The organism is Pseudomonas sp. SWRI77, from assembly GCF_014269105.1.
In the GTDB taxonomy this organism is placed as follows: domain Bacteria; phylum Pseudomonadota; class Gammaproteobacteria; order Pseudomonadales; family Pseudomonadaceae; genus Aquipseudomonas; species Aquipseudomonas capeferrum.
In genome coordinates this window covers 397,526-512,868 of the sequence record NZ_JABWRV010000001.1, presented here as the reverse complement: position 1 = coordinate 512,868, position 115,343 = coordinate 397,526, and the positions used below count along the sequence as shown (strand labels likewise).

The 115,343-nt window shown below is 63.3% G+C and carries 91 protein-coding genes (1 of these 91 cut by a window edge); 47 read left to right on the top strand and 44 right to left on the bottom strand.

Features of this window, described 5'->3' with window-relative positions; all coding sequences use genetic code 11:
• The 6 genes from aroB to HU766_RS02230 all read left to right on the top strand — a co-directional run.
• Positions 1-802: the 3' portion of a 3-dehydroquinate synthase gene (aroB, locus tag HU766_RS02255; RefSeq protein ID WP_047582202.1), read on the top strand. The gene continues 296 nt to the left of window position 1, outside the view; 802 of the gene's 1,098 nt are visible here — the last part of the coding sequence; its start codon lies off the left edge, out of view; it ends in the stop codon at positions 800-802.
• A gap of 15 nt (positions 803-817) precedes the next feature.
• Positions 818-2,443, top strand: a complete 1,626-nt coding sequence (locus HU766_RS02250; RefSeq protein WP_033702003.1) for an AAA family ATPase — start codon at positions 818-820, stop codon at positions 2,441-2,443.
• Between the two features lie 373 nt (positions 2,444-2,816).
• Positions 2,817-7,262: a glutamate synthase large subunit gene (gene gltB, locus HU766_RS02245; protein ID WP_186652911.1), complete on the top strand. Its 4,446-nt coding sequence runs from the start codon at positions 2,817-2,819 to the stop codon at positions 7,260-7,262.
• Positions 7,263-7,384: 122 nt separating this feature from the next.
• Positions 7,385-8,803, top strand: coding sequence for an FAD-dependent oxidoreductase (locus tag HU766_RS02240; protein WP_033702001.1), 1,419 nt, complete (start codon positions 7,385-7,387; stop codon positions 8,801-8,803).
• Between the two features lie 151 nt (positions 8,804-8,954).
• Positions 8,955-10,019 (top strand): uroporphyrinogen decarboxylase, encoded by a 1,065-nt coding sequence (gene hemE / locus HU766_RS02235; protein ID WP_033701999.1) that lies wholly within the window; start codon positions 8,955-8,957, stop codon positions 10,017-10,019.
• 119 nt (positions 10,020-10,138) lie between these two features.
• A complete protein-coding gene (locus HU766_RS02230; RefSeq protein ID WP_186652910.1) occupies positions 10,139-10,486 on the top strand; it encodes a NirD/YgiW/YdeI family stress tolerance protein in 348 nt (115 codons plus the stop codon).
• Positions 10,487-10,520: 34 nt separating this feature from the next.
• Here HU766_RS02230 and HU766_RS02225 read toward each other — a convergent pair whose 3' ends face one another.
• Positions 10,521-11,708, bottom strand: a complete 1,188-nt coding sequence (locus HU766_RS02225; RefSeq protein ID WP_202883653.1) for an MFS transporter — start codon at positions 11,706-11,708, stop codon at positions 10,521-10,523.
• A gap of 162 nt (positions 11,709-11,870) precedes the next feature.
• On the opposite strand from HU766_RS02225, the gene HU766_RS02220 reads away from it, so the two are divergent.
• The 4 genes from HU766_RS02220 (at position 11,871) to HU766_RS02205 (ending at position 14,356) form a co-directional block, all read left to right on the top strand.
• Positions 11,871-12,761 (top strand): LysR family transcriptional regulator, encoded by an 891-nt coding sequence (locus HU766_RS02220; RefSeq protein ID WP_033701996.1) that lies wholly within the window; start codon positions 11,871-11,873, stop codon positions 12,759-12,761.
• Between the two features lie 96 nt (positions 12,762-12,857).
• Positions 12,858-13,631, top strand: a complete 774-nt coding sequence (locus HU766_RS02215; RefSeq protein WP_047582205.1) for a ParA family protein — start codon at positions 12,858-12,860, stop codon at positions 13,629-13,631.
• Positions 13,632-13,701: 70 nt separating this feature from the next.
• On the top strand, positions 13,702-14,010 hold the full coding sequence (locus HU766_RS02210) for a type II toxin-antitoxin system HigB family toxin (RefSeq protein ID WP_186652903.1): 309 nt from the start codon (positions 13,702-13,704) through the stop codon (positions 14,008-14,010).
• Complete coding sequence (locus tag HU766_RS02205; RefSeq protein ID WP_033701993.1) at positions 14,000-14,356, top strand: transcriptional regulator; 357 nt, start codon at positions 14,000-14,002, stop codon at positions 14,354-14,356. The genes HU766_RS02210 and HU766_RS02205 overlap by 11 nt, the downstream gene beginning before the upstream one ends.
• Position 14,357: 1 nt before the next feature.
• On the opposite strand, the gene trxC is transcribed toward HU766_RS02205, so the two are convergent.
• The 7 genes from trxC to betI all read right to left on the bottom strand — a co-directional run bounded on the left by trxC (position 14,358) and on the right by betI (position 25,631).
• Positions 14,358-14,792, bottom strand: coding sequence for a thioredoxin TrxC (gene trxC / locus HU766_RS02200; RefSeq protein WP_033701991.1), 435 nt, complete (start codon positions 14,790-14,792; stop codon positions 14,358-14,360).
• A gap of 45 nt (positions 14,793-14,837) precedes the next feature.
• The gene (locus HU766_RS02195; RefSeq protein WP_186652902.1) at positions 14,838-16,298 is read right to left on the bottom strand and encodes a protein adenylyltransferase SelO; all 1,461 of its coding nucleotides are present in this window, start codon (positions 16,296-16,298) and stop codon (positions 14,838-14,840) included.
• Positions 16,299-16,343: 45 nt separating this feature from the next.
• Positions 16,344-19,661, bottom strand: a complete 3,318-nt coding sequence (gene mscK, locus HU766_RS02190; RefSeq protein WP_186652901.1) for a mechanosensitive channel MscK — start codon at positions 19,659-19,661, stop codon at positions 16,344-16,346.
• Positions 19,662-19,698: 37 nt separating this feature from the next.
• On the bottom strand, positions 19,699-21,441 hold the full coding sequence (locus HU766_RS02185) for a potassium/proton antiporter (RefSeq protein WP_033701986.1): 1,743 nt from the start codon (positions 21,439-21,441) through the stop codon (positions 19,699-19,701).
• A 248-nt stretch (positions 21,442-21,689) separates the two neighbouring features.
• The gene (gene betA / locus HU766_RS02180; protein WP_033701985.1) at positions 21,690-23,387 is read right to left on the bottom strand and encodes a choline dehydrogenase; all 1,698 of its coding nucleotides are present in this window, start codon (positions 23,385-23,387) and stop codon (positions 21,690-21,692) included.
• A gap of 76 nt (positions 23,388-23,463) precedes the next feature.
• Positions 23,464-24,936: a betaine-aldehyde dehydrogenase gene (gene betB / locus HU766_RS02175; protein WP_033701984.1), complete on the bottom strand. Its 1,473-nt coding sequence runs from the start codon at positions 24,934-24,936 to the stop codon at positions 23,464-23,466.
• 38 nt (positions 24,937-24,974) lie between these two features.
• Positions 24,975-25,631, bottom strand: coding sequence for a transcriptional regulator BetI (gene betI / locus HU766_RS02170; RefSeq protein ID WP_033701981.1), 657 nt, complete (start codon positions 25,629-25,631; stop codon positions 24,975-24,977).
• Positions 25,632-26,109: 478 nt separating this feature from the next.
• Here betI and HU766_RS02165 point away from each other — a divergent pair, with 478 nt between their 5' ends.
• Positions 26,110-28,056 (top strand): BCCT family transporter, encoded by a 1,947-nt coding sequence (locus HU766_RS02165; protein ID WP_346656645.1) that lies wholly within the window; start codon positions 26,110-26,112, stop codon positions 28,054-28,056.
• A 122-nt stretch (positions 28,057-28,178) separates the two neighbouring features.
• Entirely contained in the window at positions 28,179-32,852 is a 4,674-nt protein-coding gene (locus HU766_RS02160; protein ID WP_186652898.1) for a DUF6543 domain-containing protein, read from the top strand.
• A 5-nt stretch (positions 32,853-32,857) separates the two neighbouring features.
• Here HU766_RS02160 and HU766_RS02155 read toward each other — a convergent pair whose 3' ends face one another.
• The 4 genes from HU766_RS02155 to gpmI all read right to left on the bottom strand — a co-directional run bounded on the left by HU766_RS02155 (position 32,858) and on the right by gpmI (position 38,023).
• Positions 32,858-33,625 (bottom strand): divergent polysaccharide deacetylase family protein, encoded by a 768-nt coding sequence (locus tag HU766_RS02155; RefSeq protein WP_156310487.1) that lies wholly within the window; start codon positions 33,623-33,625, stop codon positions 32,858-32,860.
• Positions 33,626-33,633: 8 nt separating this feature from the next.
• The gene (locus HU766_RS02150; protein ID WP_033701976.1) at positions 33,634-34,950 is read right to left on the bottom strand and encodes a S41 family peptidase; all 1,317 of its coding nucleotides are present in this window, start codon (positions 34,948-34,950) and stop codon (positions 33,634-33,636) included.
• 92 nt (positions 34,951-35,042) lie between these two features.
• The gene (locus HU766_RS02145; RefSeq protein WP_033701975.1) at positions 35,043-36,347 is read right to left on the bottom strand and encodes a murein hydrolase activator EnvC; all 1,305 of its coding nucleotides are present in this window, start codon (positions 36,345-36,347) and stop codon (positions 35,043-35,045) included.
• A 140-nt stretch (positions 36,348-36,487) separates the two neighbouring features.
• Complete coding sequence (gene gpmI, locus HU766_RS02140; protein WP_186652897.1) at positions 36,488-38,023, bottom strand: 2,3-bisphosphoglycerate-independent phosphoglycerate mutase; 1,536 nt, start codon at positions 38,021-38,023, stop codon at positions 36,488-36,490.
• Positions 38,024-38,229: 206 nt separating this feature from the next.
• On the opposite strand from gpmI, the gene HU766_RS02135 reads away from it, so the two are divergent.
• Genes HU766_RS02135 through secB form a run of 3 tightly spaced genes read left to right on the top strand, consistent with a single transcriptional unit; the run spans position 38,230 to position 39,424 of the window.
• Positions 38,230-38,643 carry a rhodanese-like domain-containing protein gene (locus HU766_RS02135; RefSeq protein WP_033701972.1) on the top strand — a complete coding sequence of 138 codons (414 nt, stop codon included), beginning with the start codon at positions 38,230-38,232 and terminating at the stop codon, positions 38,641-38,643.
• Position 38,644: 1 nt separating this feature from the next.
• A complete protein-coding gene (gene grxC, locus HU766_RS02130; protein ID WP_033701970.1) occupies positions 38,645-38,899 on the top strand; it encodes a glutaredoxin 3 in 255 nt (84 codons plus the stop codon).
• A 39-nt stretch (positions 38,900-38,938) separates the two neighbouring features.
• Positions 38,939-39,424, top strand: a complete 486-nt coding sequence (secB, locus tag HU766_RS02125) for a protein-export chaperone SecB (RefSeq protein ID WP_033701969.1) — start codon at positions 38,939-38,941, stop codon at positions 39,422-39,424.
• Between the two features lie 88 nt (positions 39,425-39,512).
• Here the strand turns inward: secB and trmL are convergent, their stop codons facing one another.
• On the bottom strand, positions 39,513-39,974 hold the full coding sequence (trmL, locus tag HU766_RS02120; protein ID WP_033701968.1) for a tRNA (uridine(34)/cytosine(34)/5-carboxymethylaminomethyluridine(34)-2'-O)-methyltransferase TrmL: 462 nt from the start codon (positions 39,972-39,974) through the stop codon (positions 39,513-39,515).
• Here trmL and HU766_RS02115 point away from each other — a divergent pair.
• On the top strand, positions 39,973-40,410 hold the full coding sequence (locus HU766_RS02115; protein WP_047582213.1) for a hypothetical protein: 438 nt from the start codon (positions 39,973-39,975) through the stop codon (positions 40,408-40,410). The two genes, trmL and HU766_RS02115, sit on opposite strands and share 2 nt — an antisense overlap.
• A gap of 298 nt (positions 40,411-40,708) precedes the next feature.
• Here HU766_RS02115 and ntrC read toward each other — a convergent pair whose 3' ends face one another.
• From ntrC to glnA, 3 genes are all read right to left on the bottom strand, one after another.
• A complete protein-coding gene (ntrC, locus tag HU766_RS02110) occupies positions 40,709-42,145 on the bottom strand; it encodes a nitrogen regulation protein NR(I) (protein WP_033701965.1) in 1,437 nt (478 codons plus the stop codon).
• On the bottom strand, positions 42,142-43,227 hold the full coding sequence (glnL, locus tag HU766_RS02105) for a nitrogen regulation protein NR(II) (RefSeq protein WP_033701964.1): 1,086 nt from the start codon (positions 43,225-43,227) through the stop codon (positions 42,142-42,144). The genes ntrC and glnL overlap by 4 nt, the downstream gene beginning before the upstream one ends.
• 454 nt (positions 43,228-43,681) lie before the next feature.
• On the bottom strand, positions 43,682-45,088 hold the full coding sequence (gene glnA, locus HU766_RS02100; protein WP_033701962.1) for a type I glutamate--ammonia ligase: 1,407 nt from the start codon (positions 45,086-45,088) through the stop codon (positions 43,682-43,684).
• A 472-nt stretch (positions 45,089-45,560) separates the two neighbouring features.
• On the opposite strand from glnA, the gene thiI reads away from it, so the two are divergent.
• The 3 genes from thiI (at position 45,561) to HU766_RS02085 (ending at position 49,733) form a co-directional block, all read left to right on the top strand.
• Positions 45,561-47,015, top strand: a complete 1,455-nt coding sequence (thiI, locus tag HU766_RS02095; protein WP_186652896.1) for a tRNA uracil 4-sulfurtransferase ThiI — start codon at positions 45,561-45,563, stop codon at positions 47,013-47,015.
• A 128-nt stretch (positions 47,016-47,143) separates the two neighbouring features.
• Complete coding sequence (gene typA, locus HU766_RS02090; RefSeq protein ID WP_033701960.1) at positions 47,144-48,967, top strand: translational GTPase TypA; 1,824 nt, start codon at positions 47,144-47,146, stop codon at positions 48,965-48,967.
• Positions 48,968-49,121: 154 nt separating this feature from the next.
• Positions 49,122-49,733 (top strand): hypothetical protein, encoded by a 612-nt coding sequence (locus HU766_RS02085; protein WP_186652895.1) that lies wholly within the window; start codon positions 49,122-49,124, stop codon positions 49,731-49,733.
• A 172-nt stretch (positions 49,734-49,905) separates the two neighbouring features.
• Here the strand turns inward: HU766_RS02085 and HU766_RS02080 are convergent, their stop codons facing one another.
• Positions 49,906-50,310 carry a YkgJ family cysteine cluster protein gene (locus HU766_RS02080; RefSeq protein ID WP_016712459.1) on the bottom strand — a complete coding sequence of 135 codons (405 nt, stop codon included), beginning with the start codon at positions 50,308-50,310 and terminating at the stop codon, positions 49,906-49,908.
• Between the two features lie 185 nt (positions 50,311-50,495).
• Here HU766_RS02080 and HU766_RS02075 point away from each other — a divergent pair, with 185 nt between their 5' ends.
• From HU766_RS02075 to HU766_RS02055, 5 genes are all read left to right on the top strand, one after another.
• Complete coding sequence (locus HU766_RS02075) at positions 50,496-52,946, top strand: glycogen/starch/alpha-glucan phosphorylase (protein WP_033701959.1); 2,451 nt, start codon at positions 50,496-50,498, stop codon at positions 52,944-52,946.
• 168 nt (positions 52,947-53,114) lie between these two features.
• Complete coding sequence (locus tag HU766_RS02070) at positions 53,115-54,125, top strand: class 1 fructose-bisphosphatase (RefSeq protein WP_033701958.1); 1,011 nt, start codon at positions 53,115-53,117, stop codon at positions 54,123-54,125.
• A gap of 3 nt (positions 54,126-54,128) precedes the next feature.
• Positions 54,129-54,725: a DUF924 family protein gene (locus tag HU766_RS02065; protein ID WP_186652894.1), complete on the top strand. Its 597-nt coding sequence runs from the start codon at positions 54,129-54,131 to the stop codon at positions 54,723-54,725.
• A 199-nt stretch (positions 54,726-54,924) separates the two neighbouring features.
• Positions 54,925-55,179: an outer membrane protein assembly factor BamE gene (gene bamE / locus HU766_RS02060; protein WP_008094623.1), complete on the top strand. Its 255-nt coding sequence runs from the start codon at positions 54,925-54,927 to the stop codon at positions 55,177-55,179.
• Positions 55,176-55,748, top strand: coding sequence for a lipocalin family protein (locus HU766_RS02055; RefSeq protein WP_033701956.1), 573 nt, complete (start codon positions 55,176-55,178; stop codon positions 55,746-55,748). The genes bamE and HU766_RS02055 overlap by 4 nt, the downstream gene beginning before the upstream one ends.
• 163 nt (positions 55,749-55,911) lie before the next feature.
• On the opposite strand, the gene HU766_RS02050 is transcribed toward HU766_RS02055, so the two are convergent.
• On the bottom strand, positions 55,912-57,276 hold the full coding sequence (locus HU766_RS02050) for a formimidoylglutamate deiminase (protein WP_186652892.1): 1,365 nt from the start codon (positions 57,274-57,276) through the stop codon (positions 55,912-55,914).
• A 143-nt stretch (positions 57,277-57,419) separates the two neighbouring features.
• Here HU766_RS02050 and hutC point away from each other — a divergent pair, with 143 nt between their 5' ends.
• The 7 genes from hutC (at position 57,420) to hutG (ending at position 65,715) form a co-directional block, all read left to right on the top strand.
• Complete coding sequence (hutC, locus tag HU766_RS02045) at positions 57,420-58,130, top strand: histidine utilization repressor (RefSeq protein ID WP_177326481.1); 711 nt, start codon at positions 57,420-57,422, stop codon at positions 58,128-58,130.
• On the top strand, positions 58,127-58,699 hold the full coding sequence (locus tag HU766_RS02040) for a HutD family protein (protein WP_186652891.1): 573 nt from the start codon (positions 58,127-58,129) through the stop codon (positions 58,697-58,699). Before hutC ends, HU766_RS02040 begins: the two co-directional genes overlap by 4 nt.
• Positions 58,700-58,854: 155 nt before the next feature.
• A complete protein-coding gene (hutU, locus tag HU766_RS02035; protein WP_033701952.1) occupies positions 58,855-60,528 on the top strand; it encodes a urocanate hydratase in 1,674 nt (557 codons plus the stop codon).
• A 69-nt stretch (positions 60,529-60,597) separates the two neighbouring features.
• Positions 60,598-62,130 (top strand): histidine ammonia-lyase, encoded by a 1,533-nt coding sequence (gene hutH, locus HU766_RS02030; protein WP_033701951.1) that lies wholly within the window; start codon positions 60,598-60,600, stop codon positions 62,128-62,130.
• Between the two features lie 146 nt (positions 62,131-62,276).
• Positions 62,277-63,680, top strand: coding sequence for an amino acid permease (locus HU766_RS02025; RefSeq protein ID WP_186652890.1), 1,404 nt, complete (start codon positions 62,277-62,279; stop codon positions 63,678-63,680).
• 15 nt (positions 63,681-63,695) lie between these two features.
• Entirely contained in the window at positions 63,696-64,901 is a 1,206-nt protein-coding gene (hutI, locus tag HU766_RS02020; protein WP_186652888.1) for an imidazolonepropionase, read from the top strand.
• 10 nt (positions 64,902-64,911) lie between these two features.
• Entirely contained in the window at positions 64,912-65,715 is an 804-nt protein-coding gene (hutG, locus tag HU766_RS02015; protein WP_033701947.1) for an N-formylglutamate deformylase, read from the top strand.
• Between the two features lie 47 nt (positions 65,716-65,762).
• Here the strand turns inward: hutG and HU766_RS02010 are convergent, their stop codons facing one another.
• Positions 65,763-71,336 carry a DUF6543 domain-containing protein gene (locus HU766_RS02010; RefSeq protein ID WP_186652887.1) on the bottom strand — a complete coding sequence of 1,858 codons (5,574 nt, stop codon included), beginning with the start codon at positions 71,334-71,336 and terminating at the stop codon, positions 65,763-65,765.
• Between the two features lie 147 nt (positions 71,337-71,483).
• On the opposite strand from HU766_RS02010, the gene pip reads away from it, so the two are divergent.
• The 7 genes from pip (at position 71,484) to HU766_RS01975 (ending at position 80,298) form a co-directional block, all read left to right on the top strand.
• A complete protein-coding gene (pip, locus tag HU766_RS02005) occupies positions 71,484-72,455 on the top strand; it encodes a prolyl aminopeptidase (protein WP_033701946.1) in 972 nt (323 codons plus the stop codon).
• Positions 72,452-72,889 (top strand): D-aminoacyl-tRNA deacylase, encoded by a 438-nt coding sequence (gene dtd, locus HU766_RS02000; protein WP_186652886.1) that lies wholly within the window; start codon positions 72,452-72,454, stop codon positions 72,887-72,889. The genes pip and dtd overlap by 4 nt, the downstream gene beginning before the upstream one ends.
• A 263-nt stretch (positions 72,890-73,152) precedes the next feature.
• On the top strand, positions 73,153-74,877 hold the full coding sequence (locus tag HU766_RS01995; protein WP_309475604.1) for a glucan biosynthesis protein G: 1,725 nt from the start codon (positions 73,153-73,155) through the stop codon (positions 74,875-74,877).
• Positions 74,870-77,443 (top strand): glucans biosynthesis glucosyltransferase MdoH, encoded by a 2,574-nt coding sequence (gene mdoH, locus HU766_RS01990; protein ID WP_186652884.1) that lies wholly within the window; start codon positions 74,870-74,872, stop codon positions 77,441-77,443. The genes HU766_RS01995 and mdoH overlap by 8 nt, the downstream gene beginning before the upstream one ends.
• 256 nt (positions 77,444-77,699) lie before the next feature.
• Positions 77,700-78,497, top strand: coding sequence for a transporter substrate-binding domain-containing protein (locus HU766_RS01985; RefSeq protein WP_186652955.1), 798 nt, complete (start codon positions 77,700-77,702; stop codon positions 78,495-78,497).
• 111 nt (positions 78,498-78,608) lie between these two features.
• The gene (locus HU766_RS01980) at positions 78,609-79,571 is read left to right on the top strand and encodes an amino acid ABC transporter permease (protein ID WP_186652883.1); all 963 of its coding nucleotides are present in this window, start codon (positions 78,609-78,611) and stop codon (positions 79,569-79,571) included.
• Positions 79,564-80,298 carry an amino acid ABC transporter ATP-binding protein gene (locus HU766_RS01975; protein ID WP_033702582.1) on the top strand — a complete coding sequence of 245 codons (735 nt, stop codon included), beginning with the start codon at positions 79,564-79,566 and terminating at the stop codon, positions 80,296-80,298. The genes HU766_RS01980 and HU766_RS01975 overlap by 8 nt, the downstream gene beginning before the upstream one ends.
• A 32-nt stretch (positions 80,299-80,330) precedes the next feature.
• On the opposite strand, the gene HU766_RS01970 is transcribed toward HU766_RS01975, so the two are convergent.
• The 11 genes from HU766_RS01970 to ubiE form a co-directional block, all read right to left on the bottom strand.
• A complete protein-coding gene (locus tag HU766_RS01970) occupies positions 80,331-82,274 on the bottom strand; it encodes a methyl-accepting chemotaxis protein (protein WP_186652882.1) in 1,944 nt (647 codons plus the stop codon).
• Between the two features lie 296 nt (positions 82,275-82,570).
• On the bottom strand, positions 82,571-84,487 hold the full coding sequence (locus HU766_RS01965) for a methyl-accepting chemotaxis protein (RefSeq protein ID WP_186652880.1): 1,917 nt from the start codon (positions 84,485-84,487) through the stop codon (positions 82,571-82,573).
• A 101-nt stretch (positions 84,488-84,588) separates the two neighbouring features.
• Positions 84,589-85,296, bottom strand: a complete 708-nt coding sequence (locus HU766_RS01960; RefSeq protein ID WP_186652872.1) for a 16S rRNA (uracil(1498)-N(3))-methyltransferase — start codon at positions 85,294-85,296, stop codon at positions 84,589-84,591.
• The gene (tatC, locus tag HU766_RS01955; protein WP_033701938.1) at positions 85,293-86,081 is read right to left on the bottom strand and encodes a twin-arginine translocase subunit TatC; all 789 of its coding nucleotides are present in this window, start codon (positions 86,079-86,081) and stop codon (positions 85,293-85,295) included. The genes HU766_RS01960 and tatC overlap by 4 nt, the downstream gene beginning before the upstream one ends.
• Positions 86,078-86,455: a Sec-independent protein translocase protein TatB gene (gene tatB, locus HU766_RS01950; RefSeq protein WP_186652869.1), complete on the bottom strand. Its 378-nt coding sequence runs from the start codon at positions 86,453-86,455 to the stop codon at positions 86,078-86,080. The genes tatC and tatB overlap by 4 nt, the downstream gene beginning before the upstream one ends.
• 3 nt (positions 86,456-86,458) lie before the next feature.
• A complete protein-coding gene (locus HU766_RS01945) occupies positions 86,459-86,731 on the bottom strand; it encodes a twin-arginine translocase TatA/TatE family subunit (RefSeq protein ID WP_033701936.1) in 273 nt (90 codons plus the stop codon).
• Positions 86,732-86,756: 25 nt separating this feature from the next.
• A complete protein-coding gene (locus HU766_RS01940) occupies positions 86,757-87,092 on the bottom strand; it encodes a phosphoribosyl-ATP diphosphatase (RefSeq protein ID WP_033701935.1) in 336 nt (111 codons plus the stop codon).
• A gap of 1 nt (position 87,093) precedes the next feature.
• The gene (gene hisI, locus HU766_RS01935) at positions 87,094-87,486 is read right to left on the bottom strand and encodes a phosphoribosyl-AMP cyclohydrolase (RefSeq protein ID WP_033701934.1); all 393 of its coding nucleotides are present in this window, start codon (positions 87,484-87,486) and stop codon (positions 87,094-87,096) included.
• Positions 87,487-87,558: 72 nt separating this feature from the next.
• Positions 87,559-89,178, bottom strand: a complete 1,620-nt coding sequence (gene ubiB / locus HU766_RS01930) for a ubiquinone biosynthesis regulatory protein kinase UbiB (protein ID WP_033701933.1) — start codon at positions 89,176-89,178, stop codon at positions 87,559-87,561.
• Complete coding sequence (locus HU766_RS01925) at positions 89,175-89,798, bottom strand: SCP2 sterol-binding domain-containing protein (protein ID WP_033701932.1); 624 nt, start codon at positions 89,796-89,798, stop codon at positions 89,175-89,177. The genes ubiB and HU766_RS01925 overlap by 4 nt, the downstream gene beginning before the upstream one ends.
• Positions 89,798-90,568, bottom strand: a complete 771-nt coding sequence (gene ubiE, locus HU766_RS01920; RefSeq protein ID WP_033701931.1) for a bifunctional demethylmenaquinone methyltransferase/2-methoxy-6-polyprenyl-1,4-benzoquinol methylase UbiE — start codon at positions 90,566-90,568, stop codon at positions 89,798-89,800. Before ubiE ends, HU766_RS01925 begins: the two co-directional genes overlap by 1 nt.
• A gap of 124 nt (positions 90,569-90,692) precedes the next feature.
• On the opposite strand from ubiE, the gene HU766_RS01915 reads away from it, so the two are divergent.
• The 3 genes from HU766_RS01915 (at position 90,693) to HU766_RS01905 (ending at position 92,298) form a co-directional block, all read left to right on the top strand.
• Positions 90,693-90,968 carry a polyhydroxyalkanoic acid system family protein gene (locus tag HU766_RS01915; RefSeq protein WP_033701930.1) on the top strand — a complete coding sequence of 92 codons (276 nt, stop codon included), beginning with the start codon at positions 90,693-90,695 and terminating at the stop codon, positions 90,966-90,968.
• A 105-nt stretch (positions 90,969-91,073) separates the two neighbouring features.
• Positions 91,074-91,493, top strand: coding sequence for a phasin family protein (locus HU766_RS01910; protein WP_033701928.1), 420 nt, complete (start codon positions 91,074-91,076; stop codon positions 91,491-91,493).
• A gap of 10 nt (positions 91,494-91,503) precedes the next feature.
• Positions 91,504-92,298: a phasin family protein gene (locus tag HU766_RS01905; protein ID WP_186652867.1), complete on the top strand. Its 795-nt coding sequence runs from the start codon at positions 91,504-91,506 to the stop codon at positions 92,296-92,298.
• 59 nt (positions 92,299-92,357) lie between these two features.
• Here HU766_RS01905 and HU766_RS01900 read toward each other — a convergent pair whose 3' ends face one another.
• The 14 genes from HU766_RS01900 to gshB all read right to left on the bottom strand — a co-directional run bounded on the left by HU766_RS01900 (position 92,358) and on the right by gshB (position 106,197).
• Positions 92,358-92,972 carry a TetR/AcrR family transcriptional regulator gene (locus HU766_RS01900; protein ID WP_033701926.1) on the bottom strand — a complete coding sequence of 205 codons (615 nt, stop codon included), beginning with the start codon at positions 92,970-92,972 and terminating at the stop codon, positions 92,358-92,360.
• A gap of 13 nt (positions 92,973-92,985) precedes the next feature.
• Entirely contained in the window at positions 92,986-94,668 is a 1,683-nt protein-coding gene (phaC, locus tag HU766_RS01895) for a class II poly(R)-hydroxyalkanoic acid synthase (RefSeq protein ID WP_186652865.1), read from the bottom strand.
• Between the two features lie 58 nt (positions 94,669-94,726).
• Positions 94,727-95,578, bottom strand: coding sequence for a poly(3-hydroxyalkanoate) depolymerase (phaZ, locus tag HU766_RS01890; protein ID WP_186652864.1), 852 nt, complete (start codon positions 95,576-95,578; stop codon positions 94,727-94,729).
• Between the two features lie 62 nt (positions 95,579-95,640).
• Positions 95,641-97,320 (bottom strand): class II poly(R)-hydroxyalkanoic acid synthase, encoded by a 1,680-nt coding sequence (gene phaC / locus HU766_RS01885; protein WP_186652862.1) that lies wholly within the window; start codon positions 97,318-97,320, stop codon positions 95,641-95,643.
• Between the two features lie 353 nt (positions 97,321-97,673).
• Positions 97,674-98,051 carry a DUF971 domain-containing protein gene (locus HU766_RS01880; protein WP_186652861.1) on the bottom strand — a complete coding sequence of 126 codons (378 nt, stop codon included), beginning with the start codon at positions 98,049-98,051 and terminating at the stop codon, positions 97,674-97,676.
• 139 nt (positions 98,052-98,190) lie between these two features.
• Positions 98,191-99,534 carry an ATP-dependent protease ATPase subunit HslU gene (hslU, locus tag HU766_RS01875; protein WP_033701920.1) on the bottom strand — a complete coding sequence of 448 codons (1,344 nt, stop codon included), beginning with the start codon at positions 99,532-99,534 and terminating at the stop codon, positions 98,191-98,193.
• Between the two features lie 73 nt (positions 99,535-99,607).
• Complete coding sequence (gene hslV, locus HU766_RS01870; RefSeq protein ID WP_003249309.1) at positions 99,608-100,138, bottom strand: ATP-dependent protease subunit HslV; 531 nt, start codon at positions 100,136-100,138, stop codon at positions 99,608-99,610.
• 174 nt (positions 100,139-100,312) lie between these two features.
• Positions 100,313-101,584 carry a dihydroorotase gene (locus tag HU766_RS01865; RefSeq protein ID WP_162525079.1) on the bottom strand — a complete coding sequence of 424 codons (1,272 nt, stop codon included), beginning with the start codon at positions 101,582-101,584 and terminating at the stop codon, positions 100,313-100,315.
• The gene (locus HU766_RS01860; RefSeq protein WP_033701918.1) at positions 101,581-102,585 is read right to left on the bottom strand and encodes an aspartate carbamoyltransferase catalytic subunit; all 1,005 of its coding nucleotides are present in this window, start codon (positions 102,583-102,585) and stop codon (positions 101,581-101,583) included. The genes HU766_RS01865 and HU766_RS01860 overlap by 4 nt, the downstream gene beginning before the upstream one ends.
• 12 nt (positions 102,586-102,597) lie before the next feature.
• Entirely contained in the window at positions 102,598-103,116 is a 519-nt protein-coding gene (pyrR, locus tag HU766_RS01855; protein WP_033701917.1) for a bifunctional pyr operon transcriptional regulator/uracil phosphoribosyltransferase PyrR, read from the bottom strand.
• Positions 103,117-103,162: 46 nt separating this feature from the next.
• Positions 103,163-103,588, bottom strand: a complete 426-nt coding sequence (ruvX, locus tag HU766_RS01850; protein ID WP_033701916.1) for a Holliday junction resolvase RuvX — start codon at positions 103,586-103,588, stop codon at positions 103,163-103,165.
• Complete coding sequence (locus tag HU766_RS01845) at positions 103,588-104,157, bottom strand: YqgE/AlgH family protein (protein WP_033701915.1); 570 nt, start codon at positions 104,155-104,157, stop codon at positions 103,588-103,590. The genes ruvX and HU766_RS01845 overlap by 1 nt, the downstream gene beginning before the upstream one ends.
• An 89-nt stretch (positions 104,158-104,246) precedes the next feature.
• Positions 104,247-105,152 (bottom strand): energy transducer TonB, encoded by a 906-nt coding sequence (locus HU766_RS01840; protein ID WP_033701914.1) that lies wholly within the window; start codon positions 105,150-105,152, stop codon positions 104,247-104,249.
• Positions 105,153-105,243: 91 nt separating this feature from the next.
• Positions 105,244-106,197 (bottom strand): glutathione synthase, encoded by a 954-nt coding sequence (gshB, locus tag HU766_RS01835; protein WP_033701913.1) that lies wholly within the window; start codon positions 106,195-106,197, stop codon positions 105,244-105,246.
• A gap of 241 nt (positions 106,198-106,438) precedes the next feature.
• Between gshB and HU766_RS01830 the strand changes: the two genes are divergently transcribed.
• From HU766_RS01830 to HU766_RS01805, 6 genes are read left to right on the top strand one after another with little or no spacing between them, the layout of a single operon-like run.
• Entirely contained in the window at positions 106,439-106,840 is a 402-nt protein-coding gene (locus HU766_RS01830) for a response regulator (RefSeq protein WP_033701912.1), read from the top strand.
• 46 nt (positions 106,841-106,886) lie between these two features.
• Positions 106,887-107,252 carry a twitching motility response regulator PilH gene (pilH, locus tag HU766_RS01825; RefSeq protein WP_186652859.1) on the top strand — a complete coding sequence of 122 codons (366 nt, stop codon included), beginning with the start codon at positions 106,887-106,889 and terminating at the stop codon, positions 107,250-107,252.
• On the top strand, positions 107,249-107,803 hold the full coding sequence (locus tag HU766_RS01820) for a chemotaxis protein CheW (protein ID WP_033701910.1): 555 nt from the start codon (positions 107,249-107,251) through the stop codon (positions 107,801-107,803). Before pilH ends, HU766_RS01820 begins: the two co-directional genes overlap by 4 nt.
• Positions 107,804-107,850: 47 nt before the next feature.
• Positions 107,851-109,875, top strand: coding sequence for a methyl-accepting chemotaxis protein (locus tag HU766_RS01815; RefSeq protein WP_189673100.1), 2,025 nt, complete (start codon positions 107,851-107,853; stop codon positions 109,873-109,875).
• A gap of 9 nt (positions 109,876-109,884) precedes the next feature.
• Positions 109,885-114,828, top strand: a complete 4,944-nt coding sequence (locus tag HU766_RS01810; RefSeq protein WP_186652851.1) for an Hpt domain-containing protein — start codon at positions 109,885-109,887, stop codon at positions 114,826-114,828.
• Positions 114,821-115,294 (top strand): chemotaxis protein CheW, encoded by a 474-nt coding sequence (locus tag HU766_RS01805; RefSeq protein ID WP_033701907.1) that lies wholly within the window; start codon positions 114,821-114,823, stop codon positions 115,292-115,294. Before HU766_RS01810 ends, HU766_RS01805 begins: the two co-directional genes overlap by 8 nt.
• The last annotated feature ends 49 nt before the right edge of the window (positions 115,295-115,343 follow it).

Here is a 115,343-nt window from a genome sequence, read left to right as displayed (position 1 = left end):
CCTCGGTGGCGGCGTGATCGGCGACATGGCCGGCTTTGCCGCAGCCTGTTACCAGCGCGGTGTCGATTTCATCCAGGTGCCGACTACCCTGTTGTCCCAGGTCGATTCCTCGGTCGGTGGCAAGACCGGCATCAACCACCCGTTGGGCAAGAACATGGTCGGTGCCTTCTACCAGCCCAACGCAGTGCTGATCGATACCACCAGCCTCAAGACCCTGCCAGCGCGTGAACTGTCCGCAGGCCTGGCCGAAGTGATCAAGTACGGTCTGATCTGCGACAAGCCTTTCCTCGGTTGGCTCGAGGACAATATGAATGCCCTGCGTGCCCTCGATTCTGCGGCCCTGACCGAAGCCATCAGCCGCTCCTGCGCGGCCAAGGCTGCCGTGGTCGGCGCCGACGAGCGTGAATCGGGCGTGCGGGCGACCCTGAACCTTGGGCATACCTTTGGGCACGCCATCGAAACCCACATGGGCTACGGTGTCTGGCTGCATGGCGAAGCCGTGTCGGCGGGCACGGTGATGGCCCTGGAAATGTCCATGCGCCTTGGCTGGATCGATCAGGCCGAGCGTGATCGCGCAATCCGCCTGTTGCAGGACGCAGGTTTGCCGGTGGTGCCACCACAGGAAATGACCCCGGCGCATTTCATGGAGCATATGGCGGTCGACAAGAAGGTGCTCGACGGTCGTCTGCGTCTGGTGCTGTTGCGCCAGATGGGCGAGGCCGTGATCACCGACGACTATCCGAAAGAGATTCTTCAGGCCACGCTGTCGGCGGATTACCGCGCGATCGTGGCCCAGCTTTGAGGTTGTGACAGCGCAATGACCAGTTTGCATGCCGATGAGGCCTTTCTCGACCATTACCAGTTGAGCCACGATCCGTTCGCGCCCCGCGTGCCCGGTTTCAAGTTCTTCCCTGCCCAGCGCAAGCCGGTGCTGGGCCAGTTGCACCACCTGGCGCGTTACAGCCAGTTGATGCTGGTTGTCACCGGCCCCCTGGGCAGCGGCAAGACCCTGCTGCGCCAGGCCCTGGTGGCCAGCACCAACAAGCAGTCGGTGCAAAGCGTGGTGGTTTCCGCCCGTGGCGCCAGCGATGCGGCCAGTGTGCTTGGCCAGGTCGCGCAGTCGCTGGAAGTCGCCCAGCCTGAGGTCCAGGCTATCTTGTCCAAGGTGGTGCAACTGGCGCTGACCGGGCAGGAAGTGTATTTGCTGGTGGATGATGCGGAACAACTCGACGAGTCGGCACTCCAAGCGTTGCTGGAACTGGCAGCGGGTGTTCCGGAAGGGCGCCCGCACGTGTTCCTGTTCGGCGAATCGTCGCTGATTGCCGGGTTGGATGAGCTCAGCATCGAGGAAGAACGTTTCCACGTCATCGAACTCGCCCCCTACAGCGAAGAAGAGACCCGCGAGTACCTGGAGCAGCGTCTGGATGGCGCCGGCCGGGGCATCGAGGTGTTCACCCGTGAACAGATCGTCGATATCCATGAGCACTCCGACGGTTGGCCTGGCACTATCAACCAGGTTGCCCGTGACACTTTGATCGAAGCCATGATCGCCAGCCGTTCGACGGCCAAGCGACCATCCATGGGGTTGAAAATGCCTAAGAAACACGTGCTCGCGCTGTCCGCTGTGGTCGTGGTCGCCGTTGCTGCTGCGGTTCTCATGCCCAAGAAAGGCGACAAGGCACCTGCCGAGGTGCCGGCCGCCCAGGCTCAGTTGCCCCTCGGTGAAGGCCAGCCAGGTGCTGCCCAGGCCAATAATGGCAACCCGGCCATCGAATTCTCCGGCTCGTCCCAGCCGATGCCACTGCCGTTGGTAGGTCAGTCGCAACCGGTGATGCGCGAGCCACTGGCCCAGGCCGCTGGCATGGGTGATGGCGAAGAAGGCAGCCCGGCGGGCAATACCGCACTGCAGCCTGGCAACCCGCCGACCGTGACCACCATCGCGCCACCGCAAGGTGTGCCGGCTGGCCCGGCCCCGGTACCCGCGCAGCCAATCGCCAGTGCCCCGGTTCAGCCGGTTGCGCCTGCGCCAAAACCCGTCGCAACCCAGCCTGCTAAACCGGTTGCACCCGCCAAGCCTGCCCCGGCGCCGACCCAGGTCGCTAGTGCCAAGCCGGCCGCCAAACCTGCCGAAAAACCAGTCGCCAGTGGCAGCGCCGGTGGGGGTTGGTATGCAGGCCAGAAACCGGGCAATTATGTGGTGCAGATCCTCGGTACCAGCTCTGAAGCCTCGGCCCAGGCGTTCGTCAAGGCCCAGGGTGGCGACTATCGCTACTTCAAGAAAAACCTGCAGGGCAAGCCGCTGTACGTCGTAACTTACGGCAGCTTCGCCAACCGCGACGCAGCGGTTGCGGCAATCAAGAACTTGCCAGCGAAGGTCCAGGCTGGTAAACCTTGGCCACGTACCGTCGCCAGCGTCCAACAAGAGCTGGCCTCGGCCCGCTGATACCTGCCGGGCGGCAACACCCCGCCGCCCAGTTGCTGAGCGAACCCTGACTTTTCGTCTAGCCTGCTGCGCCCGAGCGCGGCAGGCTTTTCTGTCCCAGACTGCCGGCCACAAGCCTCTCTTGCAGTCATGGCTGAAACGCTTCAGACTCCAGCCAGGCCGCTATCACGGCGCATGGCGCAAAAACATTCAAAATCGCGACATAAATTTTCAATGGTGAGACATGAAAATTTGTGGGCATCGCTGTCGCTGTGCAACAATGGTTTTCCATGGCCACCGCAAAAAAGCTGGCATTTGATCGGCGTGGATGGTAAGTGGTTGTTAAAAAAGAGATTTACCTCCGTTGAGAGGTGAACCTGGTGAGAAAGTGTCTATGAAAACAGGTCTGTACCATCCCGAAGAATTCAAGGACAACTGTGGTTTTGGCCTGATCGCCCATATGACGGGCGAACCGAGCCACCACCTTCTGCAAACCGCCATGCAGGCGCTGACGTGCATGACCCACCGCGGCGGTATCAACGCCGACGGCAAGACCGGTGACGGTTGTGGTCTGCTCATGCAGAAGCCCGATCAGTTCCTGCGGGCCGTGGCCCAGGAGCATTTTGCCGTCGAACTGCCCAAGCAGTACGCCGTCGGCATGGTGTTCTTCAACCAGGACCCGGTCAAAGCAGAAGCTGCCCGCGCCAACATGGACCGCGAAATCCTCGCCGCCGGCCTCACGCTGGTTGGCTGGCGCAAGGTCCCGATCGACACCAGCGTGCTCGGTCGCCTGGCCCTGGAGCGCCTGCCGCAGATCGAGCAGGTGTTCATCGGCGGTGAAGGCCTGAGCGATCAGGCATTCGCCATCAAGCTGTTCAGTGCCCGTCGTCGCTCGTCCGTGGCCAACGCCCACGACACCGACCACTACATCTGCAGCTTCTCGCACAAGACCATCATCTACAAAGGCCTGATGATGCCGCGCGATCTCGCGGCGTTCTATCCAGACCTGGATGACCCGCGCCTGCAGACCGCGATCTGCGTGTTCCACCAGCGCTTCTCCACCAACACGCTGCCGAAATGGCCGCTGGCGCAGCCGTTCCGCTTCCTCGCCCACAACGGCGAGATCAACACCATCACCGGCAACCGCAACTGGGCCATGGCCCGTCGCACCAAGTTTGCCAATGACCAGATCCCGGACCTCGAAGAACTCGGCCCGCTGGTCAACCGCGTCGGTTCCGACTCGTCGAGCATGGACAACATGCTCGAACTGATGGTCACCGGTGGCATCGACCTGTTCCGCGGCGTGCGCATGCTGGTACCGCCGGCCTGGCAGAACGTCGAGACCATGGACGCCGACCTGCGCGCCTTCTACGAATACAACTCCATGCACATGGAGCCGTGGGATGGCCCGGCCGGTATCGTCATGACCGAAGGCCGCCACGCGGTGTGCCTGCTCGACCGCAACGGCCTACGCCCGGCGCGCTGGGTAACCACCACCAACGGCTATATCACCATCGCCTCGGAAATCGGCGTATGGGGCTACCAGCCCGAAGAGGTGATCGCCAAGGGCCGTGTCGGCCCGGGCCAGATCTTCGCGGTGGACACCGAAACCGGCCAGATCCTCGATACCGACGCCATCGACAACCGGCTGAAGTCGCGCCACCCATACAAGCGCTGGTTGCGTCAGCATGCCACGCGCATCCAGGCGACCCTTACCGACGACCAGGGCGCGGCCAGCTACGACGCTGACCAGCTCAAGCAGTACATGAAGATGTTCCAGGTCACCTTCGAAGAGCGTGACCAGGTACTGCGCCCGCTGGGTGAGCAGGGCCAGGAAGCGGTCGGCTCGATGGGTGACGACACGCCGATGGCCGTGCTGTCGCAGCGCGTGCGTTCGCCGTACGACTTCTTCCGCCAGCAGTTCGCCCAGGTGACCAACCCGCCGATCGACCCGCTGCGCGAAGCGATCGTCATGTCGCTGGAAATCTGCCTGGGCGCCGAGCGCAATATCTTCCAGGAGTCCCCGGAGCACGCTTCGCGGGTGATCCTCAGCTCGCCGGTGATCTCGCCTGCCAAGTGGCGCTCGTTGATGAACCTGGAGCGCGAAGGCTTCGACCGCCAGATGATCGACCTCAACTACGAGCAAGGTGTCGGCCTGGAAGCGGCTATCCGCAACATCGCCGACCAGGCTGAAGAAGCGGTGCGCGGCGGCAAGACCCAACTGGTACTGAGCGACCGCTACATCGCCCCGGGCAAATTGCCGGTGCACGCTTCGCTCGCCGTGGGTGCGGTGCACCACCGCCTGACCGAGCAAGGCCTGCGTTGCGACAGCAACATCCTGGTCGAAACCGCCACTGCCCGTGACCCGCACCACTTTGCCGTGCTGCTGGGCTTCGGTGCCTCGGCCGTTTACCCGTACCTGGCCTATGAAGTGCTGGCTGACCTGATTCGCACCGGCGAAGTGCTGGGCGACCTGGACGAGGTGTTCAAGTACTACCGCAAAGGCATCTCCAAGGGCTTGCTGAAGATCCTGTCGAAGATGGGCATCTCCACCATCGCTTCGTACCGCGGTGCGCAGCTGTTCGAAGCCATCGGCCTGGCCGAAGACGTGGTCGGCCTGAGCTTCAAAGGTGTATCGAGCCGCATCAAGGGTGCGCGTTTCGAAGACTTGGAAAGCGACCAGAAGCTGCTTGCTGCCGAAGCCTGGAGCGCGCGCAAGCCGATCCAGCAAGGTGGCCTGCTCAAGTTCGTCCACGGTGGCGAATACCACGCCTACAACCCGGACGTGGTCAACACCCTGCAGGCCGCTGTGCAGCAGGGCGACTACGCCAAGTTCAAGGAATACACCTCGCTGGTCGACCAGCGCCCGGTGTCGATGATCCGCGACCTGCTCAAGGTCAAAGTGGCTGACCAGCCGCTGGCGATCGAGCAGATCGAGCCGTTGGAGGCCATCCTCAAGCGCTTCGATTCCGCCGGCATCTCGCTGGGCGCCTTGTCACCAGAAGCCCACGAGGCGCTGGCCGAGGCCATGAACCGCCTGGGCGCGCGCTCGAACTCCGGCGAGGGCGGTGAAGACCCGTCGCGCTACGGCACGGTGCGCAGCTCCAAGATCAAGCAAGTGGCCACCGGCCGCTTCGGCGTCACCCCGGAATACCTGGTCAACGCCGAAGTGCTGCAGATCAAGGTGGCCCAGGGCGCCAAGCCGGGCGAAGGCGGCCAGCTGCCGGGCGGCAAGGTCAACGGCCTGATCGCCAAGCTGCGCTACGCGGTACCGGGTGTGACCCTGATCTCGCCACCGCCGCACCACGACATCTACTCGATCGAAGACTTGGCCCAGCTGATCTACGACCTCAAGCAGGTCAACCCGCAGGCGCTGGTTTCGGTCAAGCTGGTGGCCGAGGCAGGCGTTGGCACCATCGCTGCAGGCGTGGCCAAGGCCTATGCCGACCTGATCACCATCTCCGGCTACGACGGCGGTACCGGCGCTTCGCCGTTGACCTCCATCAAGTACGCCGGCGCGCCGTGGGAACTCGGCCTTGCCGAAACCCACCAGACCCTGCGCGGCAACGACCTGCGCGGCAAGGTGCGGGTACAGACCGACGGTGGCCTGAAAACCGGCCTGGACGTGATCAAGGCCGCCATCCTCGGCGCCGAGAGCTTCGGCTTCGGCACCGCACCGATGATTGCCCTGGGCTGCAAGTACCTGCGTATCTGCCACCTGAACAACTGCGCCACCGGCGTAGCCACCCAGAACGACAAGCTGCGCAAGGACCACTACATCGGCACCGTCGACATGGTGATCAACTTCTTCACCTTCGTCGCCGAAGAAACCCGCGAGTGGCTGGCCAAACTGGGCGTGCGCAGCCTGGGCGAGCTGATCGGCCGCACCGACCTGCTCGACATACTGCCAGGCGACACCGAGCGCCAGCAGTACCTGGACCTGTCGCCACTGCTGGGCAGCTCGCACATTCCGGCGGACAAGCCGCAGTTCTGCGAAGTCGACAAGAACCCGCCGTTCGACAAGGGCGAGCTGGCCGAGAAGATGGTCGAGATGGCCATGTCGGCGATCCGCGACCAGTCCGGTGGCGAGTTCAGCCTCGACATCTGCAACTGCGACCGTTCCATCGGCGCGCGTATCTCTGGTGAGATCGCCCGCCTGCACGGCAACCAGGGCATGGCCGCTGCGCCGATCACCTTCCGCTTCAAGGGCACTGCGGGCCAGAGCTTCGGCGTGTGGAACGCCGGTGGCCTGAACCTGCATCTGGAAGGCGACGCCAACGACTACGTCGGCAAGGGCATGACCGGTGGCAAGGTGACCATCGTGCCACCTGCCGGCAGCCCGTTCGAAACCCAGCACAGCGCCATCGTCGGCAACACCTGCCTGTACGGCGCCACTGGCGGCAAGCTGTTTGCCGCCGGTACCGCGGGCGAGCGCTTCGCTGTGCGTAACTCTGGCGCCCACGCTGTTGTCGAGGGCACTGGCGATCACTGCTGTGAATACATGACCGGCGGCTTTGTCTGCGTCCTGGGCAAGACTGGTTACAACTTCGGTTCTGGCATGACGGGCGGCTTCGCCTACGTGCTCGACATGGACAACAGCTTCGTCGACAAGCTCAACCATGAACTGGTGGAAATCCAGCGCATCAGTGGTGAAGCGATGGAGGCCTACCGCAGCCACCTGGCGCGGGTCCTTGCCGAATACGTGGACGAGACCGGCAGCGAGTGGGGGCGTGAGCTCTCGGAAAACCTGGACGACTACGTGCGTCGCTTCTGGTTGGTCAAGCCCAAGGCGGCCACCCTCAAGCAACTGCTGTCCAGCACCCGCGCCAACCCGCAGTAACAACAACTGCAAGTGGCAAGCCTCAAGCTGCAGGTAATGCAGTGCGAGGCTTGCCGGACCCAAGTGATCGACTTGCAGCTTGCAGCTTCTGGCTTGCGACTGCGGTAAAGAGGTTTTGAAAAATGGCTGAACGTCTGAACAACGACTTCCAGTTCATCGAAGTGGGGCGTAAAGACCCGAAGAAAAAGCTGCTGCGCCAGCGCAAGAAAGAGTTCGTCGAAATCTACGAGCCCTTCAAGCCGCAGCAGTCCGTGGAGCAGGCGCACCGCTGCCTGGGCTGCGGTAACCCGTATTGCGAGTGGAAGTGCCCGGTGCACAACTTCATCCCCAACTGGTTGAAGCTGGTTTCCGAAGGCAACATCCTGGCGGCGGCCGAGCTGTCGCACCAGACCAACACCCTGCCTGAGGTGTGCGGCCGGGTATGCCCGCAGGACCGTCTGTGCGAGGGTGCCTGCACCCTGAACGACGGTTTTGGCGCGGTGACCATCGGCTCGGTGGAGAAGTACATCACCGACACCGCCTTCGCCATGGGCTGGCGCCCGGACATGTCCAAGGTCAAGCCGACCGGCAAGCGTGTTGCCATCATCGGTGCCGGCCCAGCGGGTCTGGGCTGCGCTGACGTGCTGGTACGTGCCGGTGTGACCCCGGTTGTGTTCGATCGCAACCCGGAAATCGGCGGCTTGCTGACCTTCGGCATCCCCGAATTCAAGCTGGAAAAGACCGTGCTGAGCAATCGCCGCGAAGTCTTCACCGGCATGGGCATCGAGTTTCGCCTGAACACCGAGGTGGGCAAGGACATCACCCTGGAGCAACTGCTCGCCGAGTACGATGCCGTGTTCATGGGCATGGGCACCTACACCTACATGAAGGGCGGCTTCCCGGGTGAGGACCTGCCGGGGGTGCATGACGCGCTGGATTTCCTGATCGCCAACGTCAACCGCAACCTGGGCTTCGAAAAGTCGCCTGAAGATTTCGTCGACATGCAGGGTAAGAAGGTCGTGGTACTGGGCGGTGGTGACACCGCGATGGACTGCAACCGCACTTCGATTCGCCAGGGCGCCAAGTCGGTGACCTGTGCCTACCGCCGTGACGAGGCCAACATGCCGGGCTCGCGCAAAGAGGTGAAGAACGCCAAGGAAGAAGGCGTGAAGTTCCTCTATAACCGTCAGCCGATCGCCATTGTCGGCGAGGACAAGGTCGAAGGCGTCAAAGTGGTCGAGACCCGTCTCGGCGAGCCGGATGCCCGTGGCCGTCGCAGCCCTGAGCCGATCCCGGGCTCCGAAGAGATCCTGCCGGCTGACGCCGTGGTGATCGCCTTCGGCTTCCGCCCGAGCCCGGCGCCGTGGTTCGAGCAGTTTGGCATCCAGATGGACAGCCAGGGCCGCGTGGTAGCACCGGAGAAAGGTAAGTTCAAGCACCAGACCAGCAACCCTAAAGTGTTTGCCGGTGGCGACATGGTGCGGGGTTCGGACTTGGTGGTAACGGCCATTTTCGAAGGCCGTACAGCGGCTGAAGGTATTCTGGACTACCTCGAAGTCTGACCGATTGCGGGGGCTGCACAGCAGCCCTTGGCATATTTTGTATACAAAATTGCTTGATCCACGGCACCCAATAGACAAAACGCATGGCCTCGGCCGTGCCTTTTGTGCTGGCGTCTGAGAAAATGCCCGCACTTTTTTGCCGGATGCCGACATGACTGCCCTGAAGAACGATCGTTTCCTGCGTGCACTGCTCAAGCAACCCGTAGACGTCACCCCGGTGTGGATGATGCGCCAGGCCGGCCGCTACCTGCCGGAATACCGCGCCAGCCGCGCCAAGGCCGGTGACTTCATGAGCCTGTGCATGAACCCGCAGTTCGCCTGCGAGGTCACCCTGCAGCCGCTGGACCGCTACCCGCTGGACGCGGCGATCCTCTTCTCGGACATCCTCACCATCCCCGACGCCATGGGCCTGGGCCTGTACTTCGAGACCGGCGAAGGCCCGCGTTTCAAGAAGGTGATCAGCACTCCGGCCGACATCGAAGCGTTGCCGATTCCCGACCCGCAAAAAGACCTGGGCTACGTGATGGACGCGGTCAGCACCATCCGCCGCGAGCTCAACGGCCGCGTGCCGCTGATCGGCTTCTCCGGCAGCCCCTGGACCTTGGCCACCTACATGGTCGAAGGCGGCTCGTCCAAGGACTTCCGCAAGACCAAGGCCATGGCCTACGACAACCCAGAGGCCCTGCACCTGCTGCTGGACAAGCTGGCCCAGTCGGTCACCAGCTACCTCAACGGCCAGATCCTGGCTGGCGCACAGGCGGTGCAGATCTTCGACACTTGGGGTGGCAACCTGTCGGCGGCGGCTTACCAGGAGTTCTCCCTGGCCTACATGCGCAAGATCGTCAGCGGCCTGATCCGTGAGCACGATGGGCGCAAGGTGCCGGTCATCATGTTCACCAAAAACGGTGGCCTGTGGCTGGAGAGCATTGCCGAAGCGGGTGCAGATGCGCTGGGCCTGGACTGGACCTGCGACATCGGTGATGCCCGCCGCCGTGTCGGTGACAAGGTTGCGCTGCAAGGCAACATGGACCCGACCGTGCTGTACGCCAAGCCTGAGGCCATCCGCAAGGAAGTGGCGCGCATTCTGGCCAGCTATGGCAAGGGCACTGGCCACGTGTTCAACCTCGGCCATGGCATTACGCCTGAGGTCGACCCGGAGCACGCCGGTGTGTTCATCAACGCCGTGCATGAGCTGTCGGCGCAGTACCACCAGTGATCTGATGCAGCTGCAACAAAGAACCCGGCCTTGATGCCGGGTTTTTTGTTGCATTAAGTTTGAGTTCAGCGATCGTCGTTAATCTGGTCCCATCGAAACCGAAACAGGACCTGATCCTCATGAAAATCCGTTACCTTGCTCTGATCCTCGCTCCCCTGTTCAGCACTGCTGCCCTGGCGGCCAGCTATACCGGCCCGGGTGCCCAGTCGGTGACCACCGTGGCGGCTGCAAACGATGCCGCAGATGACACACCGGTGGTGCTGCAGGGGTATGTGACCAAGAAGGTCAACAACGACGACAAGTACGAGTTCAAGGACACCACCGGCACCATCACCGTCGAAATTGACGATGAAGACCTGCCTCCGACCCCGTTCAATGACAAGACCAAGGTCAAGCTGACCGGCGAGGTGGAGAAGCACCTGATGAGCCGCGAAGTGGATGTGGATATTGTCGAGATCGTCAACTGATCCACGATTTCGGGGCCGCAAGGCGGCCCCTTGTTCAAGGTGTCTTAGGCGCCAGCTTGCTCAGGTGCCATGCCACCAGCAACGCTATCGTCAGCAAGCCACCGATGAACAACCCGATCCCGTTCCAGCCCCACTGGTGCCAGAACACCCCGCCCGCCGTCCCCGCCACACTCGACCCCGCGTAATAGCTGAACAGGTACAGCGACGATGCCTGCCCCTTGGCCTTCAATGCCCGTCGCCCGATCCAGCTGCTGGCCACCGAGTGCGCGCCGAAGAAGCCGAAGGTGAACACCAGCATGCCGAGGATCACCATCAGCAGCGGGCTGGCCAATGTCATCAACAAGCCGCTGGCCATCACCACGATACTGACCCAGAACACCTTGCGCCGCCCAAGCTTGTCGGCCAGCGCGCCCACCTGCGCAGAACTGTAGATACCCGACAGGTACACCACAGACAGCAGGCCGACCAACGCCTGGTTCATGTGGTAAGGCCCTGCCAGCAAGCGGTAGCCGATGTAGTTGAACAGCGTGACGAAGGCCCCCATCAGCAGAAACGCCTCAAGGAACAGCCAAGGCAGCCCGGCGTCCTTGAAGTGCATGACGAAGCCATCCAGCAGGCTACGCGGGTTCGCGGCCTGCGGGCGGAAGTTGCGCGATTCGGGCAATACCTTCCAGAACACCAGCGCCGCGACCAAGGCCAGGCCACCGATGGTCAGCATCGCCGTGTGCCAGCTGACGAAGTCGATCAGCACCCCGGTGATCAGCCGCCCGCTCATGCCACCGATGGCGTTGCCACCAATGTACAAGCCCATGGCCAGGCCGATGTGCTGCGGGTGGATCTCTTCGCTCAGGTAAGTCATCGCCACTGCCGCCAGGCCGCTCAGCGAAAGGCCGACCAGTGCTCGCGTCGCCAGTACGGCTTCCCAGGTCGGCATCACCGCACTGGCCAGGGTCGACAGGGCCGCACAGACCAGCGCAAAGACCATCACCGGCTTGCGGCCGATGCGGTCAGAGATCGGCCCGGTGATCAACAGGCCGAACGCCAGCATTGCGGTCGAAACCGACAGCACCAGGCTGCTCTGGGCCGCGTTGATGGAAAACTCCTGCGACAACAGCGGCATCATCGGCTGCACGCAGTAAAGCAGGGCGAAGGTGGCGAAGCCGCCGCTGAACAGGGCCAGCACAGTCTTCATGAAGGCGGGGGTGCCTTTTTCGATCCACATGTCGTTCAGGGCAGGTTCTGGGTCGGCGGGTAGGGGGGCTACAGCAGTTTTCACGGGCGGGTACCTCTGGCGCAATGAAAAAAGCATATAGCTGGCTAATGATTACATCCAATATATTGTTCGACCTATTTAAGACGTTCTACGACTTGTTTGGAGCCGATTATGGAACTGCGCCATCTGCGTTACTTCATCGCCGTGGCCGAAGAGCTGCACTTTGGCCGTGCGGCCCAGCAGCTGGGCATTTCGCAGCCGCCCTTGAGCCAGCAGATCCAGGCGCTGGAGCAGGAACTGGGGGCTCGCCTGTTCGAGCGTACCAACCGTCGGGTCGAACTGAGTGAAGCGGGGCGGTTGTTTCTGGAAGAAGCCCGCCAAGTGCTGGCGCAAGTCGAAAAGGCGGCCGACGTGGCCCGGCGTGCGCAATTGGGTGAGCTGGGCGAGATGAAGATCGGCTTTACCTCGTCGGCACCGTTCACGTCGAAGATCCCCAAGGCCATCCATGCTTTTCGCCAGCGTTTTCCGGCGGTGCACCTCAACCTCAAGGAAATGAGCAGCCGCGATGTTGCCGAAGCGGTTTTCGACGAGTCGATCGAAGTGGGGCTGATGCGGCCCATGCCATTGCCGGAAGGGCTGGTGGCGACCGAGCTGTTTCGCGAACCGTTGGTGGCGGTGATCAATGCCTCGCATCCATTGGCCGTGGGTACCGAGCAGGGGGTGCACATGGCCTCCCTGGCACCGGAGCCGTTCGTGTTCTTCCCGCGCAGCTATGGCAGCGGGCTGCATGCGCAATTGCTCAGCCTGGCGCGCCACGCGGGGTTCAGCCCGCATTTTGCCCAGGAGGCGGGCGAAGCGATGACCATCATCGGGTTGGTGTCGGCGGGCTTGGGGGTGTCGGTGCTACCGGCGTCGTTCCAGCGCATGCGCATCGAGGGTGTGGTGTATCGCACGCTGCTGGACGAAGGCGCGACGACGGCAGTGTGGCTGGTGCAGCGTGAGCGCGGGGGCTCGGCGATGGCCAAGGCCTTCGCCGAGCTGTTGACCGGGCAAGTGTGGTGAGGTGAATGGCTGGCCATCTTCGCCCGACAATTGCCACTGGCCTTAGCTGCCGAGGCGCCACATACTCGGGCATTCGTTGATACACGGAGGTCTCTCATGCGTCGCGTGGTGTTCAATCAGAAAGGTGGCGTGGGCAAGTCGAGCATCGCTTGTAACCTGGCGGCGGTCAGCGCCAGCGAAGGTTACCGGACCTTGTTGATCGACCTGGATGCCCAGGCAAACTCGACTCAGTACCTCACCGGCCTGACGGGTGAAGATATCCCCATGGGGATCGCCGACTTCTTCAAGCAAAGCCTGTCCAGCGGGCCCTTCAGCAAGAAGAACAAAGTCGATATCTACGAAACACCGTTCGACAACCTGCATGTGGTCACGGCGACTTCCGAGCTGGCCGACCTGCAGCCCAAGCTCGAAGCCAAGCACAAGATCAACAAGCTGCGTAAGTTGCTCGACGAGCTGGATGAGGATTACGAACGGATCTACATCGATACGCCGCCTGCGCTCAATTTCTATGCGGTATCTGCGTTGATCGCGGCGGATCGTGTGCTGATACCCTTCGACTGTGACAGCTTCTCGCGCCAGGCGCTCTACGGCCTGCTGGCCGAAATCGAAGAGCTCAAGGACGACCACAACGAAGACCTGATGGTCGAAGGCATCGTGGTCAACCAGTTCCAGTCCCGCGCCAGCCTGCCGCAGCAGATGCTCGACGAGCTGCTGGCCGAGGGTTTGCCGGTGCTACCGGTGTACCTGAGCAGCTCGGTGAAGATGCGCGAGTCGCACCACGCCAGCTTGCCGTTGATTCACCTGGAGCCACGGCACAAGCTGACCCAGCAGTTTGTCGAGTTGCACGATTTGCTAGAGCGCAGCGAGTAGGCGTCACTCCCAGTCCATGCACGTTCCCTCGTTGCCGAGCATAATCTCCCAAAACGGGAGATTTGCTTGGATGCGTGTCATTGCCACAAGCACCTTGGTGAAATTTTGGGAATTACCTGGGCATGACGATGCCAAGGCCCCCTTGGAAAGCTGGCACGATATGGCGATCAAAGCCATCTGGCGAACACCACAAGATGTAAAGGATCAGATAGGCAATGCCAGCGTATGTGGCAATAACCGCGTGGTCTTTAGCATCGGAGGAAACAAGTACCGACTAGTGGTCGAGATGCAGTATCGAGCCGGTATTGCCTGGGTGAAGTTCGTCGGTACGCACAAGCGCTATGACGAGATTGACGTGGAGACAATCTGTGAATATTAAGCCGATACGCAATGATGACGATCTTCGAGAAGCATTTCAGCGACTCGAAGCTATTTTTCAGGCAGAGGCGGGCACCCCAGAAGCTGATGAAATGGAAGTACTTGTGGCACTGATCGAAGTGTACGAAAACAAGCACTATCCGATTCACCCCGCCAATCCCATCGAGGCCATCAAATTTTGCATGGACCAACAAGGTCTTACGCCACGGGATCTTGAACCCTTCATAGGCTCAAGCGGGCGGGTTTCAGAAATCTTGAATGGAAAGCGCGGGCTCAGTCTATCCATGATTAAGCGCCTGCATGATGGCCTTCGTATTCCCTACGAGTCCCTTCTAGCAAGCGCTTGAATTAAACCCCCTGGCTGCGTAGCCACTCCAGCAACGACTGCAGCGGAAACGCCCCAGCCTGGCGACTGACTTCTCGACCGTTCTTGAACAGGATCAGGCTAGGGATCGAGCGGATGCCCAATTGCCCTGCCAGGTTGCGGTTGGCTTCGCTGTCCAGCTTGGCCAAGCGGCAGCGCCCGCTCAACTGGCGGGCCGCCTGTTCGAAGGTGGGGGCGAACGATTTGCACGGGCCGCACCAGTCGGCCCAGACGTCCACCAGCAGCGGCAGGTCGCCTTTGACCTGGCTGGCGTAGCTGGCTTCGGTCAGTTCGAAGGGCTGGCTCAGCAGCACCTCCTGTTTGCAGCGGCCGCATTTTGGGGCGTCGCTCAGGCGTGTGGCGGGCAGGCGATTGAGGCCGTTGCAGTGGGGGCAGGGGATCAGCAGTGGGTCGGTCATTTGGGTTTCCTTTGAAATTTTGGGGGCCGTGCGCCGGCCCCTGGATCACGAAGAACAGCTGATCTCCAGGTGCTTGCCCCACTCAGGCGGCCGCTGGGCATAGGCCTGCATCCCGGCCTGCTCGTCGAACGGCCGGCTCAGTACCTGATGCAGCCGCCGCACCTCACTGTAGTCGCCTGCTTCAGCCGCTTCGATGGCCTTCTGCGCCAGGTAGTTGCGCAGCACATACAGCGGGTTCACCGCATGCATGCGCTCACGGCGCCCTTGTTCATTGCCTGCCTCGCGCTGACAACGGGCCAGGTAATCCACGCTCCAGGCATCAAAACCCGCCAGGTCGATGAAATCGTCACGCACCACCTGCAGTGCCTCGGCCACTGGCTGATCGCCCAGCTTGCGGAAGAACAGGGTGTAATCCACGCCCCCCTTTTGCATGCACTGCAGCAGGCGCTCGATCAACGCCAGGTCTTCGTCTTCGGCGCTGGTCAGCCCCAGGCGGCGGCGCATGAGGTCCAGGTAATGCGCCTGGTACAGCGGCAGGAACAGCCCCAGCGCTTCCTTCAGCGGTTCCACCTCGATCACCGTGGTCAGGGCCTGGGCCAGCGCACTGAGGTTCCAGTGGGCAATCGGCACCTGGTTGCTGTAGCTGTAACGGCCGCGATCATCGGAATGGTTACAGATGAAGTTGGCGTCGAAGTCGTCGAGGAAGGCATAGGGGCCGAAATCGAAGGTGATGCCCAGGATCGACATGTTGTCGGTGTTCATCACCCCGTGGCAGAACCCATAGGCTTGCCAGCGAGCGATCAGCTCGGCGTTGCGCTCGACGATGGTGCGGAACATGGCCAGGTAGGGCTGTTCGGCCTCGCGGCATTCGGGGTAGTGCTGTTCCAGCACATGGTCGATCAGCACGCGCTGCTGTTCCGGCTGCTTGGTGTAGTAGAAGTATTCGAAATGGCCGAAGCGCACGTGGCTCTGCGCCAGGCGGGTGAGCATGGCGGCGCTCTCTTGGGTTTCGCGCCAGACCGGGGTGCTGGAGCCGATCACGCACAGCGCCCGGCTGGTCGGGATGCCCAAGGCATACAGGGCTTCGGAGGCAAGAAACTCGCGGATCGACGAGCGAAGCACGGCACGGCCGTCGCCCATCCGCGAATACGGCGTCTGGCCGGCGCCCTTGAGGTGCAGGTCCCAGTGCTCGCCCGCCTCGTTGAGCACCTCGGCCAGCAGCAGGCCGCGGCCATCGCCCAGGCGCGGGTTGTAGGAGCCGAACTGGTGGCCGGAGTAGACCATCGCGCGTGGGTCGGCCTCTTCCCAGAGTTTCTGGCCGCTGAACACTTCGGCGAACAAGGGCGACTCGGCCTGGGCTGGGTCCAGGTCGAGCAGGGCCATGGCCGACGCGCTTGCCACCACCAGGCGTGGGTCTGCGATGGGCTCGGGCAGGACCTGGGTAGAGAACGCATCGCCCAGGCGGGCGAAGCGGTTGTCGAAGGTGAGTTGGTCGAGGGCTTTCACGGGCTGCTCCTGGGGTTCAGCACAGAATAAAGCATTCGAGCCCACTCAGGCCTGCGCAGTGCCATCCGATTTCGGCTGTTCCACGGGCACCAGCTGCTGCTTGCCGCCCTTCGTGTCCATCAGGAACACCTCGACCTGGCGCACCGAGATCTTGATGTTGTGCGCCTTGAACTCGCGGTTGATGTAGCGGTTGATCTCGTCCAGGGTCGGGTTGCGGTCCCCCAGGTCACGCACGTGCATGCGCAGTTCGTGGTCCAGCGAGCTTTCGCCGAAGTTCAGGAAGTACACGATCGGCTCTGGGTCCTTGAGCACCCTTGGGTTCTCGTGGGCGCCCTTGAGCAGCAGGTCGCGCACCAGGTCCAGGTCGGAGCCGTAGTCGATGCCCAGTTTCAGCGTCACCCGGGTAACCGTGTCGGTCAGCGACCAGTTGATCAACTGGCCGGTGATGAAGGTCTTGTTGGGGACGATGATGTCCTTGCGGTCGAAGTCGGTGATGGTGGTGGCGCGGATGCGGATCTTGCTCACCGTGCCGGACAGGTTGCCGATGGTGATGGTGTCGCCGATGCGCACCGGGCGCTCGAACAGGATCATGATGCCGGAGATGAAGTTGGCGAAGATCTCCTGCATGCCGAAGCCCAGGCCGACCGACAGCGCCGCCACCAGCCATTGCAGCTTGTCCCAGCTGACCCCCAGGGTCGACAGGGTGCTGACGATGCCGATACCGACAATGGTGTACGACAGCAGCGTGGTGGTGGCGTAGGCACTGCCCTGGGCAAGGTTCAGGCGCGACAGCACCAGCACCTCCAGCAAGCCTGGCAAGTTACCGGCCAGGGCGAAGGTGATGCCGACGATCACCAGCGCGCCAAGCAGGTCGCCGAGGCTGATCGGCACCATGCTGGCGGCCGCGCCGGTGCCGCTGGTGTATTCGTACAAGGTGAAGTTGTTGAGGTAGGCGAACACCGAGATCAGGTCCGACCATACCCAGTACAGGCCGGCGATGAAGCCGCCGAGCAAGGCCAGGCGGATAAGGCGCAGCGACTGCTGGTTGACCTGTTCGATGTCCAGCGTCGGCTCTTCGGTGATGACTTCGCCATCCAGCCCTTCCTTGGCCGCTGCACGTTTGCTCAGGGCGCGCTGGTAGGCCAGGCGCCGCGCGGCCACAGACAGGCCACGGACAAAGGCGGCCTCGATCACCAGCCAGAACATCAGCAGGTAGAGGGTGTAGATCAGCCGGTCGGTGAGCTTGAGGGCGGTGTAGTAGTAACCGAAGCACACCGCTACGAACAAGGCGATGGGCAGGGCCGTGAACGCCACCCCGACCGCCCGGCGGAACAGCGAGGTGTCGCGATGCGCCGGGCTGCTCAGCAGCAGGCGGCTGAGCAGCCAGGCCATCAGTGCGTAGCAGGTCAGCACTACGCCGATGCCGAGCACGTCATCAGCCAGCGCCGAAGGTTGATGTTCGGCCACCGCCACCACGCCGACCAGTGCCAGCACCACGGTGCCAAGCCTGCGCACCCAGCCGCGCAGGAACTCGACCTGGGGCTTGTGCCAGCGGAAGTGGATTTCCGCCACGCCGCCAGGCGCCAGGATGCGGTAGGCGGTGTAGAACACCAGCCAGGCCTGGGCCAGTTGCCAGAGCGCGGCGCCCAGGTTGGCATTCTGCCCGCGGGCGTCGATCTGCAAGGCATAGCTGCACAGCGCCAGGCCCAGGCTCACCGGCATCGCCAGGAGGATATTGATCAGGATCGCCTGGGGCGTGTGCCACTGGCTGTCCCGGCGGAAGTGGCCGATGTCCTGGTGCACCTTGCCGAGCCGTTGATACAGGTACTTGCGCCGCCACAGCAGGCCGCCGATCACCAGCAGCAGCGGCAGGAACAGCAACGGCCGCTGGCTCAGGCCGTCGGCCAGTTCCTTGATGCCCGAGCCCCAGGGCAGGCTGGCGACCTGGTCGGCGAACCGCTCAGGGACGTAGCGCAGCCAGTCCCAGTCCAGCGGCTTGTTGCTGGGGATCCAGAACATCTGCTCGTCGAGGGTGGTGCGCAGGCCTTGGGCGGTGCCCAGCAGTTGCTTCTGGTTGAGCTGCAGGGTGATCGATTCGTTGAGCAGGGCCGAGAGTTCGCGGTTGAGGCGCTCCAGCAGGTCGCTGCGGGTGATCGCCACTTCCAGCAGCGCTTTGCGCAGTGGCGGGGTGACGTCTTCCGGCGGTTGGTTGGCCAGCAGCTTGTCGACATAGGTGACCGGGCTGCTCATCTGCTCGCGCTGCTGGTTGATCTCGAACTGGTACAGGCGGGTGTCGGCGATCTGGTCGGCCAGGTCGCGGTCGACCTTCAGGTGCGGCAGGGTCTGCTTCTGCTTGTAGAGGATCTTGGACAGCAGCAGGCTGCCCTTGAGCACGTTGATCTGCTCGTCCAGCGCCTGGTCGGCCTGGGTCAGGCTGTCGAGCTGCTGCTTGGTGCGCAGGTTCTGCTGGGTCAGTTCGTTGAGGCGATCGGTGCTTTTGAGCAGGTAGTCGGAAAGCTTGAGGTTGATCGTGCTTTCGCTGGCCAGCAGGCTGCTGCCGCCGGCCTTCTGGGCTTCGATCGACTGCTGGGTGACGGCCTCCTGGGACTGGGCCAGGCGCTTGTCGTTGATCAGCGTTTGCAGGTCCTGGATTTCCTGCTCCAGGCGCGCCGCGCGCTCGATCAGCAGGTCGTGTCGGGCATTGCCAAGGTCTTGCAGCAGGCTGTTGCCGGCCAGCTCCTGACGGCGCAGTAGGGTCAACGCGTTGAGCGAGGCCAGCTCGGCGTTGAGCTGGTTGCGTTGGTCGGCGTTGAGCGCCTTGCCGTTGTCCTTGCCCGACTTGAGGTTGTTGTTGATCTGCTGGGTGCGGGCCTGGCTGTTGCTGATCTCGGCCTGGGCGCGCTCTGGGCGGGTCTGGGAATTGATGATCAGGCTGTTGGCTTCGGACAGCGCCTTTTGCAGCTCACCCTGCAGGGTGCTGCGCTCGCTGAGCAGTTGCTCCAACTGCGGCACCGTGAGGGTGGCGTAGCGCTGGGCGACCGGTTGCGGCTTGCTGTCCTTGAGCCTGGCCAGTTCTTTCTGGCTGTCGTTGGTTTCTTTCGGCGCGCCGGCCAACTGTTGCTTGAGCGCGGCCAGCTTCTTCTCGCTGTCTTCCTTGCTGGCAAGCAGGCTCAGGGTTTGCTCCAGCACCTGCTGCAGGGCCTTTTGATCGGCCTCGGGCAGCTTGCGCTCGGCAATCTTGTCGAGGCTGTGCTGGATGCTGGCAGTGGTCGGCGCTTCGGCCGCGGCGTTCGCGGTGGCCGCGAACGAGAAGGACAGGCACAACCCGAGTAGGGCTGTGCGAAGGTACACGCGCAGGGACATAGGCAGACTACATTGTGGATCGGGGCAGAATCGCAGTTTAGAGGAACAATCCTGGTCCGGGTCGCGTTCCTTCGGGGAATCTGACGCCCACTTTCTGCACATTGTTCCCGTCCATGGTCGCCACGGTCCAGATCGTGCCATGCCATTCGACCTGGTCGCCTACTACTGGAGCGCCTCCGACCTTCTGTCGGATGAACTGCGCCAGCGGCATTTTCGCGTCCAGGCCGTCGAGTTTCAGGCCATAAAGCGCCGCCACGGCGCCGAGTTCGGCATCGCCTTCAAGCACGAAGTCGCCGAAGAAGCGCAGGTCCAGGCCACGTTGCGGCGCCTGGCTGAACAGCTTGCCCAGCGCGGGCAAGTTATGTTCGTGGCCGATCACGCAAAGCATGTCGCCGACTTCCAGCACGGTACTGCCCGATGGGTGCAGCAGTTGCTCGCCACGGAACAGCGCGGCTATACGGGTGCCCTCAGGCATCTTCAGCTCGCGCAGGGCAGCGCCGATGCACCATTTTTCCGCCCCCAGGCGGTAGACGAACAGCTCCCACTCGCTGGTGATGTGCACTTCCAGCGCAGAGCGTGAGATGGGCGCAGGGTCTGGCGGTACGGTGACCTTCAGCAGCTTGGCCATCCACGGCAGGCTGGTGCCCTGCACCAGCAGTGACACCAGCACGATGAAGAACGCCAGGTTGAAGAACAGCTGTGCATCCGGCAGCCCGGCCATCAGCGGGAACACCGCCAGAATGATCGGTACCGCACCGCGCAGGCCGACCCAGGAAATGAAGCCCTTTTCGCGACCGTGGAAGGCCTTGAACGGCAGCAGTGCGGCAACCACCGACAGCGGCCGGGCGATCAGGATCATCCACAGGGCCAGGCCCAAGGCGGGCAAGGCGATGGGTAGCAGGTCGTGGGGTGTGACCAGCAGGCCCAGCACCAGGAACATGCCGATCTGCGCCAGCCAGGCCATGCCGTCGAGCATGTGCAGGATGCCATGGCGGCTGCGGATCGGCTTGTTGCCCAGCACCAGGCCGCACAGGTACACGGCAAGGAAGCCGCTGCCATGCAGGGCGTTGGTCAGCGAGAACACCACCAGGCCGCCGGCCACGACCAGAATCGGGTACAAGCCGCCGGCCAGGTTGATGCGGTTGACCAACTGCAGCATCAGCCAGCCGCCGCCCAGGCCCAGCAGGCCGCCGATACCGAACTCGCGCAGCAGGTGGCCCAGCAGGCTCCAGTGCAGGCCGGTCTGGCCGCTGGCAATCATCTCGATCAGGGTGACGGTGAGGAACACCGCCATCGGGTCGTTGCTGCCCGACTCGATCTCCAGCGTGGCCGTGACCCGTTCGTTCAGCCCTTTGCCACCCAGCAGCGAGAACACTGCCGCGGCGTCGGTGGAGCCGACGATGGCGCCGATCAACAGGCCCTGGATCAGGCTCAGGTCGAACAGCCAGGCCGCGACCAGGCCGGTGAGGGCGGTGGTGATCATCACGCCGACGGTGGCCAGCGACAAGGCCGGCCACAACGCCACGCGGAAACTGGCCACACGCGTGCGCAAGCCGCCGTCGAGCAGGATCACCGCCAGGGCCAGGTTGCCCACCAGGTACGCGGTCGGGTAGTTGTTGAAGATGATGCCGCCACCGTCCACGCCTGCGACCATGCCGACGGCGAGGATGATGACCAGAATAGGGATACCCAGGCGTGACGACAGTGAACTGACCAGGATACTTGCACCCACCAGCAAAGCGCCGATCAGAAACAGGCTGTTGATGGTGCTGGCATCCAAAGGCAGTACTCCGGGAAACGCGGGGAAGAAGACTCGATAGCGTTGATGACTAGCAGGTCGCGTGCCAATCGATTCTAACCTGATGAATTGGCAGCATGTAAAGCGTTTCTGCAGATGTAGAAAAGGCACCGCGGTGGGTGCCTTTTCTTGTACTGCCAGGGTGGGCCTCTTCGCGGGGCAAGCCCGCTCCCACAGGGATAGGTGGTTCCTGTGGGAGCGGGCTTGCCCCGCGAAGAGGCGAGTGCAGGTCAGCCCTGCTTCACTTCACGCATCGGCTTGCCTTTGACCGGCGCACCGTTAGCCACGTAGTACTTGGCAGTGCTGCGCGCCAATGGCTTGCGGTTGCGGATCTTGTCCGAGATTTTCTCGGCGATCATGATCGTGGTGGCGTTGAGGTTGCCGGTGATGATGATCGGCATGATCGACGCATCGACCACACGCAGGCCCTGCATGCCGTGCACGCGGCCTTCGCCATCGACCACCGCCATGTCGTCGGTGCCCATCTTGCACGAGCAGGACGGGTGGAAGGCAGTTTCGGCGTGCTCGCGGATGAACGTGTCCAGCTCTTCGTCCGTCTGCACGTGTGCGCCCGGGCTGATCTCGCGACCACGGTATGGGTCCAGCGCCGGCTGGGCCATGATTTCGCGGGTCAGGCGGATGCCGTCACGGAATTCCTGCCAGTCCTGCTCGGTGGCCATGTAGTTGAACAGGATGCTCGGGTGCTGGCGTGGGTCTTTCGACTTGGCCTGGATGCGGCCACGGCTTGGCGAGCGCATCGAACCCATGTGCGCCTGGAAGCCATGTTCCTTGACGCCGTTGGAGCCGTTGTAATTGATCGCTACCGGCAGGAAGTGGTACTGGATGTTCGGCCATTTGAACTCAGGACGGGTACGGATGAAACCACCGGCCTCGAACTGGTTGCTGGCGCCGATGCCGGTGCCGTTGAACAGCCACTCGGCACCAATGGCCGGCTGGTTCCACCACAGCAGCGACGGGTACAGCGACACCGGTTGGGTGCAGGCGTACTGCAGGTACAACTCAAGGTGGTCCTGCAGGTTTTCGCCGACGCCCGGCAGGTCGTGCACCACCGGGATGTCGAGGCTTTCCAGCAGGGCGCGCGGGCCAACACCAGAGCGCTGCAGCAGTTGCGGCGAGGCGATGGCGCCGGAGCTGACGATGACTTCCTTGCGGGCGCGGGCTTCGACGCGCTCTTCGCTGTCGCCGACCAGGTAGGTCACGCCAACGGCGCGCTTGCCGTCGAACAGGATGCGGTCGCTCAGGGCGTGGGTGACGATGGTCAGGTTCGGGCGCTTCTTGGCCTGGTCCAGGTAGCCGCGGGCGGTGCTGGAACGGCGGCCGTTCTTGGTCACCGAACGGTCCATCGGGCCGAAGCCTTCCTGCTGGTAGCCGTTGAGGTCTTCGGTGCGCGGGTAACCGGCCTGCACGCCGGCCTCGACCATGGCGTGGAACAGCGGGTTGTTGCCCGCCTTGGGCGTGGCGACGCTGACCGGGCCTTCGCCGCCGTGGTAGTCGTTAGGGCCGATATCGCGGGTTTCTGCCTTGCGGAAGTACGGCAGGCAGTCCAGGTACGTCCAGTCCTCAAGGCCTGGCAGTTCAGCCCAGCCGTCGAAGTCCATGGCGTTGCCGCGGATGTAGCACATGCCGTTGATCAGCGAGGAGCCACCCAGGCCCTTGCCGCGGCCACATTCCATGCGGCGGCCGTCCATGTGCGGCTCCGGGTCGGTCTCGTAGGCCCAGTTGTAGCGACGGCCCTGCAGCGGGAACGCCAGGGCGGCCGGCATCTGGGTGCGGAAGTCGAAGCGGTAGTCGGGGCCACCGGCTTCGAGCAGCAGCACGGTGACGCTGGCGTCTTCGGTCAGGCGCGTGGCCAGGGTGTTACCGGCCGAACCTGCGCCGACGATGATGTAATCGAATTCTTGGGACATGAAAGTACCCTCGTTTGGCGGTGATCAGGGAGCGGGGACGCCCGTGCACGGCGGCACGGGCGTGGCTAGACAGGGTTTAGAAAACCGAGTTGTAGCCGCCCAGCTCGACCTGGACCGACTTGATGCGAGTGTATTGAGCCAGCGAGCTGACGCCGTTTTCACGGCCAACGCCCGACTGCTTGTAGCCACCGACCGGCATTTCGGCCGGCGATTCACCCCAGGCGTTGATCCAGCAGATGCCGGCTTCGAGCTTGTGGATGATGCGGTGGGCACGGGTGATGTCGTTGGTGCACACGCCAGCGGCCAGGCCGTATTCGGTGTCGTTGGCGCGGCGGATGACTTCTTCTTCGGTCTCGTAGCTGAGGATGCTCATCACTGGGCCGAAGATTTCTTCCTTGACGATGGTCATGTCATCGGTGCAGTCGGTGAACACGGTCGGGGCGACGAAGGCGCCCTTGGCGAAATCACCCTCGGTCAGACGCTCACCGCCACACAGCACGCGGGCACCTTGCTCTTTACCCTTGGCGATGTAGCCGAGCACGCTTTCCATGTGCTGGAAGCTGACCAGCGGGCCGAAGTTGGTGTTTTCGTCTTCCGGGTTACCCACACGGATGCGGGCAACGCGCTCGGCGATCTTGGCTTCGAAGGCGGCTTTCATCGGGGCAGGGATGAACACGCGGGTGCCGTTGGTGCACACCTGACCGGAGCTGTAGAAGTTGGCCATCATGGCGATGTCGGCGGCCTTGTCCAGGTCGGCGTCGGCGCAGATGATCAGTGGCGACTTGCCGCCCAGTTCCATGGTGACTTCCTTGAGCGACGAGCTCGAGGCGCTGGCCATGACTTTCTTGCCGGTGGTGGTGCCGCCGGTGAAGGAAACTTTTTCGATGCGCGGGTGTTCGGTCAGCCAGGTGCCGACTTCGCGGCCGCTACCGGTCAGGACGTTGAACACGCCGTCAGGCAGGCCCGCTGCGGTGTAGATCTCGGCCAGTTTCAGGGTGGTCAGCGAGGTGACTTCCGAAGGCTTGAAGATCATCGCGTTGCCGGCGGCCAGGGCTGGCGCGGACTTCCACAGGGCGATCTGGATCGGGTAGTTCCAGGCGCCGATACCCACGGTCACACCCAGCGGCTCGCGGCGGGTATAGACGAAGGAGCTTTCACGCAGCGGGATCTGCTCGCCTTCGATGGCCGGAACCAGGCCTGCGTAGTACTCCAGCACGTCGGCGCCGGTAACGATGTCGACGTAACGGGTTTCGGAGTACGACTTGCCGGTGTCCAGGGTTTCCAGCTGGGCCAGCTCATCGTTGCGCTCGCGCAGGATGTCGACGGCGCGGCGCAGGATGCGCGAGCGCTGCATGGCGGTCATCGCTGCCCAGACTTTCTGGCCGCGTTCGGCGCTTTCGACGGCTTTTTCGACGTCGGCCTGAGTGGCGCGCTGCACATGGGCGAGGACTTCGCCGGTAGCCGGGTTGATGGCTTCGAAGGTGGCATCGCTGCCAGCGTCGACATAACCGCCATCAATGTAGAGTTTTTGCGTTCCGAAACGGGCCATAGTGTCCTCGCAAGTGCAGTGTGTGGTTGGCTACTGCGTCACGCGCCTGCCTGTTTGGCAATCGCCGTGCGCGGTTGTTCAGAGGCCTGGTCGATTGTGCCCAGGGTCTGCTGTTTAGCCAGTTGTAGATCCATGTATTCGTAAGCGATTCGTATCGCCTGGTCGGTGTCGAAAGCATCTCCCGACAGGGCGCCTCGCAGCCACAAGCCGTCGATCAGGGCCGCCAGCCCGCGGGCTGCCTTGCGCGCATGGTAAAGCGGCAGGACGCGGCGAAACTGACAGCAGAGGTTGGAATACAAGCGGTGATCGTTGATCCGCTGCAACCTGTGCAAGTCGGGCTGGTGCATGCTGGAAGCCCAGAAGGCCAACCAGGTTTTCATTGCCGGGCCGTTCACCTGGCTGGCATCGAAGTTACCTTCGATGATCACTTTCAGGTGGGCACGCGGGCTGTCGTCCGTCAGTGCCTGGCGCCGCGCTGCAACGCCTTCGTTGAGCATGCTCATGATGTAACCCATCGTCGCTGCGATCAGGCCGTTCTTGTCCCGAAAGTAGTGACTGATGATGCCGTTCGACACCCCGGCCAACCGGGCAATCAGCGCAATGCTGGCGTCCCCCAGTCCGACCTGATCGACCGCCAACAAGGTGGCTTCGATCAACTGCTGGCGGCGGATGGGTTGCATACCGACCTTGGGCATCTTGCTATCTCCTCAGGCCTGCGAGCAGACGACGGGCGGCTGACTCGGCGAAGGCCAGTCTATTTTGTTTTGATTGAACGTTCAATCAATAAAGAATAAGCTCTGCGACAATTTGTGCCATTGACACCCTTTGAGGGCAGCCAGGGAGCACGAATCGACACCCCAGGAAAATCGTGTAACCCCCGGAATACAAGGCGTTGACGGGCATGAGCGATGCGAAATGCAGATTCTGCCGAGCGGTCAAAGGCCGCGCGCAGGGCCCTTGGAGCGGGCCTGAGTCTGTTTTTTTTGCAACGATTCGATTCGGGATCACGGTTTCCAGGGTGCTTTTATAACACCTGATGCAGTGGGGGTATTCCACCAATTGCTCGGGAAAACACTGATTAGCCTCCATAGCCGTACTGCCCGGAGCATTCGTGCAATGAGTTCTGCCTCCCTTACCAAACCCCCCGCCGAGAGGGTCCGGGTCAACAGCGTGGTGTTCTACACCTCGGCGCTGCTGATCCTTGCGTTGACTGCCTTGCTTATCGCTGTACCCGAAACCGCAGGCCAAGTGCTGAGCGTGGCCCAGAAATGGCTGACGCGCACCTTCGGCTGGTACTACATGCTGGTGATCTGCGGTTACCTGCTGTTCGTCGTCTACCTGGCGTTCTCCGACTACGGCAAGCTCAAGCTTGGCGGCAAGGATGACCAGCCCGACTTCAGCTACGGCGCCTGGGCCGGCATGCTGTTTTCGTCCGGTATCGGTATTTCGCTGCTGTACTTCGGCGCCTCCGAGCCCCTGGACCACTACTTCAACCCGCCAGAAGGCACCCCTGCCAGCCTCGAGGCCGCGCGCCAGGGCCTGCAGCTGACCTTCCTGCATTGGGGCCTGCACGGCTGGGCGATCTACGCCCTGGTCGGCCTGGCCGTGGGCTACTTCGCCTACCGCCACAACCAGCCGCTGGCACTGCGCTCGGCGCTGTACCCGCTGGTCGGCGAGCGTTGGGTCAAGGGCGCTGCCGGCAATGCCGTGGACATCTTCGGCATGTTCGTCACCTTGCTGGGCCTGGTGACCAACCTGGGTATCGGTTCGATGCAGGTCTCTTCGGGCCTGGAGTACCTGTTCGGCATGGAGCACAGCCAGACCAACCTGCTGATGGTGATCCTGGTAATGGCCGGCGTTGCCACCGTGGCGGCGGTATCGGGCGTGGAGAACGGCATCCGCCGTCTGTCCAACCTGAACATCATGCTGTTCAGCGGCCTGCTGATCTTCGTGCTGCTGGGTGGCGAGACCCTGCACCTGCTCAACGGCTTCGTGCAGAACGTCGGCGACTACCTCAACGGCATCGTGCTGAAAACCTTCGACCTGTACGTCTACGAAGGCGAGGCTGGTAAATCCGAGCGCTGGCTGGGCCTGTGGACCGTGTTCTACTGGGCCTGGTGGATTTCCTGGGGCCCGTTCGTCGGTATGTTCATTGCCCGTATCTCCAAGGGCCGCACTGTGCGCCAGCTGGTCAGCGGCGTGCTGCTGATCCCGTTGGGCTTCACCTTGGCCTGGCTGTCGATTTTCGGCAACACCGCGCTGGACCTGGTGATCAACCAGGGCGCCGTGGAGCTGGGCAAGACAGCCCTTGAACAGCCGTCGATGTCGATCTACCAACTGCTGGAATACTTCCCGGCGGCCAAGATCGTGATCGGCGTGGCGGTATTCGTCGGCTTCGTGCTGTTCCTCACCCCGGCCGACTCCGGTGCGGTGATGATGGCCAACCTGTCGTGCAAAGGCGGCAAGGTCGATGAAGACGCCCCGCACTGGATGGTGGTGTTCTGGTCGGTGATCATCACCCTGGTCACCATCGGCCTGCTGTTCGCCGGCAACTTCGAAGCCATGCAGACCATGGTGGTGCTGGCCGGCCTGCCGTTCTCGGTGGTGTTGGTGCTGTTCATGTTCGGCTTGTACAAGGCCATGAAGCAGGACGTCGCCGTCGAGCAGGAGCGCGCCCAATTGGCCGCCCGTGGCCGCCGCGGCTTCAGCGAGCGGCTGACCCAGCTGGACCTGCAGCCAACCCAGGCGGTGGTACAGCGCTTCATGGACAAGCAGGTCAGCCCGGCCTTGAAAGAAGCGGCCGAGCAGCTGCGCACCTTGGGCTTCGAAGTGGAGTCCCGGGTTGGCCAGTCTCGCAACACCATGGGCCTGCGGGTGATGATGGAAGAGGGCAACCCCTTCGTCTACGAAGTAAGCCTGGACGGCTACATGGCCGCGCCGAGCGAGGCCCCGGTCGAGGGTGAGCCGGAAGTGCGCCAGCGCTTCTACCGTGCCGAGGTCTACCTGCATGATGGCAGCCAGGAGTACGACCTGATGGGCTTTGTCCCGGAACAGATCGTGCGTGATGTGCTGGACCAGTTCGAAAGCCACCGCCAGTTGTTGGGGCGTGTGTACAGCTGACGCGGTTGCAACAGGCCCTGCGCGATAAGCAGGGCCTGTTGCCTTTGTGCATGTAATAAGTAGCACCGCTACCGCAGGCGTTCGCGCAAGGCTTCTGGTCCATCCACCAGGAGGCCCTGAACATGTCCAGTTCCGACACTTCGACATTCGATTTCAAACGCGCCGCTGCCCTGCAGTTCGGCGACCGTCCGACCCTGCGTCAGGTCGTCAGCGAGCAACTGCTCACGCTGTTGCTGAGTGAGCTGCCGTGGCTGGCAGCCGTCGAGCCTACCTTGCCGTCTGCCGACGCGCTGATGTTGGACAGCCCTGACCCTTCCACACCTTACTGGTCCACTGAGCCGCTGGTCGACAGGGTGCTGCAGGCCATGCTCCAGACCAACTCGGTCGACCTGGAGCCTGTCGATGGGCGCCACCATAATCTCGGCTTGGTCGATCCGTACCGGTTCGCCGGTTCCGACAGCGCGTTCGACACCCGGCAGCTCAGTGGCTTGACGGGCCCTATCAATGACCTGATCGAACAACTGCCGCAGCACTTTTGCCAGGCGCAGCTCGACTATTGGCGCAGCCAGGGCAGCAGCGGTGCAAGCCGTGATGAGTGGCTGCAGTTGCTGTTGAAAACAGCTCTGCTGCGCGGCCTGCCGTTGCAAGGCCTGGATGCGCAAGAGCAAGCCTGCGTCCGTGACCTGATACGGGGCGGTCGTGACCAACCGGCGGTGAGCTTCGTGCAAACCCGGCTGACGACGGGCTCCGGGCATTGGGATGAGACGCTGTGCCATCTGCTGATCACCGGCGAATGGGACGAACGGCAGGTCGTGTTGTGGTGCGCCCCTTCTGGCAATGTGCGAGGTTTTCCATCCTTGGCCGCGTTCGCCCTTGCCCTGCGTGACGAGCTTGCACAGCGCTACAGCTTCGATGGCCTGTCACGGCAACGCTACCCGGTCGAGGGCAATGTATTCGCTCAGCAAGTCGGGCTGCTGCTCGAGACGCTGTTCACTCAGGTCGACAGGGTGCGCTATGGGCAGTTGGCCGATGTCGCGGCACTTGAGCGGCTGTTTGCTCAGATGAGCGACCCCGCACAGTGGTTCGACCGTTACCCCGACGATACCCCGGCGGTCGAGCCTCCGCCTGGCTTGTCGCTGAGCGACGGTGATGACAGCCTGGCTTATCACGCGGGCTTGCTGCAGCTCGCGCTCGACCAGCTCGACGCTGAGAGTATCCCAGCCTTGGATGGCATCCAGGGCCTGGCCGACTACACCCGTCAGCGCCTGAGCGAGCAGATGCGCCTGGCCCACGGCGATCACACATCCCCGGACAATCTGATGTTGCAGTTCTTCGTGGCCCGTGGGGTACCGGGTGGCGCCGGAACGGGCACAGGGGGCGGCGAGCCGTTGGTACTCGAAGGCGAGAAGACCCTCACCGAATTCGCCATCGGTAACCTCGGTGCACTCGGGGGGGCCTCGGTGCTGCGTATCCGGTGCGCCAACGGTGCAGACGTACCTGCCTGGCTGGATGCCGACGCAGCCAATCAGTTGGTGAGCCAAGTCGATATCGGTGGCAATTACCCGGCGTACGTTGCCCGTCAACTGGACGACCCGCTGCAGCGTGCACAGCGCGTCAGGCGATTTGGCCGGGAATGGCGCAGCGCCCTGCGGTTCAGCGCGCTGACCAGCAAGCTTGAAGGCAAGCTCACGGATGCCGGCTTGCAGTGTGTGGTTGATTTCTGCGCTGGCCATGTCGACCCGCAAACCCCGCGCATGGTCCTGATGCCGCTGGCATTCAGGCGCCAGCCTCACTCTGGGCAACATGACAACGTGCGTGGCATGTATTTGCTGTTCTGCGTCGAGCCGTCGCGGGTGCTGTTCTATCGCCCTTTGTACAGGCAGGACACGCTGCGGGAATACGCAAGCCTGGCGGCGTTGCTGGAGCACATCCAACAGTCCCCCTTGTTGCAAGTGAGCATTCTGGATTGGCTGGACCCCCAGGTTCGCTCTATCTATGACCATGGTGGGTTCCGCGAACCCCATGTCACGAGTCTGGGGCCGGACCCTTTCAGCCTGCCTGAGAAGCCTGAGCCACCCGTCATCGATCCGCAGCTGTGGGGCAGCGATATCGACGACAAACTCTACAACGCCAACCGCGACCTGCTCGTCGAGTTGGCTGACATGCAATCCACCTCCAATGCAGAGCGCCGTTGGCAAACCCTGTGCCAGGGCGCTTGGCTGCTGTTTGACCTGGCCACCCTGGCGCTGCGCGGCCCGGTGGCCAGCGTGGCGTGGCTGGTACAACTGCTGACGTCGCTGGAAAACGACCTGTTGGCCCTCGAGCAGGGGGGGGAATTCGACCGCTCCGCCGCCATCGCTGACTTGCTGCTGAACCTGGGGATGGTGTTGCTGCATGCGCGGCAACCCAGTCTGCAGCTTGGTGTGGCCGGGCAGCCCCCCGGCGCAGACCAGTTCGAAGGCCCTGCCGCGCAACGCGGGGCATTTGCCGAAGTGTCGGTGGCGCCTGCCACTGAAGCCGAAGCGGCGATTGGCGCGCTGGCAGCGCTGCCTGGGCGTCAGCTTGACTTGAGCTGGCGCGGCAACCACGGGTTCAACTGGCTGCCGCCTGAGCAGCGGCAGGCGCTGCGGGCCATGCGGGTGGACATAGCACTGGATGAATCGAACTTGCAGGCAAGTGGCGATGCTGAAGGTTTGTATCGAGTCCAAGGGAGACTCTACGCGGCCATGGGGGGCGATGCTTACCCCGTTGAAGTGGGCCCGGACGGTGTGCGAGTGATCGACTCTAAAGGCGGGTATGGGCCATGGCTGGCCTGTACGCTGGGTGTTTGGCGAGTGGATACTGCGTTACGCCTGGTTGGCGGAATGAGGCGGGGCGACACGCGGGCGCAACTGGCCCGGCGCTTTGACAAGCTGAGGGAGTTTGCCGACAACCTCAATGGCAAGGTGAACAGTGCGACGGCGCAGTTTGGAACGGTTGGAACTGAAATCACGGCACTGCAACACAAACTCAGCCAGCTCAAGACCTTGCGCGCAAGGGCACAGGCCAGGGTGGACGCCGCTGTCAGTGACGGTGAGCGGGAAGCGTCCCAAGCTCTCATCGGTCAGTACGCTGTGCGTATCGCCGAGTGGGAGGCACAAATCGTCAGTAAGCGCGAAGAGGCGGTCGGGTACCTCGAAGAGGCTGTTCAAAGTGACACAGCCATACAAAGTGTTCTTGAAACCCTGTTCGAACCCAAGTTCGCCAGCGCTCGGAGCGGGTGGGAAGAGGTCATTTCAGAGCAGCGGCGCACTGTTCTGATCAATCAGATCCGTAACAGCGATTTCATCCTCAATGAGTTGTGGAACCTGGCGGATTACCCAGGGCTGGATCGCATGCAAGCCAGGCTAGATGGGCAGCCGCTGCTGCAGGTGCTCGAACCCTATCGAGCATTGCGTCGTAGACTCGAATATGTAGTGGGCCTTCAAGACCGCATACTCGCCGTCTACGAGCGCCTGGACGAGCTGTTGCCGGGTGCGCCTGGCGATCTGGTAATCAGCAGCCCCATTGAAATGCACAGTCGCACCGTTGACTCACTCATTGCGCTGCGCAAATTCAGCACAGTGCAGTTCCGTTTCCATCAGGCGATGAACCTAGCGAATCTGGCGCTGCACCTGGACGTCACCAGCGGCCAGCGCAAAGTAGCCCGGTTCAGGGAGGAGCTTACCGGGGCTGCCTTGCGCAATGCGGCCGGCGCTCATGGCGAGCTCGATTTCGCCAACCTGCCGGTGGAAGACCGGGTTGTCATCCTTCAGGAAGCGTGGGACGAGTATGCCGAGGCGTTGGTCAACAGCGCACGCATTCGCAGTGATGGTGGGGCGCTGGTCGAAGTCTCGATGACCGACCGGTACCGCACCCAGCTGGAAAAACTGAAGCTCGATGCCGGTCGCCGCCTGGTCGAGGCCATCAAAGAACAGGAAGGCGCAAACGTGCCGCCGAAGCGGGCGGCCTACCTTGTTTCGAGCGAGCCGCAACGGGTAGTGCGAAACGCCGAGGGGCAAACACTCATCGGTACCGAGCGCGATGTCGACGGGCAAAAAGTGCTTGAGGTGCGTGACCCTTTCAGCGGCGTCGTACTGGCCATTTTCGACTGGGAGCATGGCCAGTGGCGAGAGCGTGTGGCTGAGCAGGTTCCGCTCGAATCGCAGGCAGAGCCCGTTGATACAGCCATGCGCGTGCAGACCCTGCTGGACGAAAACGACGAGCTGAGCCTCAAGGCGCAAGCGTACATCGACAACGACCTCAAGGGCCCTCGGCTGGCGCGGTTGTTCGAACACCAGATAGACAAGCTCGGCCGCGCGGCGACATCGCTGGGTGAGGAGGGCGCAAACCCCGCCTTGATAAAAAGCCTGGAAGCGGCCTCGGACCGGCTTCGAGCGGAGAAGAACCTCAAGCTGACCACGCTTTACACCAATACACACTACCCCAGCGCTGAAGCATTGCGGTTCTTGCATGAGCAACGCTTGCTCAAGGTGGAATATGTCAGCCCCAGGCAAGTCATGAGCAATGGCAGCACCTTCGATGAGTACAAGATCATGCGTCTGGCGCAACCTGGAGCAACGTCGGGGCGGCCATTGTGGGTGGCGCATTTTCATATGCGCTCAGCTGATGCGCTTGCCCGGGACTTTACCCAGGGCCACCTGAAAACCTGGAGCCAGCGCCGTATGAGTGGACGCGAAGAAGCTGCCGCGAGCGTTCGTGTACACCGCGGCAAGCTGACCCTGGAGCAGGCGAGCGGCATCATCCCGTTCGACTGAGGGGCTCAGCGGTTGCTGTAACGGCCATGCTTGCCGTGGGCAGGCATGGCCTGGTTGCCACGCTCGGCGATCATCTGCGTAAGGCCGATCAGCACGATGCCTTCTGCCTTCAGCCGGGGCAGTTCGCGTTCCAGCACCTGCAGGGTCTGGGGGTAGGGGTGGCCGATCAACACGGCTGAGCCTTGCCGCCGTGCAAGCTCAACCCCCTGGCGCAACTGGCGGTCGATTGCCTCCACGGAGCGCTCGTCATCGAGGAATACGTCACGCGAAACGTGCGCCAGGCCAACGGCCTGCGCCTGGGCCGCTGCCACGGTGGCTGCACTGGTACGGCTATCGACGAAGAACAGATGCCGCCGTTGCAGTTCACCCATCAGCCAGGTCATCGGGTCCCGCTGGGCCGTCATTCGGCTGCCCATGTGGTTGTTGATGCCGGCGGCGTAGGGCACCTTGGCCAGGGCCGCATCCAGGCGGCTGGCCAGTTCGGGCAGCGGCAGGCCGGGGTGCCAGGCGTATGGGCCGGTGGCAGGGTCCATGGGCATGTGCAGGATCACCGTCTTGCCGGCCTTGTGCGCCTGGCGGGCGAAGTCGGTGGCGTGCGGGGTGTCGGGCATGATCGCCATCGTGACCGGGCCGGGCAGGGCAAGCGTGCGGTGGTCGCGCTCGCTGCTTTGGCCCAGGTCGTCGATGATGATGCTCATGTAGGCCTTGTTGGTCGGCGCCGCTTGGGCGACGCCAGCCAACACACAGAACAGCAGACACAGCAGATAGCGCATCGGCTGGATCATTTGCCCGAGGTGATGTTCAGGCCCTTGAGCAGGCTCAGCGCCTGGCTCAGCTGGAAGTCATCATCCTGCGGGCGTTCCTTGCGCTTGCTGCTGCCGGTCGGGCGGTCGGCGCCGCCGTTGCCGTTGCCCAGGTGGCCCTGCAGGTCGGCTTCCTTGAAGTTGTCGGTGTCGACCTCGGCGGTGAGCTTGGCCGGGCGCACCTCGATGTCGGGCACGATGCCCTGGGCCTGGATCGAACGGCCATTAGGGGTGTAATACAGTGCGGTGGTGAGCTTCAGGGCGCGATCGTTGGCCAGCGGCAGCACGGTTTGCACCGAGCCTTTGCCGAAGCTGTCGGTGCCCATCAGCACCGCACGTTTCTGGTCTTGCAGGGCGCCGGCGACGATTTCCGAAGCCGAAGCGCTGCCGCCGTTGATCAGCACCACCAGCGGTACGCCTTCGCTGGCATCGGCCGGGTCGGCAGAGAAGCGCAGTTCGGAGTTGGCGATACGGCCTTTGGTGTAGACGATCAGGCCCTTGGTCAGGAAGTGGTCGGCCACTTCTACCGCCGACTGCAGCACGCCGCCGGGGTTGTTGCGCAGGTCAAGCACCACGCCGCGCAATTTCTTGCCGTTGTCCTTGCGCAGCTTGGCCAGGGCCTTGCCCACTTCGTCACCGGTCTTGACCTGGAACTGGGTGATACGGATATAGCCGTAGTCGTTTTCCAGCAGTTGGCTCTTCACGCTCTTGACCTGGATCACCGCGCGGGCGAGGGTCACGTCGAACGGGTTACCGCCGTCACGGACCAGGGTCAGGGTGATCTTCTCGCCGATCTTGCCGCGCATCTTGTCGACCGCTTCGGTCATGGTCTGGCCCCGAGTCGGTGCGCCGTTGATCTTGACGATCAGGTCACCGGCCTGCACACCGGCCCGCGACGCTGGGGTGTCATCGATGGGCGAGACCACCTTGATGAAGCCGTCTTCCTGGCCAACTTCTATGCCCAGGCCACCGAATTCGCCGCTGGTGCTTTCTTGCAGCTCCTGGAAGTCTTCGGGGCCAAGGTAGGCCGAGTGCGGGTCCAGGTTGCTGAGCATGCCCTTGATGGCGTTTTCCAGCAGGGTCTTGTCGTCCACAGGCTCCACATAGGCGGCCTTGATGCGGTCCATGACCTCGGCGAAGGTGCGCAGCTCCTCCAGCGGCAGCGGCGCCTTGGCCGTCACCTCGGTGGCCGGCACCGCGGCTGGCTTGGCCGGCTCTGCGGCAGTGGCCAGGGGCGCACCGACCGCCAGGGCGATGGACAGGGCCAGCTGGGTGAGACGAGGCGAGTGCAGCATGTCGAACGAACTCCTGATCCTGTAGGCGCTCCTTGAGGAGCATCGGCGCAGCATTCAGGCTACGCCGTAAAAAGGTGAATTGGGTTGCAACCCTAACCTCTGCACCACTGTGAAGGGTCGGTAGGCCGGCCCTGCTGGCGGATGGCGAAGTACAAGCCTGCGCTGTCCTGGCCACCGCTGTCACCCACGGTGGAAATGGCGTCGCCGGCCTTGACGATGTCGCCGGCGCTCTTGAGCAGGCTCTGGTTGTGACCGTACAGGCTCAGGTAACCATTACCATGGTCGAGAATGACCAGAAGTCCAGCACCGCGCAACCAGTCGGCAAACACCACACGGCCGCCGTGTACGGCGCGTACTTGAGTGCCTGGGTTGGCGCTGATCATCACCCCGTCCCATTTGGCGCGGGCGTCACTGCCGCGTGCATCGCCGAAGCGTGCCAGCAATCGACCATTGACGGGCCACGGAAGTTTTCCCCGCGCAGCAGAAAATGCGCCGCCGTAGTTTGCGCCATCGCTGGACACTATCGGGCCAAGGGTGGTGCGGGCTTTTTTCGGTGGCTCTGCGGCTTCGCGGGCATCGTTGCGTGCGGCGGCGGCAGCCAGGGCTTCCTGTTGGCGGCGTTTTTCCGCCTCCTGCTGGGCCAGCAGGGCTTTCTTGCGCGCTTCCTCGGCTTCGCGGGCCTGGCGTGCCAGGGTTTCCTCGATGGTCTTGAGGACTTTGCCAAGGTCGGCCTGGTCCTGCTCGCGGGCCTGCAGCTTCTGGTCGCGGTCTTTCATGTCGCTGTTGAGCTTGGCCAGTACTTGCTGGCGCTTGCTGCGTTCGGTTTCGAGCGCCTGGCGGCGGCTGTCGAGGTCGCCGCGCTGGGCCAGCAACTGCGCTTGCTGGCGGCCGATGTCCTGTTCGACATTGGCCAGTTGGCGCAGGGTCTCGTTGAAGGTGCGCAGTTGTTCCAGGCGCGCCTTGCTCAGGTAATCGTAATAGGTCAGGGTGCGGGCGAATTTCTCGGGGTTCTGCTGGTTGAGCAGCAGCTTGAGGTATTCCTCGCGGCCGTTCTGGTAGGCGGAACGGGCCTGGATGGCGATCAGTCGCTGTTGTTCAACGCGGGCGCTCTGGAGTTTTTTTTTCTCGGTATCAAGGCGCTCCAGCTCGCCCTCGGTCTTTTTTAGTTCTTGTTGCAGTGCCTCCACCTGCTTTTCGAGATCGCCGATGTCGGTCTCGGTGGACTTGAGGTCTTTCTGCACGCCCGACTTCTCTTCCTGGAGCTTGCCCAGCATCTTTTTGAGCTCGGCGATGTCCTGGCGGGTGGCGTCCAGTTGTTGCTGGGTCTGCGCACGCTCATCGGCGAACGCCGGGCTGAGCAGGCAAGACAGGGCGAGTAGGATCAGGGCGCGAAGCATGGGGTTGGGCGTACCAGGGATGGAGACTGGCCTAGTATGCCCGCGCGGGCCTGCAAAAAAAACGCCTCGCGGCAGATGCGGCGAGGCGTTTGTCTGGAATTCATCGGTAAAGGGGCTGCAAAGCGGCCCCGATACACCGATCAGGCATCGACCAGAATCGACGTGCCGGTCATTTCCACAGGCTTTTCCAGCCCCAGCAGTTGCAGCATGGTCGGCGCCACGTCGGCCAGCACGCCGCCTTCGCGAACCTTGAGCTTGCGCTGGCCAACATAGATGAACGGTACCGGCTCGGTGGTGTGGGCGGTGTGCGCCTGGCCGGTGCATTCGTCTTCCATCTGTTCGACGTTGCCGTGGTCGGCGGTGATCAGTGCCTCACCGTCGACCTTTTCCAGCGCCTCGACGATACGCCCGACACAGGTATCCAGCGCTTCGACCGCCTTGACCGCAGCCTCGAACACGCCGGTGTGGCCGACCATGTCGCCGTTGGCGTAGTTGACCACGATCACGTCGTAACGCTGCTGCTCGATGGCTTCGACGATACGGTCGGTGACTACAGGCGCGTTCATCTCCGGCTGCAGGTCATAGGTGGCGACCTTCGGCGATGGAATGAGGATGCGCTCTTCGCCTTCGAACGGCTCTTCGCGGCCACCGGAGAAGAAGAACGTGACGTGCGCGTACTTCTCGGTCTCGGCGATGCGCAGCTGGGTCTTGCCGTTCTTGGCCAGGTACTCGCCCAGTACGTTGTTCAGGCTGGAGGGGGCGAAGGCGGCCGGGGCCGGGATTTTCGCCGAGTACTGGGTCAGGCCGATATAGGCCGCCATCTTCGGCAGGCGCGCCCGGGGGAACTCGTTGAAGTCCGGCTCGACGAAGGCACGCGACAGTTCGCGGGCGCGGTCAGCACGGAAGTTCATGAAGATCACCGCGTCGCCGTCTTCGACCCTGACTGCCTCGCCAATGCGCGTGGCTTTGACGAATTCGTCGTTCTCTTCACGGGCGTAGGCGGCTTCCAGGCCGGCGAGGGCGGTTTCTGCCGTGTAGTCGGCAACGCTGTCGACGATCAGGTTGTAGGCAGCGGCGACGCGGTCCCAGCGGTTGTCGCGGTCCATCGCGAAGTAGCGGCCGATGAGGCTGGCGATGCGGCCCTTGCCGAGCTTGGCGAAGGTCGTGTCGAGCAGTTCGATGGACGACTGCGCGCTGCGTGGCGGCGTATCGCGGCCGTCGAGGAAGGCGTGCAGGTAGATTTTTTCGGCACCACGCTGTGCGGCCAGTTCGGCCATGGCAATCAGGTGGTCCTGGTGGCTGTGCACGCCACCGTCGGACAACAGGCCGAGGATGTGCACGGCCTTGCCAGCACCGGCCGCCTTGTCCACCGCGCCGGTGAGCACCGGGTTGCTGAAGAACTCGCCATCACGAATGGCCTTGGTGACGCGGGTGAAGTCCTGGTAGACGACACGGCCGGCACCGAGGTTCATGTGGCCGACTTCGGAGTTGCCCATCTGCCCGTCCGGCAGGCCCACATCCATGCCTGAACCGGAAATCAGGCCATGCGGCCGTGTGGCGCGCAGGCGGTCATAGACCGGTGTGTTGGCGGCAAAGATGGCGTTGTATTCGGGGCTTTCGCTGTGGCCGAATCCATCCAGGATGATCAGGACCAGGGGTTTGGGCGTACTCGTCATCAATCAAACTCACGGTTGTTCAAAGATGATAAAGACACGCATTTTAGGGCAAATGCGCCATCAGCGGCGAATATTCGTCCTATCCCCCGACCGGCGCGGCCACGCTGACAGGGCCAAGGTGCTTTTCCGGCCGGCCGGTCGGGCTTTGGTGGCACTGGGGGGCTGTGTATACTGGCCGGCATTTTCAATCGCCTGGAACACCGCTGATGGTTGCTCACCTGATTCAATTCGCGACAGATCACTACATCCTGGTTGCGATCTTCGTTGTTCTGCTGGTCCTGTTGCTCATCAATGAAGTCCGCCGTGGCGGCCAGAGCCTGAGCAATGGCCAGCTGACTGCCCTGGTCAACGCCGACAAGGCCTTGGTCATCGACATCCGCACCTCCAAGGAGTATGCCGCGGGCCACATCGTCGGTGCGGTGAACATCCCGCAAGACAAACTGGTCAGCCGCATGGCCGAGCTGGAAAAACACAAAGAGAAGACCCTGATCATCGTCGATGCGATGGGCCAGCAGTCCGGCACGCTCTGCCGCGAACTGCTCAAGGCTGGTTTCACCGCTGCCAAGCTGAGCGGTGGCGTTTCCAGCTGGAAAGCCGATAACCTGCCCCTGGTGAAGTGATATGAAGCCCGTCATCGTTTATTCCAGCGACTATTGCCCCTACTGCATGCGCGCCAAGTACCTGCTCGAGAGCAAGGGCATTGCGTTCGAGGAAATCAAGGTCGATGGCAAGCCGCAGGTTCGTGCCGAAATGAGTCAGAAGGCCGGCCGTACTTCGGTGCCGCAGATCTGGATCGGCAGTACCCATGTCGGTGGATGCGATGACCTCTATGCCCTGGAGCGCGCGGGCAAGCTCGACGCGCTGCTGGCGGCCTGATTTGCACTGCATTCAAAAACATTAGGATAAGGATCTGCCATGACTGACCAACAGACCAACGGCGCAGCTGCCGAAGACAACAGCCCTCAGTTCTCGCTGCAGCGCATCTACGTGCGTGACCTGTCGTTCGAGGCCCCGAAAAGCCCGCAGATCTTCCGCCAGCAGTGGGAGCCGAGCGTTGCGCTGGACCTGAACACCAAGCAGAAAGCCCTGGAAGGCGACTTCCACGAGGTGGTGCTGACCCTGTCGGTTACCGTCAAGAACGGTGACGAAGTGGCCTTCATCGCCGAAGTACAGCAGGCCGGCATCTTCCTGATCGCCAACCTCGACGCGGCTTCGATGAGCCACACCCTCGGCGCGTTCTGCCCGAACATCCTGTTCCCTTACGCCCGTGAGACCCTGGACAGCCTGGTGACCCGTGGTTCGTTCCCGGCACTGATGCTGTCCCCGGTCAACTTCGACGCCCTGTACGCGCAAGAGCTGCAGCGTATGCAGGAAACTGGCGAAACTCCGACCGTTCAGTAACGCTGCCCGGTTGTAAAAAGGCGACCTTCGAGGTCGCCTTTTTTGTGTGAGCGGTTTTATCCGCCAAGAGGCCGGCACAGGCGATGGATCAGCTCCCGGCAAACCCATTCTGGCGCCACGCCTCATACACCGTAACCGCCACGGTGTTGGACAGGTTCAGGCTGCGGCACCCCGGCCGCATTGGCAGGCGCAGGCGCTGCTCGGCGGGCAGGCTGTCCAGCACCTCGGCCGGCAGCCCACGACTTTCGGGGCCAAACAGGAAGGCATCGCCCGGCTGGTAGGTGACTTCATGGAAGGGGTGCGAGCCCTTGGTGGTGAAGGCGAACAGCCGAGGGTTGCCCAGGCTTTCCAGGCATCCAGCCAGGCTCTCGTGGCGCTTGAGCGTGGCATACTCGTGGTAGTCCAGCCCCGCCCTGCGCAGGCGCTTGTCATCCAGCTCGAAGCTGATGGGCTCGATCAGGTGCAGGTCGCAACCGCTGTTGGCGCACAGGCGAATGATGTTGCCGGTATTCGGCGGAATTTCTGGTTGAAAAAGGATGACGTGAAACATGCACGGCTCCAGGCGTGAAGATGACGAGCATTCTACCCCTGAACCGGACCTGCGTTCGAAGGCCTTCCCGCGGGTAATGCTTTCGCTGGCCATTGTCGGCCTGATGGTGGGCCTGATGATCGGCCGCCTGACCACCCCTGATGAGCGGGTGCTGGAGCAGGTCGTGGTGGTGCAGGACGGGCTCGACCTGTGGTTCAACGAAGAACCCAAGTTGCACGGCGAAAACGTTGAAGGGACGGTTGCGGTGCTGTTCGAGGCCCAGGGCAAGGCCCAGCGAGGGCAATTGTACCTGCAGGGCAAACCGGTCGGCTGGCGCGTGCAGAAAAGCGAGGAAGGCTTGTTGCTGACGGTGGTTGCCGCGCGCCCCCTGCACGGTGAGTGGGCCGGTGCAGAGGACGCTGGGCGTTGGCGTGTGCAGGTGAGGCTGCACGAATAAAAGAGGGGATGTCCCGGCCTGCCTGTACCAGGGTCCCCAAAACTTGCGCTGCTGCAAATAAAAGTGGGGTTTTCCCGGCCTGCCTGTACCGAGGACCCCGAAACTGGGAGATACAGTACTTATTGCAGGGGGCGTGCCAGTTTTGCAAAACCCGGAAACATTGGCTTTCAGGGCTTTTTTGCCGAGTTTTGAGGGGTTTTGTGCCTTCGGGCGGTGCAGGGGGCACAGGATCGGTGCATGGGGCTTAAAATGTTGGGGGCTGCAAAGCAGCCCCCGGATGTCATGGCCTACCTATGACTCAATGCTCTTCGCTGTCGTCATCATCCCCGCCGGCGACATTCATCCCCAGCTCCTTGATCTTGCGCGTCAAGGTATTGCGCCCCCAGCCCAGCAGAAGCGCCGCATCCCTGCGCCGCCCGGCGGTATGCTTGAGCGCGGTCTCGATCATGATCCGTTCAAAGCTGGGCACCGCACTGTCGAGCAGATTGGTCTGGCCCCGGGCCAAGGCCTGGTCGGCCCACTGGCGCAACGCCTGCTCCCAATTGGTCACGGGGGCCGCGTCCTGCGGCAGGTTCAGCAGCTCTGGCGGCAGGTCACCAATCAGCACTTCACGGCTGGAGGCCATCACGGTGATCCAGCGGCAGGTGTTTTCCATCTGCCGCACGTTGCCCGGCCACGGCAGGTTGCGGATGAACTCTTCGGTCTCCGGCTTCAGCAGCTTCGGCTCCACGGCCAGCTCCTGGGCCGCGCGGGCGAGGAAGTGGCGGGCGAGGGCGGGGATGTCTTCGCGGCGGTCGGCCAGGCGCGGTATATGAATGCGGATCACGTTGAGGCGGTGGAACAAGTCCTCGCGGAACTTGCCCGCCTGCACCAGCGATTCCAGGTTCTGGTGGGTGGCGGCAATGATGCGCACATCGACCTTGACCGGCACGTGGCCGCCAACCCGGTAAAACTCGCCATCGGCCAGTACCCGCAACAGGCGGGTCTGGGTATCGGCGGGCATGTCGCCGATCTCGTCGAGAAACAGCGTGCCGCCATCGGCCTGCTCGAAGCGGCCGCGGCGCAGGTTGGCGGCACCGGTGAAGGCACCCTTCTCGTGGCCGAACAGCTCGGACTCCATCAGGTCCTTGGGGATGGCTGCCATGTTCAGGGCAATGAACGGTGACGCCGCACGCGGGCTGTGCCGGTGCAGCGCATGGGCCACCAGCTCCTTGCCGGTGCCGGACTCGCCGTTGATCAGTACCGTGATGTTGGAGTGGCTCAGGCGCCCGATCGCGCGGAACACCTCCTGCATCGCCGGCGCTTCACCGATGATCTCCGGCGTGCGGGCCAAGGCCTGCGGTACATCCAGGCCTTGCTGCTCCTGGGCATGCTGATTGGCGCGCTTGACCAGCGACACCGCCTCGTCGACGTCGAACGGTTTGGGCAGGTATTCGAAGGCACCGCCCTGGTAGGAGGCCACGGCGCTGTCGAGGTCGGAATGGGCGGTCATGATGATGACCGGCAGGCGCGGGTGCTGCTCGCGAATCTGGGCCAGCAAGTCGAGGCCACTGGTACCGGGCATGCGGATATCGGAAATGATCACATCCGGTTGCTGGCGTGCCAGGCGGCCCATGACGCCATCGGCGCTGTCGAAGCTCTGGGTGGTCATGCCTTCTTGTTGCAGGGCTTTTTCCAGGACCCAGCGGATGGAGCGATCATCGTCGACGATCCATACGGTTTCACTTCGGCTCATGAGGCGGTGGCTCCTTGTTCCAGAGGCAGGTAGATCGAAAAGGCGGTGTGGCCTGCATGGCTTTCACATTCGATCAAGCCCTGGTGCTGGCTGATGATGTTCTGGGTGATGGCCAGGCCCAACCCGGTACCGTCCGGGCGGCCACTGACCATGGGATAGAAGAGGGTGTCTTGCAGTTCCGACGGGATGCCCGGGCCGTTGTCGATGATCTCGACCCGTGCCACCAGGCGATGCCGCACGTGGCCGATGGTGAACTGGCGCAGGGCACGGCTGCGCAAGGTGATGCGGCCCAGGCGCAGCTCGTTCTGCGAGCTGATCGCTTGCATGGCGTTGCGCACGATGTTGAGCACCGCCTGGATCATCTGCTCGCGGTCGATCAGCACATCCGGCAGGCTCGGGTCGTAGTCGCGCACCAATGTGATGCACCCCTGGCTTTCGGCCTCCACCAGGCTGCAGACCCGCTCCAGTACTTCGTGGATGTTGGTCATGGCCAGCGAGGGCAGCTTGTTCGAGCCGAGCATGCGGTCGACCAGGTTACGCAGCCGGTCGGCCTCTTCGATGATCACGTTGGTGTAGTCGCGCAGGCCGTCTTCGGGCAGCTCACGGGCCAACAGTTGCGCCGCGCCGCGGATGCCGCCGAGTGGGTTCTTGATTTCGTGTGCCAGGCCACGCACCAGCATTTTGGTGGTTTCCTGCTTGCTCAGCTGGGCCTCTTCCTTGGTGATGCGCAGCAGCCGGTCGCGCGGGTGCACCTCCAGCAGCAGCAGGGTCTGGCCCTGGTGCAGAATGGGGGTGACGGCGTAATCGACGGTGATGGTCTGCCCGGTCAGCGAGGTCAGTTGCGCTTCGCGCTTGGTGAACGGGTGCGCCTGCTCGACCGCTTGGCGCAATGAGCTGAGCGCTTCTGTCGATTCGGTGAACAACTCGCTGATGAACTGCCCGTGGCTGCGCTGGCCGCTGACGGCCAACAGCATTTCCGCGGCCGGGTTCATGTACTCCAGGCGCAGCTCGGCATTGAGCAGGAGCGTGGCAGTGGTCAGGTTATCCAGAAGCAGACGGTGCTGTGCATCGCTGATGGTCATAAGGCGTCGTTGACCTCTTTTTGCGCTTGCCTGGCAGAAGTGGCCAGAGCTGGGCGCGCTGTGGATCCGCTGATGCGAGACTCTGTGCTTTCAAGAAATGCAAGAAACAAACCAAGGCTCCGAAAAGAAGCGGATTTACCTGGGAAAGCCCTGGATTTGCGCTTATTCGGACCAGAAAGCGCTGTTCGAGCGCTCATTACGACCCGTTTTGGGCCGCAGGACAGAGCATTCGTAGCTGTTATGCACCAATATAGAGCATTGCTGTGTTCAGCGTTTAGGGCACAGGTGCCCGGTAGCGCGAACCATGGTGTCCTCCTTATTGATGGAGACTTGATTGTGCGCAGTCGGTCAGGTTCTGCTTGTAGGAGGTGTTTGATTTGGCCAGCGATAAACAAAAACGGCCTCCCGAAGGAGGCCGTCTTGGTGATGTCATCGGCGCCAGGCGCCAATCAGATCAGCAGCTGTAGTACAGCTCATATTCCAGCGGGTGTACGAAGGTACGGACCTTGATCTCTTCTTCGCTCTTCAGCTCGATGAAGGCATCGATGAAGTCGTCGGAGAACACGCCGCCCTTGGTCAGGAACGCACGGCCTTTGTCCAGCTCTTCCAGGGCTTCTTTCAGGCTGCCACAAACCTGCGGGATGTCCTTGGCCTCTTCAGGCGGCAGGTCGTACAGGTTCTTGTCGGCAGCATCGCCTGGGTGGATCTTGTTCTGGATGCCGTCCAGGCCAGCCATCAGCAGGGCCGCGAAGGCCAGGTACGGGTTGGCCGATGGGTCCGGGAAGCGCGCTTCGATACGACGGGCCTTCGGGCTGCCGACATAAGGAATGCGGATCGAGGCGGAACGGTTGCGCGCCGAGTAGGCCAGCATGACCGGGGCTTCGAAACCTGGGACCAGACGCTTGTAGGAGTTGGTCGACGGGTTGGTGAAGCCGTTCAGGGCCTTACCGTGCTTGATGATACCGCCGATGAAGTACAGGGCGGTGTCGGACAGGCCGGCATAGCCTTCACCCGAGAAGGTGTTCTTGCCGTCTTTCCAGATCGACATGTGTACGTGCATGCCCGAGCCGTTGTCGCCGTACAGCGGCTTAGGCATGAAGGTGGCGGTACGGCCGTAAGCGTCGGCAACGTTGTGCACGACGTATTTCAGGGCCTGTACTTCGTCAGCTTTCTTCACCAGGGTGTTGAACTTGACGCCGATTTCGTTCTGGCCGGCAGTCGCCACTTCGTGGTGGTGAACTTCAACGGTCTGGCCCATTTCTTCCAGTGCGTTGCACATGGCAGTACGGATTTCGTGGTCGTGGTCGAACGGCGGGACTGGGAAGTAGCCGCCTTTCACGCCTGGACGGTGGCCTTTGTTGCCGCCTTCCACGTCAGCGCCGGTCATCCACGAGCCTTGCTCGGAGAAGATCTTGAACATCGAGCCGGAGATGTCCGAGTGGAACTTCACTTCGTCGAAGATGAAGAACTCAGGCTCCGGGCCTGCGAATACGGTGTCACCGATGCCGGTGCTCTTGAGGTACTCTTCGGCGCGCTTGGCGATGCCGCGCGGGTCGCGATCGTAGCCCTGCATGCTCGACGGGTCGACGATGTCGCAGGTGATGATCAGGGTCGGCTCTTCGGTGAATGGGTCCAGCACGGCGGTGTCGTCGACCGGCATCAGGATCATGTCGGAAGCTTCGATGCCTTTCCAGCCAGCGATGGAGGAACCGTCGAACATCTTGCCGACTTCGAAGAAGTCTTCGTCCAGAGCGTCACGCGCTGGCATGGTCACGTGGTGCTGAATGCCTTTGGTGTCCGTGAAACGCAGATCAATCCACTTGACGTCATGATCTTTGATGAGTTGAACCGACTTCGACATGTTGTCCTCCGGATGGTCTAGAGCGCGGTGGGCCGCTGCCCTGGAAAAAGGGGTGTTGCCGGGCGCGGATAGTCGGCCAAGCTTACCTGCCTCACAAGGGAGCAAATTGCATGCCAGTGCCCGAAAATGGCGAGGGCGGGATAAAAGGGGGCGTTTGCGGGCATTAACTTAGGGTTGATGACTGAAAAACGCACCCATTAGAGGCAAGAAAACATCTTGTTGCACCATGTTGGTGCGCTGGTGGAGGGTGGTGCTTTGTTTGAGGGCCTGTTGACGGGTAAAGCCGCTGCCACAGGCCAAATCCACCCCTGCGGGGGTAGGTGTACCCGCGAAAGGCCCGGGGCAGGCGGCGCAAATACTGACTCTGGCCACATCGGCAAACCTTCTGTACAAAAGTTGGTCAAATCCTGAGCAATTTCCGCTATAATTCGCGCCCCTCATTTTCGGCAGGCCCTGCGCGCGCTGTTAACCAATGAAACTTATCGTCAAAGTCTTCCCAGAAATCACCATCAAGAGCCGGCCGGTGCGCAAGCGCTTCATCCGTCAGCTCGGCAAGAACATCCGCAACGTGCTCAAGGATCTCGATCCTGAGCTCGCGGTCGATGGTGTCTGGGATAATCTCGAAGTGGTCACCCGCGTCGAGGACGAAAAGCTCCAGCGCGAGATGATCGAGCGCCTCACCTGCACCCCGGGTATCACCCACTTCCTGCAGGTAGAGGAATACCCGCTCGGCGACTTCGACGACATCGTCGAGAAGTGCAAGCAGCACTTCGGTCATCTGCTCGCGGGCAAGCACTTTGCCGTGCGCTGCAAGCGCGGCGGCCACCATGACTTCACTTCGATGGACGTCGACCGCTACGTCGGCAGCCAGCTGCGCCAGCAGTGCGGCGCCGCCGGCATCGAGCTGAAAAACCCGGAAGTCCTGGTGCGCATCGAAATCCGCAACCAGCGCCTGTACGTGATCCACAACCAGCACCAGGGCATCGGCGGCTACCCGCTGGGCGCCCTGGAGCAAACCCTGGTACTGATGTCGGGTGGCTTCGATTCCACCGTGGCGGCCTACCAGATGATGCGCCGTGGCCTGATGACCCACTTCTGCTTCTTCAACCTCGGCGGCCGTGCCCACGAGCTGGGCGTGATGGAAGTGGCCCACTACCTGTGGAAGAAGTACGGCAGCAGCCAGCGCGTGCTGTTCATCAGCGTGCCGTTTGAAGAAGTGGTCGGCGAGATTCTCAACAAGGTCGACAACAGCTACATGGGTGTGACCCTCAAGCGCATGATGTTGCGCGGCGCTGCCCATATGGCCGACCGCCTGCAGATCGAAGCGCTGGTCACCGGCGAGGCGATTTCCCAGGTCTCCAGCCAGACCTTGCCGAACCTGTCGATCATCGACTCGGCGACCGACAAGCTGGTACTGCGCCCGCTGCTGGCCAGCCACAAGCAGGACATCATCGACCAGGCCACCGAAATCGGCACCGCCGATTTCGCCAAGCACATGCCTGAATACTGCGGCGTGATCTCGGTAAACCCGACCACCCACGCCAAGCGCCACCGCATGGAGCATGAAGAAAAGCAATTCGACATGGCCGTGCTGGAGCGCGCCCTCGAACGCGCCAAGTTCATCTCGATCGACCACGTGATCGACGAGCTGGGCAAAGACATCGAGGTAGAAGAAGTTCGCGAAGCGCTGCCTGGCCAGATCGTCATCGACATCCGTCACCCCGATGCTCAGGAAGACGAACCCTTGGTGATCGAGGGCGTCGAAGTCCAGGTGATGCCGTTTTATGCAATCAATAGTCGCTTCAAGCAGCTGGATGAAACTCGCCAGTACCTGCTGTATTGCGACAAGGGTGTGATGAGCCGTCTGCACGCACACCACCTGCTCAGTGAGGGACATGCCAATGTGCGTGTTTATCGTCCGGCATAAGACGCCAGGGCTGTATGGCGGCAGCATCCGCCATCGCCCTCCCGACCGCCGGCCCTGCTGAGCCTTATACCTTACATATTGGTCGCCTAGACTAGGCGGCAACCGAATCCTCTGATCGAGATACACTTGTGATCGAAAATCTGCGTAACATCGCCATCATCGCCCACGTTGACCATGGTAAAACCACGTTGGTCGACAAACTCCTGCGTCAGTCCGGCACTCTGGAGCGTAACGAGCTCAACGACGAGCGCGTCATGGACTCCAACGACCAGGAAAAAGAGCGCGGTATTACCATTCTGGCGAAAAACACCGCCATCAACTGGAACGGCTACCACATCAACATCGTCGACACCCCCGGCCACGCCGACTTCGGTGGCGAGGTTGAGCGTGTAATGTCGATGGTCGACTCCGTGCTGCTGCTGGTCGACGCCCAGGACGGCCCTATGCCGCAAACCCGCTTCGTGACCAAGAAGGCCTTCGAAGCCGGCCTGAAGCCGATCGTCGTGATCAACAAGGTCGACCGTCCGGGCGCGCGTCCTGACTGGGTTCTGGACCAGATCTTCGACCTGTTCGACAACCTCGGCGCTACCGACGAGCAGCTGGACTTCAAAGTGGTCTACGCCTCGGCCCTGAACGGCATTGCCGGTCTGGACCACGCCGAAATGGGCGAAGACATGACTGCCCTGTACCAGGCTGTCGTCGACCACGTTCCAGCGCCAGCTGTTGACCGTGACGGCCCGTTCCAGATGCAGATCTCCGCACTGGACTACAACAGCTTCCTGGGTGTGATCGGTGTTGGCCGTATCGCCCGTGGTCGCGTCAAGCCTAACACCCCGGTTGTCGCCATCGACGCCGACGGCAAGAAGCGTAACGGCCGTATCCTCAAGCTGATGGGCCACCACGGTCTGCACCGCGTCGACGTCGAAGAAGCCCAAGCTGGCGACATCGTCTGCATCAGCGGTTTCGACGAGCTGTTCATCTCCGACACCCTGTGCGACCCGACTGCCGTTGAGGCGATGAAGCCGCTGACCGTTGACGAGCCTACCGTTTCGATGACCTTCCAGGTCAACGACTCGCCGTTCTGCGGCAAGGAAGGCAAGTTCGTCACCAGCCGTAACATCAAGGACCGTCTGGACAAAGAGCTGCTGTACAACGTTGCCCTGCGCGTTGAAGAAACCGACTCCCCAGACAAGTTCAAGGTTTCGGGCCGTGGTGAGCTGCACCTCTCGGTACTGATCGAAACCATGCGTCGCGAAGGCTTCGAACTGGCCCTGGGCCGCCCGGAAGTCATCATTCGCGAAGTAGACGGCGTCAAGCAAGAGCCGTTCGAGAACGTCACCATCGACATCCCTGAAGAATCGCAGGGCAAGGTCATGGAAGAAATGGGTCTGCGTAAAGGCGACCTGACCAACATGGTCCCGGATGGCAAAGGCCGTGTACGCCTTGAATACAACATCCCGGCGCGTGGTCTGATCGGTTTCCGTAACCAGTTCCTGACCCTGACCAACGGTGCAGGCATCCTGACTTCGATCTTTGATCGCTACGACACCGTGAAGTCTGGCCACATGTCCGGCCGTCAGAACGGCGTACTGGTTTCGGTCGAAACCGGCAAGGCGCTGACCTACTCGCTGGAAACCCTGCAGGCGCGTGGCAAGCTGTTCGTCGAGCACGGTCAAGAGATCTACAACGGTCAGATCGTCGGCCAGAACAGCCGCGACAACGACCTGGGCGTCAACCCTACCAAGGGCAAGAAGCTCGACAACATGCGTGCTTCGGGTAAAGACGAAGTCATCGCGCTGGTTCCACCTGTTCGCTTCACCCTGGAACAGGCTCTGGAATACATCCAGGAAGACGAGCTGTGCGAAGTAACGCCGAAGTCCATCCGTCTTCGCAAGAAGATCCTGGATGAAAGCGAGCGTACCCGCGCTGCCAAGAAAGCCAAGAACAGCTGAGTTAGCTCTGGCTGAATGAAAACGCCCCCGGTCGAAAGGCCGGGGGCGTTTTTTTTGTGTCTTTTTCACCATGTTTCACTGGAAGTAATTGCTTACTAAGGAGTTTTTGGCAATAGCACACCCCCCCCCAGTACGCTGCCTTTTGAATTATTTCATGGGGCAAATGATGAAGGGCAAGGGATGGAAAGAGCACTTGGCACGCGGCCGGTTTGATGTGGGTGGGGTCACCTGGAGCCTGTTACACCTACGCTCCAGTTCACATCAAATTGTCATTCCAGGGCTTGCCGTTCAGGGCGTTCAAGCAGTAACGCTTGCTATTGAGTACTCAAGCCACTGTGTCAGCTATGGTCCGAAGCAGGGTGTTGAGCTGGATTTTGACGAGATGGGGCACGATCACCTGTTGATTGATCACAGGGGCGTCTGCCGTGCGTTCTGCCCTAGGCGGTACACGCTATCCATCCAACTGCCGAGCATCATGGCTTCGCTGGCTGACCGGCAATGCCTGTTCACGGGGCATAGCAATTGGCTGACATTGGAGGGGTACCAGCTTGGGTATCCGGAAGGTAGCCATTACGAGGTGTATTTCAATCTACGCCGCGAGTCGGCTCGAAGCCTCAGGGTACACGTTGAAAGCGCCTACATACGCGACCCTGACCACCCTTCCAGTCGTCCAATGCGGCTCAAGCGACATGAAAAAATAAAAGGTTGGCTATTGATTGTGAAGAAGCTGAGAGGTGAGCCGATTCGACGACCAGTAAGGCGATAGCTGCCTGTAGAAATACGAAACCCCCAATAAAGGGGGTCGTATCGCGGATGCCCTTAGAGATTTCTCTCATCAACCGGCACGGCCGGAACCAGGTGGCGGCGTCTAGACACTTCCAAAGGAAGCTCCGTGTACATCGAGACGGGTCAAATTCTATTCAGTCTCTCTGGGATCGTCAACGGCCGACCACCTTCGGTTTGTAAGCACAGTACCCAGGCCGTGGCCCGACCTTGGGGTGGTTGCGGCAGGTATCTGGACGCTTGTCATAAATGGTGCACAGCCGGCTCTTGCGGTCCAGATACATGCAGTCATCGTTGCTCATCCGGGTCAGGGTGAAAATGCCCGACTTCTGGTTGAAGCGCTCGATGATGCCTTCCTTCTGCAGGCGTTTGGCCACGTTTTTCGGTGGTTCGTCTTTTTCGAACTCGTCGACCACGCCGATGCGGATCAGATCCTTGATCTTCACTTCCACGGGCAGCGTGCAGCAGGTCGAGTGGCAGCCACCGCACATGTGGCTGGCATAGCGTTGCCAGGTTTCCAGGCGGTCGACTTCGGCCGCGGCAATCAGGGTCGTTTTCATCGTTATGGGGGTGAATCACGGTCTTGGGGCGCGCGATCATACCGGAGTTGTTCAATTTGTGAACAACCTTTTGCCTGATTCCTTCATCAGGCATGAAAACTGCGAACAGGTACTGTCAGTCCCTGTCGAAGGGTCTAGTCTCATCAATCTCCCTCCGTATTCGTCTACTTGCCCGAGGATGCCGCATGTCCCAGGAACCCAAAGCACGTGACGCCGAGGTGGCCGATTTTCGCGCCGCTGTGCTGGATAAGCTGACCTACGCGGTCGGCAAGGACCCCGAGCATGCCTTCGACCATGACTGGTTCGAAGCCATTGCCCTGGCGGCGCGTGATCACATGGTCGATCACTGGATGGACCATACCCGTCAGGCCTACAGGCGCAGTCAGAAACGGGTCTATTACCTTTCCCTGGAATTTCTCATCGGGCGGCTGCTGTATGACAGCCTGAGCAACCTGGGTTTGCTCGACATCGCCCGCGAAGCCCTCGACGGCCTGGACGTCGACCTGGAGCGCATCCGCCTGCTGGAGCCGGATGCCGCACTGGGCAATGGTGGCCTGGGGCGCCTTGCGGCTTGCTTCATGGAAAGCATGTCGACCCTGGGCATTGCCGCCCATGGCTACGGTATCCGTTACGAGCACGGCCTGTTTCGCCAGGCGGTGGTCGATGGTTGGCAGCAGGAGCAGACCGAGAACTGGCTGGACTTCGGCAACCCCTGGGAGTTCGAGCGCGCCGAGGTGATCTACCCGATCAGTTTCGGCGGCAGCGTCGAGACCGTGCAGGACCCCCAAGGCCAGCAACGGCAGGTGTGGTCGCCCGGCGAGACGGTGCGGGCGGTGGCCTATGACACGCCGGTGGTCGGCTGGCGTGGCGCCAGCGTCAATACCTTGCGCCTGTGGCGGGCGCGGGCGCTTGAGGAGCTGCACCTGGAGCGCTTCAACGCCGGTGACCACCTGGGTGCGGTCGCCGAAGTGGCGCGCGCCGAGAGCATTTCGCGCGTGCTGTACCCGGCCGACAGTACCGAAGCCGGGCAGGAGCTGCGCCTGCGCCAGGAGTACTTCTTCGTTTCGGCTTCGCTGCAGGACTTGCTGCGCCGCCACCTGAACATGCATGACAGCCTGCTCAACCTGCCCGATGCCGCGGCCATTCAGCTCAACGATACCCACCCCTCGATCGCCGTGGCCGAGTTGATGCGGCTGCTGGTCGACCAGCACGAAGTGCCCTGGGATACCGCCTGGGAGCTGACTGTCGGCACGCTGGCCTACACCAACCACACCTTGCTGCCGGAGGCACTGGAAACCTGGCCGGTGGCGCTGATGGAGCGCATGCTGCCGCGGCACATGCAGATCATCTACCTGATCAACGCCTACCATATCGACGCCCTGCGCGCGAAAGGGCTGCACGACTTCGACGTGTTGCGGGCCGTGTCGTTGATCGAAGAAGACAACGGCCGCCGGGTGCGCATGGGCAACCTGGCGTTTCTCGGCTCGCACAGTGTCAACGGTGTGTCGGCACTGCACAGCCAGCTGATGAAGAGCACGGTGTTCGCCGAGCTGCACAAGCTGTACCCGCAGCGGATCAACAACAAGACCAACGGCATCACCTTCAGGCGCTGGCTGTTCCAGTCCAACCCGCCACTGACCGAGATGCTGGTCGAAGCGCTTGGGCCCGAGCTCAAGGATGACCCTGAAGGGCTGCTGGCCAACCTCGTGCCCTTTGCTGACAAAAGCAGCTTCCGCAAGCAGTTCGCCGCCCAGCGCCTGCACAGCAAGCGCGCCCTGGCCAGCATCATCCAGGACCGTATCGGCGTTACGGTGAACCCCGAGGCGATGTTCGATGTGCAGGTCAAGCGCATCCACGAGTACAAGCGCCAGTTGCTCAACCTGCTGCACACCGTGGCGCTGTATCAGGCCATTCGCAACGACCCCGGTACCAATTGGGTACCACGGGTGAAGATCTTCGCCGGCAAGGCTGCGGCCAGCTACCACCAGGCCAAGCTGATCATCAAGCTGGCCAACGACATCGCCCGTGTGGTCAACAACGACCCCACCGTGCGTGGCCTGCTGAAAGTGGTATTCCTGCCCAACTACAACGTCAGCCTGGCCGAAAGCATCATCCCGGCGGCAGACTTGTCCGAGCAGATCTCCACGGCAGGTTACGAGGCCTCAGGCACCAGCAACATGAAGTTCGGCCTCAATGGCGCGCTGACCATCGGCACCCTGGACGGCGCCAACGTCGAGATGTGCGAGCAGGTGGGGGCCGACAACATGTTCATCTTCGGCCTCACGGCGCAGCAGGTCGAGGCGCGCCGGCGCGCCGGAGACTTTGGCGCCAGTGCGGCGATTGCGGCGTCCAATCGCTTGAACGATGTGCTCCAGGCCATTCGCAGCGGGGTGTTCTCGCCCGATGACCCTTCGCGTTATACCGGGCTGATCGACGGGTTGGTGGCCTATGACCGTTTCCTGGTGTGCGCCGATTTCGACGCCTACTGGGATGCCCAGCGGCGGGTCGATGAGCTGTGGCACACGCCGCAGGAATGGTGGCGCATGGCGGTGCTGAACACGGCGCGGATGGGGTGGTTCTCGTCGGACCGAACCATTCGCGAGTATGCCACCGACATCTGGAAAGCACTGGACTGACTTACCAGGGCCGCATAGCGGCCCCACTCGACAGCCGGCCTGGCCAAGGCTGAACTACCGACCTATTGTGCCGTCAGACAGCCCAGGCGAGTCTCATTGCTCGCTAGCATCGCACTCTCCCTGTAAACTGCGGGGGTTTTTCTCCCCCTTTCCATTTCGGAGCCATACATGTCCCGCGTTACCCTGAGTCGCTATCTGATTGAGCAGACCCGCAGCAACAATACCCCTGCCGATCTGCGCTTCCTGATCGAAGTGGTGGCGCGCGCGTGCAAAGAGATCAGCCACCACGTGTCCAAAGGCGCCCTGGGCGGCGTACTGGGCAGCATGGGCACCGAGAACGTTCAAGGTGAAGTGCAGAAGAAGCTCGACGTGATCTCCAACGATATCCTGCTGGAGGCCAACGAGTGGGGCGGCCACCTGGCCGGCATGGCTTCCGAAGAAATGGACAACGCCTACCAGATCCCGGGCAAGTACCCTAAAGGCGCCTACCTGCTGGTCTTCGACCCACTGGACGGTTCGTCGAACATCGACGTCAACGTCTCGGTCGGCACCATCTTCTCGGTACTGCGTTGCCCCAACGAGTACCTGAGCCAGAACGAAACCCTCAACGAAAACGCCTTCCTGCAGCCAGGCACCGAGCAGGTCGCCGCCGGTTATGCCATCTACGGCCCGCAGACCATGCTGATCCTGACCCTGGGCAATGGCGTCAAGGGCTTCACCCTGGACCGTGAGCTGGGCAGCTTCGTGCTGACCCACGAGAACATCCAGGTACCGGCAACCACCGCCGAGTTCGCCATCAACATGTCCAACCAGCGTCACTGGGAAGCCCCGGTGCAGCGCTACGTCGATGAGCTGCTGGCCGGTGAGACTGGCCCGCTGAAAAAGAACTACAACATGCGCTGGATCGCCTCGATGGTAGCCGACGTGCACCGCATCCTGACCCGTGGCGGTCTGTTCATGTACCCGCGCGACGCTCGCGACCCGAGCAAGCCGGGCAAGCTGCGCCTGATGTACGAGGCCAACCCGATGTCGTTCATCATCGAACAGGCTGGCGGCGCATCCACCAATGGTTACGATCGTATCCTCGACATTCAGCCACAAAGCCTGCACGAGCGCGTGTCGGTCATTCTGGGCTCGAAGGAAGAGGTCGAGCGCGTCACCGCGTATCACAAGGAGTAAGTCATGCTCGCACCTTGGCAGCCGTTGTTGGAGTGGTGGTTCGGTTGGGGCACCAGCCCCCAGGCCGTGGCTGACGAGAAGAGCACGCTGTGGTTCGGCAAGCATCACGATGCCGAAGCTCAGGCGCTGTTTGGCGACCTGGTCGAGCATGCCCTGGCGGGTGGGCTCGACGAGTGGCAGCAAAGCCCGCAAGGCTGGCTCGGCCTGCTGATCCTGCTGGACCAGCTGCCGCGCATGATCCACCGCGACACGTCGCGCGCCTTCGAGGGCGACCGGCGTGCCCAGGTGGTGGCCATGCAGGGCCTGCAGAAAGGCTGGGATTACCAGCTGCTGCCGATCCAGCGGGTGTTCGTGCTGCTGGTGCTGGAGCATGCCGAGGTGCTGGACTGGCAGAACCTGTGCGTCGAGCGTTACCAGGTACTGCTGGACGAGCAGCCCGAGGCTCATCGGCGCTTGTTCGAGGGGTTCCTCGACTATGCCGAGCAGCACCAGCGGGTGATTGCTCGGTTCGGGCGCTTCCCGCACCGCAACCTGATGCTGGAACGGCCGAGTACCAGTGAAGAGATGGACTTTTTGCTGGAGCCTGGGTCCAGGTTCTGAGATTTATCGGCCTGCCACGCAGCCCTGACGTAGCAAAAAACCGCCACTGCACCCGCAGCGGCGGTTTTTTTATGCCGCCATTGGCTACCCGACCAATGGTGTAGGTGGAAAGGGGGGAGGGCAGGGAACCAGGGAGGGATTTTCTCGTCGAAGGTCACTGCAGGCCACTCGCCTGTATCCCCTGTCCAGGAGTGTCCTCATGTCGTTGCGTTCCCTCGCCCTGTTGTCCTTGTGCGTCGTTCTGACCGCGTGCAGCAAGATCAACCAGGAAAACTATTCCAAGCTCAAGGCCGGCATGAACAAGGCCGAGGTCGAGCAATTGCTCGGCACGCCTGCCGAGTGCTCCGGCGCGCTGGGCATGAGCAGCTGTACCTGGGGGGACGAGAAGAGCTTCATCAGCGTGCAGTACGCGGCTGACAAGGTACTGATGTACTCAGGGCAGGGCCTTAAATGAGGCGTCTGCACCTGCTGCTGGGGTTATGCCTGGTGATGCTGCTGGGCGGTTGCGCCAGCTCTGCGCATGACCCGCTGGCACCGAAGACCGCCGGCAACGTCGACCTCAAGCGTTACCAGGGCAAATGGTATGAGCTGGCGCGCTTGCCAATGCGCTATCAGCAAGGCTGCGAGCAGTCCGAGGCCCACTACAACCTCAAATCAGACGGCTCCTACGGCGTGCTCAACCGCTGCCGTACCCTGGGTGATGAATGGTTGCGCGCAGAAGGGCATGCCAACATCCAGGAGCCTGGGCATACCGACAAGCTGTGGGTCGAGTTCGACAACTGGTTCACCCGCCTGGTACCGGGCGTGGCCAGGGGTGAGTACTGGATTCTCTACGTGGACGAGCGTTACCACACGGCGATCGTCGGCAGCCCGGACCGCAAGTACCTGTGGATCTTGTCGCGCACGCCAAGCCTGCCGGCCTGGCAGCGCGAGAGTTTGCTGTCCAAGGCGCGGCAGCAGGGTTATGACACCAGCCGGCTGATCTGGCGCACGGCTGACCAGCAGATCGTCAAAAGCCATTGACCCCGCACGCGCTTGCATGTGGTGGTGGTGTGTGTAGGAGCGGCCTTGCGTCGCGAAAAGGGCCGCAAAGCGGCCCCATCGATACCAGCGGCGACGCTAAAGCCTGGGGCCGCTGCGCGCCCCTTTTCGCGACGCAAGGCCGCTCCTACACACACACACACGGTCAACCCAGCAGTTGGCGCAAGACCTCGACAAACGCCTGTGCGCTTTCCTCTTCCTGGGCATGCCGCCCCTGGCGCACGACCCACTGGCCGTTGACCATCACATCGCGCACCTGGCGGTCGCCGCCTGCGAACAACCAGCGATTGAGAATGGCATCGCCATCTGCCGTGGCGATGTACGGGTCTTGACCATCGAGCACCAGCCAGTCGGCCCGCTTGCCCACCGCCAGTTCACCGACCGCCTGGCCAAGCGCCTGGGCACCGCCGTTCAAGGCTGCGTCATACAGCGTGCGCCCGACCATCGGCTGGTCACCGCGGTACAGCCGGTTGCGCCGCTGATCGCGTAAGCGCTGGCCATACTCAAGCCAGCGCAGTTCTTCCACCACGCTGAGCGACACATGGCTGTCCGAGCCAATGCCCATGCGCCCACCTTGCGCCAGGTAGTCAACCGCCGGGAAGATACCGTCGCCCAGGTTGGCCTCGGTGGTCAGGCACAGCCCTGCCACCGCGCCGCTGCGGGCCATGGCGGCGACTTCATCGGCTTCGGCGTGGGTGGCGTGAACCAGGCACCAGCGCGCGTCCACCTCGACATGCTCGTACAGCCACTGCAACGGGCGCAGGCCACTCCAGGCCAGGCAATCGTCGACTTCCTTCTGTTGTTCGGCAATGTGGATATGCACCGGGCTATTTGGGTTGCCGGCTTCCAGCACGCTGGCGATCTGCCCTGGGGTGACTGCGCGCAGCGAGTGGAAGCACAGGCCCAGTTGCTGTGCCGGCTGCGCGCCCAGCAGTGGCGCGAGTTGTTCCTGCAGGCGCAGGTACTGCTCGGTAGAGTTGATGAAACGCCGTTGCCCTTCGGTGGGCGCCTGGCCGCCGAAGCCTGCGTGGCTGTACAGCACGGGCAGCAAGGTCAGGCCGATGCCGCTGCTGGCTGCCGCGGCGCTGATGCGCCGGGACAGCTCGGCGGGGTCGGCGTAGGCCTTGCCTGCCGAGTCGTGGTGCACATAGTGGAATTCGGCCACCGAGGTGTAGCCGGCCTTGAGCATCTCGATGTACAGCTGGCGGGCGATGACCTGCAACTGCTCTGGGGTGATCTGGCCAACCAGGCGATACATCAGGTCGCGCCAGGTCCAGAAGCTGTCGTTGGGGTTGCCCGCCACTTCCGCCAACCCTGCCATCGCCCGTTGGAAGGCATGCGAGTGCAGGTTGGGCATGCCGGGCAGCAGCGGCCCGGCCAGCCGTTCGGCACCGTCGGCCGAAGCGCCGGGCTCGATGCGGGTCATGTTGCCATCGCTGGCGACCTCGATTCGGACATTGCTGGCCCAGCCATTGGGCAGCAGGGCGCGTTCGGCGAAGTAGGCGGACATCGGTGAAATCCTGTTATTGTTAACTTGTATATACATATACAGGCGTTTGCCTGCCGGGTAAACTGCGGCAAGCTACCGCTCATTCAATCGCACAAGGATCCAACGCCGTGCCGACACCTCCTGTCTCCGCGCTGGTTGCCCAGATGGGCGAGGGCCCGGCGCCGCTGTACGCGCGGGTCAAACAGATGATCATCCAGCAGATCGACAACGGCAGCTGGCCGCCCCATCACCGGGTTCCTTCAGAGAGCGAGCTGGTCAGCCAACTGGGCTTCAGCCGCATGACCATCAACCGCGCCCTGCGTGAGCTCACGGCCGAAGGGCTGCTGGTGCGCATGCAAGGGGTCGGTACCTTCGTCGCCGAACCCAAGAGCCGTTCGGCGCTGTTCGAAGTCAACAACATCGCCGACGAGATTGCCGGGCGTGGCCACCAGCATAGCTGCCAGGTGGTCATCCTCGCCGAGGAGGCCGCCGGCTCCGAGCGTGCCCTGGCGCTGGACATGCGCGAAGGCCAGCGGGTGTTCCATTCGCTGATCGTGCATTACGAAAATGGCATACCGGTGCAAATCGAGGACCGCTACGTCAATGCGGCGATCGCGCCCGATTACCTCAAGCAGGACTTCACCCGGCAAACGCCTTACGCCTACCTGTCCCAGGTCGCGCCGCTGACCGAGGGTGAGCACGTGGTCGAGGCGATTCTGGCCGAGCCGCACGAGTGCCAGCTGCTGCAGATCGAACGGGGCGAGCCTTGCCTGCTGATTCGCCGCCGCACCTGGTCCGGCCGCCAGCCGGTCACAGCCGCGCGGTTGATCCACCCCGGTTCCCGTCATCGCCTGGAAGGACGATTCAGCAAATGAGCCAATTGCAGGTGTTGCGTGCGCAGGGCTACCCGCGCATGCCATGGAAGAACGGGGGCGGTTTCACCGAGGAAATCACCCGCGACAGCGGCGAAGGCCTCGAAGGGTTCGGCTGGCGCCTGTCGATTGCCGATATCGAAGAGTCTGGCGGTTTCTCGTCGTTCGCCGGTTACCAGCGGATCATCACGGTGCTGCAGGGCGATGGCATGCGCCTGCTGGTCGACGGGCAGGCCAGCCGGCCGCTGTTGCCATACGACGCGTTTGCCTTCGCAGGCGAGAGCCAGGTCAGTTGCAAGCTGCTGGGTGGGGCGATTCGTGATTTCAACCTGATCTACGCGCCACAGCGCTATCGCGCGCGCTTGCAGTGGTTCGATGGCACCACCCGGCTGTTCAGTTCGGCGTCGACGGTGTTGTTGTTCGCCGCCAGTAACCAGGTCGAGGCGCAGTTGGCTGGGGGTGAGGTGCAGCGGCTGGGGTTGCATGACTGCTTGCGGCTTGAGGGTAACGACGCGCTGGTGGGGTTGGAGGTTCAGGGGCGGTTTTGCCTGATCGAACTGATTTCACGTTGAGATAGCCGGGGCCGCACAGCGGCCCCAGCTTTTTCTGGTTTCCAACGCAGAGGTCCAATTATTTTGGTTGTCCATGCTTGTACATACAAGTAAAGGTGTGTTTGTATATTGACCACGACACACCTGCCCGCGGACGACCGCAGAGGACCCTTCCCGTGACCGACAACAACAAATACCGTGACGTTGAAATCCGTGCCCCACGTGGCAACAAGCTGACCGCCAAAAGCTGGCTGACTGAAGCGCCGCTGCGCATGCTGATGAACAACCTCGATCCGCAGGTCGCGGAAAACCCCAAGGAGCTGGTGGTCTACGGTGGTATCGGCCGGGCCGCCCGCAACTGGGCCTGCTACGACAAGATCGTCGAGACCCTGACCCGCCTGGAAGACGACGAAACCCTGCTGGTGCAGTCGGGCAAGCCGGTCGGCGTGTTCAAGACCCACAGCAACGCCCCGCGCGTGCTGATCGCCAACTCCAACCTGGTGCCGCACTGGGCCAACTGGGAACACTTCAACGAACTGGATGCCAAGGGCCTGGCCATGTACGGCCAGATGACCGCCGGCAGCTGGATCTACATCGGTAGCCAGGGCATCGTCCAGGGCACCTATGAAACCTTCGTCGAGGCCGGCCGCCAGCACTACGGTGGCAGCCTCAAAGGCAAGTGGGTACTGACCGCAGGCCTGGGCGGCATGGGCGGTGCCCAGCCACTGGCCGCGACCCTGGCCGGTGCCTGCTCGCTGAACATCGAATGCCAGCAGAGCCGCATCGATTTCCGTCTCGAAACCCGCTATGTCGACGAGCAGGCCACCGACCTCGACGACGCCCTGGCGCGCATCGCCAAGTACACCGCCGAAGGCAAGGCCATCTCCATCGCCCTGCACGGCAACGCCGCTGAAGTGCTGCCGGAGCTGGTCAAACGTGGCGTGCGCCCAGACATGGTCACCGACCAGACCAGCGCCCACGACCCCCTTAACGGCTACCTGCCGGCCGGCTGGACCTGGGAGCAGTACCGCGACCGTGCGCAGACCGAACCGGCTGCCGTGGTCAAGGCCGCCAAGCAGTCCATGGCCGTGCACGTGCAAGCCATGCTCGACTTCCAGAAGCAAGGCATCCCGACCTTCGACTACGGCAACAACATTCGCCAAATGGCCAAGGAAGAGGGCGTGGCCAACGCCTTCGACTTCCCTGGCTTCGTGCCGGCCTATATCCGCCCGCTGTTCTGCCGCGGCGTGGGTCCGTTCCGCTGGGCCGCGCTGTCTGGTGAAGCCGACGACATCTACAAGACCGATGCCAAGGTCAAGGAACTGATCCCCGACGACGCCCACCTGCACCGCTGGCTGGACATGGCCCGCGAGCGCATCAGCTTCCAGGGCCTGCCAGCGCGTATCTGCTGGGTCGGCCTTGGCCTTCGCGCCAAACTGGGCCTGGCGTTCAACGAAATGGTACGCAGCGGCGAGCTGTCGGCGCCGATCGTCATCGGCCGCGACCACCTGGACTCCGGTTCGGTATCGAGCCCCAACCGTGAAACCGAAGCCATGCGTGACGGCTCCGACGCTGTCTCCGACTGGCCGCTGCTCAACGCCCTGCTCAACACCGCCAGCGGCGCCACCTGGGTTTCGCTGCACCACGGCGGCGGCGTAGGCATGGGCTTCTCGCAGCACTCGGGCATGGTCATCGTCTGTGACGGCACCGATGAAGCCGCCGAGCGCATCGCCCGCGTGCTGACCAACGACCCGGCCACCGGTGTCATGCGCCACGCCGACGCCGGCTACGACATCGCCGTCGACTGCGCCAAAGAGCAAGGCCTTGACCTGCCAATGATCACGGGCTGATCGCTGCACTTTGAGTGATACTGAACAACAAGAAGGGGCCTGCGGGCCCCGACAGAATGGAGTAGCGAAGTGACCGAACTGACCCTCAAGCCTGGCACCCTGACCCTGGCCCAGCTGCGCGCGATCCATGCCGCACCCGTGCGCCTGCGCCTGGATGCCAGCGCCGACCAGCCGATCAACGACAGCGTTGCCTGCGTCGAACAGATTCTTGCCGAAGACCGTACCGCCTACGGCATCAACACCGGTTTCGGCCTGCTGGCTTCGACCCGCATTGCCAGCCATGACCTGGAAAACCTGCAGCGTTCGCTGGTGCTGTCCCACGCCGCCGGCATCGGCGCGCCGCTGGACGACGACCTGGTGCGGCTGATCATGGTGCTCAAGATCAACAGCCTCAGCCGTGGTTTCTCCGGCATTCGCCGCAAGGTGATCGATGCGCTGATCGCCCTGGTCAACGCCGAAGTCTACCCACACATTCCGCTCAAAGGCTCGGTCGGTGCGTCCGGCGACCTGGCACCGCTGGCGCACATGTCGCTGGTGCTGCTCGGCGAAGGCAAGGCGCGTTACCAGGGCCAATGGCTGTCGGCCACTGAAGCGCTGGCCGTTGCCGGCCTGGAGCCACTGACCCTGGCCGCCAAAGAGGGCCTGGCCCTGCTCAACGGCACCCAGGCTTCCTCGGCCTACGCCTTGCGCGGGCTGTTCTACGCCGAAGACCTGTACGCCGCCGCCATTGCCTGCGGTGGCCTGACCGTGGAAGCGGCGCTGGGCTCGCGTTCGCCGTTCGATGCACGGGTGCATGCCGTGCGTGGCCAGCGTGGCCAGATCGACACCGCCGCCTGCTTCCGCGACCTGCTGGGCGAGTCCAGCGAAGTGTCGCAGTCGCACAAGAACTGCGACAAGGTCCAGGACCCGTACTCGCTGCGCTGCCAGCCGCAGGTCATGGGCGCCTGCCTGACCCAGTTGCGCCAGGCTGCCGAAGTGTTGGGCGTCGAGGCCAACGCGGTGTCGGACAACCCGCTGGTGTTCGCTGCCGAAGGCGACGTGATCTCAGGCGGCAACTTCCACGCCGAACCGGTGGCCATGGCCGCTGACAACCTGGCCCTGGCCATCGCCGAAATCGGCTCGCTGAGCGAGCGCCGCATCTCGCTGATGATGGACAAGCACATGTCCCAGCTGCCGCCGTTCCTGGTGGAAAACGGTGGGGTCAACTCTGGCTTCATGATTGCCCAGGTGACCGCTGCCGCATTGGCCAGCGAGAACAAGGCCCTGTCGCACCCTCACAGCGTCGACAGCCTGCCCACTTCGGCCAACCAGGAAGACCACGTGTCGATGGCCCCGGCCGCTGGCAAGCGCTTGTGGGAAATGGCCGAGAACACCCGTGGCGTGCTGGCCATCGAATGGCTGGGCGCCTGCCAGGGCCTGGACCTGCGCAAGGGGCTGAAGACCTCGGCCAAGCTGGAGCAGGCACGCCGAGCGCTGCGCAGCGAAGTGCCGCACTACGACCGCGACCGGTTCTTTGCGCCGGATATCGAGAAGGCCGTCGAGCTGCTGGCTAAAGGCAGCCTGAGCGGGCTGCTGCCAGCTGGGGTTCTGCCTAGCCTGTGATGCCTCTGGGGCCGCCTTGCGGCCCATTCGCGGGGCAAGCCCGCGCCCACACAGATCTGAACCTGTGGGGGCGGGCTTGACCCGTGAAAGGGCTGCAACGCGGCCCCCTCGATCTCACGACCACAAAAACAAAATTAGGACGTGACATGCAACAAGCTCAAGGTCTTAAGCGCGGGCTGTCGGCCCGACACATCCGTTTCATGGCGCTCGGCTCCGCTATCGGTACCGGGCTTTTCTACGGTTCTGCCTCGGCCATCCAGATGGCCGGCCCAGCAGTGCTGCTGGCCTACCTGATCGGCGGCGCCGCCGTGTTCATGGTCATGCGCGCCCTTGGCGAGATGGCCGTGCACAACCCGGTAGCCGGCTCCTTCGGGCACTACGCCACCACCTACCTCGGCCCCATGGCCGGCTTCATCCTCGGTTGGACCTACGCCTTCGAGATGGTCATCGTCGCCATCGCCGACGTGACGGCCTTCGGTATCTACATGGGCTTCTGGTTCCCTGAAGTGGCCCGCTGGGTCTGGGTGCTGGGCATCGTCTTCCTGATCGGCGGCCTGAACCTGTGCAACGTCAAGGTGTTCGGCGAGATGGAGTTCTGGCTGTCGCTGCTCAAGGTCGGTGCCATCGTCGCGATGATCCTTGCCGGCCTCGGCATCATGGCCTTCGGCTTCAGCCAGGTCGGCACCGGGCATGCGGTCGGGTTGAGCAACCTGGTCGAGCACGGCGGTTTCATGCCTAATGGTGTCGGTGGCCTGATCGCCTCCTTCGCAGTGGTCATGTTCGCCTTCGGTGGTATCGAAATCATCGGCGTCACTGCCGGTGAGGCCAAGGACCCACAGCGGGTCATTCCCAAGGCCATCAATGCCGTGCCGCTGCGTATCCTGCTGTTCTACGTGCTGACCCTGTTCGTGCTGATGTGCCTGTACCCGTGGCCGCAAATCGGCAGCGAAGGCAGCCCGTTCGTGCAGATCTTCAGCAACCTGGGGATTGGTTCGGCGGCGGCAGTGCTCAACGTCGTGGTGATTTCCGCTGCCATTTCGGCCATCAACAGCGACATTTTCGGCGCAGGCCGCATGATGTACGGCCTGGCCCAGCAAGGCCACGCGCCACGCGGGTTCAGCAAGCTGTCCCGGCACGGTGTGCCATGGATGACCGTGGTGGTGATGGGCGCGGCGCTGCTGATCGGCGTGGTGCTCAACTACCTGATCCCCGAGAACGTGTTCCTGCTGATTGCCTCGATCGCCACCTTCGCCACCGTGTGGGTGTGGCTGATGATCCTGCTCACCCAGGTGGCCATGCGCCGCAGCATGAGCCGCGAGGAAGCCGCCCAGCTGAAGTTCCCGGTACCGTTCTGGCCCTATGGCCCAGCCATGGCCATCGCGTTCATGGTGTTCATCTTTGGCGTGCTCGGTTACTTCCCGGACACTCAGGCAGCCCTGCTGGTGGGTGTGGTCTGGGTGGTGTTCCTGGTCGCGTCCTACCTGCTGTGGTGCAAGCCGCGGGCAGGGCAGGGCAAAGCGGCCCAGGCGCAGGCCGAGCTGCACCGCTAGTACAGGAGATTGCAAATGAGAACCCTCTGGCAGCACTGCCATGTGGCAACCATGGTCGACGGCCGTTACTCGATCATCGAGGACGCGGCGATCGTTACCTGCGCCGGGCTGATCGAATGGATCGGCCCACGCAGCGCGCTGCGGCCGGTCGAAGCGGAGCGCACGGTGAACCTGGGCAACGCCTGGGTCACCCCCGGGCTGATCGACTGCCACACTCACGCGGTGTTTGGCGGCAACCGCAGCGGCGAGTTCGAGCAGCGCCTGCAGGGCGTGAGCTATGCCGAAATCGCCGCACAAGGCGGCGGCATCGCCAGTACCGTGCGGGCCACCCGTGCGGCCAGCGAGGATGAGCTGTTCGCCAGCGCCCGCCAGCGGGTTCAGGCGTTGATGCGTGATGGCGTGACCACCCTCGAGGTCAAGTCCGGCTATGGCCTGGACCTGGCCAACGAGCGCAAGATGCTGCGCGTGGCACGGCGCCTGGCCGACGAGTTGCCGCTTGCCGTGCGCGCCACCTGCCTGGCCGCCCACGCCCTGCCGCCGGAGTACGCCGGCAGGGCCGACGACTTCATTGCGCACATCTGCGACGAGATGCTGCCTGCCCTGGCCGCAGAAGGGCTGGTGGATGCGGTGGATGCGTTCTGCGAACACCTGGCGTTCTCCCCGGCCCAGGTCGAGCGGGTATTCATCAAGGCGCATGAGCTGGGCCTGCCGGTGAAGCTGCACGCCGAACAGCTGTCGTCGCTGCACGGCTCGAGCCTGGCGGCGCGCTACCAGGCATTGTCGGCCGACCACCTGGAATTCATGACTGAGGAAGACGCCATTGCCATGGCCGCGGCCGGCACGGTCGCCGTGCTGCTGCCGGGCGCCTTCTATTTCCTGCGCGAAACCCAATTGCCGCCGATGGACGCCCTGCGCCGTCACGGTGTGAAGATTGCCCTGGCCAGCGACCTCAACCCGGGCACCTCGCCGGGGTTGTCGCTGCGCCTGATGCTGAACATGGGCTGCACGCTGTTCCGCATGACCCCGGAAGAAGCCCTGGCCGGTGTGACCACCCATGCCGCTACGGCGCTAGGCCTTGGCGACAGCCATGGCACGCTGGAAGCCGGCAAGGTGGCGGACTTTGTCGCCTGGCAGATCGAGCGCCCCGCCGACCTGGCCTACTGGCTGGGTGGCGACCTGCCCAAGCGTGTGGTGCGCAAGGGCCACGAGATATTCAACTGAGCGAGGCGAAATGAACAAGGTACTGAGTTTTCACCAGGGCCGTTTGCCCCTGCTGATCAGCATGCCCCACGCAGGCCTGCAACTGACCCCAGCGGTGCGCGAGGGCCTGGTCGACCAGGCGCGCAGCTTGCCTGACACCGACTGGCACATCCCGCAGCTCTACGATTTTGCCCGTGAACTGGGCGCCAGCGTGGTGGCGGCGGAGTATTCGCGTTTCGTCATCGACCTCAACCGGCCCGACGACGATAAGCCGTTGTACGTCGGGGCAACCACCGGCTTGTATCCGGCCACGCTGTTCGAAGGGCAGCCCTTGTTCAAAGACGGGCAGGTGCCCTCTGCCGAAGAGCGCGCGACCTACCTGGAGCAGATCTGGCGGCCGTATCACGACACGATCAGCCAGGAGCTGGCCCGCCTGCGTGAGCAGTTCGGCTATGCGTTGCTGTGGGACGCCCACTCGATTCGCTCGCTGATCCCGCACCTGTTCGACGGCAAGCTTCCGGATTTCAACCTCGGGACTTTCAACGGCGCCAGCTGCGATCCTGAGCTGGCACAGTTGCTTGCGGGCGTGTGCGCCGAAGCGCCGGCTTACAGCCATGTACTCAACGGGCGTTTCAAGGGCGGCCATATCACCCGCCACTATGGCAACCCTGCCAACCATATCCATGCGGTGCAGTTGGAGCTGGCGCAAAGCACGTACATGGAAGAAAGCGAGCCGTTCGCCTATCGCGAAGACCTGGCGCAACCGACCCAGGCCGTGCTGCGGCGTTTGCTCGAAAGCGTGCTGGCCTGGGGCGTGCAGCGCTACGGGAAATGAGCGCAGGGGGCGGCCTGCACACAGTGGCCGCCCCGGCGAGTGGCTGCCTACTCGGTCGATGAACGGGGCTTGCGATCAGGGTCTGCAAACGATGTGAGTTCGCGAATCAGGCGTAACTCGCGTGTTTGCCTGTTGCGCTCCAATGCCTGGAACTCTTCTGCCAACGAAGAGAGGGGCCTGTCAGGGTATTGGTCCGGTAGTTCGGATACCTGGGTCTGGTATGTGTGCTCGATGTCTGCAAAACGGTCGGCATAGGCTTGGCGCAAGTACTGGACCCAGCGCGGGTTGGCGGCGGCAAAATTCAGGAAATCCTCCGCCAGCTCGCGACGCTGCACTTCCAGCTCGGCATATGCCAACTCATCGATATTGGCATTGATCGCGTAGCGCAAGGTGTCGTTGGGTAGGCCCAGTTCAAGCGGGGCATTCAGTTCACGACGGTAGGTGAGGCGAACCTCCGCTTCATCCCGGTTGGCCGCCTCGCTTTGGGCAACCTCATCCAGGGCCTGCAAGCGATACAGGCGGCGCAGTTCCCGATAAAGGTTACCCTCGGTATCTGCCGCATCGATCTGCAGGCGCTGGTTGGCGATGTACAGTTCGATGTTCTGGAATACCAGCAGCGCGCCGTCGTGGCAGGTCTGGTCGCCATTGTCCTGCACCAGTGCTTCCCTGGCCTGAAGGTTGAACAACGCAAGGTCTTGCGTGTTGACTACTGCACTGCCCAGCACCTTGCGCACACGTTGGCAGAATGACACGCGGGTCTTGCCGTTCTGGTACGGGGCCGCGTTGCGCAGGCGACCGACCAGCGCCAGAAGATGCTCGGCTTCACCTGAACCCTGGAGTGTCTCCCAGCTGTCCCGCAGTGTTTCGTTTTCGAGGTCCGTCGCGAGCAGCCAGTCTTCCACATTGGGTGCATCAGCCATTGGGTCCAGGAAGGGTAAGTGGTGGTGGCCGCCCATCCCGCCCTCTCCCGATGACTCGCTCATGCTGTCGGACAGGTCGATGGCAAAGGTATAGCTGCGCTGGCTGTCGGAAGAGGCACGGGCGCGCATGACGGTTTCGTCCGTCAGTGGGTTACTGAACAACAGAATCGAGCTGATGGGGAAGTCGTTATCCAGGTTGGCCAGGATGTGCTCTGGCAGTTCGGTGAGCCGGTTATCACTCAGGTCCAGCATCTCCAGGGGCAGCAGTCCGTCTACCCAGGCCGGCCACTGGTCCAGGGCCATGCTGTTCAGGTCGAGGCGGCGAATCGTTTGCAACGCCTGCGGCGCGTGTGTGATCGTCCCCATGCGGTTGCCCGTGAGGTCCAGTGAATTGAGGTTGGGCAGACCGCCCAGGGTGTCGAGCACCTGCTGGTCGATCAGCAGGCCTGACTGGCGCAGGGCAATGTCGGTCAACCCAGGCAAGCGCAGAAGGGCAGAAGGCAACGTTTGCTCGGCGTGCTGGTAGTCGTCGATCGTCAGGCGCGTCACCCGCGCCAACCGGCTCAGCAATGCATCGAGCTGTGCGGTTGAGCCGCTGACGCGATCAAGCGCCAGGTTATGTACCTGCGCGGTGAAAAAGGCAGGCAAGCGTCTCGGGAAATGCTCCAGGTCAACATCGTTCAGGCGCAATGCCGCGCGCGTCAGCCCTATCTCCTGGTTATGCCAGAACTCGTTCAGTGCTGCTGCGATGCGGGTCCTGGCCGCCATGACCGCCTGGCTGACAGGGGCGGCCGAACTGGAGGCGTTTACATAGTTGTCGATGGCGTCGCGTAGCTGTTGGCGTTGTGCCAATTGGGCGGCCAGGCGCGCCCTGACGTCTTCAGGCTGGTCCATTTCGAAGCGAGAGGCGCGGCCATCTTCGCTCAGCATCACGCGCCTCACCTCATCCTCGAAGAGCGGATTGCCCTGCATCGAGACCAGCGCGTGCTCGGCAATATTGATGTGGTTATCCCGCAGAAAGTGCGGGAGGATCCTGATGTGGTTGTTGCGCAGGCCAATGTGATGCACCTGGGTCAGGGTATTGAACCCCACCCCCTCTGGCCAATGATCCAGTGCCATGTTGTCCAGGCCCAGGTAGTCCAGTGTCAGCTCGTTGAAGCGCGGGGGGTAATGCTCGGAAAACCGGTTGCCGCTCAGGTCCAGGCGTCGCAGCTGAGTGAGCCCTGCCAGGCTGTCGATGTCAGTCGAGGACAGTGAGATATTCTGGTTGGTCAGGCTGAGCGATTCGAGCGCCGGTAGACGCTGGGCGATCATCGGCAGGCTGAACTGCAGGGCGGAAGGCGTCCCTTCAGGCCGGTAGTTCCGGCTGATCTCCAGCGACCTCAGGTTTGCGAACTGTCGCGTCAGGCTGTGCAGTTGCGGGCCGTGCTGGTTCCAGCCTTCATAGTTTTCGGGTGACGTTTCTATCAGTTGCAGGTCCGTGACGCTGGCGCTGAAAAATTCAGGCAGTTCGAGCGGAAACTGCGCCAAGGACAGGCGTTCAAGGCGAAGCGGCCCGACGGCATCGCTGGCCGTCAGGAATGCGCGGTCATACCAGTGCTGGGTAATGGCGTTCATCAACCGCTCGAAGTCATCCGGGGGCTGATGGGGCATCCGTGCGGCCAGCTGGCGCCAGTCAGCCAGGCGGCTTTGCAGCTGGTTGCGTTGCTCCAGCAGCACGCTGAGCATGTCATCGATCTGGGCGCGGGTCAGGTTTCTGTTTTCCAGCGCTGCCAGGGTCTGTTCGGCGGGGCGAGGAATGGGGGCGTATTGGCCAATCTGGCGTATTGAATTGAGCAATGTTTGCCTCGAGATGCTGGCAACGCGCGGGCGATTGCCACCCAGCGGGTAACCCAAGCGACCATCTGCCAGGCGCATTGGCGAGCGAAAGCCCGGGCGCACGCTCTGCATGCCGAGGACCTTGCGCAATGCCGCGCGGGGTAACAGAGGCGCCTGTTGAACCCTGCGTCTGAGCGCCTGCTCATTCTCAACACCCAGCGCCTCACGTTGCTCGGCAGTCAATACTTCGAACAGCGCTCCGGGTAATGAGCTGTGCACCGAAAGCAGATCGTCGGGCCGGGTACTGTCCATGACCACGTAACCCGCACGTGCGCTGATGATCAACGTGGTCGCGGGTACTTCGCTGGCGCCGATGCTGGCGACCTGGGCGGGCGAGTGCTGACGCTGCTCAACGGTGATGGGGGTCTCGGTTGACCAGCCGGGGAGCTGCTCCAGGGTGTGCAAGACGAGTACATCGCTGTCCCAGTTACGCACGCTCTCCAGGTAGAGCCCTTCGTAGGCGCGGTTCAGCCTGACCTGCTGCGCAAGGCAACGAACCTCTTCGGCGAGCCGGGTGGGGACTTTGCCATGGGCCAGCTCAGCCCGTTCGGAGGGGCTGGCATGGCGCAACAACTCTTCGGTGAGGGGCGCTGGAAGCTGTGGGTAGCGAGATTGGATCACTTCGGCGCCGGGCACCCGGGGCGTGGGCAGCGCTCGATAGTGCCTCTCGAATTCGCTGTGGAGCACGTTCGGCTCAGCCAATTCAGGGCGTTGCTCAAGTGCCTGATAGAGCTTGAAGCGCGACAGGGTGTCTTCCAACTGCGCGGGTAAGCGCTGACTGTCGCACAGCGCCCTGCGCAGCACATCCTCCTGCGTGCCACTTACGCGCAGGATACGCAGTGCAGTCTCATCGTCGAAATGCGCGCCAAGGTGGCCAGCGCGCCTGAACAAGGGCAGTTCTGGCCATTGCTCGGGCCGGTCCGCGGGGAGCAGCCAGGCGCCAGCACCGTTGTGGCGCAGCGGTGGTTCATAGCTGAGTGCCTTGCTGGGGTGCACAAGGCGGTATTCAGTGCTGCCAGGCGCCTGCGTGACTGAGTAGGTGTTGCCTTCGATTGCCAACCAGGCCTTGCCATCATGGTGATACAGGCCGAACTCATCCGCCTGCAGGCCAGCCGGCAGCACGGTGTCATGGGCGAACGGCCGGGCGTCCGGTAACCACAGACGGCTACCGCCATCGGGCATGACCACAGGCTCGAGCTCCTCGATGAACGAGGGCATGTCCACGGGTATCTTCTCGACGGCCGGGGTGCCATCGGCCGCGCCTGTTGCCACGGCCACTGCGGTGAGTGCGACGTTCTCGACGATGTCCATCAGGTAGTCGAGCGCTTGCTCACGATCGCCGTCGGCCCAGTTCTCGATGCCCTCGAAAACCTCGTAGCTGAGTTGAATCAGTGACAGACCAAGCATCAACTGGCCCAGGCCAGGCACGACGAAGGCACCGAGGTTCAAAGCGCCCAATGCCAGTTGGGCAAAGTAGGCCCTGCGCTTTTCGGTGGTTTTTTGATCTTCCTGGGCCGTTGAAACGGCATGGTACGAGGCATCGTCCATGCGCCGTTGGCGTTTCTGGCTGACCAGTTCGTCGAGCAGCGAGCGGTTGAAGGGCTGCAGCGTCACCGCTACCCATGCTTCGGGGTCACGTACGCGGTTGGTCTGGTCACCCTGGTGCGTCGGGGATGGCTGCACACGGCTCCAATCAACCGGTTGCAGGCAGTCGCGTAGTTTTTCCATGAAGGTGGCGCTGTCGCGGGCAGGTACGCCCTGCTGCAGATGGCGGATCTGCATTGCCCACAGTTGCTCGCGCAAGTGCACTTGAACTTCAAGAACAGTGCTGTGCACTTTCAGCGGCACTGGCGCGCCCGGCAGATAGGTTACCAGGACGTTCTTGTACGGAAGGCGAGTTATGTCGTAGCTCAGAAACAACTCGGGAAAAGGCACCACGCCGATCACCAGCGCGCCGGTCACCGACACGTCGAACAGCTTGAGGAACGCCCACCGCATGGGGCTTTCCAGGTAGTGCACCTCGTCGCCCCGGATGAGCTTCAACAAGGCCTCATACAGTAGCAGGTCGAGCATGTTGCTCAGGTAGGCCCTGTGCAGTTCGAGACGAAAGGCGCATTGCTCAGCCTTGCCAAGCGTCTCGTTTACCGCTGCGCCATCACCCCCGGAGTCCGGCTGGTAGACGGCAGCGAGCAACGCCTGATACTGGCCGCCGATGTCCAGCTCGCGGACTAAGGAGGCAAAAGCCTGCGGGGCTATCTGAACCGGCTTGCCGGTGGGCAGCTGCGCCAGGAACTGATGGCTGTCGAGCACCACGGACTTCAACGTCTGGCCATCGAGACCGCCAGGCTCGGCTTCGGCCGCTTCAAAATTTTGCAGGGCGCAATGCAGCAGGCTCTGGGTGGCCAGCTTGAACGCCCGCTGGGCAGCGGTGAACGGGTCTGCACCCATGCTTGCCTGATAGGCTTCGGCCTTGCCGGCGTTGAACAGGTAGGTCCGGGTGACATCCAGCGCCAGGCCGAAGCGCGCGTCGATGGCCGAGGTCAGCTGTTCCCTGGCGAATGTCTCCAGGTCGGGAAGGGCTTTGAACAGTGCGTTTGCGTCGCTGCTGGCGTGCCTATAGGCCTCATATTCCCTGGCCAGCTTGCGGGCATCAGCCGGTTGCTCCTGGCAAGCCTTGGCAAACCAGGGGGCAGGGGTGTTCAGTGCTGTGCGCATGTGCTGATGGGTGGCAGGCGTGGTACTGACCATCCAGGCTGGGATTTTACCCTCGATCAGGGCCTGAGGATGGGAAGTGTCATCGCTGGCGTCGGGAAGGTGAGTCATTGGCTAGCCTCGCTTGGTAAAGCAGCGAGGCTAGCCAGCGTGGCCTGTGGCATGTGCATAACATGATCTGAGCACAGACACATGCTCTAAGCGCAATTCAGGTTTATGATGCCAAACGGCAGACTTAATCCTCACACGGAGTGCGCAATGCAGACCCTCTACCCGCAGATCAAACCCTACGCCCGGCACGATCTGGCCGTGGAAGCGCCGCATGTGCTGTATGTCGATGAAAGCGGCTCGCCTGAAGGTCTGCCGGTGGTGTTCATCCACGGTGGCCCGGGTGCCGGTTGCGATGCCCAGAGCCGCTGCTACTTCGACCCCAACCTGTACCGTATCATCACCTTCGACCAGCGTGGCTGTGGCCGCTCCACGCCGCACGCGAGCCTGGAGAACAACACCACCTGGCACCTGGTCGAGGACCTGGAGCGTATCCGCAAGCACCTGGGCATCGACAAGTGGGTGCTTTTTGGTGGTTCGTGGGGGTCGACCCTGGCCCTGGCCTACGCCCAGACCCACCCTGAGCGCGTGCATGGCCTGATCCTGCGCGGCATCTTCCTGTGCCGCCCGCAGGAGATCGAGTGGTTCTACCAGGAAGGCGCCAGCCGCCTGTTCCCCGACTACTGGCAGGACTACATTGCACCGATCCCGCCTGAAGAGCGCGGTGACCTGGTCAAGGCCTTCCACAAGCGCCTGACCGGCAACGACCAGATCGCCCAGATGCACGCCGCCAAGGCCTGGTCCACCTGGGAGGGCCGCACCGCTACGCTGCGCCCCAACCCGCTGGTGGTCGACCGCTTCTCCGAGCCGCAGCGCGCGCTGTCGATTGCCCGCATCGAATGCCACTATTTCATGAACAATGCCTTCCTCAAGCCGGACCAACTGATCCGCGACATGCCGAAGATCGCCCACCTGCCGGCGGTGATCGTGCATGGCCGCTACGATGTGATCTGCCCGCTGGACAACGCCTGGGCGCTGCACCAGGCCTGGCCCAACAGCGAGCTGAAGGTCATTCGCGATGCTGGCCACGCGGCCTCTGAGCCGGGCATCACCGATGCCTTGGTGCGCGCTGCCGAGCAGATGGCCCGTCGCCTGCTCGACCTGCCCCTGGAAGAAGCGTGAGGGCGCTGCTACAGCGTGTGCGTGGCGCACGGGTAGAGGTTGCCGGGGAGGTCGTCGGTGCCATCGACCATGGCCTGTTGGTGCTGGTGGCGGTCGAGCCTGAAGATTCCCGCGAATCGGCCGATAAGCTGCTGCACAAGCTGCTTAACTATCGGGTGTTCAGCGATGAGCAGGGCAAGATGAACCTGTCGCTCAAGGATGTCGGCGGCGGTTTGTTGCTGGTGTCCCAGTTCACGCTGGCGGCAGATACCCGCAACGGCATGCGGCCGAGCTTCTCGACGGCGGCGCCACCGGCCCTCGGTGCCGAGCTGTTCGACTATCTTTTAGAGCAGGCGAAGGGCAAGCACGCCGATGTGGCGAGTGGGCAATTTGGCGCAGACATGCAGGTGCAACTGGTCAATGATGGCCCCGTAACATTTATGTTACAAATGTGAGGCTAAAAAACCCCTTGTTTGTCGGAAAACAAGGGGTTTTGTACGATAAATAGTTAGTCCAGCCTGATGCGTTGTCACGCGACCTGCTGGATAATCGCGCGCTGCATGGACCTGCGTTCGCAGGTTCGTTTCACTCTGACTCGAGTATTGTCTGGATCCGTTTGGGGAATCATTGCGCCCTTACGGGGTCCGAACAGTGCTCGCCAACCCGGCATTTGTAGCTGGCCGTTGGTTTCATGATCTGTTTTCGGCGAGGGTTGCTCGTGATTGTTAGTCCCCATAAAGCATCAAGAATCCCCGGCATTCGGCTACGCAAGGCCCTGATGGCCAGCGTGGCACTGGTCGGCCTGATGAGCGCGGGCCAGCTGTGGGCATTCAATCTTGACGATGTTGCAGCCAAGGCAAAGGATCTGGCCGGCCAGAAGTACGAAGCACCGAAGAGCAATCTGCCGGCAGTCTTCCGCGACATGAAGTTCGCCGACTACCAGAAGATTCACTTCCTGCAGGAAAAGGCCGAGTGGGCCAAGGACAAGACCCCCTTCAAGCTGTCCTTCTATCACCAGGGCATGCATTTCGACACCCCGGTGAAAATCAACGAAGTCACCGCCTCCAAGGTCGAGGAAATCAAGTACGACCCGAGCCGTTTCGAGTTCGGTGACGTGCCGCACGACCCGGAAACCACCAAGAACCTGGGCTATGCCGGTTTCCGCGTGCTTTACCCGATCAACAAGGCCGACAAGCAGGACGAGATCATGACCCTGCTTGGCGCCAGCTACTTCCGCGTGGTCGGCAAGGGCCATGTATATGGCCTGTCGGCCCGTGGCCTGGCCATCGACACCGCGCTGCCGTCGGGTGAAGAGTTCCCGCGGTTCACCGAGTTCTGGGTCGAGAAGCCAAAGCCTGCCGACAAGCACCTGGTGATCTATGCCCTGCTGGACTCGCCGCGCTCCACCGGTGCCTACAAACTGACCCTGCGTCCGGGCAGCGACACCGTGGTCGACGTCAAGTCGCGGGTCTACCTGCGTGACCACGTCAGCCGCCTGGGCATCGCACCGCTCACCAGCATGTACCTGTTCGGCCCTAACCAGCCGTCCAAGGTCATGAACTACCGCCCGGCCCTGCACGATTCCGAAGGCCTGTCGATCCATGCCGGTAACGGCGAGTGGCTGTGGCGCCCGCTGAACAACCCGAAACACCTGGCTGTCAGCAACTTCAGCGTCGAGAACCCGCGTGGCTTCGGCCTGATGCAGCGTCATCGCGACTTCAAGGACTATGAAGACCTCGACGACAACTACCAGAAGCGTCCAAGCGCCTGGATCGAGCCCAAGGGCGACTGGGGCAAGGGTACCGTCGACCTGGTTGAAATCCCGACCGCCGACGAGACCAACGACAACATCGTGGCGTTCTGGAGCCCCGAGGCCCTGCCAGAGCCTGGCAAGCCGTTCGAGTACGACTACCGCCTGCACTGGACCATCAACGAGGCCCAGTTCCAGGCCCAGGACGTGGCCTCGGTCACCCAGACCCTGCGCTCCACCGGTGACGTCAAACAGTCCAACCTGATTCGTCAGCCTGACGGCAGCGTGGCGTTCATCGTCGACTTCGCTGGAGCCAACCTGGCCGCCCTGCCGGAAGACACCGCAGTACGCAGCCAGATCAGCGTCGGCGACAATGCCGAGGTGGTCGAGAACAACCTGCGCTATAACCCAGAGAGCAAGGGCTGGCGCCTGACCCTGCGGCTGAAGGTCAAGGAAGCCAACAAATCGACGGAAATGCGCGCTGCGCTGGTTCGCGACGTGCCTGTCGAACCCGCCAAGCCTGCTACCAAGGACGCCAAGCAGGACAAGGCCGCTGCCCAGCACGCCAAGGCCGAGAAAAACGCCAAGGCCGAACAACCTGCCGCCGACGCGGCGTCCACCAACGGGACCCCGGCCACCACCGAACAAGTGCTGACCGAGACCTGGAGCTATCAGTTGCCTGCCGATGAGTAACTCAAGCGCAAGGCCGGAATCGCTTGGCGAATACCTGGCCCACCTCCCACTGAGCGATGAGCAGCGTGCGGAACTCGCCAGCTGCTCCTCGTTCGGTGAGCTGCACCAACGCCTGGCGGCCAACCCGGCCGCCAACGCCGCCGAGGCCGTGCAGGCTTCGGTGGGCCCGCGGCTGACCGTGGGCAGCGCCGCCGAGCTTGAAGAAGCCGAAATGCTCGGCGTCGACGGCAGCGGCCGGCTGTGCCTGAAAATCGCACCGCCGATCAAGCGCACCCGTGTGGTGCCCGAGCCATGGCGCACCAACGTGCTGATCCGCATGTGGCGGCGCATGACCGGGCGCACCAACGCGCCGCAGCCAGAGCAGCGCGAGCTGCCCAAGGCCCGTTGGCGCACGGTTGGTTCGATCCGCCGCTATATCCTGCTGACCCTGATGATCGGCCAGACCATCGTCGCCGGCTGGTACATGAAGGGCATCCTGCCGTATCAGGGCTGGTCGTTCGTCGACCTCGACGAGATCGTCAACCAGTCGCTGTGGGAAACCGTCGTGCAGGTGTGGCCGTATGCCCTGCAGACCTCCATCCTGATTCTCTTCGGCATCCTGTTCTGTTGGGTGTCGGCGGGCTTCTGGACGGCGCTGATGGGTTTCCTTGAGCTGCTCACCGGGCGCGACAAGTACCGCATTTCCGGCAGCAGTGCCGGCAGTGAGCCGATCGCGCCCGAGGCCCGTACCGCGCTGGTCATGCCCATCTGCAACGAAGATGTGCCGCGGGTGTTCGCAGGCCTGAGGGCAACGTTCGAATCGGTAGCCGCCAGCGGCAACCTCGACCGTTTCGACTTCTTCGTGCTCAGCGACACCAACGACACCGACATTGCCGTCGCCGAGCAACAGGCCTGGCTGGACGTGTGCCGCGAAACCAAGGGCTTCGGCCACATCTTCTACCGCCGCCGTCGGCGTCGGGTGAAGCGCAAGAGCGGCAACCTCGACGACTTCTGCCGTCGCTGGGGCGGCGAGTACAAGTACATGGTCGTGCTCGACGCTGACAGCGTCATGAGCGGCGAGTGCCTGAGCAGCCTGGTGCGCCTGATGGAGGCCAACCCGGACGCCGGCATCATCCAGACCGCGCCCAAGGCGTCGGGCATGGACACCCTGTATGCGCGCATGCAGCAGTTCGCCACCCGTGTGTACGGCCCGCTGTTCACCGCCGGCCTGCACTTCTGGCAGCTGGGCGAGTCGCACTACTGGGGCCACAACGCGATCATCCGCATGAAGCCGTTCATCGAGCACTGCGCCCTGGCGCCGTTGCCGGGCAAGGGCGCCTTCGCCGGTGCCATCCTCTCCCACGACTTCGTCGAAGCCGCGCTGATGCGCCGTGCCGGCTGGGGCGTGTGGATCGCCTATGACCTGCCGGGTAGTTACGAAGAGTTGCCGCCGAACCTGCTCGACGAGCTCAAGCGTGACCGCCGCTGGTGCCACGGCAACCTGATGAACTTCCGCCTGTTCCTGGTCAAGGGCATGCACCCGGTGCACCGTGCGGTGTTCCTCACCGGCGTGATGTCGTACCTGTCGGCGCCGTTGTGGTTCTTCTTCCTGGTGCTGTCGACCGCGCTGCTGGCGACCAACACGCTGATGGAGCCGCAATACTTCATCGAACCGTACCAGCTTTACCCGCTGTGGCCTCAGTGGCACCCGGAAAAAGCCGTTGCGCTGTTCTCCACCACCATCGTGCTGCTGTTCCTGCCCAAGCTGCTGAGCATCATCCTGATCTGGGCCAAGGGTGCCACCGAGTTTGGCGGGCGTGTCAAAGTCACCCTGTCGATGCTGATGGAGATGCTGTTCTCCATGCTGCTGGCGCCGGTCCGGATGATCTTCCACACCCGCTTCGTGCTGGCCGCGTTCCTCGGCTGGGCCGCGACCTGGAACTCGCCGCAGCGTGACGACGACTCCACGCCGTGGAGCGAGGCCGTTCGCCGCCATGGCCCGCAGACCCTGCTGGGCTTTGCCTGGGCAGCGCTGGTGGCCTGGCTGAACCCGAGCTTCCTGTGGTGGTTGGCGCCGATCGTGGGTTCGCTGGTGCTGTCGATCCCGGTGTCGGTGATCTCCAGCCGTACCCGCCTGGGCCTGGCGGCCAAGGACGAGAAGCTGTTCCTGATCCCTGAGGAATACGCAACGCCGCAGGAGCTGCTGGCAACTGACCAGTACACCCACGAGAACCGTTGGCATGCCCTGCACGACGGTTTTGTGCGGGCAGTGGTCGACCCGCGGCAGAATGCCCTGGCTTGCGCCATGGCGACGGCTCGCCACGGCCAGGCTGCTGCGATCGAAGCGCTGCGTGCCGAGCGTGTGGCCAAGGCGCTGGACGTTGGGCCGCAAGGGCTGGACCTGAATACCCGCCTGGCCTTGCTGAGCGACCCGGTCGCCTTGGCGCGCCTGCATGATCGGGTCTGGGCCGAGCACAACGCTGCCTGGATCGATGTGTGGCGTGCTTCGATCAACAACGACCCGCATTCGCCGTTGTTGCCGTTGCATCCTGAGAATGAAGGCCAGCCGGCACTCGTCGGCGCCTGATCCATAGCATTCGCGGGGCAAGCCCGCTCCCACTGCGACTTCACAGTGCTTCAATGCTGTGCTGTCCCTGTGGGAGCGGGCTTGCCCCGCGAAGCTTCAGACCGGCCATGCAATCGATTTTGGCCAACAAAGTCCCCCCCGGCTCTAGGTCCCTGAGCCGCCATGCGTTAGCATCCGTCTCCGATAGACGCTTCGGCCAGTACGGCCGTGCCAACAATAAGATTTGCTTCTTTTTTTGCTAGGGGACTTGGTGATGATCAAGAAATACCTTTCGCGACTGCTGGTCGGTGTTACCGCCCTGGTCGCCGTCTCGGCAGCCCAGGCTGGCGCCATCGAAGACGCGGTCAAGCGCGGCACCCTGAAAGTGGGCATGGACCCAACCTACATGCCGTTCCAGATGACCAACAAGCGTGGCGAGATCATCGGCTTCGAGGTCGATATCCTCAAGGCCATGGCCAAGTCCATGGGTGTCAAGCTGGAGACCGTCTCCACCGCCTATGACGGCATCATCCCGGCCCTGCTGACCAACAAGTTCGACATGATCGGCAGCGGCATGACCCTGACCCAGGAACGCAACCTGCGCCTGAACTTCAGCGAACCCTTCATCGTGGTCGGCCAGACCCTGCTGATCCGCAAGGAACTGGCGGGCGAGATCAAGACCTACAAAGACCTGAACAACGAGAAGTACCGCATCACCTCCAAGCTCGGTACCACCGGCGAGATGGTTTCCAAGAAGTTGATCGCCAAAGCCAAGTACCACGGCTACGACAACGAGCAGGAAGCGGTGATGGATGTGGTCAACGGCAAGGCCGACGCCTTCGTCTACGATGCACCCTACAACGTGGTGGCGGTGGAGAAGGCCGGCGCTGGCAAGCTGCTGTTCCTCGAAGAACCCTTCACCTACGAGCCGCTGGCATTCGGCCTGAAGAAAGGCGACTACGACAGCATCAACTTCATCAACAACTTCCTGCACCAGATCAAGCATGACGGGACCTACGATCGTATCCACGACAAGTGGTTCAAGAACAAGGACTGGCTGAAGGAAATGGAATAAGAAGTAGCCGCAAGCCGCAAGCTGCAAGCTGCAAGAGGAGGTGGGCCAATACGCGGTCTGGTTTTCCTTGCAGCGTGTAGCTTGCGGCTTTCCGCTTTCTGGAGTAACCCCGTGATCAAACACAAGAAAGCCCAGTGGCCCTGGCACGCGCTGACTGCGCTGGTGCTGGTTGGCCTGGCGGTCAGTCTGTATCTGGCCACCTCGATGATGTCCTATGAGTGGCGCTGGAACCGCGTCCCTCAGTATTTTGCCTACCAGGCCGAAGACGCCCAGCGCGCCGCCAGCAATGGCACCGTGCAGGACATCGTCATCTCCGGTGACACCGCCCGCGTCTCGCTCAAGGGCGAAGACGGCGCTGAGCAGGTGCTCGATGTGGACAGCAACAGCCTGCAACTGAGCCGTGGCGATGACGTCGCCGAAGGCGACCAGGTCGGTGTGACCCGCCACTGGGCGGCTGGCCCGTTGGCGTGGGGCCTGTGGACCACGCTGTGGTTGTCGGTGGTGTCGGGCGCCCTGGGCCTGGTGATCGGCCTGTTCGCGGGCCTGTGCCGGTTATCGAACAACCCGACCCTGCGTGACTTGTCGACGGTGTACGTCGAACTGGTGCGGGGCACACCGCTGCTGGTACAGATCTTCATCTTCTACTTCTTCATTGGCACCGTGCTCAACCTGTCCCGCGAATTCGCCGGGGTTGCGGCGCTGGCGCTGTTCACCGGGGCCTATGTGGCCGAGATCGTCCGCGCCGGTGTGCAGTCGATCGCCCGCGGCCAGAACGAGGCGGCCCGCTCGCTGGGCTTGAACGCCAGCCAGTCGATGCGCCATGTGATCCTGCCTCAGGCCTTCAAACGCGTGCTGCCGCCGTTGGCCGGCCAGTTCATCAGCCTGGTCAAGGACACCTCGCTGGTCTCGGTGATCGCCATTACCGAACTGACCAAGAGCGGCCGCGAGGCCATCACCACCTCGTTCTCGACCTTCGAGATCTGGTTCTGCGTGGCAGGCCTGTACCTGCTGATCAACCTGCCGCTGTCGCACCTGGCCAGCCGGCTCGAGCGGAGGCTTGCGCAAAGTGATTGAAGTCCGTGACCTGGTAAAAGTCTTCGACACCCGCGGCCAAGTGGTTCGCGCGGTAGACAATGTCACCACGCGTGTGGCCAAGGCCGAAGTGGTGGTGGTGCTTGGCCCGTCGGGTTCGGGCAAGTCGACCTTCCTGCGCTGCCTCAACGGCCTGGAGCATTTCGACGAAGGCCATGTGGCCATCGACGGCCTGCAACTGGCCGACCCGAAGACCGACATCAACGCCTACCGCCGCGAAGTCGGCATGGTGTTCCAGCATTTCAACCTGTTCCCGCACATGACCGTGCTGGAGAACCTGTGCCTGGCGCAGAAGGTGGTGCGCAAGCGCGGCAAGGCCGAGCGTGAGGCCAAGGCCCGGGCGCTGCTGGAGAAGGTCGGTATCGCGCAGAAGGCCAACGAGTACCCGTCGCGGTTGTCCGGCGGCCAGCAGCAGCGCGTGGCGATTGCCCGTGCCTTGGCCATGGAGCCGAAGGTGATGCTGTTCGATGAGCCGACCTCGGCGCTCGACCCGGAAATGGTCGGCGAAGTGCTGGATGTGATGAAGACCCTGGCTCAGGAAGGCATGACCATGGTCTGCGTTACCCACGAGATGGGCTTTGCCCGGGAAGTGGCTGACCGGGTGCTGTTCTTCGACCATGGCAAGTTGCTGGAAGATGCCTCGCCGGCGCAGTTCTTCGATACGCCGAAGGACCCGCGGGCGCAGGCGTTCTTGCGCCAGGTGCTGTAACCGCTTGGGGGCGCATTGCGCCCCCGGCAATCTCAAAGGCTGAATCGCCCGACCATCCCCCGCAACTGCCGCCCCAGTTGCTCCAGCTCGCCACTCGAAGCCGCCGTCTGTTCACTGGCCGCACTGGTCTGGTCAGACACATCGCGCACATTCAGCACACTGCGGTTGATCTGCTCGGCCACCACGCTCTGTTCTTCGCTGGCCGTGGCAATCTGCTGGTTCATGCCCTGGATACTCGACACCGTATCGGTGATCTGCCCCAGCGCATGCCCTGCCTTGCGGCTCAGCTCGACACTCTGCTCGGTCAGGCGCTTGCTGTTGTCGAGCAGGTGCGTGACCTCGTCTGTGCCGCTGTGCAGGCTTTCGATCAGTTGTTCGATCTCCTCGGTCGACTGCTGGGTCCGTTGCGCCAGCCCGCGTACCTCATCGGCGACCACCGCAAAACCACGCCCGGCTTCACCGGCCCGGGCTGCTTCGATCGCTGCGTTCAAGGCCAGCAGGTTGGTTTGTTCGGACACCGACTTGATCACATCGAGGATGCTGCCGATGCGCTGGCTTTCGCCCGCCAGATGCTGCATGGCTGCCAGGCAATCGTCCATCTGCCCGGCCAGTTGCTCGATGCGGCTGATGGCTTCGGCCACCACCTGATCGCCCACCTGCGCCTGCTGGTCGGCATTGGTTGCGGCCAGCGATGCTTGTTCGGCGTTCTGCGCCACCTCTTGCACGGTCGCGCTCATCTGGTTCATGGCGGTGGCCACCTGGTCGGTTTCTTCGCGTTGCTGGCTGATGCGCAGCTTGGTGTCCTCACTGCTGGCGGCCAGTTGCGTGGCCGCCTGTGACAGGTGGCCGACACCTTGGTCGATGCCGCCGATCAGCTCGCGCAGGCTCAAGGTCATGTCGCGCATGCTGGACTGCAACTGGCCCATCTCGTCACGGCGCAGCACCGGCTCGACCTGGCTCAGGTCGCCCTTGCTGATACGCGCGGCCACGGCCAGTGTCTGGCGCAGCGGCTGGGTAATCTGCAGGGTGATCAGCCAGCCGGCGATGACCCCCACCACCAGCGCCAGCACGGCCACGCTGGTCAGCAACGAGCGGGCTGCCAGGGCCTCGCTGTCGCGTTGCTCGACCTTGCGCTCGCCCAACTCCACGCTGACGGCGCTTAACTCATCACCCATGTTTTCCATGTTGCCTTGCAACTGCTCGACCCGCACGGCGGCGCTACGGTACTGGTCCAGGCGGGTGCGGTACTTGGCCAACTCGACACCGGGCTGTTCCGTCAGCGTGCGTGGCAGGCCCAGGGGCGCTAGACCCTTGAGCAACTGGCCAAGGCTGCTGTCGGCGGCGTCAAGTGCGCCATCGCCGACCTTGGCGAAACCCTCGACGGGCGAGAAGGTATAGGCGGGTACCAGGCTCTGCTGGTTGGCGCCGTCGACGTGACGGCTGAGGGTATCCATCAGGCCCAGCACGCCGCTTTGCTGGCTGTCGGCAGGCATCTTCAGCAAGGCCTGGGTCTGCAGTTCGTCGATGACGTCGTTGAGTTTCTGCTCCTGCGCCTGCATGGCCTCGCGCAGCGCGTGCCGCTGTGCGACCGTGCGCTGCAGTTCGGCGAAGTCGTCGCGCAGGCGCTGCAACAATTGCAGCTTCTGGGTGAGCATCTGGCGTGAATCATCGACATGGCTGCGTTGCTGCAGGGTGGTCAGCATGCCTTCGAGCTGGTCGAGGATACGCATGATGCGCGACTTGCTGGCGTCGTCGCCGAGCACGCGATAGGTGATGCGCTCTGCGCGCAGGTCCTTGACCAGGTCGTTGATCAGGCCGATTTCACTGAGTTGTTCCGAGCGGGTGATAGCGCCATCCAGCGCGCGCCAGCCGCTGAGGGTGGTGGCCAGGGTAAGCAGCAAGACCACGGCGAAGCCGAGGGCAAGCTTGGCGCCGACACCGACGTTGCCGAGCCTGCGGTTGAGGTAGCCGAGCATGATGAGTCTCCGTCCGTTTGAGAGAGGGCATGCCGGCGCAATGCCGGCATGACACCCCTGCCCATCGGCCGCGGAGGCGTAGGACTTGACCTGATAATCCCGTAGGAAAATTCAGCAAAGACTGTATGAATTTCTGCAGGCCCGCCGCGACGCTTGTGTAGGAGCGGCCTTGCGTCGCGAACGGGGCGCGTAGCGCCCCCAGCACTCTCTGCGGCGAAGCTGAAAAACCAGGGCCGCTACGCGCCCCGATCGCGACGCAAGGCCGCTCCTACACCACGCCCGCAGGCCTTGCACGATCAGAGCCTGAACCGCCCTACCAGCCCTTGCAGGTGCGTGCCCAACCGCGCCAGTTCCACACTGGAGCTGGCCGTCTCTTCACTGGCCGCCGAGGTCTGATCGGAGATATCCCGCACATTCATCACGCTGCGGTTGATCTCCTCGGCCACCGCGCTCTGTTCTTCCGCCGCCGTGGCAATCTGCTGGTTCATCGCCTGGATCGACGACACGGTACGGGTGATGGTCTCCAGAGAGCCCCCGGCGCGGCGGGTCAGTTCGACACTGCTGTCGGTCAGCTGGCGGCTGTTGTCCATCACGCTGGCCACACGTTGCGTGCCGCTTTGCAAGCCGGCAATCAGCTCTTCGATTTCTTCGGTCGACTGCTGCGTACGCTGGGCCAGGCTGCGCACTTCGTCGGCGACTACGGCAAAGCCACGGCCGGCCTCGCCGGCCCGTGCTGCCTCGATCGCCGCGTTGAGGGCCAGCAGGTTGGTCTGCTGGGCCACCGACTTGATCACATCGAGCACGCTGCCGATCTTGTCGCTCTCGGCCTTGAGCAGGTTCATCGCTTCGCTGGAGTTGGCCACCTCAGAGGCCAGGCGCTCGATCTGGGCCACCGCCTCACCCACCACCCGATCACCCTCGCGGGCTTGTTGGTCGGCCATCAACGCGGCTTCCGAGGCCTGTTCGGCATTGCGTGCCACCTCGTGCACGGTGGCGGTCATCTGGTTCATGGCCGTCGCCACCTGGTCGGTTTCTACCTTCTGGTTGTTGACCCCGGCGCTGGTCTGCTCGGTCACCGCCGACAGTTCCTCGGCGGCGCTGGCGATTTGCGTGACACCGTCGCCGATGCCGCCGATCAACTCACGCAGGCCCTGGGTCATGCGCTGCATGCTGGCCTGCAACTGGCCCAGTTCGTCGCGGCGTTGTACCGGCAAGTCCTGGCTCAGGTCGCCACTGGCCACGCGCTCGGCAGCGTTCAGGGTCTGGCGCAGCGGGATGATGATCTGCCGGGTGATGGCCCAGGCCGCCAGCAGCCCCAACGCCAGGGCCAGGGCGGTGGCGGCGGCGAGCAGGGTCTTGGCCTGGCTGGCACCGGCGTTGCGCACTGCCGTCTGTGAAGTGGTTATCGTCTGGCTGGTCTGCAGCAGCACCGAGCCCTGGTCGGCCATGTGTTGCAGCGCCTGCTCGCTGGCAGCCTGCGCACTGCCGAACTGGTTGACCGCGTCACGGTAGCCGGCCAGGGCGGTGGCGGCATCGTCGAGGCTGGCGGCATGTTCGGCGGGCACCTTGGCCGGCAGCGCCTTGAGTTGGGCCAGGGCCTGGTCGATGGCCTTCAGTGCGGTCTGCTGGTACTGCGCATCGCCGCTGTAGGTATAGCCACGGACCTGGAAGCGCGCTTGTTGCAGCAGTGCGCTGACGTCCACCGCATACTGGTATTGGCTGATATCGCCGCCCTGCAGCAGGCCCCGCTGGACCCGGCCGACCAGCTCGACGGCCTTGTCGGCGCTGTCGCCAAGCACGGCACGGCTGGCCTCGCGGCGCTGGCCGGCCTGTTTCAGGTCGTTGAACGCTTGTTGATAGATGCGCACGGCCTCGCGCTGTTGTTCGAGGCGCTGGCGGTCGGCGGGGAGTTCGATCTGGCCCAGCATCAGTTGCACCTGGCGATCAAGATTGGCCAGGGCCTTTTCCAGCTCGGCCACAGCGGCGTCATTGCGGTCGCGCTGGTAATGCTGGCGGGCGATGCGCAGTTCCTGGGTGTATTGCTGGATCACCGAGATATTACCCAGCTTGTCGCCGCGGTCGATGACGCTGTCCAGGCCGTGCCAGCCGGTCAGGGTAATGGCCAGGGTCAGTAGCAGTACCAGGCCGAAGCCCAGCCCCAGCTTGCGATTGACGCTTACATTTCCCAGCACGTGGGCTAACCATCGGTACATGTTCGACTCCCCGGTAACTTGGCAGCACGGTTAATTATTGTGTTGCCAAGGCATCGGCCCGGGAGAGAGAAACTTGATGGGTGAAAAGCCTGACGATTGCGTCAGAAAATACGCGATAACAGCGCGATTACGGCAGTCTCCACGCGCAGGATGCGCTCACCCAGTTGCACAGGCGCAAGGCCAGCCTTGCCCAGCAGCTCGACTTCATAGGGGATCCAGCCACCCTCCGGGCCGATGGCCAGGGTCACCGCTTGCTCGACGGCCCGCGGGCAGGCAGGGTAGGGGCCGGGGTGGCCCACCAGGCCCAAGGTGCCTTCGGCGATGGCCGGCAGGCGGTCTTCGACGAACGGCTTGAAGCGCTTCTCGATGATCACCTCGGGCAACACCGTGTCGCGGGCCTGCTCCAGGCCCAGGATGAGGTTTTCGCGAATATTTTCGGGGTTAAGGAAAGGCGTTTGCCAGAAACTCTTTTCGACCTTGTAGCTGTTCACCAGGATCAGGCGCTCGACACCCAGGGTGGCGACGGTCTGGAACAGCCGGCGCAACATTTTCGGCCGCGGCACCGCCAGCACCAGGGTCAGCGGCAGCTTGGCCGGTGGCGGCTGGTCGAAGCCCACTTGCAGTTCCGCTTCATGGCCTTCCAGGCGCACCACGGTGGCGCGGCCCATCAACCCGTTGACCTGCCCGACGCGCAGGCTATCGCCCACCGCTACCCGGTGAATCTCCTGCATGTGGGTGAAACGCCGGTCGGCCAGGACCACGCGGTCGGCCGCGATGAAATCGGCTTGTTCGAGTAACAGCAGGTTCACGGTTGCGTCGCAGGGGGTTGGTCGTTGTGATCGTTCGCGGCTTCATCGTGCTCGCTGCGCTTGCGGATCAGGCTGCCACACAGCACACCGACCTCGAACAACAGCCACATGGGCACTGCCAGCAAGGTCTGGGAGAAGATGTCCGGTGGGGTCAGGACCATGCCGACCACGAAGCAGCCGATGATCACGTAAGGGCGAACCTTCTTCAGGTACTTCACGTCGACCACGCCGATCCACACCAGCAACACCACGGCCACCGGGATCTCGAAGGCAACGCCAAAGGCGAAGAACAGGGTCATGACGAAGTCGAGGTAGCTGGCGATGTCGGTCATCATCGACACGCCCTCCGGGGTGGCGCTGGCGAAGAAGCCGAAAATCAGCGGGAACACCAGGAAATAGGCGAAGGCCATGCCGGCGTAGAACAGGAAGATGCTCGACACCAGCAGCGGAATGGCAATGCGTTTTTCATGGCGATACAGCCCGGGTGCAATGAAGCCCCAGATCTGTTGAAGAATGAACGGGATCGCCAGGAACAACGACACGATCATGGTCAACTTGAACGGCGTGAGGAACGGCGAGGCCACGTCGGTGGCGATCATCGTCGCATTGGCCGGCAGGTGGTCGCGCAGCGGCGCCGAGACCAGGGTGTAGATCTGCTGGGCGAAGGAGAACAACCCGGCAAAGATCAGGAAGATGACGGCGACACAACGCAGCAGGCGGGTGCGCAGTTCGGTCAGGTGCGAGACCAGCGGCATGGGCTGGTCGTGTTCCGGATTTTCGCTCATGGGGCTCGCGGCGGTTGTGGCGGTTCAGAGGGTGCGGCCGGGGCGGCAGGCGTGGCGTCTGGCGTAGCTTCGAGCCCTGCGGGAGGTTGCACCGTGGCCGTGGTGACCGGTGGCTGCACCGCTGGCGTCTGCGGGTTGAGGATGCGCCGGGCTTCCTCTTCCATGTGCAGGATGTGCTCGTTGTGCAGCTGCCGACGGATATCGTCGGCGCCGATCTCGCGCTCGACTTCCATCTTGATGCTGTTGAAGCTGCGCTTGAGGCGCCCGATCCACAGCCCGGCCGTACGCGCGGCGCCGGGCAGGCGCTCGGGGCCGAGCACCAGCAGGGCGACGAGGCCGACGAGCAGCAGCTCACTGAAACTGATGCCGAACATGGGTCAGTCTTTCCGCTGTGGCTCTTGGACCGGCTGGGCCTGGCCCTCAATGGTGTGGCCCTGGGCTTGCTGGGCAGTGTTCTGCACTGGCGGAACGGGCTGTGCAGGCGGCGGCGTCTGCTCGGCCGGCTTGTTCTCTTCGTCGCTCATGGCCTTGCGAAAGCCCTTGATCGACTCGCCGAGGTCGCTGCCGAAGTTTTTCAGCTTCTTGGTGCCGAACACCAGCACCACCACCACCAGCAGTACAATCCAGTGTTTCCAGTCAAAGATACCCATGTTGCTCTCCTAGAATTCTATTCAGTCAGGCGGAAGGTTGACGCGCAGCCTTCTCGTCATGCCCGGAAAGCCCGAAACGGCGCTCCAGTTCATCGAGCACGGCCTGTGGATGCTGCCCCAACGCGCTGAGCATCACCATGCTATGAAACCACAGGTCGGCGGTTTCATAGATGACATCGCTGTAATCCTTGCTGATCGCAGCATCCTTGGCGGCAATGATCGTCTCGATGGACTCTTCGCCGAGCTTTTCGAGGATCTTGTTCAGGCCCTTGTGATGCAGGCTTGCCACGTAGGAGCTGTCGGGCGCCGCGTGCTTGCGTTGTTCAAGCACTTCGGCCAGGCGGTTGAGGGTGTCGCTCATGTCAGTGTCCTGCGCTATAGATGGCGTCCGGGTCCTTCAGGACCGGGTCGACGGTTTGCCATTGGCCGTCTTCGTAGACGCGGTAGAAGCAGCTTTCGCGGCCGGTATGGCAGGCGATATGGCCCAGTTGCTCGACCATCAGGATGATCACGTCGGCATCACAGTCCAGGCGCATTTCGTGCAATTTCTGTACATGGCCGGACTCCTCGCCCTTGCGCCACAGTTTGCCACGCGAGCGCGACCAGTAGATGGCGCGTTGCTCGGCGGCAGTCAGGGCCAGGGATTCGCGGTTCATCCAGGCCATCATCAGCACGCGTCCGGTCTTGTGGTCCTGGGCAATGGCCGGTACCAGGCCATCGCTGTTCCACTTGATCTCGTCCAGCCAGTCTTTCATCGTCGACTCCAAAACGGACCCGCTCCTGTGCCGGGCCCTTTGCGCTAGTGTGCCAGCCAGAGGCGCGGCTGGCTATTGGCGCACGATCAGGTAAAGGCCAGCGGCCAGCATCAGCCATGCCGGCCAGGCGGCCGGGGCGGCCAGGCTGGCGGCCTCGGCGGCACCTGCGGCCAGTACCGCGCCACCGCCGAGCAGGCCGGCGCCGAGCAGGCGCAGTGCCCAACGGTCGCCCTGGCGGCGCCGCTGGGGCAGTTGCGGGTCGTGCAGGTGCGGTTGCGACAGGCGTTCGAGCAGGTCGCGTGTCATGCCGGCCAAGTGCGGCAGTTGCTCGGCCTGGCTGTACAAGTTGCCGACCATGGCCTTTGGGCTGTAGCGCTCGCGCATCCAGCGTTCCAGAAACGGTTTGGCGGTGCTCCACAGGTCCAGGTCGGGGTACAACTGGCGGCCCAGGCCCTCGATGTTGAGCAGGGTCTTCTGCAGCAACACCAGTTGCGGCTGGACCTCCATGTTGAAGCGCCGGGCGGTCTGGAACAGGCGCATCAGCACCTGGCCGAAGGAAATGTCTTTCAACGGTTTTTCGAAGATCGGCTCGCACACGGTACGGATCGCGGCTTCGAACTCATTGACCTTGGTGTGCGCCGGCACCCAGCCCGAATCGATGTGCAGTTGCGCGACGCGGCGGTAATCACGCTTGAAGAAGGCGATCAGGTTGCGCGCCAGGTAATCCTGGTCCTCTGCGGTGAGGCTGCCGACGATGCCGCAGTCGATGGCGATGTACTGCGGGCTCCACGGCTTTACCGTGCTGACGAAAATGTTGCCGGGGTGCATGTCGGCATGGAAGAAGCTGTCACGGAACACCTGGGTGAAGAACACCTCCACACCGCGCTCGGCCAGCAGCTTCATGTCGGTACGCTGGTCGGCCAGGGTTGCCATGTCGGTGACCGGCACGCCGTAGATGCGCTCCATCACCAGCACCTTGGGCCGGCACAGGTCCCAGTAGACCTGGGGCACGTACATCAGCTCGGAGCCCTCGAAGTTGCGCCGCAACTGGCTGGCGTTGGCCGCCTCGCGGAGCAGGTCGAGTTCGTCGTAGATGGTCTTTTCGTAATCGTTGACCACTTCGACCGGGTGCAGGCGGCGAGCGTCGGCAGACACCCGCTCGGCGCCCTTGGCGATCAGGAACAGCCAGGCCAGGTCCTGGGCAATGATCGGTTTGAGGCCCGGGCGTACCACCTTGACCACGACTTCTTCGCCGCTCTTCAGGCGCGCGGCGTGTACCTGGGCCACCGAGGCCGAGGCCAGCGGCTCGACGTCGAAACGGCTGAACACCTCGCCGACCTTGGCGCCGAGCTGCTCCTCGATCAAGGCCACGGCCTTTTTCGGGTCGAACGGCGGCACGCGGTCTTGCAGCAGCATCAGTTCGTCGGCGATGTCGGTGGGCAGCAGGTCGCGGCGGGTGGACAGCAGCTGGCCGAACTTGATGAAGATCGGCCCCAGGTCCTGCAGCGCCAGGCGCAGGCGCGCGCCACGGCTGAGCGCGGAGGGCGTGCGCGGCAGCCAGCGCCAGGGCATCAGCAGGCGCAGGCTCATCAGCCACCAGGGCAGGGGCAGGTCGAACAGCAGGTCATCGAGGCGGTAGCGGATCACCACACGCTGGATGCGAAAGAGACGGCGGACGGCGAGCAGCTTCATGCGTTATCGCTGGTATCAAGGGATCGGGAGAGGCGCAGCAGGCGCGCCTCTAAGCGTTCTGTATCGACCTTCAAGGCATCGAGCTCGCTGAAGGCGGCTTCGGCTTCGCGTTTGCCGACCAGGGTGCGGGACTCTTCGGCCAGGTACTCGGAGAGGTTCTGGCTGAAGCGCGTCAGGCCTTGGCGGGTCCAGCGCGCACGCAGGCGGATGTGGCCTGCCAGCAGCGCGGTGGCGACCGGGCCGAGCCAACGCTGCAGCTCGTGCTCCCAGTCCAGCTCCAGGTCCTGCAACACGCCGAACAGGTCGAGCAGCACGGCGCTGTCGCCATGCAGTTCGACCTGCGGGCTGTGCAACACGGCGGTCTTGTCCCTGGCCAAGGCCAGTTGCGCCAGGCTGCCAGCGGGGGCGCGCAGGCTGCAGTCGACCTCGCCTTCCCAGTGCGCGGCCAGCATCAGGCCGTCTTCATCGGGCAGGATGAACACCTGCAGGGCCGGCTGACGGCAATCGATCTCGATGACCTTGCCTTCGAGCGCAGCCAGCCGCGGCAATGCCGTGCTGTCCATGCGCAGGACGCGGTTCAGGCCATGTTCGACGCTGGCGAGCAGCCCGGCCAGCAGCATCAGGGCTTGATTCCCCGGTGTACGGCGACGATGCCGCTGGTCATGTTGTGGTAGGTGACGCGGTCGAAGCCGGCGTCGACCATCATGGCCTTGAGGGTTTCCTGGTCGGGGTGCATGCGGATCGATTCGGCCAGGTAGCGGTAGCTTTCCGAGTCGTTGGTGATCAGCTTGCCGGCCAGTGGCATGAAGGCGAACGAGTACGCGTCATAGGCCTTGGACATCAGCTTGCTGGTCGGCTTGGAGAATTCGAGGATCAACAGGCGCCCGCCCGGCTTGAGCACGCGCAGCATCGAGCGGATGGCTTCGTCCTTGTGGGTGACGTTGCGCAGGCCGAAGGCGATGGTCACGCAGTCGAAGTGGTTGTCCGGGAACGGCAGCTTCTCGGCGTCGGCCTGGACGAACTCGATGTTGCCCGCCACGCCACGGTCGAGCAGGCGGTCACGGCCAACCTTGAGCATCGACTCGTTGATGTCGGCCAGCACTACCTGCCCGGTCGGGCCGACCAGCCGCGAGAACTTGGCGGCCAGGTCACCGGTACCGCCGGCAATGTCCAGCACGCGGTTGCCGCTGCGCACGCCCGACAGCTCGATGGTGAAGCGCTTCCACAGGCGGTGCATGCCGCCGGAAAGCACGTCGTTCATCAGGTCGTACTTGGCCGCCACCGAGTGAAACACCTCGGCGACTTTCTTGGCTTTCTGGCTCTCGGGGACGTCCTGGTAGCCAAAATGGGTGGTGGGTTCGGCGTGTTCGCCTTTGCGCTGGTCGTTCATATCGCTTCACCGGAAAAAATTACCGCCATTCTAGGGCGAACGGGCGGATTTGTCTTGGCGGGGTGTGCCGGGGGGCAGGGGCGGGCATAATGCCGATTATGTCTTCATATCCAGGAACACCCGCATGACCCAGATCAGCGTCGAACGCAAACACTCCCTCGGCCGCGAGGCCGCTCGCGCCAAGGCCGAAGCGCTGGTGGACAAGCTGAGCCGCGAATATGACCTCAAGGCCACCTGGAACGGCGACCGCGTCGACGTGGCGCGCAGTGGCGCCAACGGCAGCGTGCACATCGGTGACGACAGCATCCGCGTCGAGCTGAAACTGGGCATGATGCTGTCGATGATGAGCGGCACCATCAAGGGCGAGATCGAGCGGGCGCTGGATAAAGCCCTGGCCTGAGGCCTGCCACCTTAGGGTGAGAATTCTAATTTCGCGCTCTACCTTATGCTCAAGCCCAACCTCCATGGGCGGTTCCTCTCCACTCATGAGCATGAGGTACAGAGCATGGCCAAAGTGAATGTGAAGAAAAAGGACGACGCCCTGGGCACCCTGGGCGAGGTGCGCGGCTACGCGCGCAAGATCTGGCTGGCAGGTATCGGCGCATACGCCCGCGTCGGCCAGGAAGGTTCCGAGTACTTCAGCGAGCTGGTCAAGGCCGGCGAAGGCGTTGAAAAACGTGGCAAGAAACGCATCGACAAAGAGCTCGATGCCGCCAATACCCAGATCGACGAAGCGACCCAGGAAGTCAGCCGCGTACGCGGCAAGGTCGAAGTTCAACTGGACAAGATCGAAAAAGCTTTCGACGCACGGGTTGGTCGCGCCTTGAATCGCCTCGGCATTCCGTCTAAACATGACGTTGAGGCGTTGTCCATCAAGCTTGAACAGCTGCACGAGCTGCTTGAGCGCGTCGCGCACAAACCATAAGGAGAGCAGGATGGCTGGCAAGAAGAATTCCGATAAAGAAAGCAGCTCCTGGGTCGGCGGGATCGAGAAGTACTCCCGCAAGATCTGGCTGGCCGGGCTGGGTATCTATTCGAAGATCGACCAGGACGGCCCGAAGCTGTTCGACACGTTGGTGAAAGACGGCGAGAAGGCCGAGAAGCAGGCCAGGAAGACCGCTGAAGATGTCGCCGAAACCGCCAAGTCTTCGACCACCTCGCGGGTGTCTGGCGTGAAGGACCGTGCGCTGGGCAAGTGGAGTGAGCTCGAAGAAGCCTTCGACAAGCGCCTGAACAGCGCCATCTCGCGCCTGGGCGTACCTAGCCGCAACGAGATCAAGGCCCTGCACCAGCAGGTAGACAGCCTGACCAAGCAGATCGAGAAGCTGACCGGTGCTTCAGTCACGCCGGTTTCCAAGGCTGCTGCGAGCAAAGCTGCTGCGAGCAAGACTGCGGCCAAGCCGTTGGCCAAGGCGCCTGCCAAACCGGCTGCTAAAACCGCTGCTGCCAAGCCTGCGGCCAAGGTTGCTGCGGCCAAACCCGCGGCCAAAACCGCAGCCAAGGTTGCCGCTGCCAAGCCGGCGGCAAAACCGGCTGCCAAGTCTGTTGCGGCCAAGCCTGCTGCAGCGAAGAAACCTGCGGTGAAGAAGGCCCCGGCCAAACCGGCTGCGGCCAAACCGGCAACACCGGCCACCAGCGCCGCACCCGCTGCCACCGCAGCGCCAGCGCCAAGCGTGGCACCGGCCAGCAATACACCGTCGGCGCCGGTGAGCGCAGTTACCGAAGCCTGATACTGCGTGGCTTCTTCGCGGGGCAAGCCCGCGAAGAAGCCACTGCCGATTGAACAGCTCTACCCCTCCAGGTACCTTACCGCCAACTGCTCCGCCGCCGCCCGTGCCGGGGGCTGCAGGTGCGGTGCCACCAGCATCATCACCTGATACACGACAATCCCCACATCCCCCTCGCGCCCCAGCACGCGCTGGTAATCCAGCGAGAACATCAGCGTCAGGGTGATCTGCTCCACCAGTTGCCCCAGTGCCTGGGTCTCGCTTACCACCTGCCCCTGGCCCTTGAGGCTGGCGAGCAACGCGGCAAGGGTGCGCTTGAGCGCGTTGATCAGGCTGCGCATGCCACGGGCCAGCTTGGGCAGGCGCCCGGTCAGGTTCGACAAGTCCTGGAACAGGAAACGGTACTGGGCCATGCGTTCGACGATCAGGTGCAGGAACAGCCAGTAGTCCTCGGCATCCAGGCGCACCTCCAGGGGCGGGTCGAGCAGGGGCATCAGCGCCTCTTCGAAGCGCTCGAACAGGCCCAGCACCACAGGCTCCTTGCCATGGAAGTGGTAGTACAGGTTGCCAGGGCTGATGCCCAGCTCGTTGGCGATCTCCAGGGTCGAGACGTTCGGTTCGCCCTGCTGGTTGAACAACTGCAGGGCGCATTCAAGGATACGGTCGCGGGTTTTCATCCAGGCGGTGTGCTCATCGGGTCAGGACATAGGTGCCTGGCGCAGGGCCCAGCGGCGGATAGGTTGCATTACCAAGCTCGGTACGCTGCGCCTTCAGTGGGCCGGAACGGGGTGTGACCCACTCCAGCCACAAGGGCCACCAACTGCCCTCGCTGCGTTGGGCGTCGTGGAACCACGCACGCGGGTCGCTCGACAGCTTGGGGTTGGCCAGGTAATAGGCCTTGGGGTTGCCGGGTGGGTTGATGATGCTCTGGATATGCCCGCTGTTGGCCAGTACAAAGCGCCGTTCGCCGCCCAGCAACAGGGCCGAGCGATACACGGCGTCCCAGGGGGTGATGTGGTCGTTGCTGCCGGCCACGGTGAAGCTGTCGAGGTCGACCTGTTTAAGGTCGATGGGCGTGCCGCAGACTTCCAGGCCCGCCGGGTGGGTCAGTGGGTTGAGCTTGAAGAAGTCGAGCAGGTCGCCATGCAGTGCGGCGGGCAGGCGCGTGCTGTCGGCGTTCCAGTAGAGAATGTCGAAGGCTGGCGGGGTCTTGCCGAGCAGGTAGTTGTTGACCCAGTAGTTCCAGATCAGATCGTTGGGCCGCATCCAGGCGAAGATGCGCGCCACCTCGGCGCCGTCCAGCACGCCGCGCTGGTAGGAGCGGCGCTTGGCGGCTTCGAGGGTCTGCTCGTCGGCGAACAGGCTGGCAGGGCTTTCGAACTTGCTGTCGAGCAGGCTGACCAGGTACGTGGCGCTGCGTACCCGGCGCAGCTGGTGCTTGGCTTGCAGGTGGCCTTGCAGCGCCGCCATGGTCAGGCCGCCGGCGCAGGCGCCCATCAGGTTGGGGTCGCGGTTGCCGCTGATGCTGCGGCAGGCATTGAGCGCTTCTTCCAGGGCCTGAACGTAGCTGGACAGGCCCCACTCGCGGTGCCGTGGGTCGGGGTTGCGCCAGCTGACCATGAACACCTGCAGGCCATTCTTGAGCATGTACTGGACGAAACTGTTGGTCGCGCTCAGGTCGAAGATGTAGAACTTGTTGATTTGCGGCGGCACCACCAGCAGGGGGCGGGTGTGCTGCTTTTCACTCATCGGCTGGTACTGGATCAGCTCCAGCAACTCGTTGCGAAACACCACGGCGCCTGGGGTTGCCGCCACATTGCCGCCCACCTCGAAGGCGCGCTCGTCGACCTGGCGAGGCAGGCCGTCGTTGTGGCGCAGATCGTCGAGCAGGTGCGCGGCGCCACGCAGCAGGCTCTGGCCGCCGGTATTGAGCAGCTCCTTCACCGCCAGCGGGTTGAGCAGCGAGTTGCTGGGCGCCAGGGCGTCGTTGATCAGGGTGAACAGGAACTGCGCACGGGCCCGGTCATCGGCGTCCAGGTGGCTTTCCTCGATCCACAGGCGGGTCTGTTTCTGCCAGGCCAGGTAGGCTTGCAGGCCACGCCGGTACAGCGGGTTCTGGCTCCATGTCGGGTCGCTGAAGCGCGTGTCGCGCGGGTTTGGCTGGTAGGGCGTGTCGCCGAGCATCACCCGGCCGAGTTGGCCGCTCAGGGCCAGCAGGTGGCGGGCGGTGTGCAGCGGGTTACGCAGCCCGTGGCGGCCGACGCTGCGCAGGGTGGATATCAAATCGCGGCCGCGCAGGCCGAGCATGGCGTTCTGCACGTTCATGCTGGTGGCGGGAAGCGTTGGCGTTCCTTTGGCCGGTTTGTCTTTCATGGCAACACTCCCTGGTCTTGACCCTTGCGCCTGATGCCCATCGCAGGCAAACCCGCGCCTACACGCCCGAAGCCGGGCGAGGGTGCATGACTGCGCGCTGACGCTCTTGCTGAAGGAACTTCATGATGATCGGGGCGACGGCCTCGGCCCGGGTGATCAGAAACAGATGGCCGTCGTCGATAATGTGTAGCTGGGCATTGGGAATCCGCCAGGCCAGCAGGCGCATGTTGATCAGCGGGATCAACGGGTCGTCATCGCCTGCCAGCACCAGCGTGGGCTGTTGGATCTTGTGCAGCCAGTGAATGCTGGTCCAGCCTAGCCCTGCGAACAGTTGCCAGTAGTAGCCCAGCTTGCCGCCGGAACGCACCTTGGATGCGTGGTGCATGGCCAGGTCCGGGTCGCGGCGAAAGCCGCCGCCGTAGATCAGCGGGGCGATGCGGATCACATGGGAGGGCTGGATGTAGCGCCGGGGGCTGGCCATCATCCACAGCACCTTGGGCTTGCCCGGCACCATTACCGCGCCCGCAGCCGTGGCTGCCAGCACCAGCTTCTTGCAGCGCTCGGGGTAGTCGTGGGCGAACTGCTGGGCCAGCGCGCCGCCCCAGGACACGCCAATCACATTGACCTTGCCATAATCGAGGTAGTCGAGCATGCGTGCCGTCAGCTTGGCCAACCCCGGAAAGCGGTAGGGCTGGCGCGGCGTGGACGAGCCGCCCACGCCCGGTACGTCGAAGGCGATGACTTCCAGGTCCGGGTCCAGTGCTTCGATGAACGGGAACACCAGCTCCAGGTTGGCGCCGATGCCGTTGAAGATCAGCAGCGGCGTCAAATGCGGCTTGCCAGGGCGCACGGCAGTGCGGATGGACTGCTGGTCCAGTTCGACGGTCCTGAAGATATAGGGTTGCGGCATGCGCGTGGCTCTGTGGTGAAGTAAACACCGTGGTCACCCGCAGGTGGCCACGGCGCTGCAACTCAACGTTCGTGAACGTAGGTGCCCGGTGATGCCTCGCCTGCGGCATAGGCGCGGTTGCCGAGGCGGGTCGGCGCTTTTTTCAGCTCGCCGGCACGCTCGCCCAGCCAGCTCTGCCAGTGCAGCCACCACGAGTCGGCATGCTTGGTGGCGTTCTCCTGCCAGGCCGCTGCGTCGCCCGGGCAATCGGCGCCGGTCATGAAGCGTGCCTTGGGGTTGCCCGGCGGGTTGAGGATGCTCTGGATATGGCCGCTGTTGGACAACACGAACTCGATCTTGCCGCCAAACAGGTGCGCCGAGCGGTAGCAGGATGGCCACGGGGTGATGTGGTCGTTGGTGCCGGCAAGGCTGTAGATGTCGCACGTGACCTGCTTCAGGTCGATCGGGGTGCCGCACACTTCCAGTGCACCGGGGCGGGTCAGCGGGTTACTTTTGAACATCTCGATCAGGTCGCCATGGAAGGCGGCCGGCAGGCGCGTGGTGTCGTTGTTCCAGAACAGGATGTCGAACACCGGTGGTTCGTTGCCCAGCAGGTAGTTGTTGACCCAGTAGTTCCAAATCAGGTCATTGGGGCGCATCCAGGCGAACACCTTGGCCATCTCGCTGCCTTCCAGCACGCCGGCCTGGTAGGAGTGGCGCTTGGCGGCTTCGAGGGTCTGCTCGTCGACAAACAGCGCGACCTGGGTGTCCATCGTAGTGTCCAGCACGCTCACCAGCAGGGTCAGGGCATTGACCTTCTTCTCGCCAAGGGCGGCGTAATGGCCCACCAGCGCGGTGCAGGTGATGCCGCCGGAGCAGGCGCCGAGCATGTTCAGGTCTTTGCTGCCGGTAATCGCCAGCACCGCGTCGACCGCTTCCTTGAGCGCATCGATGTAGGTCGAAAGGCCCCATTCACGCTGGGCCTTGGTCGGGTTGCGCCAGCTGATGATGAAGGTCTGCTGCTGGGCACGCAGGCAGAAGCGCGCCAGGCTCTTTTCCGGGCTCAGGTCGAATACATAGAACTTGTTGATCTGTGGCGGCACCACCAGCAGCGGCCGCGCATGCACCTGTTCGGTGATGGGGCTGTACTGGATCAGTTCGAGCACGTCGTTGCGGTACACCACGGCGCCGTCGCTGGTGCCCAGGTTCTTGCCCACCTCGAAGGCGTCCATGTTGACCTGACTGGGCATGCCGCCGTTGTTGACCATGTCCTTGGCCATGTTGGACAGGCCATCGAGCAGGCTCTTGCCACCGGTTTCGAAGAAGCGTTTGACCGCCGCCGGGTTTGACAAGGTGTTGGTCGGCGCCATGGCTTCGGTCATCAGGTTGATGACGAACTGGCCACGGCTGATGTCCTGGGGCGACAGGTCGCTGCTGCCGATCCATTCGTGCAGTTCTTTGCGCCAGGCCAGGTAGGTTTGCAGGTAGCGGCGGTAAAGGGGGTTGTTGCTCCAGGCGGGGTCGTTGAAGCGACGGTCGTCGCTTTCGGGCGTCAGGCTGGACTTGCCCAGCAGCACGTTCTTCAGCTCCAGGCCGAAGTGCGCCACGTGCTTGGCGCTGTGCAGCGGTTGGCGCACGGCCTGGCGCAGCACGGTGCGTGCCGAACTCAGCAGGTCCTTGCGGCGGATGCCGATGACCGGGTTCAGCCCCAGGGTGTTCTCCGAGGCCTGCCGCTGCAACTCATCGTTGTTCTTGTTACTCATCTACGACGCTCCGTTGTCCAGAGACGAGTACCGGTTGCCTGTGGCGGGGTGCACAGTCCAGAGCCCGGTACTGCTACTCGGGTGACCAGTGATAAGGAACAGCGGTGCTGCGGGCCGGTTGCATGGGGTGATGAGCTGCGGGGAGTTCTGCGTGTGAAGACAGCCTGCTTTCGCTCGCGACCTCTACATACCGGCCTGGTCCTGGTTGCCTTGAAGACAATGCAGGGACCTTGCCAGCTCCATTGGTTACCCGACTTTCATGTAATGCGCAAGACAGCTCGTCACTGAGCTGTCTGTAGGGCATTCAAGCAGATGAGATTAGAAAATGCGCTCTAAACCGTAGGCGGCTTGAGCTAGAGCATGAGTTTCACAACGGATTCGGCCGGATCGCGGGACTTTCCGGCCTGATGCAACGCGTCGAGGTAGTCGGCCCACAGTTGCGCCTGGCGCAGGCACAGCTGTTCCAGGTACTCCCAGGTGAACAGGCCGCTGTCATGGCCGTCGTCGAAGGTCAGTTTCAGTGCATATTGGCCGGCGGGTTCGAGGCCGGCGAGGCCGACGTTGATCTTGCCGACTTGCAGGATGGGGTTGCCGTGGCCCTGGACCTCGGCGGAAGGCGAGTGCACGCGCAGGAATTCGGCGGGCAGGTGGTAGACCTCGTCTGGGCCGTAGGTCAGGCTCAAGGTCTTGGAGGCTTTGTGCAGGTTGATGGCGGTGGGCAGGCGGGCCATGGGCTGAATCTCTTCTGAGCGACAAGCTACAAGCTTCAAGCTACAAGAAGTGATATTCAAGCCATCGCGGAAAAATCATGTCTCGCGGAGCTGCAAGCGACACTGAACAGCTTGTCGCTTGCAGCTCAAGGCTTGCCGCTTACAGGATGTAGCGCGACAGGTCTTCGTTCTGCGCCAGCTCACCCAGGTGGCTGTTCACATACCCGGCATCGATCTGGATCGGCGCTTCGTCGTGCGTGCTGGCCAGGTCACCGGCACTGAACGACACCTCTTCGAGCAGGCGCTCGAGCAGGGTGTGCAGGCGGCGGGCACCGATGTTCTCGGTCTTCTCGTTGACCTGGTAGGCAATTTCGGCCAAGCGCTTGATACCGTCGGTGAGGAACTCGATGTTCAGCCCTTCGGTCTTGAGCAACGCCTGGTACTGCTCGGTCAGCGAAGCGTGCGGTTCTTGCAGGATGCGCTCGAAATCTTCCGGGGTCAGTGCCTTGAGTTCGACACGGATCGGCAGACGGCCCTGCAGCTCAGGCACCAGGTCGCTCGGTTTGCTCAGGTGGAACGCACCCGAGGCGATGAACAGGATATGGTCGGTCTTGACCATGCCCAGTTTGGTGTTGACGGTGCAGCCTTCGATCAGCGGCAGCAGGTCACGCTGAACGCCCTCGCGGGACACATCGGCGCCGCCGACATTGCCGCGCTTGGCCACTTTGTCGATTTCGTCGATGAACACGATACCGTGCTGTTCAACCGCTTCCAGGGCCTTGGCCTTGAGCTCTTCTTCGTTGACCAGGCGGCCCGCTTCTTCCTCGCGGACCATCTTCAGCGCTTCCTTGACCTTGAGCTTGCGCGCCTTGCGCTTGCCCTTGCCCATGTTGGCGAACAGGTTCTGCAACTGGTTGGTCATCTCTTCCATGCCAGGCGGCGCGGCAATCTCGACGCCCACGGCATCCGCCACTTCGATCTCGATTTCCTTGTCGTCCAGCTGGCCTTCGCGCAGGCGCTTGCGGAACAGTTGGCGAGTGTTTGAATCGCTGCTGGTCTGCGCGGCTTCCTCGCTGAAATTGGTGACCCGCGCCTGCGGCAGCAGGGCGTCGAGGATGCGGTCTTCGGCGGCGTCTTCGGCGCGGTGGCGCACGCGGATGATCTCCTGCTCGCGGAGCATCTTCAGCGCGGCATCGGCCAGGTCGCGGATGATCGATTCGACGTCACGGCCCACATAGCCGACTTCGGTGAACTTGGTCGCTTCGACCTTGATGAACGGCGCGTTGGCCAGCTTGGCCAGGCGGCGGGCGATTTCGGTCTTGCCGACACCGGTCGGGCCGATCATCAGGATGTTCTTCGGGGTCACCTCGGCACGCAGCTCGGCCGGCAGCTGCATGCGCCGCCAGCGGTTGCGCAGGGCGATGGCCACGGCGCGCTTGGCGTCGTCCTGGCCGATGATGTGGCGGTTCAGTTCGTGAACGATTTCGCGGGGGGTCATGGACATGATGAAAATGGTCCTCGAGCAGAGCAATCAGTGTGGAAAAGTCCCGCCGCGGGCGGGACGCCAAAACAACTGATCAGTCGGCCAGGTCCTGCTCCTCGATGGTCAGGTTATGGTTGGTGAACACGCAGATGTCACCGGCGATGTTCAGGGCGGTCTCGGCGATTTCGCGGGCCGAGAGGTCGGTCTTGTTCAGCAGGGCACGAGCTGCGGCCTGGGCGTAGGCGCCACCGGAACCCATGGCGATCAGGCCGTCTTCGGGTTCGACCACATCGCCGTTGCCGGTGATGATCAGCGAGGCGTCCTTGTTGGCCACGGCCAGCATGGCCTCCAGGCGGCTCAGGGAGCGGTCGGTACGCCATTCCTTGGCCAGCTCGACGGCGGCACGGACCAGGTGGCCCTGGTGTTTTTCCAGTTGCCCTTCAAAGCGCTCGAACAGGGTGAACGCATCGGCGGTGGCGCCGGCGAACCCGGCAATGACCTGGCCGTGGTACAGGCGACGGACCTTTTTGGCGTTGCCTTTCATCACGGTGTTGCCGAGGGAAACCTGGCCGTCGCCGCCCATGACGACTTTGCCGTTACGGCGGACAGAAACGATGGTGGTCAAGGGGAGAGTCTCCACGCAGCGGGGCGAAAGTGCCTGATGCAGACTCATATGGGGGTGGGGGGAAGGATTTCAACCATTAGCGACCAGCTGCAAGCTGCAAGCTGCAAGAAAAAGCGCGTCGGCGCCATGCCTGCTTTTTCTTGTGGCTTGCAGCTTGAGGCTTACAGCTGGTGGTCAGGCTTCGTGGCAGACGTGCCCATCGACCAAGGTATAACGCACCGCCCCTGGCAGGCAGTGGCCGATGAACGGGCAGTTCTCGCCACGCGAGAGCCATTGTTCGCCGGCGACCGTCGAGGCTTTCGGGTCGAACAGCACCAAATCCGCTGCGCCGCCTACCTTCAGCTCACCCGCCGGCAGGCGCATGGCGGCAGCCGGGCCGCTGCTCAAGCGCGCGAGCAAGGTCGGCAGGTCGAGCAGGCCGTCCTCGACCAGGGTCATGGCCAGAGGCAGTAGCACTTCGACGCTGCTGATACCAGGCTCCGTGGCGCCGAACGGGGCCAGCTTGGCATCGCGCTCATGGGGCTGGTGATGGCTGGAAATCGCCTGGATCACGCCCGACTTGACCGCCGCGCGCAGGCCGTCACGGTCGGCGGCGGTGCGCAGCGGTGGCTGCACGTGGTACAGGCTGGAGAACTCGCGCAGCGACTGGTCGGTGAGAATCAGCTGATACAGCGCCACATCGGCGGTAACCGGCAGGCCCAGCTCCTGCGCCTGGGCGATCAGCCGCGCGCCGCGGGCACTGGTGATCTGGGTGAAGTGCGCGCGCACGCCGGACTGTTCGACCAGCAGCAGGTTGCGTGCCAGGGCCACGGTCTCGGCAGTCTCGGGGATGCCGGGCAGGCCGAGGAAGCTGGCCATTGCGCCCTCATGGGCCAGGCCGCCTTGGGACAGGTCACGGTCCTGGGAGTGGAACACCACGGTCAGGTCGAACGTGGCGGCGTACTCCAGGGCACGGGCCAAGGTGCGGTTGTTGGGGATTTCCTTGAGGCCATTGCCGAAGGCCACGCAACCGGTGTCGCGCAGGGCCACCAGCTCGGCCAGCTGCTCGCCTTCCAGGCCCTTGGTCAGGGCGCCGATCGGGTAGACCTTGCTGTTGCCGGCTTCGCGGGCGCGGTCGAGGATCAGCTCGGCCACGGCCGAGGTGTCCAGTACCGGTTTGGTCTGCGGTGGGCAGCACAGGCTGGTCACGCCACCGGCCACGGCGGCGCGGGTTTCGCTGGCGATGCTGCCCTTGCGGCTGTAGCCCGGCTCGCGCAGGGCCACGTCGAGGTCGACCAGGCCAGGTGCTGCGATCAGGCCCTCGGCCTGGATCGTGCGGCTGGCGCTGAAACCGGCCGGTGCCGCGCCGATCGCGGCAATGCGGCCGCCATCCAGGTGCAGGTCGGTGACCTGGTCCAGGCCGCTGTTGGGGTCGATGACCCGGGCGCCAAGAATGCTGATGCTCACAGGGCGTTCTCCTGGTCGAGTTGGCGTTGCGTGTTTTGCCCGCTCATGGCCATGGACAGCACGGCCATGCGCACGGCGATGCCGTACGTCACTTGGTTGAGGATCACCGAGTGCTTGCCGTCGGCCACCGCCGATTCGATCTCCACGCCGCGGTTGATCGGGCCAGGGTGCATGACGATGGCATCCGGCTTGGCGCCGGCCAGGCGCGCGGTGGTCAGGCCGAACAGGCGGTAGAACTCGCCCTCGCTGGGCAGCAGGCCGCCGGCCATGCGCTCACGCTGCAGGCGCAGCATGATCACCACATCGACGTCTTTGAGGCCTTCGGCGAGGTCGGTGTACACCTTCACGCCGTATTGCTCGATGCCGATCGGGATCAGGGTTTTCGGGCCGATCACGCGGATGTCCGGGCAGCCTAGCGCCTTGAGCGCGAGCATGTCGGAGCGGGCCACGCGCGAATGCAGGATGTCGCCGACGATGGCCACGGAGAGGTTCTCGAAGCTGCCCTTGTGCCGACGGATGGCCAGCATGTCGAGCATGCCCTGGGTCGGGTGCGCATGGCGGCCGTCGCCGCCGTTGATCACGGCAACGTCGGGGCACACGTGCTCGGCGATGAAGTGCGCGGCGCCCGAGTCGGAATGGCGCACGACGAACATGTCGGCGGCCATCGCTTCCAGGTTGCGCAGGGTGTCGAACAGGGTTTCGCCCTTGCTGGTCGAGGAGGTCGACACGTTGAGGCTGATCACGTCGGCCGACAGGCGCTGCGCGGCCAGTTCGAAGGTGGTACGGGTGCGGGTCGAGTTTTCGAAGAACACGTTGCACACGGTCTTGCCGCGCAGCAACGGGACTTTTTTCACGGCCCGGGCACCGACTTCCAGGAAGGAGTCGGCGGTGTCGAGGATCTCGGTCAGCAGTTCGCGGGGCAAACCGTCGAGCGAGAGAAAGTGGCGCAGCTGGCCCTGATCATTGAGCTGCAGCGGGCGCTTGGCGTCGATTGGCGTCATCGCGGGGGACTCTTAAAGGGCGGAAGCGGAGGCGAGGTCCTGTCGCTCGAGGGCGAGCGGTGCGGGTCCGGTCAATTTTACCCGTTCATGGGCCGCCAGCGACAGGGTGGCACCGAGCACATTGGGACGAATCGGCAGTTCACCGGCGTCAAGGTCGAGCAGGCAGACCAGGGTGACGCTGGCCGGACGGCCGTAATCGAACAGTTCGTTGAGCGCGGCGCGAATGGTGCGGCCGCTCATCAGCACGTCGTCGATCAGCACCAGGTGCTGGCCTTCGATTTCGAATGGCAGGTCGGACGGGCGCACCTGCGGGTGCAGGCCGTTCTGGCTGAAGTCATCACGGTAGAACGACACATCCAGGGTGCCCATGGGGCTGGTATCGCCCATTTCTTCCTGCAGCGCCTGGGCGACCCAGACGCCGCCCGTGCGGATGCCGATGAAGCGCGGCTCGGTGATAGCACGGCGGGCCAGGTGGGCGCGAAGGTCGACAGCCATCTGCCGGATCAGATCGGCGGGATTGGGTAGGCTCATTGCGTGCTCCTCGGGGGCCGCCGGCTTGGCCCGGCGGCAAAGATGATCAGGTGTTGGCCTCCAGCCAGCCTTGCAGCAGCAGGGCGGCGGCAATGGCGTCGACCGGGTTGTCGCGGTAGCTGCCGCGCTGGCCGCCTCGGCTCAGGCGTTCGCCCTTGGCCTCGAAGGTGGTCAGGCGTTCGTCGTGGGTGTGCACGGGCAGGTTGAAGCGGCCGTTCAGGCGCCGGGCGAACTTCTCGGCGCGCGCGCTCATTTCACTCGGCGTGCCGTCCATGTTCAACGGCAGGCCGACGACGATGGCGTCGGGTTTCCATTCGGCGACCAGTTTTTCCACCTGGGCCCAGTCCGGTACACCGTTTTGCGCCTTCAGGGTGCACAGCTCGCGGGCTTGGCCCGTGATGACCTGGCCAACGGCCACGCCGATCTGTTTGGTGCCGTAGTCAAAGCCCAGCAGCAGGCGTAGTTCGGCCATCAGGCGTGGCCCGCCTGGCTGGTCAGCAGGCTGAGGTTGATGCCAAGGCTGGCGGCCGCGGCGTTCAGCCGCTGGTCACTGGCAAGGCCGAAGATGATGTCGGCGTCGAACGGGCAGTTGAGCCAGGCATTGTCGGCCAGCTCCGCTTCCAGTTGGCCTGCTTCCCAGCCAGCGTAACCCAGGGTGATCAGGCTGTTTTGCGGCCCGACGCCTTCGGCGATGGCAAACAGCACATCCTGCGAGGTGGACAACGACAGGCCCTGCAGTTCGACGGTGGCCTGGTAGGTGCACTCGCTGGAGTGCAGCACGAAACCGCGATCGGTCTGCACCGGGCCACCTTGGTAGATCGGCACGTGCAAGGTGCTGGCCGGCGGTTCGTCGTCCGGGCGCAACTGCTCGAGGATGTCGCCCAGGTTGAGCTCCTGCGGTCGGTTGACCACCAGGCCCATGGCGCCATTGGCGTTGTGCTCGACGATGTACGTGAGGGTCTGGGCAAAGTTCGGATCGGCCATGTGTGGCATGGCGATCAGGAACTGATGCTTGAGGTAGCTCGGGGCGAGGGTTTTCATGGGGGATAGTGTGGCGCCAGGTGGCGAGGCTGACAAGGTGGTTTGTGTCGCCTGTGCTTGCTCCGCGCAAGGGCCGGCACAGGCGTAAATCAATTACTGGACAACCGGTCCCCACGGGCAAACCGCCAGGTACGAATGATCTCCAGCCGGTCATATTCGGCCAGGTCGCCGGTAAAGGGCGCAAACGGCGCCGCCAGCCTGACGATGCGTTGCGCGGCCTGGTCCAGCACCGCTTGCCCGGACGACTCCAGCACCAGCACCTCGTAGAGCGAGCCATCGCGGTTGATCGACACCATCATGCGCAGGTTGCCGTAGATCTGCTGGCGCCGCGCTTCGTCGGGGTAATTCAGGTTGCCCACCCGCTCGACCTTCTTGCGCCACTCTTCCTTGTACCAGGCGCCCTTGTCGCGCATGGTCGATGCGGCATTCAGGCGATGGATGCGCGGGCGCTTGGCGTACAGCTGCTGTTCGTTGGACAGCTCCGCTTCAAGGCTGGCGATCTGGCTGGACAGCTGCGAGCTGTCAAAATCGGGCGTCGGCGTTGCCGGCTTGGGCTGCGCCTTGCTTTCCTTGGGCTTGGGCTCGACTTTATGAGGTTTGGCGGCCTGGGTCACCACCGCCGACTTCTCGGGCGTGGGCGGCGGCACCACTTCGGGCCTGGCTGCAGGCGGCGGCGTGACTTTGTTGATCTTGCTGTCCTGGAAGGGGGCGACCTCGGTGGTCTTGGGCACCGCCTTCTTCTCCAGGGTACCGCTGCCTTGCTGGTTGTCCTGGGCCTGGTAGTCAGCCTTCTCGGGCGCTTTCTCGCTTTTGAAGGTGGCCAGGGTGATGTCCATGGTGTGACGGATTTCGGCAGGCTTGACCACGCTGAAGCCGACGCCAAGGATCAGCGCCAGGTGCACCAGGGCAGCCAGAAACAAGGTAAAGCCAAGCCGGTCCACCGGGCGAACGCGGGGTGGCAGCAGGTCGGAGGGGATGTCAGCGGGCAGCGTCATCAGGTATCCAGCAACCGCAGGGCGGGGCAGCGGGTCAGGTAAAAGGGACCCGCATCATACCCCACTCTGGGTTTATGCCGCGCGTTGCCGGTCAGCGCGCCTTCAGCTGGCGATCAATGGCGTCCATCAATTGCCCGCCGATATCGGTGCCGAAGGCGTTGTCGATCTCGCGGATGCAGGTCGGGCTGGTGACGTTGATTTCGGTGAGGTAGTCGCCAATCACGTCCAGGCCGACGAACAGCAGGCCTTTTTCGCGCAAGGTCGGGCCGACCTGGGCTGCGATCCAGCGGTCACGCTCGCTCAGCGGGCGCGCTTCGCCACGGCCACCGGCGGCCAGGTTGCCACGGGTTTCGCCGCTGGCCGGGATGCGCGCCAGGCAGTAGGGCACCGGCTCGCCGTCGATCATCAGGATGCGCTTGTCGCCGTCCTTGATCGCCGGCAGGTAGGCCTGCGCCATGATCTGCTGCGCGCCCAGCGCGGTCAGGGTTTCGAGGATCACCGACAGGTTGGGGTCGCCGACCCGGTGGCGGAAGATCGAGGTACCGCCCATGCCGTCCAGCGGCTTGAGGATTACATCGCCATGCTGGGCGGCGAACTCACGAATGATGTCCGGGCGGCGGCTGACCAAAGTCGGTGGCGTGCACTGCGGGAACAGCGTAGCGAACAGCTTTTCGTTGCAGTCGCGCAGGCTTTGCGGGCGGTTGACCACCAGCACGCCGTCGGCCTCGGCCTGCTCCAGCAGGTAGGTGCTGTAGACGAACTCCATGTCGAACGGTGGGTCCTTGCGCATCAGGATCACGTCCAGCTCGGCCAGGGTGCTGTCCTGCTCCTCGCCCAGTTCGTACCAGCGAGCCGGGTCGGCGAATACCTTCAGTGGGCGCATCCGCGCACGCGCCTTGCCTTCGCCCTGGTACAGGTCGCGCTGTTCCATGTAGAACAGGCTCCAGCCGCGTGCCTGGGCGGCCAGCAGCATGGCCAGCGAACTGTCCTTCTTGTAGGAGATGGACGCGATGGGGTCCATGACAATGCCGAGGCGAACGCTCATGGGGGGGTCCTCTTTGGCGGCGTGCAGCCGCGATGGATCGAAAGAAAAGTGGCTCAGGGTGGCGCCGGGAGCGCCGATGGTCAAGGGGCGCAGCAGATGGAATGGCCACCCGGAGTATGCTAAAAATGCAGCTGCAAGCCTTAAGCTACAAGCCTCAAGAAAACAGCATCCATGCGCCGAGCCGCTGTTCTTGTAGCTTGCCGCTTGCAACTTGCAGCTTCATTCCTATTGGTAGGCGTCTATGGAACAACCCCTGAAGGTGATGGTGATCGACGACTCACGCACGATCCGCCGTACCGCGCAGATGTTGCTCGGCGAAGCGGGTTGCGAGGTGATTACCGCCAGCGATGGCTTCGATGCCCTGTCCAAGATCGTCGACCACCAGCCACAGATCATCTTCGTCGATGTGCTGATGCCGCGCCTGGACGGTTACCAGACCTGCGCCGTGATCAAGCACAACAGTGCCTTCAAGGACATACCGGTGATCCTCCTGTCGTCGCGCGACGGCCTGTTCGACAAGGCCCGCGGGCGGGTGGTGGGGTCCGACCAGTTCCTCACCAAGCCGTTCAGCAAGGAAGAACTGCTCGATGCGATCAGGGCCCATGTGCCCGGTTTTGCCGAACACCAACAACACGCACCCTGACCGCGTCCGCCATGGCGCGGTCTTTCTTTCCTGATGGGGAAACAGCATGGCCCGAGTTCTGATTGTCGACGACTCGCCGACAGAGATGTACAGATTGACCGAATGGCTGGAAAAGCACGGTTACGAGGTGCTCAAGGCCAACAACGGTGCCGACGGCGTGGCCCTGGCGCGTCAGGAAAAGCCCGACGCGGTGCTGATGGACATCGTCATGCCCGGCATGAACGGCTTCCAGGCCACCCGCCAGTTGAGCAAAGACTTGGAAACCAGTGCCATCCCGGTGATCGTGGTCACCACCAAGGACCAGGAAACCGACCGCATCTGGGCCACCCGCCAGGGCGCTCGCGACTTTTTGACCAAACCGGTCGAAGAGGACGCGCTGATCGCCAAGCTCAAAGCAGTGCTGGGGGCTTGACCACCCGCCCGCAGGGCGCGTCGCTGACCGCCTTCGAGTTGTTGCTGGACATCGACCGGCGCTGCCGCCTGCTGGTGGCGGACCAACCCCCGCAGGACACCCGCCTGCAGCAGTGGAGCGGGATCGGCTTTCGCATCGCCGGGCAATGGTTCGTCGCGCCCATGGGCGAAGTCGCCGAAGTGCTGCGCGAGCCGCGCAGCAGCCGTGTGCCGGGGGTGCAACCCTGGGTCTGCGGGGTGGCCAACCTGCGCGGGCGGTTGTTGCCGGTCATGGACCTGAGCAGTTTCTTCGGGCTCGGCCCGGCGGCGCCCGGCAAGCAGCGGCGGGTGCTGGTGCTCGACCACGAAGACTTGTTCGTCGGCCTGCTGGTGGACGAGGTGCTGGGCCTGCAGCACTTTGCCCTGAGCAGCCTGGAACTGTCACCGCCGCAGCCGTTGATCCGCGCGGCTGCCCGCTTCGTGCAGGGGCACTTCCCGCGTGAACGCAACTGGGCGATCTTCAGCCCCTTCGCCCTGGCCCAGGCGCCGGGCTTTCTCGATGTGGCGTTATAGGACCTGCGAACGTGAACAACCCCGCCACCCGTGCTACCGCAACGCCCATGGCTCCGCGCACGCGCAGCATCGCGCAGATCACCGTGCTGTTTCTGATCCTGATCCTGTCGATCATCCTGCTGTTCGCCAATTTTGCCTACCTGAGCACCCAGTCCAACTACGACAAGCAGTACATCGGCCATGCCGGCGAGCTTCGCGTGTTGTCCCAGCGCATTGCCAAGAACGCCACCGAGGCGGCGGCCGGCAAGGCCTTGGCGTTCAAGCTGCTGTCGGATGCACGCAACGATTTCGAACGGCGCTGGAGCTACCTGCGTGAAGGCGACAAGTCCACCGGCCTGCCGGCGGCGCCAATCACGGTGCGCGATGAGATGGAGGCGGTGCGCCAGGACTGGGAGAACCTGCGCAAGAACACCGATACCATTCTGGCCAGTGAGCAGACGGTGTTGTCCCTGCACCAGGTGGCCGCGACCCTTGCCGAGACCGTGCCGCAATTGCAGGTCGAATACGAAAAAGTGGTCGAGATCCTGCTGCAGAGCGGCGCACCGGCCAACCAGGTGGTGGTGGCCCAGCGTCAGTTGCTGCTGGCCGAACGCATCCTCGGCTCGGTCAATACCGTGCTGGCCGGTGATGACACCGCGGCCCAGGCCGCCGACGCCTTCGGCCGCGATGCCGGGCGCTTTGGCCAGGTGCTCGAGGGCATGCTCGGCGGCAACCCGGCCATCCAGGTGACCCGCGTCGAGGACGCCGATGCGCGGGCGCGGCTGGCCGAAATCGCCGAGCTGTTCCAGTTCGTCGCAGGCTCGGTTGACGAAATCCTCGAAACATCGCCTGAGCTGTTCCGCGTGCGCGAAGCGGCGGGCAACATCTTCAGCCTGTCGCAGACCCTGCTCGATGAGGCCTCGCACCTGGCCAACAGCTTCGAGAACCTGGCCGGCGGGCGCACCCTCGATACCGTCGGTGGCTACGCCCTGGGCCTGTTGGCGCTGGCCTCGATCATCCTGATCGGCCTGGTCATGGTGCGCACCACCAACCGGCAGTTGCGCGAGACGGCGGAAAAGAACGAACGCAACCAGCAGGCGATCATGCGCCTGCTCGACGAAATCGAAGAGCTGGCAGATGGCGACCTGACCGTGACCGTGTCGGTTACCGAGGACTTCACTGGCGCCATCGCCGACTCGATCAACTATTCGGTCGACCAGCTACGCGACCTGGTCGCCACCATCAACCACAGCGCCGTACAGGTGGCCGCTGCCGTGCAGGACACGCAGAACACCGCCCGCCAACTGGCCAAGGCGTCCGAACACCAGGCCGAGCAGATCAGCGAGGCGTCCGAGGCGGTGGGCGACATGGTCGAGTCGATCGACCGGGTTTCGGCGCATGCGTACGAGTCGGCCAAGGTGGCCGAGCGCTCGGTGGCGATTGCCAACAAGGGCAACGAGGTGGTGCACAACACCATCAACGGTATGGACAACATTCGCGAGCAGATCCAGGACACCGCCAAACGGATCAAGCGCCTGGGTGAATCGTCCCAGGAGATCGGCGACATCGTCAGCCTGATCGACGACATTGCCGATCAGACCAATATCCTCGCCCTCAACGCGGCGATCCAGGCGTCGCTGGCCGGTGAAGCCGGGCGCGGGTTTGCGGTGGTTGCCGACGAGGTGCAGCGGCTGGCCGAACGGTCGTCGTCGGCCACGCGACAGATCGAAGCGCTGGTACGGACCATTCAGGCCGATACCAACGAGGCGGTGATCTCCATGGAGCAGACCACCGCCGAAGTGGTACGCGGCGCGCGCCTGGCCCAGGATGCCGGGGTGGCGCTGGCGGAAATCGAAGGGGTGTCACAGACCCTGGCCGAACTGATCCACAGTATTTCCGACGCGGCCCAGTTGCAGACGTCTTCTGCCGGGCAGATTTCCCACACCATGGCGGTCATCCAGCAGATCACCGCACAGACATCGGCAGGGTCCGGCGCCACGGCCGACAGCATCCGCCACCTGGCACGCATGGCCAGCGAAATGCGCCGGTCGGTCTCTGGTTTTACCCTGCCGGCACCCGCCGAGCCGCGCTGAGGAATGCCCATGGCTTCTGCTGCTGTAAGCCCCGAGCGCCACGAAACGGTAGCGCTGGCCTGGACCAAGGCCGCCATCCTCGACTGCCTGGGCCAGGCGCGACAGGCCCTGGAGCGCTTTGCCGGCGAGCCGGGCGACTTGTCCATGCTGGCGTTCGTGGTCGACAACCTGCACCAGGTGCACGGTTGCCTGCGCATGCTCGAACTGCGCGGCGCGACGCGCCTGGCCGAAGAGCTGGAGCTGTTCGCCCGGGCCTTGGCCGAGGGCCAAGTCAGCCCTCGGGGTGACTGCCTGGGGGCATTGTTCCGAGGCCTGGAGCAACTGCCGTCGTACCTGGAGCGGCTGCGCGGCGCCCGCCACGACCTGCCGTTGGTGATGCTGCCGTTGCTCAACCAACTGCGCGCCTGCCGTGGCGTGGAGCCCCTGGCCCAGGCCAGCCTGATCAGCGGCACGGCGCAGCGCTTTGCCGGTTCCGACGATTTGGCCAACCTCGACCTGTCGCTGGGCAACTGGCGGGAGCAGATGCAGGCCGGGCCCGGTCGCGATGCCTTGCGCTCGGTGGTGAGCGCGCTGTGCGACGACCTGATGCGTATCAAGGAGCGCCTGGACCAGTTCGTGCGTGGCGGCCTGCCGCACAGTGAACAATCGCAAGCCTTGCTCGCCCCCTTGCGCCATGTCGCCGACACCCTGGCGGTACTGGGCTTCCAGCAGCCGCGGCGGGTGATCATCGACCAGGTGCTGGCGCTGCAGGCCCTGGCACCGGGCGAGGGCTCGGTGGATGACGCGGTATTGATGGATGTGGCGGGTGCCCTGTTGTATGTGGAGGCGACGCTCAATGGCATGGTCGGCCCGCTGGAAGAAAGCGGCCAGGGCGGCATGCCGGGCTCGGACCTGGCCGAGATCCGCCAGTTGGTGCTGAGCGAGTCGCTGGCGGTCTTGCAGCAGGCCAAGGACTTGATCGGTGATTGCCTGGAGTCCGATTGGCCGCGGCAACGCCTGCAGCCGCTGCCGGGGTTGCTGCAGCAAGTGCGCGGGGCGTTGGCGATGCTGATGCTGCCCGGGCCAGCCGAGGTCTTTGCCGGGTGCGCGAGCTACGTGCAGCGCTGGTTGCAGCACCTGGACGTCGAGCCACCGGCCGATGAGCTGGCACACCTGGCCGACGCCCTGAGCGCTGCCGAGTGCTATCTGCAATGGCGGGTGGCCGACCCGCTGGCCGATGGCCAGCCCTTCATCGACATGGCGCGTGTCAGCCTGGCGGCGCTGGGCGTGACGTGCCTGGTCAGCGAAACGGGCCTCGGCCTGGACGACAACGGCGACGGCATCGATGACGAGCTGCGCGAAGTGTTCCTGGAAGAAGCGGGTGAGCTGCTGCCGGAAATCGAACGCCAGTGGTTGCGCTGGCGGGCCGACAACCAGCAGCGCGATGCCTTGCTGGAGGTGCGCCGCGCGCTGCATACGCTCAAGGGCAGCGGCCGAATGGTGCATGCCGAGGCGGTGGCGGAACTGGCCTGGGGCGCGGAGCACTTGCTCAACCGCATGCTCGAAGGCCGTATCGTGCTTACCCCGGAAGGGGTGGTGGCCTTGCAGCAGGCGTTCGTGCACCTGCCGGACCTGTTGTCCGACTTTGCTGCCGGGCAGTTGCCGCAACTGACCGAAATCGAGCAACTGGCCGGGCATCTGCACGCGCTGGCCGAAAACGATGCGCCACCCGCCGCCGACATCGATGGCCTCGACCCACAATTGCTGGATATCTTCCGCAACGAGGCGCACGGCCACCTGGACAGCCTTGAGGCATTTTTGCAGGGCGCCGAGGGCCAGGACACGCCGGTCAGCGACAGCCTGCAGCGTGCCCTGCATACGCTAAAGGGCAGCGCTGCGATGGCCGGGGTGATGCCGGTCGCCGAGCTGGCCACCGCGTTCGACCGCCTGGCGCGCGAGTACAAGGGCCACCAGTTGCCCCTGCAAGTGGCCGAGCTCGAATGGCTGGAAGCGGGGCGTTCACTGTTCCACTTGGGGCTGGCACAACTGGACAGCACGCCGTTGGCGGCCATCCCCGGCGCTGGCGATTTGATCGAGCAGGTCGGCCAGGCGGTGGATGTGCGCCTGGCCAGCCTGCATGAAGATGCCCAGCCTGGGCGACGCAGCAAGCGCGACCCGCAGCAGACCGCCAGCTTCCTGGCCCAGGCCATGGACATTCTGCTCGACGCCGAGTCGTTGCTGTCGCGTTGGCAGGAGCAGCCGGGCCAACGCGGGCCCCTGGATACCCTGCTTGATGAGCTGACCAGCCTTGGCCATGCGGCGCACCTGGCCGACCTGTGGCAGATGGACGACGTCTGCGAGGCCCTGCTCGATGTCTATGGCGCCGTGGAGGAGGGCAGCCTGGCCGCCGACCCGCGCTTTTTCGCCCACGCGCAATCGGGCCACGAAGCCCTGCTCGACATGCTCGACGAAGTGGCCGCAGGGCAAGAAATTTCGTCCCGGCCAGCACTGGTCGACAGCTTGCGCAGCCTGTTGGCGCAGGCCCTGGCCCCGGACGCCACCGGCCTGGTAGGTATCGATTCGGTCACGCCGCTGCACCCCGACATGGAGCTTGGCTTGGGGCTGTCGCGCCCTGCGTTGCTGCCGGCTGCAGGCGACGTGTCGGCCGAGGAGCCCGACAGCCCAGGCGACAAGGAGCTGCTGGACGTCTTCCTCGAAGAAAGCTCGGACATCGTCGAGAGCGCTGCGGCGGCCTTGGCGCGCTGGCAGGCTGACCCGCGCAACAGCGTCGAGGTGGAAAACCTGCTGCGCGACCTGCACACCCTCAAAGGGGGCGCGCGCATGGTCGAGATCGCCGCCATTGGCGACCTGGCCCACGAACTGGAATTTCTGTACGAACTGCTTGCCGCCGGCCGCCTGCCGCCGAGCCCGCCCCTGTTTGCCCTGTTGCAGAATTGCCATGACCGCCTGGCGCACATGCTCGATGCCGTGCGCCTGGGGCAGCCGCTGCACGCGGCCACGGCGCTGATCGACTACATCCGCAACTTCAGCAGCGCGGCCCTGACCGACAGCGCCGCAGGCCAGGGGCCGCAGGAAGCTACGGCCCTCGAGGCGCCCGTGGCGGCACCGGAGCGGGTGGCGGGTGACATGGTCAAGGTCGATGCCGAACTGCTCGACGACCTGGGCAACCTGGCCGGTGAGCATTCGGTCATCCGTGGCCGCATCGAGCAGCAGGTCAACGATGCCCAATTCACCCTCAACGAAATGGAAACCACCCTGGAGCGCATGCGCGACCAGCTGCTGCGCCTGGACGTCGAGACCCAGGGGCGAATCTCCAGCCGGCAGGCGTTCGAGGGCGACGCCTACGACGACTTCGACCCGCTGGAAATGGACCGCCACTCGCAGTTGCAGCAGCTGTCACGGGCCTTGTTCGAGTCGGCGTCCGACCTGCTCGACCTGAAGGAAACCCTGGCCCAGCGGGCACAGGAGGCCTATAGCCTGTTGCAGCAGCAGGCGCGGGTGAACAGCCAGTTGCAAGAAGGCCTGACCGCCACCCTGATGGTGCCGTTCGAACGCTTGGTGCCGCGCTTGCAGCGCGTAGTGCGCCAGGTTGCCAGTGAGCTGGGCAAGCAGGTCGAGCTGGTGGTCGGCAATGCCGAGGGCGAGCTGGACCGCAGCGTGCTCGAACGCATGGTGGCGCCCCTGGAGCACATGCTGCGCAACGCTGTAGACCATGGCCTGGAAAGCCGCGAAGCGCGCCTGGCGGCGGGTAAGCCCGAGCACGGCACGATTCACCTGAACCTGTTGCACGAAGGCGCCGACATTGTCATCGAGATGACCGACGACGGCGCCGGCGTGCCGTTGGAGGCGGTGCGGCGCAAGGCGATCAAGCGTGGCCTGCTGGACCCGCAGGCGCACTTGAGCGACCACGAGGTGTTGCAGTTCATTCTGCGCCCCGGTTTCTCCACCGCCGAGAAGATCACCCAGATATCCGGGCGTGGCCTGGGCATGGACGTGGTGCACGAAGAGGTCAAACAGTTGGGCGGCTCGATGACCATCGAGTCGGCCCAGGGCAAGGGCGCGCGCTTTTTGATCCGGCTGCCGTTCACCGTGTCGATCAACCGTGCGCTGATGGTGCACCTGGGCGAGGACCAGTACGCGATCCCGCTCAATACCATCGAGGGCATCGTCCGCGTGCCGCCGGCGGAGCTGGCGGCCTGTTACCAGCTGGATACCCCGCAGTACGTCTACGCGGGCCACACCTACGCGTTGCGCTACCTGGGTGAGCTGCTGCAAGGGTTGCCACGGCCCAGCCTGCTTGGCCAGAGCGTGCCGCTGCCAGTGCTGCTGGTGCATTCCCAGGAACAGTCGTTCGCGATCCAGGCCGACAGCCTGTCGCCTAGCCGCGAGATCGTGGTGAAGAGCCTCGGCCCACAATTCGCCGCGGTTGCCGGGTTGTCTGGGGCGACCTTGCTGGGTGACGGCCGGGTGGTGCTGATTCTCGACCTGCTTGGCCAGTTGCGTGGTCAGCAAAGGCGCCTGGCGCGCCTGCCGGGTGGAGGCGATGCGCAGCGCCAGCTGTTCGGCCCGGCGCCGCGACGGGCACTGCTGGTGATGGTGGTGGACGATTCGGTGACGGTACGCAAGGTCACCAGCCGGCTGCTGGAGCGTCATGGCATGAACGTACTGACGGCCAAGGACGGGGTCGATGCCATGGCGCAGCTGGAAGAGCATCGCCCCGATGTGTTGCTGCTGGATATCGAGATGCCGCGCATGGACGGTTTCGAGGTGGCCACGCGCATCCGCCGTGACGAGCGCCTGAAGGGCTTGCCGATCATCATGATTACCTCACGCACAGGGCAGAAGCACCGCGACCGTGCCATGGCCATCGGTGTCAACGAGTACCTGGGCAAGCCTTATCAAGAGTCTGTGTTGTTGCAGAGCATCGCCCATTGGAGCCAGGCCCATGCTTGAACTTATCTCCAGCCAGCGCAGCAGCCTGACCGGCCTGTTGCTGCCCTTGGGCGACCGGACTTTGGTCTTGCCCAATGTTGCCGTGGCCGAACTGATCGCCCAGCGCAACCTGCTGTGTCAGCGTGGCGAGCCTGCCTGGCACCTGGGCTGGATCGACTGGCGCCAGCAACGGTTGCCGCTGATCGGTTTCGAGGCGGCGTGCGGGGGGGATACCCCGTGTGGTGAGCGGGCACGTATCGTGGTGCTCAATGCGCTGGGCGATACCGGGCTGCGTTACCTGGCGGTATTGCTGCAGGACATCCCGCGTTCGTGCAAGCTCGACAGCCAGCTCAACTACGTGGACGTGGCGCTGGGCAGCCTGGAGTTGGCAGCGGTGCAGGTGGGCGAGCAGGTGGCGCGGGTGCCGGATCTGGTGGCGCTGGAGCGCTTGGTGCGTGACGCGCAATTGCAACCTGAGCCTGGATAATAGGGCGTTTGATCGGGCCTCTTCGCGGGGCAAGCCCGCGCCCACAGGC

Excerpts from the sequence above, each read along its gene's own strand:
- HU766_RS02250 (WP_033702003.1), top strand. The coding sequence starts at position 818 with ATGACCAGTTTGCATGCCGATGAGGCCTTTCTCGACCATTACCAGTTG.
- gltB (WP_186652911.1), top strand. The coding sequence starts at position 2,817 with ATGAAAACAGGTCTGTACCATCCCGAAGAATTCAAGGACAACTGTGGT.
- HU766_RS02240 (WP_033702001.1), top strand. The coding sequence starts at position 7,385 with ATGGCTGAACGTCTGAACAACGACTTCCAGTTCATCGAAGTGGGGCGT.
- hemE (WP_033701999.1), top strand. The coding sequence starts at position 8,955 with ATGACTGCCCTGAAGAACGATCGTTTCCTGCGTGCACTGCTCAAGCAA.
- HU766_RS02230 (WP_186652910.1), top strand. The coding sequence starts at position 10,139 with ATGAAAATCCGTTACCTTGCTCTGATCCTCGCTCCCCTGTTCAGCACT.
- HU766_RS02225 (WP_202883653.1), bottom strand. The coding sequence starts at position 11,708 with ATGTGGATCGAAAAAGGCACCCCCGCCTTCATGAAGACTGTGCTGGCC.
- HU766_RS02220 (WP_033701996.1), top strand. The coding sequence starts at position 11,871 with ATGGAACTGCGCCATCTGCGTTACTTCATCGCCGTGGCCGAAGAGCTG.
- HU766_RS02215 (WP_047582205.1), top strand. The coding sequence starts at position 12,858 with ATGCGTCGCGTGGTGTTCAATCAGAAAGGTGGCGTGGGCAAGTCGAGC.
- HU766_RS02210 (WP_186652903.1), top strand. The coding sequence starts at position 13,702 with ATGCGTGTCATTGCCACAAGCACCTTGGTGAAATTTTGGGAATTACCT.
- trxC (WP_033701991.1), bottom strand. The coding sequence starts at position 14,792 with ATGACCGACCCACTGCTGATCCCCTGCCCCCACTGCAACGGCCTCAAT.
- mscK (WP_186652901.1), bottom strand. The coding sequence starts at position 19,661 with ATGTCCCTGCGCGTGTACCTTCGCACAGCCCTACTCGGGTTGTGCCTG.
- betA (WP_033701985.1), bottom strand. The coding sequence starts at position 23,387 with ATGTCCCAAGAATTCGATTACATCATCGTCGGCGCAGGTTCGGCCGGT.
- betB (WP_033701984.1), bottom strand. The coding sequence starts at position 24,936 with ATGGCCCGTTTCGGAACGCAAAAACTCTACATTGATGGCGGTTATGTC.
- betI (WP_033701981.1), bottom strand. The coding sequence starts at position 25,631 with ATGCCCAAGGTCGGTATGCAACCCATCCGCCGCCAGCAGTTGATCGAA.
- HU766_RS02160 (WP_186652898.1), top strand. The coding sequence starts at position 28,179 with ATGTCCAGTTCCGACACTTCGACATTCGATTTCAAACGCGCCGCTGCC.
- HU766_RS02155 (WP_156310487.1), bottom strand. The coding sequence starts at position 33,625 with ATGCGCTATCTGCTGTGTCTGCTGTTCTGTGTGTTGGCTGGCGTCGCC.
- HU766_RS02150 (WP_033701976.1), bottom strand. The coding sequence starts at position 34,950 with ATGCTGCACTCGCCTCGTCTCACCCAGCTGGCCCTGTCCATCGCCCTG.
- HU766_RS02145 (WP_033701975.1), bottom strand. The coding sequence starts at position 36,347 with ATGCTTCGCGCCCTGATCCTACTCGCCCTGTCTTGCCTGCTCAGCCCG.
- gpmI (WP_186652897.1), bottom strand. The coding sequence starts at position 38,023 with ATGACGAGTACGCCCAAACCCCTGGTCCTGATCATCCTGGATGGATTC.
- HU766_RS02135 (WP_033701972.1), top strand. The coding sequence starts at position 38,230 with ATGGTTGCTCACCTGATTCAATTCGCGACAGATCACTACATCCTGGTT.
- grxC (WP_033701970.1), top strand. The coding sequence starts at position 38,645 with ATGAAGCCCGTCATCGTTTATTCCAGCGACTATTGCCCCTACTGCATG.
- secB (WP_033701969.1), top strand. The coding sequence starts at position 38,939 with ATGACTGACCAACAGACCAACGGCGCAGCTGCCGAAGACAACAGCCCT.
- HU766_RS02115 (WP_047582213.1), top strand. The coding sequence starts at position 39,973 with ATGCACGGCTCCAGGCGTGAAGATGACGAGCATTCTACCCCTGAACCG.
- trmL (WP_033701968.1), bottom strand. The coding sequence starts at position 39,974 with ATGTTTCACGTCATCCTTTTTCAACCAGAAATTCCGCCGAATACCGGC.
- ntrC (WP_033701965.1), bottom strand. The coding sequence starts at position 42,145 with ATGAGCCGAAGTGAAACCGTATGGATCGTCGACGATGATCGCTCCATC.
- glnL (WP_033701964.1), bottom strand. The coding sequence starts at position 43,227 with ATGACCATCAGCGATGCACAGCACCGTCTGCTTCTGGATAACCTGACC.
- glnA (WP_033701962.1), bottom strand. The coding sequence starts at position 45,088 with ATGTCGAAGTCGGTTCAACTCATCAAAGATCATGACGTCAAGTGGATT.
- thiI (WP_186652896.1), top strand. The coding sequence starts at position 45,561 with ATGAAACTTATCGTCAAAGTCTTCCCAGAAATCACCATCAAGAGCCGG.
- HU766_RS02085 (WP_186652895.1), top strand. The coding sequence starts at position 49,122 with ATGGGGCAAATGATGAAGGGCAAGGGATGGAAAGAGCACTTGGCACGC.
- HU766_RS02080 (WP_016712459.1), bottom strand. The coding sequence starts at position 50,310 with ATGAAAACGACCCTGATTGCCGCGGCCGAAGTCGACCGCCTGGAAACC.
- HU766_RS02075 (WP_033701959.1), top strand. The coding sequence starts at position 50,496 with ATGTCCCAGGAACCCAAAGCACGTGACGCCGAGGTGGCCGATTTTCGC.
- HU766_RS02070 (WP_033701958.1), top strand. The coding sequence starts at position 53,115 with ATGTCCCGCGTTACCCTGAGTCGCTATCTGATTGAGCAGACCCGCAGC.
- HU766_RS02065 (WP_186652894.1), top strand. The coding sequence starts at position 54,129 with ATGCTCGCACCTTGGCAGCCGTTGTTGGAGTGGTGGTTCGGTTGGGGC.
- bamE (WP_008094623.1), top strand. The coding sequence starts at position 54,925 with ATGTCGTTGCGTTCCCTCGCCCTGTTGTCCTTGTGCGTCGTTCTGACC.
- HU766_RS02055 (WP_033701956.1), top strand. The coding sequence starts at position 55,176 with ATGAGGCGTCTGCACCTGCTGCTGGGGTTATGCCTGGTGATGCTGCTG.
- HU766_RS02050 (WP_186652892.1), bottom strand. The coding sequence starts at position 57,276 with ATGTCCGCCTACTTCGCCGAACGCGCCCTGCTGCCCAATGGCTGGGCC.
- hutC (WP_177326481.1), top strand. The coding sequence starts at position 57,420 with ATGGGCGAGGGCCCGGCGCCGCTGTACGCGCGGGTCAAACAGATGATC.
- HU766_RS02040 (WP_186652891.1), top strand. The coding sequence starts at position 58,127 with ATGAGCCAATTGCAGGTGTTGCGTGCGCAGGGCTACCCGCGCATGCCA.
- HU766_RS02025 (WP_186652890.1), top strand. The coding sequence starts at position 62,277 with ATGCAACAAGCTCAAGGTCTTAAGCGCGGGCTGTCGGCCCGACACATC.
- hutI (WP_186652888.1), top strand. The coding sequence starts at position 63,696 with ATGAGAACCCTCTGGCAGCACTGCCATGTGGCAACCATGGTCGACGGC.
- hutG (WP_033701947.1), top strand. The coding sequence starts at position 64,912 with ATGAACAAGGTACTGAGTTTTCACCAGGGCCGTTTGCCCCTGCTGATC.
- HU766_RS02010 (WP_186652887.1), bottom strand. The coding sequence starts at position 71,336 with ATGACTCACCTTCCCGACGCCAGCGATGACACTTCCCATCCTCAGGCC.
- pip (WP_033701946.1), top strand. The coding sequence starts at position 71,484 with ATGCAGACCCTCTACCCGCAGATCAAACCCTACGCCCGGCACGATCTG.
- mdoH (WP_186652884.1), top strand. The coding sequence starts at position 74,870 with ATGAGTAACTCAAGCGCAAGGCCGGAATCGCTTGGCGAATACCTGGCC.
- HU766_RS01970 (WP_186652882.1), bottom strand. The coding sequence starts at position 82,274 with ATGCTCGGCTACCTCAACCGCAGGCTCGGCAACGTCGGTGTCGGCGCC.
- HU766_RS01965 (WP_186652880.1), bottom strand. The coding sequence starts at position 84,487 with ATGTACCGATGGTTAGCCCACGTGCTGGGAAATGTAAGCGTCAATCGC.
- tatC (WP_033701938.1), bottom strand. The coding sequence starts at position 86,081 with ATGAGCGAAAATCCGGAACACGACCAGCCCATGCCGCTGGTCTCGCAC.
- tatB (WP_186652869.1), bottom strand. The coding sequence starts at position 86,455 with ATGTTCGGCATCAGTTTCAGTGAGCTGCTGCTCGTCGGCCTCGTCGCC.
- HU766_RS01945 (WP_033701936.1), bottom strand. The coding sequence starts at position 86,731 with ATGGGTATCTTTGACTGGAAACACTGGATTGTACTGCTGGTGGTGGTG.
- HU766_RS01940 (WP_033701935.1), bottom strand. The coding sequence starts at position 87,092 with ATGAGCGACACCCTCAACCGCCTGGCCGAAGTGCTTGAACAACGCAAG.
- hisI (WP_033701934.1), bottom strand. The coding sequence starts at position 87,486 with ATGAAAGACTGGCTGGACGAGATCAAGTGGAACAGCGATGGCCTGGTA.
- ubiB (WP_033701933.1), bottom strand. The coding sequence starts at position 89,178 with ATGAAGCTGCTCGCCGTCCGCCGTCTCTTTCGCATCCAGCGTGTGGTG.
- HU766_RS01925 (WP_033701932.1), bottom strand. The coding sequence starts at position 89,798 with ATGCTGCTGGCCGGGCTGCTCGCCAGCGTCGAACATGGCCTGAACCGC.
- ubiE (WP_033701931.1), bottom strand. The coding sequence starts at position 90,568 with ATGAACGACCAGCGCAAAGGCGAACACGCCGAACCCACCACCCATTTT.
- HU766_RS01915 (WP_033701930.1), top strand. The coding sequence starts at position 90,693 with ATGACCCAGATCAGCGTCGAACGCAAACACTCCCTCGGCCGCGAGGCC.
- HU766_RS01910 (WP_033701928.1), top strand. The coding sequence starts at position 91,074 with ATGGCCAAAGTGAATGTGAAGAAAAAGGACGACGCCCTGGGCACCCTG.
- HU766_RS01905 (WP_186652867.1), top strand. The coding sequence starts at position 91,504 with ATGGCTGGCAAGAAGAATTCCGATAAAGAAAGCAGCTCCTGGGTCGGC.
- HU766_RS01900 (WP_033701926.1), bottom strand. The coding sequence starts at position 92,972 with ATGAAAACCCGCGACCGTATCCTTGAATGCGCCCTGCAGTTGTTCAAC.
- phaC (WP_186652865.1), bottom strand. The coding sequence starts at position 94,668 with ATGAAAGACAAACCGGCCAAAGGAACGCCAACGCTTCCCGCCACCAGC.
- phaZ (WP_186652864.1), bottom strand. The coding sequence starts at position 95,578 with ATGCCGCAACCCTATATCTTCAGGACCGTCGAACTGGACCAGCAGTCC.
- phaC (WP_186652862.1), bottom strand. The coding sequence starts at position 97,320 with ATGAGTAACAAGAACAACGATGAGTTGCAGCGGCAGGCCTCGGAGAAC.
- HU766_RS01880 (WP_186652861.1), bottom strand. The coding sequence starts at position 98,051 with ATGGCCCGCCTGCCCACCGCCATCAACCTGCACAAAGCCTCCAAGACC.
- hslU (WP_033701920.1), bottom strand. The coding sequence starts at position 99,534 with ATGTCCATGACCCCCCGCGAAATCGTTCACGAACTGAACCGCCACATC.
- HU766_RS01860 (WP_033701918.1), bottom strand. The coding sequence starts at position 102,585 with ATGACGCCAATCGACGCCAAGCGCCCGCTGCAGCTCAATGATCAGGGC.
- pyrR (WP_033701917.1), bottom strand. The coding sequence starts at position 103,116 with ATGAGCCTACCCAATCCCGCCGATCTGATCCGGCAGATGGCTGTCGAC.
- ruvX (WP_033701916.1), bottom strand. The coding sequence starts at position 103,588 with ATGGCCGAACTACGCCTGCTGCTGGGCTTTGACTACGGCACCAAACAG.
- HU766_RS01845 (WP_033701915.1), bottom strand. The coding sequence starts at position 104,157 with ATGAAAACCCTCGCCCCGAGCTACCTCAAGCATCAGTTCCTGATCGCC.
- HU766_RS01840 (WP_033701914.1), bottom strand. The coding sequence starts at position 105,152 with ATGACGCTGCCCGCTGACATCCCCTCCGACCTGCTGCCACCCCGCGTT.
- gshB (WP_033701913.1), bottom strand. The coding sequence starts at position 106,197 with ATGAGCGTTCGCCTCGGCATTGTCATGGACCCCATCGCGTCCATCTCC.
- HU766_RS01830 (WP_033701912.1), top strand. The coding sequence starts at position 106,439 with ATGGAACAACCCCTGAAGGTGATGGTGATCGACGACTCACGCACGATC.
- pilH (WP_186652859.1), top strand. The coding sequence starts at position 106,887 with ATGGCCCGAGTTCTGATTGTCGACGACTCGCCGACAGAGATGTACAGA.
- HU766_RS01815 (WP_189673100.1), top strand. The coding sequence starts at position 107,851 with ATGGCTCCGCGCACGCGCAGCATCGCGCAGATCACCGTGCTGTTTCTG.
- HU766_RS01810 (WP_186652851.1), top strand. The coding sequence starts at position 109,885 with ATGGCTTCTGCTGCTGTAAGCCCCGAGCGCCACGAAACGGTAGCGCTG.
- HU766_RS01805 (WP_033701907.1), top strand. The coding sequence starts at position 114,821 with ATGCTTGAACTTATCTCCAGCCAGCGCAGCAGCCTGACCGGCCTGTTG.